The sequence below is a fragment of the Cohnella lupini genome (genome assembly GCF_003386205.1).
GTDB classification, from domain to species: Bacteria; Bacillota; Bacilli; order Paenibacillales; family Paenibacillaceae; genus Cohnella; species Cohnella lupini.
The window spans coordinates 403,701-519,043 of record NZ_QRDY01000002.1 but is presented as its reverse complement, the minus strand read 5'-3'; the positions used below and the strand labels follow the sequence as shown (position 1 = coordinate 519,043).

Genomic DNA, 115,343 nt, shown 5'->3' with positions numbered 1-115,343 from the left:
GAATAGGAGATAAAATAGGTGTGGTCGGCTACTTTCTGCGTAAAATACCCCTTGGACGTCCCGATGGACCTTCTTATATCCGCCAACCGGAATAACGGCTCCTTCGGGTAGATAATTTCTTCTCCCGAGAAAAGGATCAAATCGCCTTCCGCCTCCGAGAATTGCTGGGCGATTTTGCCGATATTGATTCGTATGACGAGCGTGCCCAGAAATTCGAGGTCGAAATTCGTATTGCTGAACGAGCGAATTTCCCTCGCCGTAATGAGCGCCGCATCCTGCTCGTCCGGAAAAATCCAGCGGCTATCCCCTTCGGCTTCCTTGGTGAGAGTCATGATTTTTCGGCTTTTGTCCGGGTCGATCGGGGCGACGTTACCTGCGCCGTTCTCTTTGCCGTGCGAATCGAACAGCTGAATCGAATAGATAGTCGGCTCCGATCCCGCGTACGTCAGCAGACGATCGATGACCTTTTGCCGCAAAATATGCTGGTCGTACTCGGACTCCGCGTTCTTCAGGGAAAGCAGCGTGCTTTGGAGCTGGATGTCCGCGATGATGTCGTACGACATCTGATCGATTCGGCCAAGCTTCGTTTCGATCGCCGCGGAGGAAAGGTTGAGAACTTGGGCGGATTTGTCGTAGAGCTGGCCATCGTATATGGAGAATGCGTATTGCTGCACGAGAAAGGTAAAAGAAAAAGTGACGGCGATAATCAACGCGAAGAGAACGGATATTTTATTTTTGATCTTCATGTGCCGAAAGGACCGGAACCATTTCTGCATGTTCGAAAATTCCTTCCCCGGAATGAGATAGAGTTGCCTATCTCCTATCCTACCAAAAAAATCGACGCTCGTTCAGCGTAGATACATAGACAGCGGCCAGATGGATGCTTCCCGTATTCCTTCGGCGACTAGAGCTGCGATGCGAATCGCTCCCTGCTCCTGAAAGTGGGTGTTATCCTCGACTCCGTTCGGAAAAAAAGCGAATTCGCCCGGAGCCCCCCACATGAAGAGCGATTTGCTCTCCTCCTCGCCTAATTCTTCGAACAGCCTCTTGCTCTTCTCGGCTAGATCGATCAAAGGAACTTCCAGTTCGCCGGACAACTCGCGAACGGATTGCAAATAGGGACCATGCGTATCCTTTAGCTGTCCGTTCTTTTCGAAAAACCGCCGGTGCACCGAAGTAACTAGCACCGGATGAGCTCCAACGGCGCGGGCGCCGTCTATATATTGACGCAGATATTCCTTGTACGTCGTATGAGGTTCCGTATACCGCGGCTCATCCGTCTTCTGGTCGTTATGGCCGAATTGAATGAACAGGTAGTCGTTAGCTTTGATCTCTTGAACGATCGCTTCTAGCCTTCCTTCGTTTATGAAGCTCTTCGAGCTGCGTCCGGATTCGGCATGATTGGCGACGACGACGTCGTGCTTCAGCAATCGCGGCAGCATTTGTCCCCATCCGGCGTAAGGAAAGCCGTTATCCGGCTGGTCCGTAACCGTTGAATCTCCGGCAAGATATAAGTTGATCGCATTAGGAGCCGCTTCTATTTCCAAAGCATTGATCCTCGGGACCGGTCCGGAAAAAGTCAAGATCAGCGCTTCGTCCCTCACGTATACCGCCACCGATTCCTTGACGTATTGACCTGCGGTCACGGCCTTATTATGGAACAGCAGTCTGCCCGGATTAGCTTTCAAAGTCGTGCAAGAAGGTAATATCCAATCTCCCATGCCTACCGTAATCATATAATTCCCGTTCGGTACGTCAACCCGGAAGGAGGCATCCGCCGGGATGCACATGTCGCGTTTCAATGAGTCGGGTTGCTTTCTATCCCGGGCCGTCACCCGCGAAATATCCGTAAATCCGTAGCCTCGCTCGGGAAGATAATCCGTCTTGTCCGTAATTTTCGTGTATCCGACATCCGCATCGCCGATGCCGAAGTCGAATTTCCAAGCTTTCGTCACCACTAAGGCTCCTCCCTGGAGAAAGGTTTTCCTTCTACTATAGAAGAAAAGAGAACGGAGATTAAGCCGTTTATCCGGGGGAACTGTTTAAAAAACAGCTTTCGCCGTCGGCAGCATGCTACTTTAGCGTTGACTACGTCGCCTTATTTCGTTAAACTTAAACTAAATCTAAATTAAGGGGTTGAATGCGATGAGGAAAGCCGGAGCCATGACCGTGCAGCGCAGAACGATTTACGACATTCTGGCAACCGCGCAGGACCACCCGACGGCGGCGGATATTATCGAGAGGCTGAAAGCCGGCGGACATAACTTCGCTTATGCGACGGTTTATAATACGCTTAAATACTTGACGGAAGAGGGCTTGGTTCACGAGCTTAAGCTGGAAGGGGACGCGAGCCGATACGATGCGCGTACGGAGGATCACCAGCATATCGTCTGCACCTCCTGCGGCAAAGTGGACGAAGTATTCGCGGAGACTCCTTCCGATTGGCTGCTTACGATATCCAAGCAGACCGGATACGAGATAACGAAGGAGCAGATTTTGTTCAAGGGAGTGTGCGAAGAATGCCTATCAGCGACGAAATCCATTCATTAAGCAACACGGCCGTTTTGCCTGAAATTTCAATAACGCAGCCCCTCGCCTTCGATGACGGCGGGTATTGCGAGATCACGAACCGGATTCTTATCGTCAGCCCCCGCCCTTCGGCGTTGCGCTCGTTGGTAGCCGAGCTCGCCGAGAAATGCTATGACGTCCTCCTGCTGCATCATGCCGACGATCCTCTGTTGAGCATGGTTCAAGGCAACATCGTCGTCGTCGACCGTACCGTTGATTTCCCTGCTGCGGTAACGGCCGCTTGGTCCCAGGACGGATCAGCGCCGGTTCTCGCGCTAGTGAATGACGCTCCTTCGGCTAGCGGACATTCCGAAGAATGGGTTAAATGGCCGGGACCGATCGGAGAAGTCATCGCGAAGATCCAACAGCTTTCCTTACAGTACACCGCGCCTGCGGAAGATGCGCGCAACTACGTTTTCAAAGAGATCGTGCTCGATCCCGATCGCATGACCGTTACCCGCGGAGGTTCGAGAGTCGAGCTTACGAAAACCGAATACGATCTTCTTAGAACGATAATCGCCGCGGACGGGAAAGTCTTAACCCGTCAAGAGCTTTTGAATAGCGTATGGGGCGAGCACTATTTCGGCGGCAGCAACGCGGTGGACGTCCACATCCGAAGCTTGCGCAGCAAGCTGGACGACGATCCGAAGGAGCCTCGTTATATCGCGACCGTTCGGGGTGCCGGGTATCGTTTGGCCGATCGATAATCACATGTTCATGAGATCTTCATGTAACCTTAATCATACCTTCATGCAGCGAAAGCCGTCATGGGGTATGATTTTTTTACGGCCAAAAGTTAGATTTAGTTTAATTATAAAAACACGAGGAGTGTTACATTCATGACGGAAAACATCCAAAAAATCGCTAAAATCGGGGAACTAGCCCCCAACTTCGATCTTCCATCCACCAAAAATTTGGACACGCTCGGCGAGAATATCAATCTGGCGGATTACCGGGGCCGTTGGGTTATGTTTTTCTTCTGGCCTCACGATTTCACGACCGTTTGTCCGACGGAAATTATCGCGTTTAACGAATCGACGGGCACGTTCCGGGATCTGAACTGCGATATCATCGGCGCTTCGACCGATAGCGTGTACTCTCACAAAGCCTGGATCAATACCCCTCGGGATCAAGGAGGAATCGGATCTATCCGTTATCCTATGGTTTCCGACTTTACGAAAGAAACCGCCCGCGCTTACGGCGTATTGGACGAGAAAACGGGTGCCGCTCATCGTGGTTTGTTCATCATCGATCCCGAAGGCATCATTCGCTATCAAGTCGTAACCGACATGAACGTCGGCCGCAGCGTGGAAGAAACCGTCCGTATCCTAGAAGCCCTGCAATCCGGCGGCCTGTGCCCGGTCGGTTGGCGCAAAGGCGATAAAACTTTGGGCTAAGCGCATGCGCGAAAACAAGCCGTCTCTTCGGTCCTTGGGGACTGGAGTGACGGCTTTTTTTCATGGTCAACTCGCACCTCCGTAAACCCAACAGCTCGAGACGAGCAATCGCCGTCTCCTGCTCTTCAAGTAACCGACTACTTGATTATCACTGCTGATTCCTCCACCGTTCGGGTGGTCGGCATCGGCCTGATCTACCCGGTTTCGACGGGTTACTCTGTTTTCACCATTCCGCGACGCTGCCGTCTTGGTGCCTCCATAACGGATTGGACCAATTATGCCCGATCTCCGCCATTTTGCGAACGTGCGCTTCGTCGATTTCGATACCAAGTCCGGGACCCGCAGGTATCGATACGAATCCGTTCGTGTATGCGAAGACGGAACTGTCTTTTAAATAATCGAGCAGGTCGTTGCCTTTATTATAATGAATGCCCAAGCTTTGTTCCTGGATAAAAGCATTATGGCATGTCGCGTCAACTTGCAAGCATGCTGCCAGAGCGATCGGTCCAAGCGGGCAATGAGGAGCAAGCGCCACGTCGTAAGCTTCCGCCATCGAAGCAATCTTCTTGCATTCCGTAATACCTCCGGCATGGGAGACGTCCGGTTGGATAATGTCGACGTAACCGTCGGCCAACAGCTTCTTAAACTCCCACCTGGAGAACATCCTTTCGCCCGTGGCGATCGGAATGGAAGTGGCGTTCGCGATTTCGCGGAGAGCTTCGTTGTTTTCGGGCAAAACGGGCTCTTCGATAAACATCGGACGAAAAGCTTCGAGTTCTTTGGCTAATATTTTCGCCATCGGCTTATGTACCCTTCCGTGAAAATCGATACCGATTCCCATATGCGCACCGGCCGCACCCCGTACCGCCGCGACGCGCTCGAGCACCTGATCGATTTTGGCGTACGAATCGACGTATTGGAGCTCCTCCGTAGCATTCATCTTAATCGCGGTAAACCCCTCCGCATGAGCGTGCAACGCGGCTGCGCCAACGTCCGCCGGGCGATCGCCTCCGATCCAAGAATAGACCTTGATCTTATCGCGGCAGGCGCCTCCCATCAGTTGATGGATCGGTGCGTTATGATATTTACCTTTTATATCCCACAACGCTTGATCGATTCCCGCGATAGCGCTCATCAGAATCGCGCCGCCTCTATAGAACCCGCCTCTGTACATAACCTGCCAATGGTCCTCGATATTGAGAGGGTCCTTCCCGATCAAATATTCGCTTAATTCTTCTACGGCCGCTTTAACCGTATGCGCCTTGCCCTCGACGATAGGCTCTCCCCATCCGACGATGCCCTCGTCCGTTTCCACCTTCAAGAACAACCAACGCGGAGGGACAACGAACGTTTCCATTTTCGTGATTTTCATTTGAATTTCCCACTCTCTTTGACGGCGTTAATCATGTCTTGAATATGCGACTTCATCAGACCGCGGGCTTGCTCCGCCTGCCTTTCCTCGATGGCGATCGCGATTAGCCGATGATATCCGACCGCTTTCTGCGGCATGTTGGGCAGCTTATCCGTATCCCGCCTGCCCTGCGCGGACAAATCGGAGATGACCGACAGCATTTCGGCAAGCAGCGGATTGTCCGCGCCTTCCGCGATCGTCTGATGGAATAGGACATCCGTGCCGAAGTGGTCACCGCCTTGCTTCATTTCCAGTTCCATCCGTTCGGCAAGCTCTCTCAGGTTACTCGTTTGAGAGGCCGTTGCTCTCGTCGCGCAGAATGCCGCAAGCTCCGGTTCGACGACCAACCTCGCTTCTAGAAGCTGCAATAAGCTTCCTTGCTCGCTATCTCTCAGTCCTCCCATCGGATCCTCGAGAAGCTGGGGATTATTGCTTACGAACACGCCGCGTCCGTGCTCGATGCTCACGATTCGATGATCAGCCATTACGCGCAAAGCTTCTCGAACCGCCGTAATGCTGAGCTTGTATTCCAGGGAAAGCTGTTGTATCGTCGGAAGTCGATCGCCCGGCTTCCATTCTCCCGAGCGCATTCTCGACTTCATTTTCTCGATAATGTCCTCATGGGCTAATTTCTTCATCGCGGCTTACCTCTTTCGCTGATTCGACTTAAAGATAATATCTATTATATATAAAGATACTATCTATATGACAAACTGATGTCAATACTTGTTATCCCCACGGCTCATGATAGGAAGGAAGCATTTGGGTCATGCTATCTCATGGAGGTGATTCCATTGACGGGACGAAATAACAAGCCTGATAATGACGGACCTGCCAGCAGCCCAAGCCAGCTAGACCAGTTCGGCAGCAAGCTGGCATCGGATAACGAAGAGGAATTCGAAGCGGCCGCCGAACAAGCGTGCGAGACTACGAGCAGCGAGCCAGATCATTGAATAAGTAAAGCCGCCGGGGAATCGCTCCTCCCTGGCGGCTTGTTCATTATCATTCATTTTCGAAAAATGCTTACTTTATTCCGGGATGCCTTCAAGAAATCTCTCGCAATCCAGGGCGGCCATGCAGCCCGTGCCCGCGGCGCTGATCGCTTGGCGATACTTGTGATCCTGGACGTCTCCGCAAGCGAAAACGCCTGGAATGTTCGTTTCCGTCGTACCCGGTTTGACGAGTAAATATCCGGTTTCGTCCATATCCAGCTGTCCGTCGAGGAATCGGGTATTCGGCGTATGACCGATCGCCACGAATATACCGTCGGTGGCTATCGTTTCTTCCAAGCCCGTCTCGTTGTTGGTTACCTTTAGCCCGGTTACGCCTAGAGGTCCGCTCACGACTTCAAGCGGCGTGCGATTGAGATTCCAACTGATTTTCGGATTGGAGCGCGCGCGATCCTGCATGATCTTCGAAGCCCGAAGCTCGTTGCGGCGGTTGACCAAGACGACCTCGGATGCGAACTTCGTCAAGAAATGCGCCTCTTCCATCGCGGAATCTCCGCCTCCGACGACGATAATCTTCTTATTGCGGAAGAAGAATCCATCGCATGTGGCGCATGTGCTCACGCCTCTTCCCACGTTGTCGCGCTCGCCGGCAATGCCTAGATACTTCGCGGAGGCTCCAGTCGAGATGATCAGAGTTTCGGCCGTTAATTCGCCCATGCCCTCAACGCTCAATGTAAACGGGCGCTTCGACATATCCACTTTGTTGACCCAGCCGGAACGGAATTCCGCGCCGAAGCGCTCCGCTTGCTTGCGCATGTTCGCCATGAGCTCGGGCCCCATGATGCCGTCGGGGAAACCAGGGAAATTTTCCACTTCAGTCGTCGTGGTCAATTGTCCGCCCGGTTCGGGTCCTTCGATGACGAGAGGGTTCAAGTTGGCGCGGGCCAGATAAATCGCGGCCGTTAGTCCCGCGGGACCGGTTCCGATGATGATTGTTTTATGCACGATGATCCACTTCCTTATCCATGCTATTGTTAGGGGTCGTTTGATGATAAAAAAATCATACCATCCATGCCCGAAAGCTGCATGAAGGTATGATGAAAGTTAGATGAAGGTTTCATGAAGATCTAAGCGAGCACCTAGAGTCCTATGGACGAACCAGCGTACCGTCCGCTTTGCGATCCAAGGAATAAGGCCTGTGGTACGCCGATTTCTGCCAGCTATCGTCCAGCAACCGCGATGCTTTTAGTTCATCCAGATCTATGCCCAGGCCCGGCTTGTCGTTCGTGTAGAGATATCCGCCCCTGCGTTCAATAATTCCCGGGAAAATGTCCCTTTCTTCCGGCTTGAAATGGTTGATCTCCTGAATGCCGAAATTCCAGACCGCCATATCCAGATGAACGGCCGCGGCTTGGTTGACGGGATCGTTCTCCCCGCCCTCTTGCCATGCCGTTCGAACTCCGAAAGCTTCGGCTAGCGCTGCGATCTTGCGGCAAGCGCTAATTCCTCCGACCTTCGATACGCGTACGCGTATAAAATCGATCAGTCTCTCTTTGATCAGCTCGACCCATTCCTGCGGGTTCGCGAACAGTTCACCGACCGCTTGGGGAGTGGCGCTTTGCTGTCTGAGCTGGCGATACCAGCCGATCTGCTCCGGCGGCAACACGTCCTCCAGATAAAATAACCCGTAAGGCTCAAGCCTTTTGGCAAGCTGTATCGCGAGAATCGGAGAAAGATGCTCGTGGACGTCGTGAGTGAATTGAATTTCCGGACCGAAAGTTAACCTTAACTGTTCGAACATCTTCGGAATGGCATGGAGATACATATGCTCGTCGAACACCGCATTCGTCTTCCAAGCGTTATCGGGAAGCTTCGCTTGTTGGGCGTTCAGGAAACCCCCGCCGCCATACCCGCCCATCTGGCACCTGACGACCGTATACCCTTCCTCCGCGAAACGATGAACGTCTTCCTTCAGCTCTTCGATATCCCGTCCTCCGGCATGGCCGTAACAGGCAACGGCCGATCGGCTCGCGCCTCCCAGAAGCTGATAGACCGGCAATCCCGCTTCCTTGCCTTTAATGTCCCATAATGCCATATCGATCCCGCCGATCGCCGTCTGCAGGATGGCTCCGTTCCGCCAATATCCGCTTAAGCTCATCGTGTTCCATAGATCCTCTATATTGGAGGCATCCCTCCCGACGATGACCGGCGCCAACAATTGCTCGATGACGTGGACGACGGCTTCCGGATTGTACATGTCGGATGCCGATCCCACTCCGTATAATCCATCCTGGTCCGTCGTTACCTTTACGATCGTCCAGCTCCCGTCTTTCCTCGTGCGAATGCATTTTACGCCGGTTATTTTGGCCAAGTTGTCGTTCCCCTTCGAAATAGAATAAACTCGGACAACGCCAACGAGAATGGCGTTGTCCGAATCGGATGTTACAGCTTTTGGAGCGACTTTTCTGGTTTTGATTTATTTCTGGGACGCGAGATAGGCATCGATCTGTTTCTGCGCTTCGGCGATGATCTTGTCGAGGCCGTTGCTCTTCTGCTTCTCGATATAGTCGGCTACCGAACCTTCGACGTCTTTGACGACTCCGAATTCTATCGGCTTGCCGAACTCCTCGTATGCTTGATCGCGTTTCGCCACCTCGTTCTTGATATTGTCTTCGGCGATGAAGAGACCGTCGACGGGCGAGTTCACGTTAACCGGTATGCTGGCGAATTCGGCTTCCTTCAGCCAGAAGTCGACCGGATACGTCTGATTCGGACGCATGAATTGCGGCTTCCAGAACGCCCATTGGCCGCCCCACTCCATGTAATTACTCGTCGTGAATTGCATGCCGTCCGGATATTCGGCTACGTCTCCGTTAAGCTTGTAGGTTTTCCCTTCGATTCCGTACTGCACGAGATCGTAAAGCACCTTATCCGTCTCCATCATATCCAGGAAACGGAGGACCCGATCGGGATGCTCGGAGTTGCGGTTAATCGCCAATACGTTGGCAAGAGCGGTTCTGTTCACGGTTCTCTTATCCGGATAGAGCAAGGACATTTGATGCTTATAGGAAGGATCTGCGAAGCCCGGATCGGCGAACGCCCATTCGTGGGACGTCATCGTGAAAAGCGTTTTACCGTTTCTCCACTGCGATGCGCCGTCTTCCTTATCGATCATGGCGTCGCGGTTCAGAATTCGGTCGTCGTACCATTTTTTCGTCATCTTCGACGCTTCCAAGTAGAACGGTTGTTGTTCGAGCGCTTGGATTTTGATTTCCGGATCGTTCAGATAAAAGCCCATTTGATGGAATTGGAGATCCACCCACTCCTCGCGAGCAACATAGATCGCTTGGGAAGTGGTGCGGGAAAGCTTCTCGTTCGGATACGCCTTCTTCAACTCGTGAAGCAAGGCATCCACGTCCTCGATCGTCCGGACCGAATCCGGATCCCGCTTTATTCCTGCCTTTTCCGCCAAATCGACGCGCCAACCCGCGTAATTCCGCTGGTTCATCTTCATCGTCCAAGGAAGTCCGACGATTTCCCCGTTGATCGTTGCGGCCTGCAGCGTTCCTTGCTCCTGGTATTTCTTGTTGAGGTTAGGCGCGTATTGCGGCAATAAATCATTCAAAGCCATGTAAGAGCCTTTGGCCGCCATTTGCTTGTAAGATAGCCAGTCTCCGTCGAAATTGAGATCCCACTTGTCTCCCGATGCGGCCATAACCAGCATCTTGTCTTTGAAATCCCCGAACGGAATAAAGTTGATGTTGAATTTAACATTCAAGCCTTTACCCTTGACGTATTCGCTGACCTTCTCCCACACTTCGTCGGTAGCCGCCTTCTTGTCTCCCCCGAAGTAGAATTTGAGAGTAACCTCTTCTTCCTCTTTCGGCGGATCCTCCGACTGCGAAGCGGAAGCCGACGGCGACGATGATGGCGATCCGGTACCTGCCGGAGACTCCTTGCTTGGTTCCGCGTTGTTATTGCCCCCGCTGCATGCTGCCAACGACAGCATCAGAACGAGCACGACGATGGCGATGATAGGCAGTCTTGGTTGTCTCTTTGACATTTCAACCTCTCCCCTGCGTTTGTTGTATACAATACAGCCGAAGCTGGCATTGTCATCCTTTGACAGCCCCTACCATCAAGCCTTTAACGAAATACCGCTGAAGGAACGGGTAGAGGAAAATAATCGGGCCGATCGTCACGACGGTAAGCGCCATCTTGATCGATTCGGACGGCAGCTGCGATGCGATACGCTGAATATCCATCGCGTTGCTCGAGCTTCTGAGGAATTCGACGTTGGATATGAGCGTCCTCAGGAGTAGCTGCAACGGCTGAAGCTCTTGCTTATCGACGAACATCAATCCCAGGAACCAGTCGTTCCAATAGTTCAGGGAGATGAATAACCCGATCGTGGCAAGCACGGGCTTCGCGAGCGGAACGATGAGCTGCGCGTAAATTCTGAACTCCCCTGCCCCGTCCATTTTCGCCGATTCGTGCAAATCCTCCGGCATCGCCATCATGAAATTGCGGATCAGGAACATATTGAACGCGTTGGCGAGCGGCGGCAGAATCATCGCCCACATCGTATCCTTCAGCTCCAGATATCTCACGCAGATGATGTACCACGGAACCAAACCTCCATTGAACAAAAGCGTAATGATGGCGTATATAGACAGAACGTTCCGGTATTTGAACGAACGTCTTGCCATTGCGTAAGCGCCCATGCTCGTGACCAATAGGGAGAGTACCGTACCGACGACCGTAACGATGATGCTGATTGCGTAAGCGTCGACGATTCGATTCGAGCCCAAGATGAGAATGCGATAGGAATCGAAGGATACGTTCCTCGGAAAGAGCGAGTAGCCGTAGTCCATAATGTCCTTTTCCGTGCTTAAGGAGCCGGAAATGACCATAATGAAAGGCAGCAGACAAGATAAGCTGAACAAGGAGATAATAGCGACGATGACGATCTGGCCGATGGAATATCTCTTGGGATACATGATTCTTTCCTCCGATTTCGTAGATTAGAGAGAGTACGCTCTCCTTAGAAGATCGCGGAGTCTCTATCCGCCCGTCGAGCGATGTAATTGCTTCCTAGCACGAGCACGAAAGCGACGATCGATTGAACGAACCCGGCGGCGGATGCCATGCCGATGTCTCCGGATTTGCGTAAGCTGCGGTAGACGAAGGTGTCGATGACGTCCGTCGTCGGGAACAGCAGGGCCGCATCTCCGACCATCGCGTAGAACATTCCGAAATCCGCGTTCATGATTCTTCCGACGGCTAGCAAGGTCAGAATCAGAATGGTAGGCTTCAGCATCGGAAGGCTGATGTACCAGGTTTGCTGCCAGCGGGACGCCCCGTCTATGGAAGCCGCCTCGTAATAGGAATTGTCGACGCTCGTAAGCGCCGCCAAGTAGATAATCGTTCCGTAGCCGGTCACTTTCCAGCGGACGGCAAGCGTCAGGATGAATGGCCACAATCCCGCTTCGCTGTAGAAATCGATAGGAGAGAGTCCCATGAATTGAATGATCCTGTTAAACGCGCCCGTTTCGAAATTCATCAGGTTGTAAGCGAACACTCCGACGACGATCCACGAGATGAAGAAGGGCAGGAAGGTCAGCGACTGCGTCACCCTCTTGAAGTACTTGTTGCGGATCTCGTTCAGCATCAACGCGAGTCCGACTTCGAATACCAACCCCACCGCGATGAATAGGGCATTGAGCAGAATCGTGTTTTTTATCGCCCGATAAGCAGAATCCGATGTAAGCATATAGTCGAAGTTGTTGAGCAAGGGTTTAGCCCATTCGCTTCCGAAAATACCCTGTTGAAAATCGAAGTTCTTAAAGGCGATGACCAAACCGGCAAGCGGCAAATAGTTAAATAGAAACAAAAGCGTCGCAGCGGGAAGAAACATAAGCAGCAGCATTCGATGGCGGACAAGCTCTCGGATGACCCCGTTGCCCATCAGTCCGGCCCGCGTTTGCATGCGCCCGGCACCCGTTTCGATTTTCATGGCGATTTACCTTTCTTACTTGGGATGCTTTAATCATAAGTCCGTTACAAGTCGCTTTCTATGAGTCAAACTTAAACTTTGCTGGCGAGATTTGTCTCTCTCGCAAGCTATCGAATTACGGGTTGCCGGGCGGCAAGAAATCGGTGCCCGTCACCGTTCCCAACGGCGCATCGTCGTCGAAGCCCATTCCGCCCTTATACAGATTGTTCGACAAGACCATGCTCTCTATCGTTTCTCCGGCGTACACGTGCGTCTTGCCCGATTGTTGGAAATAAGAGTCGTAGAGGCGGATTTCCCCTCCGCTCGCGTTTATTCCGCGGAATCCGGCAACGGCGAAATTCCCTTGCTGCATCGTGAATTTTCCCGATTTGACGTCGATGCCCCGGGAGGGATCTCCCCACATCGACGTGTTGAAGAATACGACTTCCGAATCGAACGCTTCCCCGACCGTCACGTATACCTTATCCGTCGTGCTCATGGACACGAGCTCCGTATTGATGAATTGGAGCCCTTTCGGCCCCGCGTCCTCCAAGAAAATGCCTTTCTTGCTTCCATCCGTACCGTGTCCGATGACGACGGCCTCCGGTCCGCTTCCGTCTTGGCCTGCGAAATGTATGCCATAGAGCGAGCCGTACACGAACGTATTGAAAATCGTCTGCTCCTTAACGTAACCTATCCTGAACGCGTCCAAGTTTTCCTTCTGGTAGCCCCATACCTTATCGAATTCATCGTCCATCGGACGGTTCGGATAGTTGCTTCTGGCGGAATAATGCGGGTTGAATTGGACGTTTCGAACGAACCCGCCTGTTGCTCCGCCGCCTACGAATATCCCTTCTTTGAGTGGCGAGCCCGCAACGTAGTCGATGTAATGCCCGCTCGTGTCGTAGGTTCCGAAATCGATGCCTTGATAGGAATCGGGCAGCGTCGTGTCGATGACGTACACGCCGTGACCTTTGCCTTGGATCGTCCAAGAATAGGGCTTGATCGCATCCCAATTTTGACCGTCGTAATAGACGTTAAGCCCTCTGATCCCCGCGTTCGCTTCCAGCGATAAGAACGGAGTGGCCAAGGCGTCGTTCTCCCCGTGATTGGTGAAAATAACGCTGCCCCCGCCTATCGTGTGGTGGGGAACGTCCCAAGAACCCCGTAATTCCACTCCGCTCGGCACCGTCAAAGGCTCATCGATCCTATATGTGCCCGCTGGCAAATAAACCGTGCCTCCACCCGAAGCTCCCGCGTCAGCCAGCGCTTTCCTCACCGCATCCGTAGCATCGGCGTTGCCACTCTTGTCCGCTCCGTAAGGGGATTCGGACACATCGAACAATAGCGAAGTCGCCGGTTTCGGCTGCTCGGCAATATCCGTTCCGGCAATATTCGGAAGCTTAATCAGCCTGGACTCCTCGTCTTGGTTAATTCTTGCTATGGCCTTCAAGCTGCGGTTCTCCAAGTCCAGCTTCCGTTCGTAGCCCGAATTCAAAGAGTTTACTTCTGCCGCGTCGCCCTCGAGCAGCACATGCCTTACCGGCACGGAAAACGTCGTCTCGCCAAGAATCAGCGAACCCGCCTTGGCGACGATCGCGTGCCCGTTCGTTTCGTCCCAGCCGCTAACGTTGCTATTCTCGAAGGACAGTACTCCGCTGCCCTCGTTCACGATCGCGTTCCGGGTCAGACCCCCGATCTTAACCGTATTGAACTGCACGATGGATCGAAAACCGCCGGTCGCACGGATTGCGGTCGGCATAGTGCCGACGTTCGCCTTGAAGCTGCTGTCCGTGATTAACAGGCCGTAATCGTTCACCCCTTCGATTAGGAGCGCCACGTTGCAATTATCGATATCGACCCGGTAAAATTGCGCGTTAGCCGTCTCCGTCGAGCCTGTTCTCGTCGTCACCCGCATCCCGGTCTTGAATCCCGATATTCGGATATCGGACATGTACTCCCAATCGGAACGTCCCATCACGATGCCTTCGGCATGAGACGTCGTGTATTCGAACAAAGGCTCGGGCGGCGGGGAGCCCGGCAATCCCGAATTCGGCCAATATTCCGGCGACAGACGAATGCCCTCAAGGCGGCCGATATCCGTCGTAAAATCCAAGAAAATTCCGGTCTTGAGCACGGTGCCGTACACCTGCTTGACGTAGTGCAGCTCGTTCCAATCCGGTCCGATCTTAATTCCGTTATAAGAATTCACCAACGTGACCTTCTCGACCGTCATGCTGTCCCCGGACATTTGCTCGATCGTCCACGGGTACGCGTACGGTTCTTCCAATCGTTGCTCCGGGTACCATATCGAGAGATTCGTGACTCCGCTTGCTTGCCGCATCGACAGGAAGCTTTCGCCTTTCTCTTCTCCCTTGCCCGAATAAGCCTCGAGGATCGTTCCCTCGACGGCTCCGCCGGACCAAGAAGCTGGCCTATCTCCTCTGAGAGTCACGCCCGTTGGAACGAGTAGAGTTCCGGCGATCTTGTATCTTCCCGCCGGAACGAAGACGACCCCGCCTCCGCTCTTCCCCGCCGCGATCAGCGCCTTCTGCAGGGCGCCGGTATCATCCGTTATGCCGTCCGCTGCCGCTCCATAGTCGATGACGTTAAAATCGGCGATGACGATATCCTCCGTAGGGAAAGACGTCGCGATCACCTTTTCCTGGGTAACCGGATTTATATGGACCTCTCTTGCCTCGCTTGGCTCGCTGGATTGATCGGGCTCGGGGCTTGCGGCAGCTTCCGTTTCCTTATGTTCGTTAGTAGCGCTAGGAACGTTCGTCTGGGGCGATCCGTTCCCCGAAGACTGGTATGCGATTATGGCCGCTATGACCGCAACGGTCAACGCCACCAAGACGGTAGTTCGGATTCGCGCTCGATTGCTCTTCCACCAACTACCTTTCCAGCCCATGTCTTTCCATCCCAATTTCCCTTTCATCGCTTATCTTCCTTTGGCGGTTTGTCATAAAGTCCCGTATGCGCATGGAGCGCTCTGACTTTAATCTTAGGTGTGCATGAATAGCCTCGCCATGAGTCAAACTTAAACTTTGCGGGTCCAGTATTGGCGTGTTCGGAGTGGCGTCGGAGTGGGCGGTTAAAGTGGAATTCGCTTAACTCGGTGCGGGTTTGCTGGTTTCTGCGGAGTTAGCTAACTTTCTTCGTCAATTCGGAGGAGGGTGGCTCGTTAATGCGGAGTTAGCTAGTTTGCTTCGTTATCTGAATTCAAAGGCGCTTCTGTTTGTTTGTTAGTTAGTCCGTTTCCGTTACCATCTCCGCTCGATTGACCATCCTGACGGCCGAGTTAGTCCGATTCCGTTACTATCTCGACTCGATTGGTCATCTGACGGCCGAGCTAGTCCGATTCCGTTACTATCTCGACTCGATTTGCCATCTGAACCCGAAGTTAGTCCGATTCCGTTACTATCTCCACTCGATTTGCCATCTGTGCCCGAAGTTAGTCCGATTCCGTTACTGAGCAAACGGGATATCGCGAAAAGTGGATAAGCAATGAGGGAGCCGCCCATACAGTGGACGGCTCCCTCTCTTTCTCCAATATTCTACTCTTTACCCGCCAAATACTCGTCGACCTGCCGCTGAACCTCCGCGATGATCTTGTCCAGCCCCGCTTCCCGCTGCAGGCGGGCGTAGTTGTCGACCTCTGCTTCGACATCGGTGGTTTTGCCGAATTCGATAGGCTTGCCGACATCGTTCGCCAGGCGATCCCTTCTGGCGACCTCGTTCTTGATACGATCGTCCGAGATCAACAGCCCGTCTACCGGCGAATTGATATTAATCGGCAGATCGGCGAATTCGGCCTCCTTCAGCCAGAAGTCGCCGGGGTACGTCGGCGTAGGTCGCATGAATTGGGGCTTCCAGAACGCCCAACGGCTATCCCATTCCATGTAGTTGCTCGTGATGTATTGCATCCCCTCTGGATATTCGGCGGCTTCGCCCGACAGCACGTAAGTCTTCCCTTCGATCCCGTACTGCACGAGGTCGTACAGCACCTTATCCGTCTCGATCATATCCAGAAATCTTAACACGAGCTCGGGATGCTCCGAGTTCCGGTTGATCGCCAGCACATTGGCTAGAGCGGTTCGGTTGACGTACCTTTTGTCCGGATAAATAAGCGACATTTGCTGGCGGAACGAGGAATCCACGAAGCCGGGATCCGCCGTCGCCCACTCGTGCGACGTGATCGTGAAGAGCAATTTCCCGTTCCTCCACTGATCTGCGCCGTTCTCGTTGTCGATGGTGGCGTCCCGGTTCAGGATTTTATAATCGTTCCACTTCCGACTCATATAAGCCGATTCCAAGTAATAAGGCTGTTGCTCGATAGCCTGAACGGTCATATCGGGATCGTCGAGGTAAAATCCTAATCCGTGAAAAGCAAGATCGACCCATTCTTCTCGGGTCCAATACAACGAAAGCGGAGGCGTGCGGGATAGCTTCGCGTCGGGAAAAGCATCCTTGAGCTCGTGCAGAAGCTTGTCGAGATCCTCGATCGTCCGGATCGAATCCGGCGCCCGCGTAATTCCGGCTTTCTCGGCAAGATCGGCTCTCCACCCCACGAAAGGCCGTTCGCTCATTTTCAGCGTCCATGGAAGTCCGACGATTTCGCCGTTCATCGTGGCCGCTTCCAACGTTCCTAACTCCTCGTACTTGTGAAATAGGTTCGGCGCGTACTGGGGAAGGAGATCATTCAGCGGCAAATACGAACCTCTCGCGACCATCTGTTTGTACGACTGCCAATCCGCGTCAAAGTTCAGGTCCCACTTGTCGCCGGCCGCCGCCTTGATCAGCATTTTCTCCTTAAAATCGGTAAAGGGAATGTAATGCACGTCGAACCTGACGTCCAGCCCTTTGGATTGAACGTATTCGCTCACCTTGTTCCAGACCTCGTCCGTGGCCGCCTTCTTCTCTCCGCCGAAATAGAATTTCAGCTTAACCTCCGTCCTCGACTCGGCCGGCGGGGAGGAGGCCTCATCCTCTTTCTTGCTGCACGCGGCAACCGTCAGTCCGACAAGCAAAAGCGCTGCTAAGACGATGATGATGCGAATACGGAACTGCATGGTTGGCATAACGCGTTACTCCCTCTATGAAATCGTATACATAGGAAATTCAATGCGCAATCGTATTTTCCTCTATCTCGCAAGGTTTCGCCGGCAATTTACGCGTTATTTCGCAATCGATTCTAAGACGTACTCCCCGCCGGATATCGCTTCCCATCTCACTAATTCGTCAACCTCCCGAAAGTAGGGAAGCTCTAACCCGTTTTCCTTCACCGTTACTTCACAACCGACCCGTACCGCGCATTGTCCATTTCTATAACAACGTATCGTAGCTCTCCTTAAAACCCCTTCGCTCCACCGAATATCGACTTCGTAGCCTCCCCGAGCCCTAAATCCGGTAATGCTACCATTTTTCCAAGCCCGGGGAAGAGCCGGAAGCAGATGAATTTCGCCCGCATGGCTTTGGAGCAGCATTTCCGAGATGCCGGCCGCTCCGCCGAAGTTCCCGTCGATCTGAAAAGGAGGATGGTTATCCAATAGATTGTGGAGCGTCGAGTGAGCAAGAAGCGCCCGTAAGTTGTCCCATGCCTCCTCGCCCGCCTCTAATCTGGCCCATAGGTTCACGATCCAAGCCCTGCTCCAGCCTGTATGGCCGCCTCCTCCGGCAAGCCTCCGTTCCAAGCTTACTCTCGCGGCTGCCGTCCATTCCGGCGTGCCTCTGACCGTGAATCTGCTCCCCGGATGAAGCGCGAACAAGTGCGAGATATGCCGGTGGCCGGGCTCCGCTTCCTCGTAATCCTCCAGCCATTCCAACAGATGCCCATGCTTGCCGATTGCCGGTTGCGGCAATCTCTCCCGCAAATCGGCTAACGTTCTGGCGAATTCCGCATCCATCTCCAGCGTTTTCGAAGCTTCGATGCAAGCCGAGAATAGCTCATGCAAGATCTGGCTGTCCATGGAGGGGGCTATGCAGAGCGTGCCTGATTCTCCGTTCGGCAATACGTAAGTGTTCTCGGGAGAAACGGAAGGCGACGTCACGACAAGGCCATCCGAAGTTTCTATTAAATATGAAACAAAGAACTCGGCCGCTTCCCTCATCGTCGGGTAGGCCCGCTCCAAGAACAAAGAGTCTCTTCCGAACTCGTAATGCTCCCATAGATGAAGGCACAGCCAGGCCGCGCCCATCGGCCAATAGGTGGCAGGCATGTAAATATCCTGAGGCGCGGTATCCGCCCAAATGTCCGTGTTATGGTGCGCAACGAATCCGCCGCAATCGTACATCGCCCGCGCGGTCCTTCTTCCCGGCTCTCGCATCCTCTCGATGTGGTCGAACAAAGGCTCGTGACACTCTGCCAAATTGCCGGATTCGGCTGCCCAGTAATTCATCTGCGTGTTGATATTGATCGTGTATTTGCTATCCCAAGGCGGAAGCATGTGCTCGTTCCATATCCCCTGAAGATTGGCGGGGAGCGATCCCGGGCGACTGCAGGACGCGAGCAAATATCGTCCGAATTGATAATAGAGCGGAATGAGCCCTAAATCCTCGCTCCCGTCTCGGAAACCGGACAAGCGCCTATCGGTCGGCAGTTTGGCGACGTCTTCGGAGGCGAGCGACTCGGATCCGGACAAATCGAAGCTCACCCGCTCCATCAGAGAACGGAAATCCGAGGTATGACGATCCCTAAGCAAAACGTATTCCTTTGCGATGACCGCATTCGCCAGTCTCAAAACCTCCGCCTCCGGATCCGGGAACCGGAAGGACGTTGCGGCTGCGACGACGAGCAGGACGCTGTCCGCGCCTTCGATCGCGACGTTCTCGCCGATCAAGGAGACGTTTCCGCCCTCCGCGATCGTCCGAACGACGGTCCGGAAATCCGACCCGCCCGTCCCGCCGCAGTTGCCGCGCATAACGATCCCGTCCGGAGCGACCTGCTTGAGCTCGTCGTAATAGCGGTTCGATTGCCCTCGAGCCAAGCCGACTTTCAAGGATAAGCTGCCAGGCCGACTGCAAGTCAACCTGATAATCATGACTTGGTCGGGATAGCTGCACCAAATTTCGCGCGCGAACGTCGCGTCTCCGATCTTATAGCCGACTTTCACCATTCCGTCGGATAGGCCTAATTCTCTGGAATAGTCGCGTACCTCTCCCTCTCCATGACGAAAGCTTAATCGCAGATCCCCGAGAGGCAAGTAGTGCCTCTGAGATTCGGGAACTCCCGACAAAGCCATAGCGGATAGATCCTGAGCTTCGCGTAATCGCCCCTCCTCGAGCAGCTTACGTATTCCGGCCAAATTCTCAAGCGCATTCGGGTTGTTGCGATCCCTTGGACCTCCGTACCACATGCTGTCCTCGTTAAGCGCCACTCTCTCGCGGCGGGGATCGCCGAACACCATGCCTCCCAATCTCCCGTTCCCGATCGGCAACGCTTCCTCCCATGCGGACGCGGGTCTATCGTAACGCAGCAGCCCGGGTTCGCTGGCTGAAATCCCGTTCATTGCGGGCATGAGGCCACCACTCCTTCTATGAGTTACGCGTAAATATATGCGAGAATTCAAACAACGGCTTTATCACGCCGCAAAGGGAGCGGAATCGTTCTTCCGCTCCCCATCGTCGAGCTAACCTGCTTACTTCAATGTCGCACGAAGCTCCAGCGTTTTCTTATTCCAAGCTTCCGTTTGAGGAATGATCTCGTTAATGTCGCCCTCACCGAAAATAATGTCGTTCATGATATTGTTCCAGTTGTACTCGCCCCAGCCCGGAATCGTGACTCCCGGTTGGATTTTGGCGTTTTCCTTCGCGAGCTGTACGGCCGCGATGTTCTTGCCTTGCCACATCGGCGTTTGCTCGTAGTAGGCCGTCAATTCGTCGTCGATAACCGAGGCGTTGGCGCCTTGATCGATTTTCCACTTCTGCGCTTCCTTCGTGAATTGGAAGCTGAGCCATAGGAACGCTTCTTCCTTATGCTTCGAACCCGCAAGCAACGCAAGAGGACCATAGATCGTGTAACCCGGCTGGCTCACTTTGCCTTTCGGGAACGGCAATACGTCCCACTCGAAATTGGCGTTTTTCTTCAAATTCGGCAATACCCAGTCTCCGCCGATCGCGAAGCCGGTTTTACCGTTGATGAAATCGCGAGTGACGTCGCCCTGTTCCGTAGCGGCGGCATTGCTAAGCAACGAGCCGTCCTTCGTGACGAATTCCTGCAGCCACTTCACGTCGTTGATGACGTCCGGCGAATTCATTACGCTTTGAGTCAAATCTTCGTTCATGTATTGAAGATTGGCCGCATGTCCGTCGGCGATCGCTTTCGTGCTCAGCAGCCTCATCTGGAATTCCGGCTGGGTCGTTAAGCCGTATTCGCCCGCATCCGGGTTCGTAAGCTTCTTCGCGATATCGCGGAAATCGTCGTAAGTCCAGTCGTTCGGCGGCATTTCCAGACCGTTCTTGGCCAAGAGATCCTTATTTACCAGAATCCACATCGGTACGTCGACCATCGGAACGGCAAGCTTCTTATTGTTGTAAGTCATCGTATCGAAGAAGCCGTCCGGGAACGTTACGTCTTGAAGGATGAGATCCTTCTCGATATAAGGCGTCAGATCATCGACCAAGCCGTTCTGATCGAACGAAATCAAGTCTTGGTCGATTTCGGTCACGTCGGCAGGCGTACCCGCCGCTTCGAGCGTAGCGATGATTTCCATGATCGGTTGGCCATTGACCGGAATTTGCTCGATCGTGATCCAAGGATATTTTTCGTGAAACAAGGCATAGAGCTCATTATAAGAATCCTTCCAAGAGATGAACTTTAAAGTGACGGGCTCGCGATTTTCCTCGGAAGCCGGTTGACTGGCCGATTCCGAGGCCGGCGCGCTGGCGCTAGGGCTAGGACTCGCGTCCCCTCCGGCGGATTCTTTGCCGTTGCCCGCTTCGTTGTTGCCACCCGAGCAAGCGGATAGAATGACGGTGAATACCAATACGATGCTTAATAACCATGCCGACGCGCGTTTGTTTTTCAAGATATTGCCTCCCCTGGATTAGTGTTCGATCTTGCTTAATCGAAACGATGCCTTATGAGTACGAGTAAGTCGATTGCCGCTCCTTCTTCCCCGCGGCACCACCTCCCTTGATGGGTTTGACCGGTTTCCTATCGCTTATTCCACGATGCCCGTTCTCTCGATCCCGGTGACGAACCAACGTTGCAGGAACATGAAGACGATGATCGGAGGGAAAATGATCAGGAATGCCGCGGCCATCTTCGCGCCTTCCGTGACCGGATTTTCGATCGTGTTTCTCTGGCCGAGAAGCGATGGGTTAAGCACGTCCTCCAGCCGGTCCAAGCGAATGGATAGCGGCGTGTAATCGTTGGCCAGGAACCAGGAAGGCTCGTAATACATGTTCCAGTACCAAATGAACGAGAAGAGGAATACGACAAGGCAAGCCGAGCGGGCCAACGGAAGCATGATTCCGAAGAACAGCCTCAAGGTCGATGCGCCGTCCAGCTTCGCCGCTTCCTCCAGGCTTAACGGCTGCGATTTGAAAAACTGCCTGAAGATCAATATGAACAGCGCGCTCTTGAGTCCTTGCCCGAAAATCGCGGGAATCAGAAACACGAACGGAGTATTCAGCAGCCCAAGCTTGCTGTAAATGACGTACAGCGGAATAATGATGATCTGCGGCGGGACCAAGAAGGTCAGGATGACGAGCGCCGTGAAAACGCCTTTGAACGGAATCGATAACTTGGCGAGCGCGTAACCGGTCATGGCGCATATGAATACTTGCACGAGCGAACAGGATATCGCGATCATGGCCGTATTTCTAAGCGCGGCGGGATATTGCAGTCCTTTGAACGCATCCCGCACGTTATCCCAGGTAACGACCCGGGGGATCCACGTGACCGTAGGATCGAGCAGATCGCTTAGATTTTTGAGCGACGTGCTGATCATATACAGAATCGGCTGCAGGTACAGATAAGCGACGATGGTCAGAAGGCCGTATAAAACGAGCTTGGCAAGCAGGCCGTCCGAAATATTTCGTCCCAGCACCACCACTTTGATCCGTTGCGCCGTTCTGCTCCAGAAGATGCCCTTTACCTGTCTGCTTACTTTCTCGATCCAGAGTTCGCTGTTCATGGACGGGCCCTCCTAGTCTTCATGCTTCGGCTGAACAGCAACAGCACAAGGGCGATCAGGACGAAAATAAAGCCGAAGTAAATCCAAGCGAGCGCGCTGGCATAGCCATAACCGGTATCCATCTTGAACATGTTTTCCCTGATATGGGCCAGAACCGGGTTCAGAGGGAAAGTGAATAAGTCGATAATCGTGTACAAAATGTTCAAGCTGATGAACGGAACGCTCGCCGGCAGAGTAATTTTCCAGAAGCTATCCCACGGAGAAGCCCCGTCGATGCGCACCGCTTCGTAAATCGTCGGAGAGATCGTCTGGTAACCCGCGATGAAAATCAGAATCTGCACCCCCGAGTACCAGAGGATCAGGATCGCCCGGCTAAGCACGCTCATGATCGTTCCCGCGAATTCCTTGCCGATGTACTGCTCGATAAGCGGTTCGAGGTTGTATTGATCCAGGAACGGAATTTCCCCGGCGCCTTGCGCGAACAGCTCCGATAACACCTGTCCCGTGGCGAAGATGACGGGCAGGAAGAAGATCGCCCGATAGATGAACCTGCCCGGGAAGCGTTGATTCAACATCAAGGAGATCAGCAGGGCGAAGATCACGATCATCGGAACCATCAAGAGCATTTGCTGGAAGTAGGTAATCAGCTCGATCGGGAAAATGTTATCGGTCACGAACGCGTCCTTGAAATTTTTCATCCCGATCCAATCGTATTTGAACCCTCCCGGAACGACGGCTACCTTATGAAGGGACATGAACAACGACCAACCGATCGGGATCGCGACGAAAATGCAAAACCCGATGATCCACGGAAGCATGAACAACAATCCGATGCCGTATCGTTTCGTGAAGTACAGGCGCTTCTGCCGCGCGATTACTTTTGACTTGATCACGCGCCTCCGCCTCCTTCAACGACGAACGTTCCCTTGTTATAGTCGACGACGACCCGGGTCCCGTCTTCGTAGGTGGTCGCGAATCTGTTGTCCGCTAATTTCTCGTGGTCGACGATCCGCTGCGAGAACAGCTTGGCAAGGGAATCGAATTGTCCGTATTCCTCGCCGATCCGATCGGCCCACTTCTTGTATTGGCTGCTGAACAGGTAGAACCAGACGTTCAAGTCCATCATCTCGCGCGATTCCTCGTAGGTAAGGAAGAACGTAGGCATCGCCCCGTATTCGATCGATTTCAAGAATTCGGTTTGCACGTCGTTGCGAAGATTTCCGCCGTCTCCGAAGCTGTAAGGAACGTAGCCGTGCAGGACGATCGGGTAGAACGGCACGGTTTCGTCGATCATGAAGTCGTAGCTGGAATCGTTCGGCAAGTCGTCGATATAATCCACTTCGTCGATCGAGTAATCGTTGCCCCGGTACACGCCCGCGGATCCGAGCTCCTGCCTCGTATAATCCAGCAATCCCTTGTAAATCTTGATCGCGTCTTCTCGAGTCGTCGTCCCCGTCGGATCGTAATCGTTGAATACCATCGAGCCGATTCCGTCATAAAACAATCCGGATACGCCGATGTCTTTCAGCTCTTGAATCGAATCGTAGGCCATGTCGACCGTCCGGGCCGGCTTGCTCAGAAACCAGCTTTCGTCCTTGAAGACGGTTCCGTCCATCTTGCGAACTCCGCTGTTCTTGGGAGACAACGACGTGCTCGTATCGTCCAGCCAGAGCAGCTGGTCGTAGAATTGAACGCCGATATCCGCCTTGCGCATATTGGAAACGAACTTCTTCGCGGCGGATTTCCCGCCGAGCTTCTTCTCGATCGGAAAACGGTCATCGAGCCTGTAGCCGCCCATGTTCTGCCAGCCGTAATAGACGACCTCCATGTTGGCGACTCCCCGGTCTTTTAAACCATCCACGATCTCGTTCGCTTGGGAGAAGGTCGTCATCGGAACGTACTCGATCCGGTTGAAGGCTTCGCGGTACCCACCGCCCATGATTTTCAAGTACAGCGGAACATGATCGACCGGTTTCAACGGACTTCCCAGTCCATCGGTTTCGGACAAATAAGCCCGGTAAGCATTGGCCATACCGACGTAATCGGAATCTTCGCCGCTGAGCAGCCGATATTCGATCTCCCGATCCGTATCCAAGCGCTCCCGCTGGACGGCCTTGACCGGCGGTGAAATCCGGCTTCTCTGATACAAGTAATTTTCGCGGTAAATTTGGCTCGTGTAGACGTTATAGAAGCTCGATTTCAGCCCCGGCGGCATCGCCGCTATGTTCGAGGAATCGCCTCCGCGGCTAATGACGGCCAAGAACGCGTTCGTTCCCCGTCTCACCCCGAACACGGGATAAGCGATATCTTCCCTACGTTCCCCTGAACGGGTCCAATTGAGCATGTTGGTCACGTCAAGGCCATAGACTTGATGAATATAGCCTTTGGAAATATCCGCGCGGATGCTATCGAATTTGATCAAGCCTCCCGGACCGTCCGGAACGAAAATATATCCGTCCTCGCCGGCGGCCGATGCTCCGAAGTACGGCAGCAGGTCGAGGGAGAATACGACGAATTCTCCTTCCTCCCGGATTCCGTCCGTCGGCACTCGCACCTTAAGGCCGTTCTCGGTCAACTCGTATTGAATGGACAGGCCCAGCTTCTTGTCCGGGAACAGATAGGATATCTGAAGTCCGTTATCCGCCTTGATCATGCCGATCTCCAGCTTCGGGTCGAGCGCGTTCACGACCTTCTCGATCGTCTGATCTTTCCCCGAAGTCGTGACATAGGTCAGCGCGAAGGGAGATTGAAGATTGGCTAGAGGCAATCCCTTGACCGTCTCGTTGGCCAATTGTTCCTTCGTCGGATTGCTTGACCAGCGGTACCCTGTTTTCTTGTCGACAAGAGCGATCTGCGTATTGTCCGGCCGAACGTAGAGGGCGTACTTCCCGTTCTCCTGCGCCAACGCGAAACCGTCCGCCCCGGCTTCAGGCTTCCACGGCGCTCCCTCGTACAGCGGCGCATGCTCGGATACCGGCTCGGGAATTCCGGCCGCCTCGAGAGCTTCCCCGAGCGATGTCTCCCCTCCGCGAAGGATAAGGTACAGCAGGATGATGACGACGACGCAGGCGGATGCCGCGATAAGCTTTACGCGAAGCGATTGGCGCTTGATGAAGTTAACGATAGAAATTCACCTCTTTGTAAAGCTGGTAGACGAAGTCGTACAGGTTGTAGGACAATCCGAAGACGATGAATCCGAACAGCCAGATCGTGGCGATCGCGAAGACGGTTATGGCGATGTTCTTCAGCGATTCCACGAAGTCGAAATTGTGGATGACCTGCGTCATGACGATGAACATGACGGCCATCCAGATATACATGACCGAGGTGAGAGTTCGAATCAGCACCGCTTCATCCAGCGTAAGAATGTTGGAAAGGATGACGATCGGTATGGAGAAGAAGAAGTAAGGCGCCAAGGCGTAGGTGCTGCCCTGTATGACTTCCCTGAACTTTCCTTCCCCGTCCTTGACGCTGCACACGAGATAATTGGCGATAATCCAAGTCACCCATGGCAGTACGAACAGCCCCATAATGTTCGGAAGATTAATCTGCGACCGCTCGACGGGATAGAACAGGAACCCGGTCCCGTATAACGTGACGATCTTCATCGCCACGACGGCGAAGAGCAATAGAACGATGATCCACGGAGATACTCTCGCTTCCTTCAGCTTGTAGAAGCCGTGATAGGGATGGAACATCACGTATCCGAAGTTGCGCAGATCGGTTAACGGACGGTCTAGCTTGGTTGGCAATGGCCGTCGCGCCAGCAGTCGCTTGACTCCCAACGGAGCGAATTTGTACGCGAGAGCGAGAGCGATAAGGACCGTAACCAGCTCTATGAAGTGGTTTTGCAGCCACTCCAGCCGGATTTCCCAGAACGCTTTGGAATAACCTTTCGTGTCGTAAGCTTCCTTCATGAAATCCAGCGCTTGCTCGTTGTCTTTCTCCTCCAAGTACACCTTGCCTAGGCCGAGATAGGTTCCCGTAAACATCTCGTTGCGGGCGTAAACCCTTTCCCAATACGGCTTGCTTTCGGCGTATTTGCCGTCGTCGTACAGCAAGATGGCGTTCATGACGTCGTTGCCGAACTCGCTTCGGACGTATTTATGAACGGTTTTCGTGCGACTGTCCGTCACCCAGATATTGCTCTTGGAATCGATGCCGATACTCGTCGGAAAACCCATGACCCCGTATTGCTGCGTATTGTTATCCGTGAATCCGAAGGCGAACAAGGCATTCCCGTTACGGTCGAAAATATTGATCCGGCCGAAGTCCAAATCCACGTTGTACAGAAAACCGTGGGAGTCGATCGCGACGTCCACGATGCCGTGGCTGTGTTGGAACGTCTTGCCCTTGAAGGCGTCCACGCCTCCGGCGTTCAGCTTGCGAATCGCCGCGGCTCCGAAGTCGCCCGCGGTCGACGTATAGATAAAGCCTTCGTTATCGAGGGATATGTTCACGATCGGCTTCGGCAGGTTGGCCGTTTCCTTCGCCAGCTGCTCCTTGTTGAGAATGAGCTTCTTCAGCCAATTAAGCAGCGTCTGCTGCGCCTTATTGGCTCCGAAGAACCCCATGAACTCTCCTTCCTCGTTCATACGGAGAAGCCCTTGGTAAGAGGAGTTCATCGCGACGTACATGACGCCTCGCCGGTCGACGACCAGCTTGATCGGAACGAAGTGCTCGGATTGCAGCAGCGGGGAAGATGGTTTCTTGTACTCGCGAACGAAAGCGCCTGCGGAGTCGAACAAAGCGATGCGCTGGTTGCCCGAATCCGCCACGTATACGGTGCCGTCCGGGGTCACGAATAGGCCTTCCGGCGAATTCAATTGGCCGGCGCCTTCCTCGTCGCCTATCGTGCGAACGACTTTTCCGTTGTTGTCCATCACGAATATAAGGTTATTCCCCTTGTCCGCCACGTACACCGTGTCGTCGGCTCCGATATGAATATCCACCGGCTCGTCGAAATTGTCCCCGTAAGCTCCCAAAGGCTTATAGATCGCCTGGATTCCATTCCAAAACGAACGATTGCTGTCGAAGTATGTGGTCTGGTACGGGATGCGGGCATGGATCGTTTCCGGGGCGACCAGCAAAGCCGTCGCGGCCAGAAGCAGGTAAGCAAGCAATCTCTTCATCGTTCCGACTTCCTTTGCTGGTGGAGTTTACTTGATTACTTGATACCGGAATGGATCATCGTCTCGAGCACTTTCCGTTGGAACAACAGGAAAATGATCAGATTCGGTATGAACATGAGCAGACCGGCCGCCGCGGCGATGTTCTGTCCTGCCACGCTGTTCTGGAGTCCGCTGAGCAAGCTGTTGACGTAGAACGCGAGCGTTCGCATCGTCTCGTCCTGCATGAACAGGGTCGAAGTCTCGACGTCTCCCCAGACGCCTTGGAAGGTGAAGATCGAGATCGTCGCGATCGCGGGAACGGCTAACGGCAGCACGATCTTGGTGAAGATCCCGAAATGGCTGGCACCGTCGATTCTCGCCGCCTCCAGCAGTTCTCCCGGAATTTGCGAGATGAATCCGACGAGCATGAACACCGCGATCGGAGAGGCTAGGGAAGGCAAAATATGACCCAGGTACGTATTGTTCAGATGGATGCCGCTGATGATGAGATACCTTGGAATGCCTACCGTCTCCGGCGCGAACATCAAGGATAACGTGATCAGGGACAGGATGAGCTGCTTGAAATGAAATTGGTATTTCGCGAGCACGTAAGCCGCCATCGTGCTTACGATGATGACGCTTATGAGCGTTAACGCGACCACGACGACGCTGTTGAATACGTACCGGCTGAACGGAACCGTCGCGTTCGTCGCGTGGAGAAACAATTGCTCGAAGTTGCTTCCCGTCGGGTTCTGCACGAAAAATCTCGGCGGAAACAGGAACAGCTCGTTCGTCGGCTTGAAGGCGTGATTCAGGATGAACACGATCGGCAAGGACATGAACGCGGCTAGCGCGGTAAAGACGGTAACCAGGATGACCTGGAACGGCGTTATTCTTCGAAGACGTCGAATCATCATCGTTCTACAGCTCCTCCTTCGATCCGAACAGCCTGTACGCGAACCTCATGGCGAAATAGCTGACGAGCAGCAGCATGACCGATATCGCGGATGCGTATCCGAGCTCGAACCGGATAAACGCGTAATCGTCGATATGGTTGATGACGAGATGCCCGGCATACTGAGGCGTAATCGGCAAGCCCGTTAATTGCGTCGAGATGCTTCCCGCCTTCAGCGTCGTGACGATCGTCATGACCGCGCTGAAGAGCAATTGCGGCTTCATCGACGGAAGCGTAATATAGAACACTTCCTGCAGCCGGTTGGAAATGCCGTCGATTCGACCGGCTTCGTACAGCTCGCGGTTTACCGTCTGCAGTCCGGCCAGCATCGCCAGGAAACCGACGCTGAAGCTGATCCAGAGAGAAACGATGATCATGACCTTGAGCAGGTATTCCGGCTGCTGAAGCCAGACGATCGGAGCGTCGATCCATCCCATCCCGAGCAGAAAATTGTTGAGATACCCTACACGATCACCGCTGAAGGCGGCTATCCAGACGACGGAAAGCGCCACCGCTCCCGCCATCGAGGGAGCATAGAAAGCCAGAGTATAATAATCGCGTATCCGGATCGGAAGCTGGTGAATGAGCCAGGCGAACAAGAAGGCCAGCACATACCCGCCGGGTCCGACGATTAAGGCGAATAGAAAGGTGTTCGGGAGCGCCTTGGTCAGGAAAATGATGTCTTGGGTGAACAAAGCGATGTAGTTATCGAATCCGATGAACCGCAGCGAACCGAAGCCGTCATAGGACGTGAAACCGAGAGTCGCGGCCATCACGACCGGAATGACGATGAATACCGAGAAGCAGATCAGGAACGGTGCGAGAAACAAATAGCAGAAGCTGTCGCGCCGAATATCCGCCCAGAATCGGTTCCATTTCAATCGGATGGATGAAGTCGTCGACGTTCGGGTTATCCCGGGAGAAATCTCCGTGTTCATGGTCCTGATTCCTCCCATTCGTAAGGCTCGCGTATTTGCGAAATCTTCAAGTCTTCCTTGCCGTCGATGTCGAAATCCTTCTGCCTTCTGTTCATTTCTCTCTGCAACGACAGCTGTGCTTTCTCAAGCGATTCTTGGGCCGGCATCCCGTCGAATACGGTGCGGTTCCAAGCGAACTCCATCTCGCGGTTCAGGAAGTAGTAGCCCGGCACGTACGGCATGTTCTTCGCCCATCTCCCCTGCTCCCTTAGCGCTTGCAGGTCGTCGTTCGGCCAAGACAAGGTCCGCATCGCTTCGACGTTCGCCGTATTCCACCGGAATTCGATTCCGTAGAACGATTCGATGTCCTTCGCGTACTGGGCTTGCACTTCCCCCGAAGTCCACCATTTCAGGAATTCCCATGCTTCTTCCTGGTTCTTGCTCTTCTTCATGATCATCGCCGCCGACAATCCCTGAGGAGACCATCTGGCTACCTCCCCGTTCGCTTGCTTTACTCCCGGGAGAGGAGCGATTTTCCAATGGCCGGTAATCTCCGGGGCTGCAACGAGAAGCTGCACGTACGTATTGAAATCGGCTACCCCGATCGGAATGTCCCCGTCGCGGAAATGCTGGAAGAACGCCGGAATATCGATCGGCAGATTGTATTTACGGAACATCTCCGTCCATTGTTGGAAGGCCTTTTGTCCGTTCGCGCTCGTCAGATTCGCCGCCAAGCCGTTCTCGGCGTAGATCTCCGCGTCGTTCTGGAAGAACATCGTCGTGAAGTCCGCCTTCGGATAGTTCATCGTCATTCCGTTCTCCTGCAGCGTCGGCAGGATATCGAAGACGTCCTCCCAAGTATCCGGTACCTTCAGATTCAAATTCTCGAAAATATCGGTGCGATAAAATAGCATCTGGAAGTTCTGCACCTCGGGCAACCCGTAAGTACCTTCGTCGTACATCAAAGCCCGTTCGACTCCCGGAATGAACCGCTCCCTGATTTCACCGAAGCCCGGGAAGGAGGATAAGTCTTGGGCGGCGTCCCTCATCGCGAAGTCCGCCGGGGTCGCTTCCCCGATGCCGAGCGCGACGTCGGGAACGTCACCCGCAGCGTTGCCTAGCACCAGAACGTTGGGATTGGGCATCAGGTTGATATTGACTTCGATTCCCGTTCTCGGAGTAAAGTCCTGGTCCACCATCTCGCGCAGCAGATCGACGTAATCGCGTCCGCGTTGCACCCAAATCGTCAGCGCTTCGTCTTTGTTATGCTTGCGGGTATCGTAATCCATGTAAAACGAACGCCCGAAATCGACGATGGAATACGGCACCCTGGATAGAGGCGTCGGCTCCTTCAGTCCCGTAACGGCTTGCGGCGTGCGAACCACGATGTAATCGAACAGAAGCGGCTGCTGCGTGAGGGTCGCCATCCACGTTCCGATATTGTTCTGGATCGTCGAGAAGTCGTTGATTTTGTTCGGAATTTCGTTGACGTCTCCCTGCAGCTCCTCCAGAATCGTGATCGATACTTTGATCGCTTCCGACAAGTCCGAATTTTTTCTGTTCAATCCGTTAATATAGTCGCGAATGGCCGATAACCTGTCGACGAAGCCTTGCATTTTCGCTGCGATGTCGGGGTCGAATTTAACCATGTCCCACGTTCTCGTCGAATCCGTGTTGGCGTCGAAGGCGTTTTTACTGTAATTGCCCGTTATCAGTCTCACGTGCCTATCGAAGTCCGCAAGCTCATCCAACGTATCTTTTAGCGCGAGCGTCACCGGCTGCAGCTCCGAAGAATCCGCCGTCATGCGCAACGTGTGGTCGCCTTTCGTCAAGTAAAATTTGTACGGCTTGCCTTCGGGATCGGCTATCGTCGTAATGAGGAACTCCTTGTGATAATCGATTCCGAAATGGTGCATCTCGGAGAAGGGCGTCTCGCCGTCGATTTCCAGTGTCCTGTAAGCCCGAAATCCGTTGCGGTAATTTTGGAAGTTCTTCAGATCGATCTCGTACCAACCGTTCTCCGGCACGGATATTTGCCACTCCACCCATTCGCCGGGCAACCGCCATCTTTGCCCCCCGAGCACGTTGTACGTGATGCGGCCCTTCGGATCGGGCGAAATATATGGCTCCGACCAGTGATCGGTCTGGATGGCTAGGCTGGACTTGCGCTTGAACTGCTCGGCTTCGGTAACCGAAAACCAATCCGGCTGAGGCTGAGCGGCGGCTTCCGGCTGAGCGGCTTCATATTCTTCATAGCTTTTGGCTGAAGGCCTCTTCGGTTGAAAGGTCAAGCTTCTAAGAGCTACCGGATCTCTCTCCCCGATTAGCCGCAGCTTGTGTTCGCCGGGCTCCAGCCGGTAGAGAAGCGGCTCCGAGGAAACCGAAAAGTCGGAAAGCGCTTTCGTCGACCATTCGACGATCTCCGTCTGCTGAGGTCGAACCTGCATGCCGATCTCGTTACGGTCGTAGGGATATTTCGCATCCTTCCATAGCCGCTCGAGCTCGAGATTCTCCGATTCCAGAAAAGGAAACCGGCCGTCTATCTGGACTCCCCGAACGACGGAGGAATTGCCTCCCTCGAGCGGCTTATAATCGACATGTAGCTCATACCATCCGGCAGTGGCTACGTTAAAAGCCCACTCCACCCAGCCTTGGGAGTTGGTCCAATGAAGTGTTGCCCCTCCCTCGTCCGTTTGCTTGGAGACTTCGGCTTCCGGCGCCGCTTCCGCGTATTCGGCGGCGGCGATGCCGATCGGCTGTCCGGCGCCCGCTTGCGCGGCATCGGGAAATTGATCCATCACTCTGACGTAGGGCTGAGTCTCCCGGTCATCCGAATAATCGAGTAAATCGGCGGCGCTCACGGTTGAAGCGTATATCGCCGGCTCCGTGCCGGATATCCAACGAAACGCTCCGAACAGGATAACGGCGGCTAGCAAGAGTCGGAAAATAAGGCGCGGATATTTAATCTTCCTCATTGCGCCTCTCCTCCGCCTGCCAACGAAACTCCCGTATTTTCATCGAAAAAATGCAGCTTCTTCATATTGAAACCGATTGCAGGAATGTCGTCCTTGGAGTAGGAAATACCGGGATCAGTCCGCGCGATGAGCTTAGACTCGCCAACCGCAACGTAAACGTACGAATCCGCGCCTGTCACCTCGGTCATCTGCACGACCGAAGCGACGAACCCGTTCTCGTCGTCGCTCTCCTCCGACGGCTTAAGCAATACATGCTCCGGCCGTACTCCCAGCACGACGTTGCGCACCGCCCGGTTCATCTTCTCGAATTGGGCGTCGTAAGCTCGCGGAAGCAACAGCTTCATCCGCTTATTGGAGAAGTAGTACCTTCCCTCCTCGAGAGTGACGTTCCCTTCGACGAAATTCATTTGCGGCGACCCGATGAAGCCGGCGACGAACAGATTGGCGGGCTCGTCGTACAGCTGCCGCGGAGGCGCCACCTGCTGGATGACGCCGTCCTTCATGACGACGATCCTCGTTCCCATCGTCATCGCTTCCACCTGGTCATGCGTCACGTATACCATCGTGCGCTTCAGGTCGCTTTGCAGCTTGATGATTTCGGCGCGCGTTTGGGCTCTGAGCTTGGCGTCCAAGTTCGACAGCGGCTCGTCCATGAGGAATACTTGGGGCTCGCGGGCGATTGCCCTTCCCAAGGCGACGCGTTGCTTCTGTCCGCCGGATAGCTGGCTCGGCTTGCGATCCAGCAAATGCGAGATTTCCAGAATCTTCGCCACTCTATTGACTCTCAGCTCGATATCGTATTTCGGCGTCTTGCGGAGCTTCAGGCCAAGCGCGATATTTTCATGCACGGTAAGGTTCGGGTACAGCGCGTAATTCTGGAAAACCATCGCGATATCCCGATCCTTCGGCGAGACGTAATTCATGAATTTTTCGTCGATATACAATTCTCCGTCGCTAATTTCCTCGAGACCCGCAAGCATGCGCAGCGTAGTCGATTTTCCGCACCCGGAAGGACCGACCAGCACGAGGAATTCTCCTTCTTCAATGGACAGGTGGAAGTCGTTAACGGCCGGGCGCGACTCCCCTTTGTATTGTTTGAACACATGATTAAACGTGATGCTTCCCACCTATGCTCACCTCTCGCTATTTGTCTGCCTACACTTGCTTTCATTCATGTTACCGTACTCCCAAGCAGGCAAAACAGGAGTGAAACTTGGCTTTTGCAGTCTAATATTAGCCTTTAACGCGGAAGTGGCCGGACTTGTATTGCTGGCGCGCGCCAAAGTCAGCTTTGACCGCTCGAGAGGTGCTTCACCTCTTGCGGCGGGTGTAAGCGTAGGTAAGTCAGCGACTTTGTTAGATTGATCCGCCTCTCTTGGTGGCAGTTTTGGCGAAATAGCGGAACTTCGCTCCGTTATTGCGGCCGTTGGCGAGGGTTTGGAAAATAGCCGCTTTAGGTGCGGGTATTTTGGGCTTCAGAGGCACTTTCGGCGGATTAGCCATTTCTCGCGCGGGTATTTTTGGCTTCGGAGGCACTTTCGGCGGATTAGCCATTTCTCGCGCGGGTATTTTTGGCTTCGGAGACACTTTCGGCGGAATAGCCGTTTCTCGCGGGTATTTTTGGCTTCGGAGGCACTTTCGGCGGATTAGCCATTTCTCGCGCGGGTATTTTTGGCTTCGGAGTCACTTTCGGCGGAATAGCCGTTTCTCGCGCGGGTATTTGAGCTTCGGAGGCACTTTCGGCGGAATAGCCGTTTCTCGCGCGGGTATTGAGCTTCGGAGACACTTTCGGCGGAATAGCCGTTTCTCGCGCGGGTATTTTTGGCTTCGGAGGCACTTTCGTCGAATTAGCCGTTTCTCGCGCGGGTATTTTTGGCTTCGGAGGCACTTTCGGCGGATTAGCCGCTTTAGGCGCGGGTATTTTGGCTTCGGAGTCACTTTCGGCGGAATAGCCGTTTCTCGCGCGGGTATTTTTGGCTTCGGAGGCATTTTCGGCGGAATAGCCGTTTCTCGCGCGGGTATTTTTGGCTTCGGAGGCACTTTCGTCGAATTAGCCGTTTCTCACGCGGGTATTTTGGCTTCGGAGGTACTTTCGGCGGATTAGCCGTTTCTCGCGCGGGTATTTTTGGCTTCGGAGGCACTTTCGGCGGATTAGCCATCTCGCGCGGGTATTTTGGCTTCGGAGTCACTTTCGGCGGAATAGCCGTTTCTCGCGCGGGTATTTTTGGCTTCGGAGGCACTTTCGGCGGAATAGCCGTTTCTCGCGCGGGTATTTTTGGCTTCGGGGGCACTTTCGGCGGATTAGCCGTTTCCAGCGCGAGTAGCGCGAAAACGCCTCCGGTTCCGCTCAATCAGCGGATCCCGGAGGCGCTCTTCTTGCTTGCTTTATGGAGCCGAGATACCGTTCCCCAGAAAATCGAATTTGTTAACGTTGAACAGATAGCCGGAGCCCCCGACGAACGAGAAGAACACATCATGCTCTCCTGACGGAATATCGCTGAGCTCCCCTTGAACGTCGACCCACTTCTGCCAATCTCCCGTCACCGGAATTTTCAAAGTACCCAGCAGGGTGCCGGAGAGGGAATCCGCGCGGATCTCGATCGTTCCTCCCGCTCCCGCCGACGATACTCTGGCGCTTATTCCATCTATTCCCGCGAGATTCATCGCTTTGAAGGACAGCCAGCTTCCGTTCTCGATGAAGCCCACGTTAAGGCCCGCGCCGACATCGGACGTATTCTCGGTCTGCAGCTTGCCGCCGCTCCAATTATCGTAATACTCGGCCTGACGGTCCGAAGATAGAATAACGATCGTGGAAGTACCCGTTAACGCCGCAGCCTCCCCCGAACCTTCGTCTGTATAACTCGCCGTAATGTAAAAGAACGTATTCTCGATATTCGTATCGCTGACGACCGTCTCGAACGTACCCGTGCAGCCGTTCCGCGTCGGGCTCGGATGGGAATGCTCGTCATGCCCCAGCGCCGGAGTGACGCTTACCTTAGCGCAATCGATTTCCGCGTCCTCTGCATCCGTAACCGTAACGGCGTAGCTGATCTTATCGCCCCAAGCGAAAAATCCGCGCGAAGCAGGAGCGGTAATGGTCACGACCGGCGCATTGTTCCCGACCGTGATCGGTATCGTTACCGAAGCCGAATTATCCTTATTGTCGCTAACGGTCAGCTTCGCGTTGTAGTTTCCTTTCTTCTCGTACACGTAGCTTGGATTCGCCTCATCGGAGTCCGCTTTGCCATCTCCGTCGAAATCCCATGAGTAGGTTACGGGATCCCCGTCCGTGTCCACCGTATTATCCGAGTTGAAAGTCACGGAGAGCGGAGCCAGCCCGTTCGTCGCGCTAGCAGTAGCCTGGGCGCTAGGAGCCTGATTGCCCGCCGCGCCGGTATATAGAACCTTGGAGATTTTCCCGTCCGCTCCGCCCGTTCCGTATTCGGCAACGTAGAGGCTTCCGTCTTTGCCAATTTTCGCGTAGATCGGATGATCGAACTTCAAGTTCGTCAAGAAGGGGTTGATCTTCAGCAGCTGTCCCTTCTCGTCGAGTTTGACCTCCTTGAACCATTGTCTCGAAAAGTCGAAAATAACAAGCGATCGATCCAAGTAAGCCGGCATTTTGAACTCGTTATCGTTAGCTTTGTCGTATTGGTAGACGGAGCCGGCCGCCGCCGTTCGCCCCGTTCCATCGGTCATTTCCGGAAATTCGGCGCTCGGACCGTACGGATAATAGATAAGCGCGCTACGGGCTTCCGGCAGCTTTTGCCCACCGGTATTGTTGGGAGAATCGTTAGTTGGGGCCGCGCAATCGTAGGTTTTTCCGAAAACGCTAGTGGAGAAGCTGTAATCCCTGTAAGCCTTATTGTCCGCTATGCAGTATGGCCAGCCGTAATTGCCTGCAGTAGCCGCCTGGTTAATCTCGTCGTAGCCCTTAGACCCGCGAGTCGCCTTATCTATCCCCGCATCCGGTCCGACATCACCCCAATACACGGCATTATCGAACGGACTAACGGTAAACCGAAAAGGATTCCGCGTTCCCATGACGTAAATTTCCGGCCTGCCCGACCCGTCCGCAAACAAATTCCCTTCCGGGATGGCATAGGTTCCGTCCGGCAACGGCTTGATCCTTAGAATTTTCCCGCGCAGGTCGTTCATGTTGCCCGCCGTGCTCTGCGCGTCCCATGCCGCACGCCCGGCCGTCTCGTCCGTTGGAGCGTAACCATCGGATGAGAATGGATTCGTATTGTCGCCGGTCGATAAATACAGGTTGCCGTCCGCCCCGAATTCCAAATCTCCGCCGTGATGACAGCATTCCTTTCTCTGCGTCGGAACCTTAAGAACGATTTTCTCCGAATCGAGATCGATCTTATCGCCTTTGACCGTAAACCGCGACAGTCGGTCCGCGTTCTCCTCGCCTACCGGCGTGTAATAGAGATACAACCAATTGTTATTCGCGAAACCGGGATCGAGCGCGATTCCCAGTACTCCTTGCTCATTCCCGTTGACGATACTCAAAGTCGCCGCCAGCGTAGCGATTTCCGTTTCGGGGGAATACACCTTCACCATCCCGCCGATCTCGATATAGAACATACGGCCGTCCGGCGCGAAATCGAAGCCCATCGGGGCTTGAATGCCGGTCAGCAGTTCCTGCTTCTGATAGTTCATGTCATTGTATATCGTGGCCGAGCAGTCCCCTTCCGCTTGACCGGCAGCCCATTGAATTCCGCCGAGCATGTGCTGCAGGAACGCCGGATCTTGTTCGGAGTAACTTTCTTTGGCATGCCCCAATCCCGTATACCACGATCTGCCTCCGTCATATTCTTGGCACCAGGAGACGGGGTGGTCTTCGCCCATTTTGCCGCCTTCATACGATTTCTCGTCTACGGTTGCCAGAATGTGAACCTTGCCCCTCGGGTTGGCCAGAAAGTTGTACCATTCGTCCGACCGTTGCCAAGTCGAAGCCAGCGAAGCGGTAGAAGGATGCGCCTTGTCTGCGACTTTAACGGTCCCTTTCGCGAAGGCCGGATGATCCGTGAACATGCCGCCGACCAAATTCATGTACCAAGGCCATGAATGCAACGTGTCGGATGCCGAATGAATGCCCACGTAACCTTTGCCAGACTCGATATAAGCTTGAAAAGCGGCCTGTTCCCCCGAGTTCAGAATTTCCCCCGTCGTATTGAGGAAAATGACCGCCGCATACGGCGAAAGTCCCTCTTCCGTGAACTTTGCCGAATCCTCCGTCGCGTCTACTAGGAAGCCATGCTCCGAGGCAAGCTGCCGAATAGCCTCTAATCCAGCCGGAATGGAATCGTGGCGAAAGCCTTCCGTCTTGCTGAATACGAGCACTTTGAATTTCTCCGGCTCCTTCTTGCCCGTTGGCGAGTCGGCAAGCCAATAATAGCTCACGGCAATAAGTCCCGCGATCGCTAACAACGTCAAGCTGAACAGGACCTTGGCTTTAGCGGTTGTAAACATAATCGGCTCCCTTGTTCGGCAATAGGATGGAATTAACAATTTATAACAGTTTACCGAATAGGCACTCCAGCCGGGAATGAGCTAATCTTAACGTTTACAGGCGATTCCTATCTGATTGGGCTTGTCGAGTCGTTGATTTTATTCCGATATAAAATAAGAGCCGAACGACGCTGTCATGCGTCGTTCGGCTCTCTTCTGCAAAGACGTTATTTCCACAATTCCGAGCGTTCGGTGAAATTCTTGGTATACACTTTTTCGAGCTCCGAAAGTCCGGCCGTTTCCATCTCTTGAAGCATTTTATCGTACAGCTGCACGGCTTCTCCTTCAGTCGGAGCCATTACCATGCGAGGGAAATACTTGGAGCTCAGCTCGTTAACCTTCTGCTGCATGATCGCTTCCGGCGTTCCGCCGCTCGGGCCTAAATTGTCATAGAGAGCCGTATCGAAGGACGTGTCCGCCAGGTTCTTGATCGCTAGCTCGGCGACTTTATCCGTCTCGTAACGTCCGATCAAATCATATGGCGTTCCGTCCGAACCGGGACCGTTCTTGATCGTCCAAGTCCACTTCCGGATACCGGATTTCGTGGAATACCCTGCCCAATCCTTCTTGAAGCCTTCCAGCACCTCCGGTTTGGGAACGTGCTTGCCGTCTTTCATATCCCAATGCACGCCTTCTACTCCCCACATCAGAAGGTACTGCCCTTCTTCGCTAGCCAGGAAATCGAGGAATTGGATGGCGCGGACCGGATCCTTGTTGCTCTTGGAAATTCCGATTCCGTCCCAGCCGAGGGAGCTCTTCGGACCATAAGTCGTCTTGGCCGGATCCACACCGTCCGCTACGACCTTATAAGGGAAAAACTGGGCCTCTTCATTCTTGGACTGGTCTTTGGCCTCTGCTTTGAGAATCGCGTTAGGCTTGCCGGCATTCCAGAACGCGTCCGCCGTCGAGAAAATCGTCCCGCTCGCCAATTTCTGCTCATACTGCTGCGTTTTGTTGGTTGCCCATTCCGGATCGATCATGCCTTGCGTGTACAAGGAATTCATGAACTTGATCATTTCGATGTATTTGGGATCCTTCACGTCGGCTTTGATCTCGCCGTTCGTTTCGTAATAAGGCATTAATCCGAACATGCCCTTGAACGTTCCCGTGATCGCCCCCGTGTTTTCTCCGTTAAAAGTCAAAGGGTACGTGTTTTTGCCGTTAACCGTCGGATATTTTTCCTTGAATTTCTTGAGGAGATCCACGAACTCCTGCGCGGTAAACGGTTGTCCGTTCTCCGCCTTGTCGGTTGCCCCGAGTTCCTTGAGGACGTCCATCCTCATGAGAAATCCGAATACCGGGTATTGCTCAAGCCCGTACCAGTTCGCTAAATAATAGTTTTTACCGTCGGTATGCCGTGTCTTATTCAGCATATCTCCGTACATTTCCTTGATGTGCGGTCCGTATTGGTCGATCAGGTCGTTAAGCGGAGTCAGCGCTCCTGCCGCGATGTACTTGCTCAGAAGATCGCCGCGCGATATGGCCATAATATCCGACAGATCGTTGCTGGCCAGCATCAAGTTCAGCTTTTCCGATGGGTTGCCCGTCGGTTGTTGGATCTCCAGCGACACTCCGGTGCGTTTGGTCACTTCCTGAGCACGGGATTGTTGAACGCATCGCCGACGTTCTGATCGAAGAATGTAAATTTGATCGGCTTGCTATCCGCGGCTTCGCTTGCGCTCTCGCTTGCTTCCCCCGATGCGGGCGCGCCTGTCCCGGACGCGCTTGGACTTGCGGATGGTTTCTCATTGTTGTTGCCGCATGCCGCGAGCAGTGATACTAAAATTATCATGATAACCGCCAATCGAGTCTGACCCTTTGTCCACATCGCTAATCCGTTCCCCCTCAAATGTGATGACAGCGATTTCATTTCCGGTTTCATGCGGTTGAAATCGCTATTGATTAGCTTCATTTTAATCATCCGGCCTGCGACTTTTCTATATTACATTGTAACTAAACGTAACGGAAAACGACTTTCATAGAAACTTCGTCGTCATCGGAATGCGGATTTGTACCGACGTTCCGATCCCGAGCTTGCTGTACACCTGCACCCCGTATCGCTCTCCGTAGGCCAGCCTTATCCGCTTGTCCACATTGTAGATCCCGTACCCCTCGGACTGCCCGATTGGATTTCTCATCCTCTCGAATACGTCCTTTGGCATGCCCATTCCGTCGTCGATGACGGACAACAGAACGTCATTCCCGTCGGCAGCCAGCTTGATAACGATATTGATCCCGCATTCGTCGTCCCATATCGCGTGGTTGATGCAGTTCTCGATGAACGGCTGCGCGACCAGCTTTAACGTCGTGTAATGAAAGAGATCTTCATCTAGCACATAATGCACGTTAAACAGGCCCTGGAATCTGGTTTTCTGAATGGAAATGTAATGCTCGGTCAGTTTGATTTCCTTCTCAATCGTGATGCATTTCTTGCCCTTGTTCAGCGATATGCGATAAAACCTGGCTAAGTCGTCGGCCATCCTGTGAACCTGGGAATTGTTGCTTTTAATAGCGAGAGCAGAAATGGAAGCCAGCGTGTTGTAGAGAAAATGGGGAGTGATTTGCGCCTGGAGGCTCGTCATCTCCGCTTCGTTCTTGGACAGCTCTTGCTTGTAGACGTCTTGAATCAGATCCTGTATGGTAACCGACATCTTGTTCAAGGCAAAGGACAACTGGCCGATTTCATCGTCTCCCATGTGCGTGAAGGACAATGCGATGGATCCGCGCTCCACCTTGCGGATTTGCTGAAGCAGAAATTCGATCCGTTTGGTCATGAATTTGCTGGTGGCGTAAATCATGACAATGGCGGCAAGAATACAGGCCAGCGAAATGTAAAGCATTTTCGCCGTAGCCTTCTGGGCTTGTCCCAGAAGCTCCGCGTACGGAAGCAACACAACCGTTTTCCAGCCGTTTTTCAACGACTTTTGTATGACCATCGTATCTTTGCCGCCGATATCGGATATATCGGCGACGTTGCCGATATCGCCGTCTTTAATGCCGGAAGTGATGATATGGCCGTTCTCGTCGGCGACGATAATCGTTTTGTTGTTGTTTTCCTTCTCGATCAAGGAGAAGAGCTCCCTCTCCGAGATTTCCATGGTCAATATGCCGTAGGGGTAATTCAAGCTCAAATAATTCAGGGACCGTGCCAGCGTAACGGTCTTCGCCCCGGGAGATTGGTTATTCGGGAAAAATTGCGTAATATTGCCGGCTGCCTGGAGGGACTGTTCTCTTAAGGCATCAGGCAGCTCTTCCATATGCTTGATAAACAATCCGTCCGAAAACAGCGTCTTATTCTCCGTGTAAATGGTGATCGACTTCAGGTTGGGATTCATCGCGAGCATCTTGTACAGCGTTTTGTTGATATAGTCATAAGCGTCCAAAAAGGACAAATCCTTAGCTTTATAAGTGTTGATCAGATAGTTGCGCAATTGCGTATCCGAATAGAGCAAGGTCGCGACCTGGGAATACATATCGAGCTTGTTCTCGATATTTTTATTCACCTGGTCGATCGTGCTTCCGATGTTCTCGACTGCCTGATGGATCAACTGGTCCTTGACCGTCTGGTAGGAATAGAGCACCAAAAAGGAAATCGGTAAAATCGAGACGAGCAGGTAAACGAGAAACAGCTTGCTTCTCAGTCTCTGATTCCTGATTTTCCGATAAAGGCGAACGATGGCGTTAAAGAAACTTTTTGCGATATTCATTCGGAGTGACCCCTTGGTTTTTATAGAAAAAAGAACAGAAATAAGAGGTATTATCGAATCCGACGTTCCGCGCGACATCATGAATCTTCAGCTTCCTGTCGCGTAGCAAGCCGAGCGCCTTCTGCAGACGGACTTTAGTCAAATACTCATGGACCGTGCATCCCTTCTTTTCTTTGAACAGCACCCGCAAATAATTAGGAGACAAGTAAACCCTTCCCGCTAAATAATCGATCGTCAGCGCATCCGGATACTCGTTGTCGATGATTCCGGCCACTTGCTGTACAAGCATGGCGTGCCGGTCCCGATGCTTCTCCTCCAAGTAACCGCCAGCCCGCTCCAGTAAGTTCAGAACGAAGGATTTCATCCCCGCGACCGTTTCGATTCTAGCGACTTCCTGGTTCCATTCGGTAGAGTCGCCGAATCCCCTGTCAGCCCAATCCTCGTATTTGTATAATTCCGAGAAGATAGCCTGAATCAAATTCGACGTTACCCGATAAGCGGATTTTCTCGGTATTCGCAGCCGGACCATACTGTCGAAGATACGGCCCGCTTCCTCCTCTGCATCCGGCAGGTCGGATAATTGCAGCTTTTCCGGTAGCGCTTGAACCTCGAGGTTATCGAGCTCTTCGTTCTCCGCTTGCACGTTTCCGGAATATATAACATTGCCGGATCCTCTATAAAACCGTTCGTCTACCGCTTTCTCCGCTTCCTTGAGCATGTCTCGCGACTGTCTTAATAATCCCGCTTTTTCGCAGACTCCGATCGTAGCCGTCCATTCCCATGTTTTACGGATAGATTCGGATAGGGCCAGCCAGAAAAAGGAGAGATTCGTCCCTTCGGCGGCAGGGACGGCGAGAAACCACCGGTTGGCGCCGAGCCGGATAATCGTTCCCGATAGCGAGAAAGCCTCCAATTGAGAATGAAACACTTGGAAGGGATCTTCTTGTTCCTTCAGAAGCTTAGCCGTCGCTTCCGGAAGCGCGTGCGGATCGTCTACTTGCACAAGGGCGCCGACATACTCTTGGCTTAAATACCTCGGATCCAATCTCGTCAGCTCATGCCAGGTTTCCTGCGCGCTCTCGCCACCGGCTTCGCTTAGCAGATTCCCGATATTCTTTTCCGCCAGCATTTGCTTGGATCGACGCAGCAAGTTAGCCTTCTCCACCTCCTCTTTTACCTTCGACATGACTTCCGACAATTCGCCCGGGTTCACCGGCTTGAGAAGATAACCTACCGCTCCCGCGGAGAGGGCGGATTTCACGTAGGCGAATTCGTCATGCCCGCTCAGGAAGACGATTTTCATCCAATCGAATTGTTCCTGAATCAGCGATGCCAAGCGAAGCCCGTCCATGATGGGCATTCTTACGTCCGATAGAACGATGTCCGGCTGCAGAGTCTGAATTTGCTTCCATGCTATTCTGCCGTTTTTGGCGGAGCCTATGACGCGGATTCCCATACTCTCCCAATCAATATAGTTAATAAGGAGGTCAAGCTCTATGATTTCGTCCTCGACTAGATAAATGGAAAACATGCCGCATCTCTCCTTGCCCTATGATAAAGCCCATTATACTACGGGGTGGGCTCCGCGAAGATAGCGTTTTCAAACATAGTCGTTTTCCCGTATGTTTCTGAACATTGTAATATTGATAGCCGCGTCCGACGAGCCCTATACTTTCTACATCACATCGAAACGGGGTGCATCATTTGGAAACGGCAGCGTCGACATCGCTCAAAAAAACGGTTCCGGGCAAAGCCAAGAAGAAGCTGGTCCGCAAGCTGAGCGAACAAAAATATCTCCTGCTGATGCTGGCGCCGGCACTCATATGGGCCGTCCTATTCGCTTATTTGCCGATGGCGGGACTTTATATGGCTTTCGTTAATTATCAGCCGTCATTGGGCGACTTCTGGAACAGCCTTTACCATGCCGAATTCGTCGGAATAGATTGGTTCAACTACTTTTTCAAAAACGGCGATTTTTACATCATTATGAGAAACACGGTCGCGTCCACGATGCTAACCCTTCTATTCTCCTTTCCGGCGCCGATCATCATCGCAATCGCGATCAATGAAGTCAAGAACTCCATGTTCAAGAAAACGGTGCAGACCGTGTCATATCTCCCTCATTTTATCTCCTGGGTTATCGCGGCGAACATTATCGTAACGGTCCTGTCATCCGACGGCGTCGTCAACGGCTTGCTCAAATGGCTGCATCTGTCCGATAAAAGCATACTTTTCCTTCAGGAGGGCAAATATTTCTGGTGGATCGTAGCTCTCGGAAATACGTGGAAGGAAATGGGCTATAGCTCCATCATCTATCTCGCCGCCATTTCCTCTATCAATCTTGAATTGTACGAGGCAGCCAAAGTGGACGGAGCCGGACGTTTCAAGCAAATCCTGTACATTACGTTGCCGCACTTGAAGCCCACGATCGTCATCCTGCTCATCCTGTCCCTCGGCGGCGTCCTGAATGCCGGGTTCGATCAACATTTCCTGCTCGGAAACGGCTTAAATCTGGAGTATTCCGATGTCCTGTCGACCTATTCCTTCCGCTACGGCTTGCAAAACTCGATGTTCTCTTATGCTTCGGCAGTTGGGCTCTTCAATTCCGTCGTCGCTTTTATTCTGGTCGTAATCGTCAATTTCGCTTCCAAGAAGCTGAATAACCAATCGCTGTTCTGAAAGGGAGGTAACGCTAAGTGGCGAAAAAGCTTTCATTATCGGATACCCTTTTCGATATTTTCAATTACTCTTTTCTGGCCTTGATTTTCATTATCACGTTTTATCCGTTCTGGAATATTCTCGTCGTGTCCCTGAACGATGCCACCGATTCCGTACGCGGAGGATTGTACTTGTGGCCCCGAATTTTCACCTTGGACAGCTATGCCACGATTTTCCGCAATACCGAGCTGCTCGTTTCCGTAAAAGTCACCGTCCTGCGGACTTTGATCGGGACTCCGCTCTCCGTGCTGGCTATTTGCATGATGGCGTACTCGCTCAGCAAACGCGAATTGATCGCGTGGAGATATCTAACGCTGTTTTTCATCTTTACGATGTATTTCGGCGGCGGGCTGATCCCGACTTATATGATCATCAAATCGCTTGGCTTAATCGATTCCTTCTGGGTTTTCATTTTCCCGGGATTGATCGGCGTATTCCTTATGATCCTGGTTCGTACCTATATCGAAGGGCTGCCCGCGGAGCTTGAAGAGTCCGCGAAGATCGACGGAGCAAACGATCTGGAGATCTTCGCAAAAGTTGTCCTCCCGCTCTGCATCCCCGTCTTGGCTACTATTGCTCTATTTATCGGTATCGGTCACTGGAACTCCTGGTATGATTCGTATATTTATACTTACAAGCCGGATCTCAAAACCCTTCAAGCCGTCCTTGTCAAAATCCTTAACCAATTCCAGACTGGGACCATGCTGTCGGAGGCAGAAGCTCTCGCCAACAGCTCCAAGCGGATTCCGGTGTCCGGCGAAAGCATCCGGATGGCCGTAACGATGGTGGCGACGATTCCGATCGTGATGGTGTATCCGTTCGTGCAGCGTTATTTCGTCAAGGGCATTATGATGGGTGCCATCAAGAGCTAGGACTTGAGTTTGAAAGACAAGGGGAGGAATATTCATTGCTTAGTCAGAACATTCAGATCGAATCGGATTCGAATATCATGGCCGTCGATAACGGGCTCGTTCGTTCGGAAGCCAATCTTCACGACGGTACTTTGGCTTTTCACTGGCGGGATGGAAGAGCGATCCGCGGGCTGTACGGCGAATTGAAGGTCGGATCCGATTTGTTGAGGACGAGCTTATACGAAAATCATAGTGTAGACGAAGCTTCGATTCAGCCGGTGGAAGACGGGTTCGGCCGAGGCATCCGGTGGACGTTCAAGCATTCAACGCCCGGCAAACCAGCGATTCGTCAGCACTTGTGGAGTTATGAAGGGATGCCATACGTGTTCGTGGAACTCGACTCGAGACAGGAAGCCGAGTGGGAAACGAATTATATGTCGCCGCTTGCCTCGCTTCGCAACGACGGCTCGGTTATCGACTTCGGCAGCGGGAGCAAAGGGGAAATTCGCGTTCTGTTCGTCCCTTACGATAATGATAAGTGGGTCCGTTACGGATCGCACGCAATCCCCTGTTCCGTGGAGAGCTACGAGGCAACCGCAATCTATGACAAGGACGCCCGCAAAGGTTTCGTTCTAGGTTCGGTCACGCATGATTTCTGGAAAACCGGCTTGCAAGTAGAAGGAACTTGGGCCGGAGAAGTCTCGCGCCTTCGTGCGTTCGGAGGGGTGACTGGGCTCCAGACCCGAGACACTCTGCCCCATGGCAACGCCCGCGGTCTTGTCAATGTGTCCCCTCGCATCTTCGTCGGCGCTTTCGACGATTATCGGGACGGCATGGAAGCTTTCGGCCGGGCGAATGCGGTGATCGCGCCGAAACTCCCCTGGGATGGCGGCGTTCCGTTCGGCTGGAACAGCTGGTCGGCCGTTATGGGTAGACTGGACTTCGACGTTTACGTGCACACATCGGACTTTATCAAGCAGAGCCTGCAACAATTCGGTTTCTCGAATGACGGCGTCGTTTACATCAACTTTGATGCTTTCTGGAATAAGCTGACACCCGAGGAACTGAGCGAGTCGGTCAGGCGGGTGCGGGCGAACGGACAGAAGCCGGGCATTTATTTCTCGCCCTTCGCATATTGGGGTAAAGATCCCGAAAGACCGGTCGAAGGCTTCGAGGGATATGCTTACCGCGATCTGCTGTTAAAGGATCATGCGGGGAATCTCCTGCCGACGCTGGACGGCGCTTATGCCATGGATCTTAGCCATCCGGTTACGCTTGAACGGATTCGGAGAGAACTCGACAGGTTCGTAGAATGGGGTTTCGAATACGTGAAGGCGGATTTCCTTGCGCACGGCGCGCTAGAGGGCAAGCACCATCTTCCGGACGTGCGAAGCGGCATTCAAGCTTATCATCTTGGGATGGCCGTCATCCGCGATACGTTGAAGCCGGAACGGATTGGGAGGCCCTTCTTCATCAACGTCTCCATCGCTCCGTTGTTTCCGCACGGCTATGCGCACAGTCGGCGAATTTCCTGCGATGCTTTCGGACTGATCGGGGATACGGAATATATGCTGAATGCCTTGACTTACGGCTGGTGGATTAACGACACGCTGTACAGATTTAACGACCCGGATCACACGGTCTTGCACAAAAGCGATAATCAAAAAGAGACCACGGCGCACGAAGGAAGAAGCAGACTGACCGCATCGGTTATTGCAGGGACGTCTCTCCTTCTCGGCGACGATTACCGGCTGGAAGAGGCCGCGGCTAGGGCGCGTTCTTGGATGACCCGTCCCGAAGTCATGGACCTGGCTCGCAAGGGAGTAACCTTCCGACCGGTGGAAGGAACGAGCGGGAACAAGGCCGAAGACATTTATCTGCTTCAATCAGAAGACGAAGCTTGGGTCGCCGTCTTCAATTTCGACCCTGACCATGCGGTGAGCAAGCGGATTGAACTGACAAGATTGGGAATACAATCTGGCAAGGAAGTATCCGTAAGAGAGATTTGGGATGGCAGGGAAATGAGGTTTGATGACGCAAGGAAAGCTATCGAAATAGAGTTGCAGCCGGCTGAGTCCGTGCTGTTGCATTTTCGGAATCAAAGTCTATAATTCCCCGGCCGCCGCCAGCTTCGCATGAACGACGAACCTGGCGTCATCGAAAGCGGAGGAACATGTCGACAGAGTCAGTACGACGTCATCCGCCGTCACTTCCACGCCGGACTCGTGCAGCGACTTCTTCTTCACCGTGTTCAAGAATGTCCGGAACTCCGCATCGGACGAGAAATCCGTCCGTATATAATCGAACGACGAATCCGTCGTATACGCCGAGAAAATAATCCATGTCCCATCCCCGTAGATCGTATCGAACTCGATTGTCGGCTTGTTTTCGAAATTCCACCTGCTCTCGTACCCCAACAGGTCCGCGAACATCGTCTTGTTTTTCATATCGTGGCCATAGAGGATGTAGTGACGGCCAGACCCGCCGACCTCGTTCCTGTAATCCATGAAAATACTTCCGGCAGCGTTCTCGTTCCCGTTTACGTCGTGCCCGAGATAATACTCGTTATCCTCGGCTTGCGTTACGGGATAGTCGATTCTCGTGTCCCCGATTTTTACCCAACCGACGATATCCTTATTTCTCTTGACCAGCTCCGTGAATCTTGGGTTAAAAGTCCTCGAGTCCATGACCGCAGGCTCAAGCCGCGGCTCGGCCGACTCGATCGTTAACGCAGACTCCGTCCGGACTGACAAAGGAGCGGTTGCAGGCTGCTCGTAATAGACTTCTTTGATCTCCGAATACGTCTTTCCGTTCTCGTAACCGTCCAGCCAATAAGCTCCCATTTTATACAGCGAAAATAGCAACACGACGGCGCCGGCCGCGAACAGGGCTTTGCCGGACCACTTAGCGTAGATCGTCTTCATGGGATTCCCCTCTTCGGCCAAATAGGGAAGTCCCTCCGCCGCATCGTCGGCATCGGGACTTCCTTTACGCTGGAATGATCATGAATCCACTCGATACGGTTTAATGTTGGCGCCTGGCGAGCGATTTTCTGGACAAGACGATCGCGCCTGCCGCGGCGACAGCCAAAATAGCGTACAGCATGATACCGTTATCGCCCGTTGCCGGATTCGCCGCGGGTTCTGCTTCGCCACCGCCGCCGGCCGCTTCAAATGAAATGCCGCGAACGTTGATGTCGCCGTCCGTGAACACGACGTAGAGATCATGCGCTCCCGTCAGTCCCGTAACTGGGGCTTCGAACCACTGGTACTTCTGCCAATCGCCGGACGGCTCGTAATTTACCGTAGCGAACGGGGTCCCTTTCGGGTCGTCCGCCAGGAAAGCGATCGAGCCGGCCGCGTTCGGAGTCGCGACTTCGATCTTGACCTTGGCAGCGCCATCGGCGCCGAAATCGACTGCGCTGAACTTCGCGTAGTTGCCTTTGACGATGTAGCCGAGGTTCTTATTCTCGTTCTCTTCGATTCTAAGGCTGCTGCCGTCGCCGAATTTACCGGAGTCGCTGTTCAGCTCGGAGTTGTCGCTCGGCAGAATCGTGCCGTAAGGATCCACCGCCGCGAAAGCCAGGCTTGCGCCGCAAACGAAGAACACTAATGCCATGGACAAGACCAATAACGATTTTTTCATTTTTTACGCTCCTTTTGGGTTTGAAGTACGTTCTTGCGTTAGACGTTTGCTTCGAGCTCTTGCTTTAGCCGGTCGCTTCGAGATGTCGCTTCGTACTGTGCTTCGAGCTTTTTGCCCGATGCGCGAATGAGGTTGCGGTATCGCCCGCCTACCTCGGGATGAAAAATCGCCCGAGGTCTAACCTACCACCTCCTTAGTGACCCTGACCGGCAGATTGTAAGTGCTTTCATTTATTTGTTTCATCTGACTTCGATTTCGATTTTCTACGCTATCTTATAATTTCCGTAACAACTTCAACATGAGGCGTTCTTAAATTTTCCGGTACGTGGCTATCCTGTTTGCGACGAATACCGTGCGTTAGTCGCCCTCGGTTCTTTTTGGCCGCGCGAGTACAACGGAAACCGACTATGGTGGGACATCCAGTAACTTTGCGAATCTCATAGTCGGAGAATCCGACTATGGTGGGGCATTCCGGAACTTTGCGAATCTCATAGTCGGAGAATCCGACTATGGTGAGACATTCCGGAACTTTGCGAATCTCATAGTCGGAGAATCCGACTATGGTGGGGCATCCATCAACTTTGCGAATCTCATAGTCGGAGAATCCGACTATGGTGGGACATTCCGGATCTTTGCGAATCTCATAGTCGGAGAATCCGACTATCGTGAGACATTCCGGATCTTTGCGAATCTCATAGTCGGAGAATCCGACTATGATGGGACATTCCGGAACTTTGCGAATCTCATAGTCGGAGAATCCGATTATGGTGAGACATTCCGGAACTTTGCGAATCTCATAGTCGGAGAATCCGACTATGGTGGGACATTCCGGATCTTTGCGAATCTCATAGTCGGAGAATCCGACTATCGTGAGACATTCCGGAAGGTACCCGCTATGGACAGACGTCCGTTCGCCTTTCCGAGAACATGAAAAAACGGTTCCCGGGTAACTAGCTAGCCCGGGAACCGCTCGCCGACGAATTATTGATGGCTCGTCGGATGCGCGACCGTTAACGGAATCTGCCCTTTAAAGAGTCTCGTAATATCCCCCGCGAGCCGGAGATAGAAGTCCGAGGACAACGCTACTCCGTCGACGTCAAGCGTAAGGAAATATTGATTGGTCGGGATCATCGAGCTGTTCTCGGCGATTTTGGCGATGGCGGTGCCTTCGTCGTACTCGTCGAACATCGCGATATATCCCGTGTTAATCCCTAGATCCTTCATGTTGTAGGCTTGCCGCCACATGAAATCTCCGTGAAGGCGCGGATTCTCGTTCCGCGGCCCGCCGGTCATGTTCGACCATGCCGACCCCGGCCAGATGACGGGCTGGTAAGCGATATTGCGCTGCTGCGTATACGTGAAATCCGGTCCGTACTGGCTCGCTTTATAGGCATCCACATCGCTGGTGCCATTGCGGCCGAAACGTCCTACGAACCATGGGGATAGCATGTCTAACGACTCGTATACGCTCATGAAATCGGATTTCGAATCGTTGTTGCCCGTTCTCCAATAAGTCGGCACGCCTCCGATCACGTACACGCCTTGATTTTTGAACCAACTGATAAGGTTCGCATGCTCGGCCGCCGTTCCCGGACGGTCCGTGAATCCGATGCCCCATATGCACACGACGATTTTGCCGTCTTGTCTCGCGTACGCGGAGGAACCCGTCAGATTCATGTTATTCACGATATTCGTCGTCCAGTCGTGCTTAACCGCGTTGAGCCAATTGCTTGCGTTCATGCCCGTAATGTCGTACATGACGTAAAATTTGCGATTGTACGTTTCCGCCGCGTTTTTAACCTTAACGGCTACGCTATCCCGGTTCGTTTTCCAATTGTTCGGCGTATCGCTCTCGTCCGCCCCGAACCGCTGCAAGGCCGCGCCGTCGATATTGTAAGTCTGCATCCATTCGAAGTGCTTATTGACGGTTTCTTGGTCATAGGAGGAAAATAGCTTCGCCTGCGTTCCGTTTCCGAAATTCGCGAGATTCGTCTGATAGAGCTTCGAATATTCGCGGATGTCCGGATAAAGCTCGAAGTTCACGTTGGAGTTGGCGGTCGGCGCGCTGCTGTTCTTGGACCAGTGAACCCATCCGCTGTTAGGAGAGTTATCTCCCGCGGAGTTAAACCACCCTTGGTATCCCGCGAAAATTTTGCCTACGACGTCGCCGCCGCCAACCGGCGGAGTCGTCGTGCCGAACTTAAACCAATTGACGTTGAACAGATTGCCTGCTCCTCCCGTAAACTTGAAGTACACGTTGTGGACTCCCGTCACGTTGGAGATTGCGCAAGTCTTGGTAACCCAATTCTGCCATCCGCCCGTTCCCGTCACCGCGCACGTTCCGGCCAGGGTTCCCCCCAAGCTGTCCAACCTGACCTCGATATTGCCGCCGGCCGCGTTGCTGGCTACTCGTGCTTGGAAGGACGTCGCGCCGCTTCCGAAATTGACCCCGTTAAAAGCCAGGTAATCCGCATTGTCGATCCAGCCGACATTTTGACCTCCCTCGCTCGCAGCCTCCGTCTGAATTCCTAATTGGCTGGAGTATGCCTCCGCCTCGATTTGGTTGAAGGCGGAAAGGCCGCTGACGAATTTGGACCACAGAATGTTGAACAGATTCCCGCTTCCTCCCGTGAATTTCAAATACAGGGTATGCACTCCGCTCGCATTACCGCTTAACGAGCAGGTCTGGGTCGTCCAATTCTGCCAGCCTCCCGTACCGGGTACCGCGCAAGTCCCGACGAGCGTTCCCGTTAAGCTATCCAGCCTGATCTCGATGTTCCCTCCGCTCGCGTTGCTCGCCACCCGAGCCTGGAAAGAGGTCGCGCCGCTTCCGAAATCGATGTTCGTAAAGGCGATATAGTCGTTGTTATCGATGAAGGCGACGTTCTGTCCTCCTTCGCTGGAAGCCTCTAGCTGAATTCCGGACTGGCTGCTATAGCCCGACGCGTTGATCTGGTTGTACGCCGAAGCCGCGGAAGCGACGGACGGCGAGAACGTAAACTGGGCAAGGACGAACGCGACCACCAATGACCAAACGAGGACTAATCTTCTTCCGGAAAACGGATTATGAATGCTCATGAATAATTACCCTCCTCGAATATGAAATGCCTGCAAATAATGCAATGAATGCAATGCATACCTTTGCCACTCGCGGTTACTGTGCCGAACATCCCTCCTTTTCTCCGCTACCCGTACTCTATATCCGACTCGATTCTCTTTTTCCCACCACCTTCCTTCGGACTTTTAGTAGCCGTGAAAGGGCTTTCAAAAATGAACTCGCCCTCTCAAAAAAATCTTATATGATCGCTAGCCCATTAAATAGGAGTCAATCTTAAAATTTACCATGAGATTCCTATCCATTTTCTCGCAGACAACCGGACGCCAAGATCCAACCATAAAGTTTACTATTCTCTTATTGTCGGAAGAGGTGCGCTCCCGTACAATTACCATGTATATCCAACTCTATTCATAGAAATGAGGCACCCTCATGAGCACGCCGAAACGGGTCATCCACGTCATTTCCCATACCCACTGGGACAGGGAATGGTATATGCCATACGAAGCCCACCATGTGAAGCTCATCCAGACAATGGACGTTCTGCTCGATACTTTCGAGTCGGACCCGGATTTTCGCAGCTTTTATTTGGATGGCCAAACGATCGTTCTAGAAGATTATTTGCAAGTATATCCGGAGAAAAGAGAGCTTCTGCAGCGTTTGTGCAAGGAGGAGAAAATCTCGGCGGGGCCTTGGTACGTTCTTCAGGACGAATTTCTAACGAGCAGCGAAGCGAACGTCCGCAATCTTCAGATCGGCCACCGCGACGCTGCCGGGTTCGGACCGGTATCCAAGCTGGGCTACTTCCCGGATTCCTTCGGCAACATGGGGCAAGCTCCCCAGTTGCTTAAGCAAGCCGGCATCAACAATGCGGTTTTCGGACGCGGAGTCAAAGCCACGGGCTTCAACAACCAAGTCGGGGAAGACTCCAACCTGGAATCCCCGTTCTCCGAGTTGATGTGGGAATCTCCGGATGGCTCGCGGGTGCTAGGCATCTTGTTCGCCAATTGGTATAACAACGGCATGGAAATCCCCGTGGACCCTGCCGAGGCCAAGCTCTATTGGGATCATCGGATCGATAGCGCCAACCGTTATGCCTCAACCCAGCATTTGCTGCTCATGAACGGTTGCGATCATCAGCCCGTGCAGACAAATCTTTCGGAAGCGCTACGGGTAGCCCGCGAGCTGTATCCCGAGCATGAATTCATACATTCCAACTTCGACGATTATATCAACGACGTCTTCGCCTCCTTGCCGCCTAAGCTTAGCGTGACGCGAGGAGAGCTGCGTGGACAGAAAACGGACGGCTGGTTCAGCCTGGTCAACACGGCGTCGGCCCGTGTCCCGATCAAGCAGCTGAACCAGCGGAATCAGACGCTGCTCGAGAAAATCGCCGAGCCGTTGGCGACTTTCGCGTCCGGCGAAGGCAAGCCTTACCCTCATGCGCTGCTTCAATACTCGTGGAAAACGCTCATGCAGAACCATCCTCACGACAGCATCTGCGGCTGCAGCGTCGACGAGGTCTATCGCGAGATGGAGATCCGTTTCGCCAAAAGCATGGAGGTAGCCAAGGCTATCGTTCAGGAGAGCGCGAAGTATTTGAGCGATCGGGTCGATACTTCGGGTTTCGAAGAGTTGAGTCGAGACGCAACGCCTTTTGTCGTGTTTAATTCGAGCGGCTACGAGGGATCGTCCGTCGTTACGGTGGAGGTCGAGTGGTCCAGACGCTACTTCAAGCAGAGCGAGAATCCCGTTCAAGTCGCGGAAGAAGTGAGGCTACGAACGCATGCAGACGGTTTCCTAGTCAACCATCTGGGAGCTCGAATCGACTTTGTTGCAGAAGACTTGGGTGTCAGATTCGGATACGACCTGCCGGACGACAAGTTCAGGCAGCCTTATATGGCGAGAGCTTTGAAGTTGACCTTCGAGACGGGGGAGCTCCCCGCTATGGGTTACGCGACGTTCGCTTGGATTCCCGATGCGACACGCGCTCGCGGTCAGGATAGGGATTCCGGAAATTCCTTAATTGTCGGCCCTTCCGCGCTGGAAAACGCCTACCTTCGCGTAACGGTAGAGCAAGACGGCGGCATCGCAGTGCTTGACAAGGCAAGCGGCCAGTTGTTCGAGGGTATGGGCCATTACGAGAACGTGGGCGATATCGGTAACGAATATATATTCAGGCAGCCGGATGGCGATCTTCCTATTACGACGAGAGGAAACCCCGCGCTCGTTCGCATCGTCGAGGACACTCCTTCTCGTGCGACGATTGAAATCGTCCAGAGTATGGAGATCCCTTTATCCGCGGACGAGTTGCTTGAACGAGAAGTCCGGACGATGGTTTCGATTCTCGAACGGAAATCCGGACGATCGAAGAGCCTCGTCACGCTTAGTTTGGTTACCCGCATTAGCTTAGAGCGACTGGGCAGAAGCGTGCGAGTGCAAGTCTCCTTCGATAATCCGGCCCAAGATCATCGGATTCGCGTTTTATATCCGACCGGCGTGCAAGCGTCCACCCACTTCGCCGATTCGATCTTCGAGGTGGCCGAGCGGCAGAACGTTCCTTCGGCGGAATGGCGGAACCCTAGCTATTGCCATCACATGCAAGCTTTCGTAGACGTTCACGAAGACGGTCGCGGGTTAACCGTCGCCGGAAAAGGCTTGAACGAATACGAGGTATTGCAAGACGGGAACAACACGATCGCGGTAACGCTGCTTCGTTCCGTCGGCGAGCTTGGAGACTGGGGCGTATTCCCGACTCCGGAAGCCCAATGTCTCGGGCGTCATTTCGGGGAATGGACGATCGTTCCGCATGGCGGACATGACCGGATCGCCGCATATCGGGAGGCTCACCGTTTCGCGGTTCCCGTCACTCCTTGCCAGACTGGCCTCCACGCTGGGACACTTCCTCCGCGCTACGAGTTTATCCGTTGGGATGGGGATGGCGTTCTCTTCTCCAGCCTGAAAACGAACGAACAACGGGGAGATTGGATGGCAAGATGGTACAACGTTACGGGAGCATCTAGCGTAATTCGGCTTCATACGGCAAATGTCGCGGAGGCTTACTTGAGCAACATATTAGAAGACGAGACCAGTATAGAGTACGAGGCCATTTCAAGGGCAACCGTTACCGCGTCGGAGGCAAAAAGCAGCAAAGTAACACCTATCGGAGCTTATGAAATATTGACCGTCGGCTTGAAGAAATAGAATCGAGAGTAGCAATCGGTAAGCAGGGGCGGTTGATGGAGGGAGTTGTTCGAATATTTCGAGCATTCTCCCTCCACGACTGCCTCCTTGCATTCCAGTTTCTTTTTTCTGTGCATCTTTGGCTCGAATATAGTCGGAAAAGCGGCTTGGGCGTTAGGGGCTTTCTTGTCTGCGCTCATTATAGTCGGAAAAAGCGACTTTGGTGCGATGGACTCTCTTGTCTGCGCTCGTTATAGTCGGAGAAAGCGACTTTGGCGCAGGGGGCTCTCTTGTCTGTGCTCGTTATAGTCGGAGAAAGCGACTTTGGCGAAGGGGGCTCTCTTGTCTGTGCTCGTTATAGTCGGAATAACCGACTTTGGCGCAGGGGGCTCCCATGTCGTGCTCGTTATAGTCGGAATAACCGACTTTGGCTGCGCGGCTCTCATGTTCGGCGCATGTTTGCGCTCGTTTTAGTCGGTAAAACCGACTATACCAGCGGGACTCGCATGTTGGCTCGCAAGTCGTACTCGCTATAGTCGATATAACCGACTATAGCGAGGAAGCCCTCAGGCTCCCTCGCTACGCCGTTCCTCTTCTTCCCCCACCGGCTCCAAGATCGGATGCCTGATCGTGATCTTCGTTCCCATGCCTTCGCCGGTTTCGATCATCAGCTTATAATGATTGCCGAAATAGAGCTTAAGCCGCTCGTTTACGTTTCGGAGTCCGACTCCTTGCCTTCGCGCTCCTTTGCCGGCTTCTTTCTCGGTATCAAGCTGCGTTAGCACGGCGGGAGGAATCCCTTTGCCGTTGTCGGTAATCTCGATGACGATATCCTGATCCTCCACGTAACCCGACAAGATCACTTTTCCCTTCTCGAAATTGTCACGAATGCTATGCTGTATCGCATTCTCTACCAAAGGCTGCAGAAGCAGTCTCATGAAAGGGAGCGCCAACACGTCGTCGTCGAAAAAGTAAAGCACCCTGAGCGGCATCCCCATTCGAGCCTGCTCGATTTGGACGTATGCCTTCACCTGATCGACTTCCCGTCCGACCGTCGTGATGTCCTTGCCTTGGTTTAAGCTGAGCCGCAGAAGGTTGCCTAGCGCGGATACCATCTCTCCGATATCGGTTCGGCCGTGATTCTCCGCTTTCCATCGAATGGATTCAAGCGTATTGTACAGAAAATGGGGATTGATCTGGTGGCTTAGAACTTGGAATTCAAGCTCCTTCTTATTTCTCTCCGACCTCGTCGTTTGCTCGATCAACCCTTCGATCTTCTTCGTCATGCTTCCGAATCCGCGATAGAGCCAGCCGATCTCGTCCTTGCGACCCGACGCGGGCACCTTGTACTCGAAATCTCCCACTTCGAGCTTCCTCATGAGCCGTACGAGCCTAACGACGGGATGAGTGAAGTTAAGAGTGATATAGATGACTACTCCCACGGAACAGATAAGATACACGACGAGAAAGAGAACGAGTAGGCGGTTCATCTCCTTCATCGGATGGGTCAATGTGTGCAACGGAGTGAGGCTGACGATGGTCCAAGGTTCGCTGTCCATTCTCACGTAGGTGGTTAACATGTTATCGCCTTCGATCGAGAGCGTCTCCGCCCCTTGGGAGTACACTTCCCGAATCTGCATAAATTTCTTTGAAGGAATGATCATGCCCGTCCACTCGTTGTCGAACGAATCGAACAGCACCTTGCCATCCTGTCCGACGACGAGGAATTTCTGACCAACCATGCTCTCGGAAGGGGAAAAGAACCTTCTTAAATGGTCCTCGGCGAGATCCGTTACGACCATCCCCCGCGGCTTCCGATCGTAAAGACCGGTAAACCGTTTGACGTACGAAAGCAAAGGTCTCCCGTAGAGACCTTTTGTCGGCATTGATAAGTACCACGTCGGCACGACGCTCGCCTTCGCCATGCGAAACCATTCTTCCTCTCCGATCTTAGGAGAGACGCCCATCGTATTCATATAAGTCGGGTAGAGAGCCGGGTCAAGCGGGTATACCCGCACTCTGATCGCGTCGATCTGAGGCATTTTCGCGTATACCAAGCCTAACATGTTCACCGCGAAGGATTCTTCCTCGTCGCTGCTGGCCGGCTCGTGCTCTAACCATTCCTGGACCGACTTGTTGCCGATCACGTCGTTAATCTGATCGTTCAACTGTCCCAGATAAGTCTCGAAATTCATCTTTGCCTGCTGCAGGTAGCTCATCGAGAACGTCGCGTTCGCGTTTTTGATTCCTTCGATCGACTTCATATAAGAGTAATAGGCGAAAATAATGAACGGCACGATCGTAATGGCGAAGAAAATGAGAATCATTTTGTTGCGGAACGAGGATGCGAGCCCTAAGGAAATCTTAATCATCAACGATTCCCCTCTGCTTCCTGAACTCTTTGGGCGTCAGCCCCGATTGCTTCTTGAAGAGCTTCGTAAAATGAACGGGATCCTTGTACCCGACCTGGTATGAAATCTGATAGATTTTGAACCGGACGTCCCCCAACATTTCCTTCGCCTTCACGATTCGCATGTCCGTTAAATATTCGAGGAAGGTCATCCTTTTTTCCTTCTTGAACAGCTTGCTGAGCCACACCGGAGTCACGTGAACCTCGTCCGCGACGGACTGAAGCGACAAATTGTCCGCAAACCGCTTCCGAATGATCTTCTCCGCCTCCAGCACGATTTGGCTCGGAGATGCCGACATTTTACGAAAATCCGCTGCCATACCGAGTAAAATTTGCTCGACCTTCGCCCTGAGAGACTGCAAGTTATCGAATTGCTCCAACTGCTCCCAGATGGAGATCGGATTTCTCTCCCAGCTCCGATTGGGCCAGCCCGCTACGGCCGCTCCCCTGAATATCCCCATTAGCCATTTGAACGTTTGTTGGTGGATATCTTTCAGGCTGCACAATCCCCATGCCTGCACCATCTCGACGAATTTATCCATGGAAGCCGAAACATCCTCGTCGGAACCGTATTTCACGAGATCGAGCACTTCGTTCGCTTCCTGCAGCGAAAGCTCCGTCCGCTCGCCGTCGAACTCGATGCCATGCTCCGTAAAAATCCGATTTCCTCCGTACACGACCTTCTGGTCCAGCAGTTCGCCCGTCTCCAAGAACATCTCGTGGACGTGCTTAAGATCCCTCGGTATCGAACAGATCCCGACGCTTGCCTTCACCTTCACGAATTCATTGATTCGCCGCAAGCTGATCTGGGCTAACGACTTGCTTAACGCAAGCTGCTCCTGGTGTTTGCAGCTTAGAACGGCTACCCAACGGGAATGAGTATCGTTAAATAGCGCGAATGCATAAGGAAACTCCTCGGTCAACGTCTGACTGACCACGTTCCCGATTCCGAACAGAACTAGCTCCTTCTCGTTCTGAAAGCCTCTTTGATTCGTAATCGCTTTGAGGTCGTCTACCTCTACGATCATGAGCAGAATCGGTTGATGCGTCATCCAATCCAGCTTTAATGCCTGTAAGCGATGCGCGATGCGCGTCTCGCGGTAGGGGTCGTATTCGTGCTCTATGATCTCGCGAAGCAATTCCTCGCGCAGCTTAGGCGCAGCCAATTGATTCTGGTTAATGAGCTGTACTTGATTGTGCTTATCCATTTTCTCCTGCAGGATTTGATCCGTAGCTTTGCGAACGATACGCCCTAGCTCTTCGGTATTTATCGGCTTAAGAATGTAGTCCATCGCCCCGAGCTGCATGGCCTGCTTGACCAGCTCGAAGTCGTCGTAACCGCTGATGACGACCGCTTTCCAAGGATAATCGTCAACGCGGTATAGCGCGCCAAGAAATTCAAGGCCGGACATTCTGCTCATCTTGATATCGGTAACGATAAGATCGGGCTTCATCTCTAGCGCGATCGTGATGGCGGAATCTCCGTCGTCCGCCGCGAACACTTCGTCGATTCCGTACTCGCCCCAAGGAATTCTTTTTCGCAAGCCTTCCCGAATCTCGAACTCGTCGTCCACGATAAGCGCTCGCAACATATCCAATCATCCTCTCCCTGCTATCCTAAGTACTCCCGGAGCTGGTTTCATGCCAAGAAACCGCTTACATTCTAATAATAACCGATGGGAGTTTAAGATTGCACGGGGGTAATCTTAAATTTTATAGGTTTTCCTTAATCTGCTCCCAAGACCGTTCCGGAGCCCATTGAAGAATGCTCTTCGCGTGCTCGTTGCTTACGAGTGCCTCCCTACCGGTAAACTTTCGCCGAATGTCCGTAATATCCGGATAGAAATCAGCCAGCAAGCGTTCCGTCGGGCGATCGCTCAACGTATCATCGCTAGTTATATTCAGCACGCGGTGACCGCCGGCATCGCTTCTGAGTGACGCAATGCACGCTTGAACCGCATCCCTGACGTCGATATAGCTCCATAGAATGCGCTTAAAGCTCTCTGGCCTGGTTATCGAGGAGAGAGAATACTCCTTCGGCGTCAAAATCAACGAAAATCTTAACGAGAAAATTTGCATGCCCGTTCGCCGATGGAACATCTCTCCCGTCTGCTCTCCGACGATTTTGGACAAGCCGTAGCACTCTTGAGGCAACGCCGGATGTTCTTCGTCCACGGGGGCATAGCTCGGAGAGAACGGTTTAGGCGCCCAACAGAATCCGTAAGCGGACTCGCTGGATCCGGTTACGACCTTCCCGATTCCCAGCATGGATGCGGCTTCCAGCACGTGAAACGTCGACCTGACGTTATTCGCGAATATATAATCGTTCGTATATCCAAGCGGAGCAGGAATAGCGGCCAAATGAACGACGGCATCCGCTCCATGCATCGCTCCGATAACCTGTCCGAAGTCTGATAAATTCACCTTTATCTGCTTGCATTTTAATTGATCGGAACGCTTCTCGTCCAAGGAAACGACCCGATAACCTTGGCTAATCAGCTCCTCGACGACCCAAACTCCCAATTTCCCGCTTCCGCCCGTGACCGCAATCGTTTGCATGCTATATATTCCCCTCTTCCGCCTTTTCTCATTGCGCCTTTATCTTAATTCCGGCTAGCCCCTGGAACAAGGGGACGATATTAAACAAAGAAGTCGGATATTAGCCAATAAAATAAATAACAAAATAAAACCCGTTATCTGCGTTGGCAGGCTAACGGGATCTATTCAACTATGCTAATCGAAAATGAAGCCAATAACGTCTTCGGCTAGCCGAATATCCGTTGTCTGACGATTCGAGCCCGTGTCCCGAATAGCGTTATTCTTGAATACGTTGTTCACAGATGCTCGGTGCTGCTGACGGATGGATTGGTGGAGCGTTATAGTCGGAGAAACCGACTATGGCGAGGCACTCCGTTGGTGGTGGCTCTATGCAGTCGGAAAGACCGACTATGGCGAGGTAAGCCGACGGTGGCGGCGCTTTATAGTCGGAGAAACCGACTATGGGGAGGTAAGCCGACGGTGGTGGCGCTTTATGGTCGGAAAAACCGACTATGGGGAGGTAAGCCGACGGTGGTGGCGCTTTATGGTCGGAAAAACCGACTATGGGGAGGTAAGCCGACGGTGGTGGCGCTTTATGGTCGGAAAAACCGACTATGGGGAGGTAAGCCGACGGTGGTGGCGCTTTATGGTCGGAGAAACCGACTATGGCGAGGCACTCCGTTGGTGGTGGCTCTATGCAGTCGGAAAGACCGACTATGGCGAGGTAAGCCGACGGTGGCGGCGCTTTATAGTCGGAGAAACCGACTATGGGGAGGTAAGCCGACGGTGGTGGCGCTTTATGGTCGGAAAAACCGACTATGGGGAGGTAAGCCGACGGTGGTGGCGCTTTATAGTCGGAGAAACCGACTCTGGGGAGGTAAGCCGACAGTGGCGGCGCTTTATGGTCGGAGAAACTATTAAGCCCCCTAATTCCTTTGGACACTCTCGTCCACTCAAACTACAATTGAATGAGTGGGGGAGATAGTCAGTGAAGAGAAGATTTCACTGCACGGAGGAAATGAAGAAGGAGTATGTTGCGCTAGTGGTTTCCGGTTACCGTACGGAACACGTAGCACGGCTAAATGGGATGTCTCCTTCTACCCTTCAACGCTGGGTACGCCAACATTGGGATGAGGTGCAAACCGAGATGGTAGCTAAGAAAAAGCAAGCAGAACAGGTAGAAAAAGATACTCATGACCTTCAGAAGAGATACGATCAGGCGATGAAGATGCTCGGCGAGAAGGACTTAGAAATCGCCATTCTCAATGACCTTGTAAAAAAAACGGCACCACCGTCGACTCGCGGATCGAAGTAGCGTTGCCCTGGATTCGTGCAGGAAATCCTGTGCGTACGGTGCTTCGCATCTGTCGGGTGCCCCGTGCCACTTACTACTACAGGATCAAGGAGTCCAAACCCGCCATCCGCCCAAGAAGCGGACGTCCGATACCTGGTTTCTCTTTAAACAAAAAGGGTGAAAAGGTATCGGATGCACGTATCAAGGGCTACCTCAGACGACTGCTAGGCAACGAGGAGGAGTCCACCTACGGCTATCGTAAGCTCACGCTATGCCTGCGGCGTCGGTACGGCTTACGGCTGAACAAGAAGAAGGTATACCGATTGTGCAAGGAGCTCGGCCAGTTGAAGCCGCAACGAGAGATCATAAACCGAGTGCCGAAGAAGGTCGCCAATAACCGCGTTGTTACAGGTCCGAACCAGCTTTGGCAGATGGATATCAAGTATGGTTACGTGACGGGCTTGCGTCGACACTTCTACCTCGCTAGCATCATTGACGTCTGCGATCGAAGTATTGTCGGGCACTACAGAGGCAGGTCCTGCGACACAAACGATATCAAGCAGTTAGTTCAAACGGCCATGTTAAACCGCCAAGCATTTGCAAACGAGCAGCAACTGGTCATTCGTACCGACAACGGCCCGCAGTTCATTAGTAAAGCCTTCTACGCCTTCTCGGGGGAGATGGGATTTGAACACGAGAGAATCCCCAATCGCACGCCTAATAAGAATGCATACATTGAGTCCTACCACAGCGTGATCGAGCGAGACTGCTACCAACGAAATTCCTTCGAGACCTATGAACAGGCATTTGAGACGGTTGACCGCTTTATTCGGTTTTATAACGAAAGAAGGATGCATGGCAGTCTTCAGGATCTTGCACCGGCGACATACTTGAAGAAGCTACAATCGGGTGAGATCATTCAGCAAGAAATCGCGCTTTGATACGATTAAGCTCGCAAATGGACGATAGTGTCTATAATTAGGGGGTTGAACCGGAAACCGACTATGGGGAGGTAAGCCGACGGTGGTGGCGCTTTATGGTCGGAGAAACCGACTATGGGGAGGTAAGCCGACGGTGGTGGCGCTTTATGGTCGGATAAACCGACTACAAAGCGAGGAAACTCAATGGATCTTATCCGTTTTCTCCCCAGCTAGTGCGCAAAAAAAGAGCCCGAAGGCTCTCCGAGTTTAAGTCTTATGAACGAAGGTCAGCTTCAACCCTTGCGGATAGTCTCCGAACTGCTCTCCGAATAGGTTAAGTCCTCTGGCGTTGACCGCATCCTCCTTGACGCCGATCCGAACGACGATGGGCCGGCTGAAATGCAAGTTCAGGTCTTCCAGCTTAACGGACGAAGATCCCTCCCCGTTAACGCTGCTCCCCTCGTTGCCGACCTTCCATTCCGTCAGCTTCCCGTACTGCGTCATGCCAAGCCAGCGGCTTGGAGTCAGCAATCCTTTACGGTCTCCGAAATCGCTCGGACTCCGCCATTCTCCGATGAAGCTACCGTTAATCCAAACGGCAATATCGGAAGGCCATTCCATGTCGAACCCCGGCGCCTCCGAGCATACCTCCGCGCTTAAGCGCAATTCGTTTAACTCTACCCCCGGCGGAACCGGATTCGGAAAATGGTATTCGACGTGCCCCGAGCCTCCGAACCATAACAGGCTCGCGCTTCCCCGTCCGGGATCGTAGAAGGCTCTCGGATCATCCGGACACCCGATCATTTCGTCCGATCCGATCAAGCCGCAAGGAGCTTCCACTTGGCAAGCGGTATACATGCCGATCCCCATGCGGACCTCTTCTTCGCCATGCAACCCTTCGCCAGGCTTCATCGGCAAATCGAAGACGATCGTGTCGTAAGTCCTGTAACAGATTTTCTCCCTGTTGACCCCTTGCTTCGATTCGACCAGTCCCGCCGACTCCAACAATTGCACGTTGATCGTAACCGTAGGCTGGGCCACGCCTAACGCTTCCGCCAGCTGGGATATGCTTAGCTCGCTTTCGCCCAATGCCTCTATGATCCTTAACCTCAAATCGCCGGCAAGCGCCTTTGCCACTTCCTGCACGTTGATTTTGGTTATCCTTTTAGTCGTATCCGTCTGTTCGGCCATCGTATTCTCTCCTTCAAGCTCGTTACCGTACACCCATTATATCATCTATATTATTTTTATAAACTACATTGCGAATTCCGAATACATAATATATGATATCCATAATGTTCATTATATTTACTATATACAACAAAGGATGTGTAATGACTTATGGCTTCCACTACAAACATCGAAACCGCAACCCAAGCAATCCCAAGACCCGAGCATCCGCGTCCGGATTGGCAACGTTCCGGATGGTTGAACCTGAATGGCGAATGGGCATTCCGATTCGACGCGGACGATATCGGATTATCGGAACAATGGCAGACGATAGAGCAAGCCTCCTATGACGCGAAAATCACGGTCCCGTTCTCTTGGGTCAGCCCGTTATCCGGAATCGGAGACAACCGGAAAGGGATCGCTTGGTACAGCCGTATCCTGAGATTCGATGAAATCGCTTCCGGGGAGAAATTGTTCCTGCACTTCGGCGCCGTCGACTACACCGCCATCGTGTGGGTGAATGGAATACAAGTCGGCACGCACAGCGGGGGTTACGGCGCATTCTCGTTCGACGTGACGGATGCTTGGCAGGCGGGCGACGTCAATCGAATCGTCCTCCGCGCGGAAGATCAGGACCACGCTTACCAGACTCGCGGGAAGCAAGGCTACGGCGAGACTCGCGGCATATGGCAAACGGTCTGGCTGGAAACTCGGGCATCGAGCTATATCGAAGCGGTGCGGATCGTCACCAAGCTGGACGGCACGATCGAGATCTCCGGCACCGCGGAATCCGCCGGGGCATCGCAAGCGACGCTAAGCTTCGACTTCGACGGCGGACGCGTACGCAATGAATTCAAGCTTACGCTTATAGCGGGAACAACGTCGTTCAGAACGACAATCCAAGTGTCGGAACCTCGCCATTGGAGTCCCGAAGATCCGTTCCTATACGAAGGAACGATTCGGCTTAGCGCGAATGGATCCACGGATACGATCGGAACGTATTTCGGAATTCGCGAGATCGGTTCGGCCCTATTCGACGACAGGAACTACAAGTGGATCACGCTCAACGGCAAGCCGACCTATCTTAGCGGCACATTGGATCAAGCCTTCTACCCGGTCGGGCATTTTACCGCTCCTTCGGACCAAGAGCTTCAAGACGAGATCTGGCGGCTGAAACGATTGAATCTGAACTTCGTCCGCATCCATATTAAACCGGAAGAGCCTAGAAAGCTCTATTGGGCCGATAAGCTCGGCATTCTGGTCATGGAAGACATGCCTTGCTTCTGGGGAGAGCCGGACGAGACTGCGCGCGCGGCATATGAAGCGGAAGCCAAAGAGATTCTCGATCGCGACTACAATCATCCCTCCATCATTTCGTGGGTCGTATTCAACGAAACGTGGGGACTGTTCACTAAGCGCGACGAAGTCAGAAGCTTTCTGCCGGAAACGCAGGAATGGGTTCGCTCGGTTTACCGCTGGGCTAAATCCGAGGATTCTACCCGACTGATCGAGGACAACTCCCCATGCAATTGGGACCACGTAGAGTCCGACTTGAATACTTGGCACTTTTACAAAAACGGTTATCAAATTCTACGGGATCACGTACAAGAAGTCGTCGACAAAACCTTCCCGGGATCGGACTTCAACTACATCGGAGGCAACGTCCAATCCGACGCCCCGCTTATGAACAGCGAATGCGGCGCGGTATGGGGAATCGAAGGCAGCGCGGGAGACAGCGACCTTGCATGGCAATATCGATATATGATTAACGAGCTTAGGCGCCATGACAAAATGTGCGGATTCATTTTCACGGAATTCCACGACGTAGTCAACGAATACAACGGCTACTACCGGATCGACGGCTCGGACAAGGATTTCGGATACGATGCTTTCGTCCCGGGTATGTCCGTCGCGGATCTTCATTCGCCCGATTTCATTGTCATCGACGCACCGCCTTGCCGGACCTTGGATGTCGGACAACAAGCGGAGATCGCCTTGTTGCGTTCCAGTTACTCCGAGCGATATCACGGCCAAACCTTGCGGTTGGAGTGGGAGCTCTGGTACGACAGTCTTGGCGGCAAAGCGGTTTCCTCGCAAGGCACGCAAGCTATCGAGTGGAACGGATACGGCGTCGTGCCGTTGGATAACGTTACGGCAACCATGCCTTCGGTCGACTCCTTAGCCGTATTCGCGGTTACGCTGCGCGATTCGCAAGAAAAAACGGTCACGCGCAACTTCATTACTTTCGACGTTCGAAGCGGAGATTCCAACGGAGCTTACGATCTGGAAGGCAAATGGCTATCCGTACCGGTTAGTCAGTATGCGCGCCATGAATGGCCTCACGCATGGCATGCGTTGAACGATCACAAGATTAACGGCGGCTCCGAAGGCTTCGTCGAATACGAGATCAAGCTGCCGGCCGAAGCAATCGCCGAAGGAATAGGCCATATCGAAGCGGTCTTCGAAGCCGGAGCGAAGGTTATTCTGGTCAAAGACCGGGATAAGTCGATAGAGAAGGGAATAGACTTGGATTTCATGAGCGGGTACACCCCGGATCCCGAATTGAATCCAAGCACTTACTATATGACCGACGAAGATAGGAAGCCTTCCTTGGCCAAAGTCTCTATCGACGGCCAATACGTCGAATCGTTGAGTTTGCCTGACGATCCCGCGGACAGCCGCGGCGCATTATCCTGGCACTACCAACAGAGGGATAACAAACTCGAGGAAGCCGGATCCTATGGCTACTTGCACAAGGTTAGCGTGCCAAGCCGGCTGATTCCCGCAATCGTTTTGGCGGGCGGATTCAAGCTAAGGCTTGAAGTTAGCGGCGAAATACCGGCTCTTGCGGGCGGTTTAGCCTTATACGGCCGCAATGCGGGAAGATATCCGATCGACCTTCTCGTACGGTACTGGTAAAAGGTATTCCATAGTCTCGACAAAAAGAGGGCGGCATCCCATCCCCGCGCCCTCTCTTTGCTTTATTCATATCCCTATCACCCATACTGCGACCGGTACTCTCCGGCGCTGATACCCGCATAGGTTTTGAACCTTTTGTAGAACCAATCCAACTTCCCGTAACCGACCTCCAGAATGAGTTTATAGCGATCGATTGGCCATGGAGTAAGCGCCGATAACGTTTAAATCACCCGACAAACGAGACATGTTCGACCTCGGATGGCGGAAGATTTCGGAGGATTAGCGGAACCTCGTTCCATTATGGCGGCCGTGTGCTGGGATTTCGGCGGAATTGTGGTGAGTTTAGGAGTATGGCAGCGAATCAGCCAGATCCTAGCTCGGGTATTTAGTTGGTTGAGTGCAAGAAGCAGCTATGCTCGAGTAGCCATTTGGCCAAGGAACATAGCTGCTTCTCCGGTTATGGCAAGCGAAACCTCTTCAAGCTCTCCACCAAATTTTCATGCGCCCACTTTACGTGATCTTCATTGTCGTATTTTCGGTAAGCGCATTCAATATAAAGTATGAGATCCAAATACAAATCGTAAAGCTTCCTTCTCGCAAGCTGTTCAGGCTCATTCGGAATTAACCCGTAGCCCTCGCAAAATGCATCCGATCGATTAAAGTGGCTGAAATAGTGCTCCATCAGCGGATCCCCCCACATTGCCCGCTCAAAATCGATGATCCCGGTTACTTGACCGTCCTTGACGAAAACGTTGCCGTCCCAGAGATCCCAATGAAGCAGCCTCGCTTCCGATACCTCGTCCAGCGCCGGCAATCGAAGCTCGATTTCTCGCTCGAGCTCCTCATAGGAAATCGACAAGGAAACGCCGGCATCCTTACCATCTTCGAGAACTCCGGAAATCATTTCCGCGAACGCCTCGCGCCAATGAGAATGAGTGGCGCCTGCGTAGGAGCCGAATGCCTCGCCTTTCTGTTCGTTGATGAAGCGGTTAAGCTCGCCAAGTCGGCGATCGATCGCGTTCCTCACTTCCTCGGAAAGCTCGTTCTTCACTTGATTGTACGGAGTACCCTCCATATGCTCCATGATGAAATATTCGACCGGAAGCAGCTCCATCGATGTATCGTAGTCGTATATTCGCGGAATCGGCAACCGCTTGTCGGCGAACAATCCTCGCATCGCGGCTACTTCCGTACGCATCAGATCAACCTCGTACCGCATGAACTTAGTATTGGCCGGGGGTCTGGCTTTGAGCACGACTTTCCGGCCATCCTCCAACTCGATGGAATACGCGCTGTTTGCCCAGCCTTCTTTTAACTCGACGAAGGAAGCCACACCGCACTCGAAAACCGCATGAACCGCAGCTCCCAATTGTTCCGCGTCGAGCTTCACCTTGTATGCTCCATCCATGCTACTTCCCGGCCTCCCGCAAGTCGACGGTGCTCCCGCCGGGGATTTCCCTGACTCTACCGTCCGCGTTAATCCATACGTTAAGCGCCGACGGATTGTGGACCAGCTCTCCGGATGCGGAAAACCGCAACGCCTTAAGCGCCTTGGAGTATTGGACGATCTCCATATTCGTGGCGTACCAGACGTCCTCCCGATTCCCGGCGAGCTCGCCGAATTGCTCCAGCAGCTCCCAATTATTTTCCCGCTCGAATTCAAAGCTATGGCCCCATACGTATAATAGAGCCATCGTCGGAAATACGCGATTATCATGCAGCCATCTCTCCGCGTGACCGATCATATCGTGATGGTGGCAGGTGGGCGACCAGAGTTGAAAGTTTTCCGGCATGCGAAAAGTACCATGGCTATCCACCGTCCTAGCATATTCGATTCCCACGGAATCCAACATCGATACGACCGAAGCATCCCACGATCCGAACGGGTAGGACATGCCTCTGACCGGATATCCGGTTAACTCTTCCAATGCCAACCTATCGTTTAATAGCTCTTGAACGGCTTGTTCTTTCGGGATAAAAGGAAGGAAAGGATGGGTCACGGAATGCGCCGATATTTCGTGTCCCTCGTACAAGGAGGCGATTTCGCCCTTCTCGAGATAATCTTGCGTCCCGAGCTTTCCGGAATTCAAATGAAACGTCCCCCGGATTCCGTAACGGTTCATGATCTCCACCAATCTCCGATCATGGTATAGACCGTCGTCGTAACTCATCGTAAGCGCCATTCTCTTGCCGTCGGGAAACCTGTCCAACGTTATTCGCATATGAAGCCGCTCCTTTTTTTACCCATCGTATTTTGATTATTTTACCATCTTTCGAGGATAAGGAGCGACTTTCGTTTAATCGGATGATATAAGAATTGAAGGGAAAAGAAGCTATCCAGAAACGGGACAGCTCCTTACCTATTCACTTAATGGGGTTAGCGACCAAGAACCGCTCGAATCCGCTTGTTGTCGTGCCGCAATGGCTCAATCTCTCCGCAACTCTCCTAGCTCCGTCATCTTCAACTTATATCTGGAAATTCCGTCGGTTGCTGCTCCGTTTTTACCAACTAAATTCGTATTCTCCCGATCCGACGGCCACGGCTACGGCGCCTTCGAGCTGCGTAGCCGAAGCAATGCCTGCTGCTTCGCTCAATACGCTGCCGCTTTCCGTCGCGGAATCCAGCCATGCGCCAGGCAAATGCACCTCTGCGGAAGTATTGGCCGGAACCGTCACCTCCAGCACCGTTTTCCCGTCATCGGATTTCTTCCAATAAGACCGAATTTCCCCGTACATCGTATCGAGCCGGCCTTCCGCCCAGTTCAGCGAACCTCCCGGCTGCGGACGAATCAGAATTCTCTTATAACCCACGAGCTCTTGGCTTTCGTCCGTATCGATGCCCGCGACGACGCGGTATAACCAATCCCCGATCGCTCCGTACGCATAATGGTTGAACGAGTTCATGTCTTTGCTCCAGAAGCTGCCGTCCTCCTTGATTCCGTCCCAATGCTCCCAGATCGTCGTTGCTCCTTTGGTAATTTGGTACAGCCACGACGGGTAGTCCTTCTGGAAAAGCAATTGGTACGCCGCGTCCAACTTTCCGTTATCGCTAAGCACATGGTTCAAGTACGGCGTGCCGACGAAGCCGGTCGTCAGATGGAATTTGCTTTCGTCCAGCAGCTCCATCAATTTGGCAACGGCTCGATCCTTGGCCGTACCTTCCAGCAAGCCGAACATGAGTCCCAACACTTGCGCGGTTTGCGTAGGCACGGACAAACGGCCCGAAGGAGTCACGAATTCCTTCGTGAACGCCTCAACGATACGACCGTACAATTCTCCATACTTGGCCGCATCCTCCGGTTTTCCGATAATCGTTGCCGTCTTCTGAACCAGAGAGACTGAATACGCATAGAATGCCGTCGCGATATAATCCCTGTCCGTCGCGCCGATATAGGAATCCGGCTTGGAATCCAACCCTAACCAATCGCCGAAATGGAAGCCGGTGTTCCATAACAGCTCGTTCTCTCCTTGATCCCGAATATAACTTATCCAAGCTTGCATACTATCGTATTGCTCTTCCAGTATCCTTTTGTCCCCATAACACAGGTAGATCGTCCACGGACAAATGACGGCCGCATCGCCCCAAGCCGCGGAAGAGTGGGAATTCGCGTCGAGCACGTGCGGAATAACGAAGGGAACTCCGCCGTTGTTGGTTTGGTCCGCTTTTAGGTCCCGGCTCCATTTCGTGAAGAATGGCGCAACGTTCTTCAAATAGGCAGCCGTGCGAATGAACATCTGGGCATCGCCCGTCCAACCGAGCCTCTCGTCGCGTTGCGGGCAATCCGTCGGTACGTCGAGAAAGTTGCCCTTCAATCCCCATTCGATATTGTGCTGCAGCTGATTGACGAGCGGATCGGAGCATTCGAAGAATCCCGTAGTCGCCATATCGGTGTGCAAGACGACGCCCGCGAAGTCGTCCAACCGGACATTCTCGCCGAAGCCGATCAGCCGAACGTACCTGAAGCCCTGGAAAGTGAACCTCGGCTCGTACGTCTCCGGCTCGCCCCCCTTCAGCACATAACGAATAATCTGTTTCGCGGATCTCATATTGTCGGTGTAGAAGTTGCCTTCGCCGTCCAACACTTCCGCGTGATGGATTTGAACCTCGCTACCCGCCTCGCCTTGAACGGTAAACTTCAGCCAACCGACCATATTCTGTCCCAAGTCGATAACGGTATCTCCGGCAGGAGTCGTAAGAAGTCCGATCGGCTTGATCTCCTCGATTTTCCTGACCGGGTCGTTCTCTTGCGCTATCAATATATCGTTCGATTGCGATATCCGCTCGACCGGCAACCATTCGCTATCATCATAACCCGCCGAGCTCCATCCGTTCCGCTCCAAGCGAGCATCGTACGTTTCCCCGTGATAGATTTCGGACATGAGAATCGGGCTTCCCGCTGTCCGCCAGCTACTGTCGGTCGACACGGTTTCTTCCGTTCCGTCTTCATATTCAATATGCAGCTCCAAGAAGAGGGCCAACCTGTCGCCATAGATCGCGCGCTTGTTTTCCCCCCATGTCAGGAACCCCTTGTACCACCCGTTCCCGAGCATCGCGCCGATGACGTTCTCCCCGCCTGCCAGTCGATCCGTCACGTCGTAGGCTTGAACTTGAAGCCGGTGCTCGTAACTGGTCCAACCCGGGGTAAAATAATGATCCCCCACCCGGGAGCCGTTGAGCTCCAATTCATACAGCCCCAGCGCGGTCGCATAAATGCTCGCGTGCCTGATCCCTTCTTTCACGGAGAAGCTTTTACGCAGAAACGGGCTTTGTTCCTCATTGGCGCCTTCGCCGATAGACGGACCGATCCATTCCGCCTTCCATTCCCCGCGATCCAGAACTCCCGTCTCCCAGTACGCGTCATGCGACCAGCCCGAGCTTTCCCCATCGCGGTCCCAGCATTGCACCCGATAATGATAGCGTTTGCGCGAAACGGCTTCTAAACCGGCTAACTCAACATGAACGCATTGGTCCGAATCGACTTTCCCGGAATCCCACAGAAGCTTCCCGAATTCACGATCCTCCGCCACGACTACCTGATAGGCGGATTGGTTCACCGACCTTTTGTCGGACTCCAGCCTCCAGCTGATTCGCGGATTCTTCGCGTCGATTCCTATCGGATTTTCCTTATACTCGCAACGTAATCCAACTATCTTTAACATGAATTAGCTCCTCTCTCATGCAGGCGAATTTACCTCTATGATATAATGGACCCGCAACGAAGTATTGCGGTAAAACGGACCTCATATATCGGCAATAAAGACACTTCATCTCATAATGGAAATGGGGTAAGACAATGGAGCGACCGATCGAAACCTTCAGAGGCGAAACCTTCTTCAACAACGATCTTCTACTCTACGTCAATCGAACATCAGAGGATTTCAACGTCCCGCTCCATAACCACGACTTCATAGAATTTACCTATATCGCGGAGGGAGGCGGGTTCCATCACATCGGGACCGAGGTGCACGCTGTCCGGAACGGTCAATTGTTCTATATTCCGATAGGCACCTCCCATGTGTTCCGCCCCGTATCCTCCGACCTGTCCAAACACCCGTTGATCGTCTATAACTGCGTTTTCTCCCAACGACTCTTGATGAAGCTGGGGGAATTCGCGTCCGACACGGCGATCAGAGAATTCATCTCTTCCATTAACGAAGGAAGCGTCTCTTCCTTCTCTCTCTTCGACGCGGGAGATTCGTTCGAGAAGCTGTTTATTCAGCTTCATCGCGAATTCTCGCTGCCACGCGAGGGCTCGGGTGATTACCTGTACATCCTTCTCTTTCAGTTGCTTATTATCGTGTACCGAACGAAGAAGGAATCGGGATTTCCTATCTCTCCAACCTCGCGCACCTACAATCTTACGGCGTTCGAGCAGTTGCTGACTTATCTGGAGCAAAACCTGGCCGAAGACCTCTCCTTGCGCGGGTTATCCCGGATTAGCCGTTGGAGCGAACGGCATCTTCAACGGCTGTTCAAGCAGCACACCGAACAAACCTTTAACCGTTACCTACAATCCATAAGAATCAGAAGGAGCTGCGAGCTCTTGCGTACAACGTCTTACAAAATCAGCACGATCGCGGAAATGTCGGGTTACAAGGACATCTCCTCGTTCTTGGCGGTATTCAAACGCAATGTAGGTGCGACTCCTAGCGCATACCGGAAATCCGTTTCATTATGACCGCCTCTGCGGACCCGACCGAGCGATCCGAATGAACGACGACACGACCGGCCAGACCGGCATCCTTTCCAAATAAAAACGGCTTCGCCGTTGGTTGAACGTATTTGATTCATGTCTCTTTTTCGGATGAACGAGTCGTCTTATAATTGCCTTCTCATAATCGTCGGAAAAACCGACTATGGCGGGGTAGTGGTGAGGCGCGTTGAGGGTTTCTACTTGTTATCGTCGGGAAATCCGACTATGGCGAAGTGGTGGTGGGGCACGTTGAGGGTTTCTTCTTGTTATCGTCGGAAAAACCGACTTTGGCCGAGGTGTTGGCGGGGCACGTTGAAGGTTTCTACTTGTTATCGTCGGAAAAACTGATTATGGCGGGGTGGTGGTGGAGCGCGTTGAGGGTTGCTACTTGTTATCGTCGGAAAAACCGATTATGGCGGGGTGTTGGCGGGGGGGGCGTTGAGGATTTCTACTTGTTATCGTCGGAAAAACCGACTATGGCGAGGTGGTGGTGGGGTGCCTTCGCCAGATCGAGAGCGTTCTTTTCGCAAAATAGCCGTAAGTGGCACGGTCATTTCAGCCGCGGGTTATTCTCTTCGCAAAATTTTATGCTTAGAGCTCAGAAAACTTACCCACTCCGAGCTGCAGCCATACTTTTTATGCTTATACGAGGGGTTGGAGGTTGCTGAGTTTGCTGCAGCCAATATTTTTTATGCTTATACGAGGGGTTGGAAGTTGGTTAGTTTGCCGAAGCCATACTTGTTATGATTACACGAGGGGTTGGAAGTTGGTTAGTTTGCCGAAGCCTTGCCAAGAGCGCTGATTTCGACCGTTGGCGCGATTTCCCCAATATTGCGACAAATAACCCGGTCTGGACGGGTTATTCGGAAGGTTTGTTTTCTTCAATCAATGAAAAAGCCGCCCCCCGGTTATCGAAAACCTGGGAGCGGCTCGTCGCGTGTTTTGTCTTATTGATTCATTTTCTGACTAGATACCATAGACTTTCCATGACTCGATACCGGTCGAAGTCGTCGCCTTGGCCGTAACGTTCAAGCGAATCCTATTCGTTGTAACCGGAGTAAAGGTCGTCGCGTTATATTGATTAGCTAACGTGCCTAACCCCGAAGGACTGGAAACGTTGACCCATGCCGTTCCGTTCCAATATTGAATCGAATAGGAGGCCGGCAGATCGATGCCCCCATTATCGTCGAACCAATACACGTCGATGCCGGAAACCGAATAGCTCTGGGCAAAATCGTACTGAACCCATTGCGTCGTATTCGGATTGTCCCAATTGCCGTAAACGGGATGTCCGCGGTCGCTCGAGCTAGTCGGAGCGTAACCGTCGTTCAAACCCGTCAGGCTCTCCCAAGAAGAGACGAACGATGTCGACGCCGTTCCAAGCGGAGCAATATTGCTCGCCGTCGTACTTCCCGCGAAGATGGTCGAGACTTCCGTCGCGCTCAACGCCCTGCCGTAAATTTTGAAGTCGTCGACCTGCCCGTTCAAATACGGATCTCCGAACTGGGACTTGCCGATATAGTTTAACGTCGTGCTTCCCAGGCTGGACGGCTTAAACGTCATGTTCGTATTGCTGGCTACCTGAACGCCGTCCACGTAAAGTCTTCCGGTCGTGCCCGACAGCGTGACCGCGATATGCTTCCAAACCCCGGTCGGCAATGCCGGCGCGTTCAGCTGCTGCTCTGCGCCGTTGCCGCTCGTTGTGATGGCGAACCGTAAACCGGAGCCCCCGGCTCGCGGAGCTAAGAACATATAGTTGCTCGTTCCGGTGCCGAAATCGAAAATACGAGCCCAATCGCTTAAGCTGGTCACTTTAACCCAAGTCGATATCGTAAAATCATTCAAACCGCCGACGATTCCGGTCGGCAGACTAGCATAGGCGTTCGTTCCGTTTAAGCTAAGAGCGTTGCCCGCATGCCCGGCAACCCATGAGGTACCTCCTGTTAGAGTAGCGTTCTTCCCGTTGCCGGAAGAATCGCTCGCCGTCGTTCCGCTCGTTTCGTTGAGCAAGTAATTCGCTACGACCTCGGGCACCGGCAACGCGGGATTCACGGTGTGGGTCACCGTGGCATTAGCGGTCAAGCTTCCGTCGCTTGCCGTAAGCCTGAATACGTATGTTCCCGCGACGGACACGGTAGCCGTCGTATTCAACGAGCCGGCATTCGCGAAGTTTGCCATTCCCGTTCCGCTCACCAAGCTCCAGGTCGTCGTCAACGTCCCGCTCGGCAAGCCGTCATCGGTTACCGTTCCGGCTATAGCAACGGTCGCAGGCAACGTAAAGGTTCCGTTAGTCCCGGCGTTCACGACGGGAGCCGTATTCGCTGGCGGCGTTCCTTGCTGAAGCTTCACATCGTAAGTTGCCGCCGTGCCGATGCTCAGGCTAACGGTCGCAGCGCCCCCTGTAGTGACATTGACGTTTCCCGCCGCGACGTTGTTCAGCAGGATGTTGTAGGATCCCGCCGCCAAGCCCTTGAAGCTGACTTTGGACGTATGGGCGGTTCCATGCGTCGAGTTCTTCAACGTAAAGTTGACGTAATTTTTAGCGATCGCTACCGTTGCCGCCGTATACTTGTCGCGTTCCAGCTCCATTCCGAATTTCTCGGTAATGAGATTAAGGCGTTGGAACACTCCGTCTTTCGGAACGATCGAGTAATTGCCTCCGCTCGACGTCACGTCGCAGCCGTAGCAATACAATCCGAAGATCGGGTCGACCGCGACGTCGGAGCTTAGTATCTTGATAGCTCCGAACAAACCGAGATCCGCTTCGCCCGACATTCCGCGCCAGCCGTTCTGCAATGGTCCGCCTCCGTGGCCAAGAGCGTTGTAATTGCCTTTCTCCGCTTGGTAAGTCCAAGCGACCGCCCCGATATTGGCGGGATCCGAGCTGATCTGTCCGGAGTTGATCGCCCCCACATTGGCGATCTTCGCCGCGTAGGACATCCGTTGCTCGACTTCCGGAGTCGTGGAATGATTGCGGATCCAATCGTCCATCGCGTAACCGGCAAGAGAGACGGTATATTGGAAGTTCCACCAGTTCTCGCCCGTGATCGTCACCGGATCGGCGTAATAGTACCAGATCGGCATATGTCCGCGAGCTGCGCGGGTTTTGGCGTTGATCTTGCTCTTCATCGTGGTGTTATTATTCATTTTGGCAAGCGTATAGACGGCTTCTTCGCCCGTATTGTCGTAGTTGTATTCGGAGCCGTATGGATACGTCGTGCCCGCGAAGTTATTGTATTTCGTAGCCATTTTTGAAATCATGTCGTTGGCTTGAGCGGTATACCCTTCGTCTTGCAATGCCTTGATGATTTCCGGAGTCGTCAATTCGCCCATCAGTCCGGTGTTCCAGTTGTAGGCGACAGGTCCGTCGTACAGCGCTTTGAAAATATTATAAGTTCTCAGAAGATAGGTGTTCTTGGGGTTGATATAAGTCACGATATTCGGATAAAGCTTGGCGATCTTATACATGCTGAAGTACGTATTGTAGATATGCGGATACGCGTATCCCCGATAGGTAGGCGTCGTATTCGGCGCCGGCATGAGGAAATCGTAGATGAGGTAATCCGAATGGTTCGTGGCCATAAGCGAATTCCAGATGGCCGTTTCCAGATATTGATCCACCGCCGTGATTTCGGAAGCGACCGGCGTCTGAACGTTCTTCTCGGCAAGGAATTGTCCGTGGGTGTAACCCCAATCGTCTCCCCAGCCCCAGTATCCGTTGAACACGTTCCGCTTCGCCTTCGTGTCCATCATCCAATCGTCGAATACTTTGTCTTTGAGCTGGCCGGGAGCATTCCACTGCGTGCTGTTCACCATGAAGGTGGAATGTCTCTGCAATGCCGCGTCGATCGGCTCGATCGCATAAAATTGCAGTACCGTTTTCTCGCCCGTGCCGTAATTCACCGTAATGTTGTTCGGTCCGAGATGACCGAGGGTCAACTCGTAAACGTTGTGTCCTCCGGACACCGTGTTCAGGAAATTGATCGTCGTTTCCGACGGATATTGAGCGGTAACGGACGTAATCGTCTTGGTTGTGCGCAGGTCGACCTTCGCCTTCATGTTAGTGGCGAACATCATGCCCGGAACGGCGGTGACGTCGACGAGGCCTTCGCTGTAAAGCTTATCTTTTACCGCGTTCTCGTTAGCCACCTTGAAAAACTTGAACGAATACGTCTTGCTCTGATTCGGAGTCAAGATGAGGCTCGTGTTCGGAAGATAACCGCGATTCGTGCTCTTGATCACGTTGGAGTGGATGTAGAATACGTTAAGTCCTTCTACCCAGCCCCCTTGATCCATCGCCCACTTACTTCCCGGATGCTCCTCTATGCGCCAGCGGTCTTGATACTCGAAGCCGGCGCCCGTCGTCGCATCGGGAACCATCAATAGATAAGAGCCGATACCGCTCGGTCTGCCCGCCGTAATGTACGAGCTGTTGTTACCTACGAAGGAATGCGTCAGTACTCTGGTTTCGTAGATTTCCTCGTTGTTGCCTCCCGTCCAGAACTCGTTGAACGGAAGCGGCAATCCGAAGTCTCCGATTTCGATGTTCTGGGTGCTCGTATTCGTTACGTTGATCGACCAGAGCAAGTAATCGTTGACGAGCGAGTACGTCTCCACGACCCTGAAATTCTTGATTCCTTCCGCATTGGTTGCGTTCTGGTAAGTAACCGTCACCGTGTTGCCGCTCTGGGTTTGCGTTCTTCCGTCCGCGGATTTGCTGGTCCACGCGTTGGTCCATGCCCCGCTTCCCAGCTTATACTTGAACATCAATTCACCTAGCCATTGATGATCGGCCGTATTCTGGTTCGGCGCGTTCGTTCCGTTCATGACGTAGTTGGTCGGAAAAGCATCCCCAGTGAGCTGCAAGGAAGTAATCTCGCCGTTCGTGCCCGTTTGGACATTGAAGTTACCGTTGGAAATCGTGTAAGCGGACGCTAGCTTCGGCCAAATGAACATGAATAGAATGCTCGCGAATAGAGCCGTCACTATGACGAGAACACGTCTACTACGCTGATCTGCCACTTGCGTTAACATAATGATTCCTCCTCGATTCCTTTTATTAAGCCGGCATCCCTCCGTCTGGTTGTCCGATCCGTCTCTCTATTTCCTCCGCATTTTATTGGCCTATCACCTCCTTTCCAAAAGAGCCGACTCGGAATCTTCCCGAATCGGCTCTTAACTTCTCTAGTTGTTAACCTGCTAGCTTTTAATTCCGGTCATCGTGATTCCCTCTACGAAATACTTTTGTCCGAGCAGATAGAACAGGACGCCCGGAGCAAAGGATAGGCACGTAGCCGCCATCGTCAGCGACCAATCCGACTTTAATTGACCTCTGAAATTGGTAAGCCCTAACGCTATCGTGAATTTGTCGCTCGAATTAATGTAAATCATCTGTTGGAGCAAATCGTTCCATAAGCCGATGAAGATGAACAACGCGACGACGATCATCGCGGGTTTGATAGCCGGCATAATAATGCTGAACAAGATGCGGAAGTATCCGGCGCCGTCGATCGTTGCCGCCTGGTCGAGTTCTCTCGGTATGGAGAGGATGAACTGTCGGATCAAGAAGATATTAAAAGCGCCGCCGCCGCAGAAATAAGGCAGTATCAATGGCAGATAGCTGTCTTGGAGCCCCAGCCCCCGCGTCCATCCGATGTACAGCGGAATGAGCGTTACCATGACAGGCAAGAGCATAGAACCGACGCAAAGAGTCCAGATCAGTTGTTTGCCCCGAAACCGCAACCTTGCGAAGGCATATCCGCACAAGGTGGCCGTGATGGTCCCCGCTAAACAGGAAGGAACGATTATCATCATCGTATTCCACAAATATTTCCAGAACTTAAATATCTCCAACGTTTTTTCGTAATTGGAAAACAACCAATTTTCAGGTATCAGAGAAGGCGGATATCTGTAAATCTCGGGATTCGTCATCAATGACGTTCGGAATATCCACCAAATCGGAAAGAGCGCCATACAAGCAAATAAAAGGACGAGTAGAAGCGTAATCGCGTTCATCGTTCGTTCGCTGCGTTTCTTGCTCTTTAGCCTGACGTAAGTGAGTTCGCTCATTTATCGTCGCCCCCTTCGGAGAAGATCCACCGGTTCGACGTCTTGAACAAAACGGCGGTAAAGGCGGCAAGAATGGCGAAAATAACAAAGGTCGTCGCGCAGGCATAGCCCAGCTTGTAATTGACGAAAGCTTGATCGTACATCAGATAAGTCATGAATCGGGAAGAGTTGCCCGGTCCGCCGTTGGTCAGAGCAAGGGCCGGCGTTACGACTTGAAGATTGGCGATCAGGCTCAGCAACAGGTTATAAAAGATGATCGGCGTCATGCAGGGCAGGGTGATATGCCGGAAGCGACTCCATGCGCCCGCGCCATCCATCTCGGCCGCTTCATGATAGCTGCTCGGAACGTTCTGAAGCCCGGCCAGAAAAATAACGATCAAGTTCCCCGACAGCCAGACCGCGATCAAGGAGAGGGAAGGAACTACGTAACTGGAATCCGCGATAAAAAGAACTTTGTTTAATCCCACTTCGGAGAGAAGAAAGTTGAAGAACCCGAAATTCGCCTCGTAAAGCCAGGACCATCCTACGTATATGGCGACGGCAGGCAGGACGAACGGCACATAGAATACGGCTCTGAAAAAACCTCTTGCCGGAATTTTACGGTTCAACAGCATCGCGATGAAAAGCGAATAAATCATGCTTCCGGCTACGGATAAAAAGGCGAAGTATATGGTCGCTTTAATAGAATCTTTAATATAAGGATCTGTAGTGAACAGCTTGACATAATTATCGAAGCCGACGAATTCGGGGGTTTTTAACCCCGTCCAATTCGTCATGCTAATTCCCAGCACGCCCGCAAGAGGCAAATAGGTCAGGAAGATCAGTCCGAGGAAGGCCGGAATCAAGCATATATAAGCAACGCTTGCCTCGCTTGAAAGAAGTCGGGAACGGCGTTGCGGCGGTTTATAAAAGGTTTCCATATCTCGCTCCCCACCTCATGTTTGAAGGATGACCGCCGCTTGCGTTATTCTTGGCGGTCATCCCTCCTATCCGTTACTTGTCGCCTTTATTAGCTGCTTTCAAAGCTTCGAGATTTTTGGCAATGGCGTCCTTGGCGGTCGTCTTTCCGGTCCACACATCCCCCAGACTCGAGGAGAGCAAGGTGTTAAATTCCGTCGTATAATTCGTATAGAACCAGGACGCGGGTCTCGCCGCGGAGGATTGCGCATAATCGACTACCGCCGACTTGTATTCTTCATACGGAGGGAAGTTCGGATTGTCGACCCATTTATGGGTAAGGGTTTCATCCGTATACCACTTTTCCAGCACCGGCATCCAAATGCCAGATGAAATGAGTCCCCAGTTGTTTTCTTCGGCCGTGTACCATTTGAGCCATTCCATCGCTTCTTTCGGATGTTTGGTTTGGGAGAACACGACATTGGCGCCGCCCGTGTTGAGGGTTACCTTTTCCTTCATGTAAGGCAACACGGCTACGCCGTATTTTAGCCCGGCTTCCTTGGCCGCATTCAAGCTCGTTCCTACGTTCCACTGGCCGTTGGTAGCCATGGCGACCGTTCCCGCAATGATGGTGCGCTGAATGCCGTCATCGGTCTGTCCCACGGATAACGGAGCGACATGATCTTTCAAGTACAGATCGGCGACTTTCTGAATCGCTTCCACGCTCGCGTCTTCCCCGATTCTTACCTCAGTACCGTCATTATTGTAGAAACCGCCGCCGTTACTGAGCGCCCAAGTTTCCAATTGCCATGCCAAATTTTCAACGGATGCGCCATACTGAACGATGCTCTGCGAATCAAAACCGTCATCGCCGGGATGTTTACCGTTCTTGTCATTCGTCAGCTTCTTTGCCGTTGCTACGAATTCGTCCCACGTCCATGCTTTATCTAGCACGGATGGAGGATAGGGAACGTTGGCTTTGTCGAACATGTCTTTGTTGTAGTATAAGAGGAGAATTTCATTGGCCGCGGCATAGGCTACGGTCTTGCCTTGATATTTGTAAGCCAGGCTATCCAGCGGCTTGCTGTCGCTTCCCTCGTACATGGTACTTACATCGTTCAGCATGCCGTCGGAGGACCACTGGATGACGCCGTCTTCCTTTAAGATCCCCGTATCCGGCAATTGACCTGCCGTTGCCTGCGTATTCAACTTGGTCATGTAGCTCTCCCAAGGAATCGCTTGCACTTCTACTTCGATTCTGTCTTGAGTGGCGTTGAATTTGTCTGCCGCTTCTTGCGTTTTGTTGCCTTCTTCTTCGCTTCCCCACATCGAATAGATAATCTTGACCTTCTCCGTCTTGGATGGCGATTTCTCCGGCGATTTCGAAGCCTCGTCACCCGATGGCGACGCGTTCGTACCCTTGTTATTATTGGAACCGCATCCAACAATCATGGCTAAGATCGTAATCATTGCCGCGCTAACCATAAAACCCTTTTTCATTGTCTTCAATTTAACCCCTCCATCTTATATAATTCGTCATCTTTCGATATTTCCTCTCGCCCTTGCGGGGATATTTCAATCTGATTTACGAGTCGGCCGTGCTTTGGCGCGATTGCCCCATGCGCTTCCCTCCCTGACCAGAGTCAGACCCCGAAACCCATACCCTCATTTCGCCGGCTCCCCGGTTTGCCCAAGCGAAGTACGGGATGAACAGGGCTGTCGTTTTCTCGACTTTCGTATCCGCATTCGCTTTGTAGAGCCGATCTCCCCAGCCCTCTTCGACGATCCGATTCGCCGGCATCGCTAACGTAAGCAGTCCCCCGAGCATTTCCTGCTCGAATTCCAACCTTCCATCCGCGCCCGCGCCTTGCTCCAGAAACAGCTGATGCAAATGAGGACCGTTATCCGCCTCTTCGATGCAATAAACCATCGGGCCGCGTTGAATCGCTACCTTGCCGATCGTTTCCCGAATTAAAGGGTTTCCCTTCATATAATTGATCGGCATCGGCAAGACCAAGTGGACGATGTCCCCGGAACTCCACTCCCGATCCACGTGAATATAACCGTTTATTTCTTGGTAATCGGCAACGACGACGGCTTTGCCGTTGACGCGAATGTCCGGAGATCCGCTCCAATCGGGGATTCGCAAGGCTAAAGTAAAGCGGGACGTTCGTTGCATCGCGACCTCGAATCGTACGACGCCTTCCCACGGGAGTTCCGACCGCTGGATTAACGACACCGTCTGTCCGGCGAGCTCTAATCTAGCTTCGCTCCCGATGTAGAGATGCGTATAAGCCGTATTGTCTTTTACCGAGTACACGTAAGTACTGAGAGATGCCAGCAATCTAGCAATATTCGGCGGGCAACAAGCGCAACCGAACCACTGCTGGCGTTCGACCTTCACATGCTCGTAATTTTTGTTTTTGCGGATTCCTTCCGGCCATACTTCAAGCGGGTTAACATAGAAGAAATGCTTGCCGTCGCGGGACATTCCCCCGATCACGGTATTGTACAGGGCCCGCTCCAGGACGTCGGCGTATTCGCTTTTCGGTTCGATCTTCAGCATTCTATGGGCGAAGAAGATCAACCCGATGGATGCGCACGTTTCCGCGTAAGCGGTGCCGCTCGGCAAATCGTAATCCAGCGTAAACGATTCTCCGTAGGACATGGACCCGATTGCCCCCGTAATGTACATCCGCTTGCTTACGATGTTGCTCCACAGAGCCCGGCAGGCCGCCAGCAAATCCGGATCCTTCGTCTCAAGCGCCACGTCCGCCATACCCGAGCACATGTAAACCACTCTCACGGCATGACCTTCTGCCGTCGTCTGCTGTCTAACTGGCAAATGCGCTTGGCTATAGAATTTATCCGCGGTCATCTTCAAGCCCGGGAAATGGGTTCGACCGTTTCGCTTTCGGAATTCCTCGTCGTAGAAGTGGGGCAGCTTCCCTCTTTCGTCTAGGAAGAATCGAGCGAGCTCCAAATATTTGTCGTGCTGCGTCGCATGATAAAGCTTAACGAGCGCCAATTCGATTTCCTGATGACCGTCGTACCCGTTGATCTTGCCTTCCTCCGGACCGAAAACATCGTCGATGCAGTCCGCCAATCGGCAGGCGACGTTTAAGATCCGATCCTTTCCCGTTGCCCTGTAATACGCGACGGCCGCCTCGATAAGATGGCCCGCGCAATAGAGCTCGTGGCACTCCGCTAAGTTCGTCCATCTTCCTTCGGGTTCCTTCAGCGTGAAGTACGTGTTCAGGTATCCGTCTTCTTGCTGCGCTTTCGCTATCGTTTCTACGATGTCGTCAGCCACCGCCTCCAGCTCCGGATCCGGCCCAAGCTCCAATAGATAGCCGACCGCTTCCAGCCATTTGGATACATCGCTGTCCTGGAACACCATTCCGTAAAACTCGCCTTGCTCCAGGCCGGCCGCGATTTTGAAATTCCGGATCGCGTGGCTGGGCTCCGTTCCCTCGATTCGGTCGTTAAGCGCCTCCCACTGATAGGGAACGACGACATCGCGGACTAATGCAATATAAGGGGACCAAAAGTCATCCTGGATGATCGCTTTCTGAAGAAAAACAACGTTGGAGTCGGATAATTTTCGCATCAAATATGCCCCTTTATTTTATAAATCCCACCTATGATGTAAGCGCTATATTTACTATAATACATGTGATATCATGGTATTTATATAATCGATTACAACCACTTTTTTAAGAATTACAACCAACTGGAGGTCACGCAAATGAGCTCTCCCATCCTGCATTTCATCTCTCCGCCCGTCCCCTATTTCATCGATTGCGGACGTGCTTATTACCGTGCCGGAGAACGGCATGTCAGTCGCAGCAACATCGGAGTCTTCGATTTAGTCGTAGTTACGAAGGGAAAATTGAGTCTTGCGGAAGGCGGCGGGGAGTGGACGATCGAGACGGGAGATGCCTTTATCTTAAGACCGGATTCGAATCATTACGGCACCGAGCCTTGCGAGGAGGAGACGGAGATCATCTGGATCCACTTTCATACGTTCGGTGCATGGGATGAATGCGAGGGGATGAACCAATGCTTGGAAAACCAATCTGCCTTGATTGCCGCGCACAAGCAGACGGCTTATTTAAACCACAGCGAAGTATGCTCGGTTTTCATTCCGAAGCATACCTCGCTTAAGGCAAAAGCGCTTGAAATACTCGGGCAGTTTTTTCAGTTGGAGGATGAGCCTAGATCGCTCAGAAATTGGAAGAGGCAGTCCGCGTTCCAGTTGTTCATTCAGCATTTGGACCGCGAGCTGGCATCGACTTCGGATGGGACGGCCTTTCGGCTGGCGGAGAAGATCGAATTATACATCCGGCAGAATTATACGAACAAAATAACGAATTCCATCCTTCAAACGGAATTAAATTATCACCCCAACTACTTGGCGAAATGCATGCTTAAAGTATACGGAATGACGCCGATGGACTATTTATTGCGATACCGAATCGAGCACGCAAAGAAGCTCCTCGTCCAAACCGAATGGTCGGTAAGCAGGATCGCCGAGGAGGTGGGCTTTCAGCACGGCTCGTATTTCACGTTCTGCTTCTCGAGCAAGGAAGGAATCGCGCCTCTTGCTTTCCGCAGGAAGATCATAGGACAGGGTTGAAGGGAAATGGAACTCGTTGATACCGAAGGGGAAAAGGGAAAGCGGAGTCTTGCGGATACTGCTGGAGTTTCGTTTTCGAGGAATTTTTCTTAACGTAATCTAAAGACCCATTGCCTTGTCGATGGCTTCCAGCACGCGCTCCGATTGGAAAGGCTTAATAATAAAGTCCTTGGCGCCGCTTTGAATCGCTTGGATGATCAAGTTTCTTTGCCCCATTGCCGAACACATGACGATGCTAGCTTCCGGGTCAATCAACCGAATTTCCTTTACCGCTTGAATCCCTTCCATGATCGGCATCGTAATGTCCATCGTGACCAGATCCGGCATCAGCGCTCTATATTTATCGACGGCTTCTTGTCCGTTCTTCGCCTCGAACACGACCTCGTGGCCGGCTCTCACCAATATATCTTTAAGCATCGCGCGCAGAAAAGCGGCATCGTCCACTACCATTATTTTAGCCATTTGAAAACCCTCCCGAGCAAGCTGCAAATTAGGGGCCCAACATTAGCGACCTCTCCTTTGTCGATCATACTCGACAGGACTCAACAAATTCTGAACATTGGCAACATCTTACTGCACATGCCTTTATCGGGTTAAGAAATATGGCTTCCTCCTTGCCAATTCCGGAACCATTTCATGATTTTTTCCGTCGGCTTGATATCGAATTCTTCGGCAAGTATTCGAGTAAGCTTCTCGTATTGATGGTGTACATCCGAAGAGTTGCCGAGCTTATCGAACAACCTCATCAGACCGAAGTAGCTCGTTTCGATTTCGGGAAACTTCAGTTGAATTTGCTGATACAGGGATATCGCGTTGCCGAAAAGCTCCGAGGTTTCCATCCATTCGGCGTTTCGAATCGCTTGATCCAGCCACAGCGCCCTTAACCGTTCTCTTTCGTTCTCCGCCCACAGAAAACCTTCCGATTCCAGATAGTCGCCTCGATAACCTTTCAATAGCAACCGATGCACTTCCTCGTGGTCGGTCGCATCCGCCGCTTCCTTCAACGATTTCTCCCACTTTCTCGCATCCACGATTGCTCCGGAAGGAAGGTCAAGACGGTATCGTCCTTCTTTGTACTCGATCTTCAATGGAATGTTCGCGTTCTTCAACGTTCGGCGAATTTGATAGATGGTCGTGTGCAAATAAGTGGCTGCTTTGTCCATATCTCCATCCGGCCATAGCCGATCGAGAAGCTCGTCCTTGTTAGGAGTCCTCTCGCCTATATGGATCAAGTAAGAGAACAACTCCTTTGCCTTATTCGTTCTCCATTGAATTTCTTTCGAAACCCCGTGCGCATCTTGAATGCTTAAATGATGAAGCAAGCACAACGTCGCGAAGGAGGCTTCCCCGGCTTCGCGATGGTTGCTGCGCGTCGCGCTTAACCGTTTCAGCGTCATATCCAAGCGCTTGAGTTGAACCGGTTTAAGCAAATAATCGACCGCGGCAAACTCGAACGCATCGATCGCGTATTGTTCGTATGCGGTCACGAAAACGATTTGCAGCTCGGGGTTGTCCGATTGCAAGCGGGCCGCCAAATCCAAGCCGCCCATTTCGGGCATCTCGATATCCACGAAAGCAACATCGGCGTTTAAGGCCAGATGCTGCTTGAGCGCTTCGCGAGGATCCTGAAACGCCCCCAACACCTCCACGTCGTAGCGCTGAAGGTTCCGAACCATGCTTTCCAACGCCAAATTCTCGTCATCTACCACGATCGCTCTCATAATTCCGTTTCCTCCTTGGCCGCCGGTATTCGAAAGCTTACTTCGGTACCGAGTCCTTCTTTGCTTTCTATGATCAATCCCTCGCCGAATGTATTCAATAGTCGCCTGTGTACGTTCAGAAGTCCGATACCCGAACGGTACGTGCCCGATAATACGGCTTCGATCTTATCCGAGGCAAATCCGACCCCGTCGTCCCTGACGATAATCCGATAACCTCCGACTTCCTCCGATACCGCGATCAGCAGGTTCCCCCCCTCGAATCGGGGTAATATTCCATGCCTCAGCGCATTCTCGACGATCGGCTGTATAGAGAGCGGAGGAATTCCGAATTGGAGATTATCCGGCAACGCCGTCGTTACTTTCATCCGATTCCCGAATCTCGCCTGCTCGATCTGCAAATACGACTCTACTAGCGTCCATTCCTTGGAGAAAGGCACCTTCTTGTCCAAGTTTCTCATATCGAAGCTGCTTCTTAGATAACTTCCGAAGTCGTTCAGCAGCTCGCGGGTTTTCTCCGGATCGATCTCGCTTAAGCTGGCAATCGTATTCAACGTGTTGTACAGAAAATGCGGTTTGATCTGAGCCTGGATCAGCGCCATCTCCATATGCAATTGATCGCGTATCGATTGCTTCATCCGCAGCAACGTTCTGGTCCTCGCCCGGAACTCGGAAGCGTCGATCGGCTGAGTGACATAGTCGTTCGCTCCAGCGTCGAAACCGACAAGAAGATCGGCGGGCTGAATGCGGGACGTCAAGAAGAGCACCGGCAAATCGTAGAAGGAATTCCTGCTTCTGATCTGCCTGCACAAATCGTAACCCGACATGCCCGGAAGCATGACGTCGAGAACGACAAGATCCCAATCGGTTCCCCTCTCCCATGCTTTCAGCCCTTCAATGCCATCCATGACCGCCGTCACCTTCAGGCCCTCCAGCGCAAGAAGCTCCTCCATGATCTTCAAGTTTACCGGATCATCGTCGACGATCAATACCTTGGGAGCATCGATAGGCAAATCGGACGGAGCCGCGGTAGCCGCGACCATCGAGTAAAGTTCCTCCTCGGCTTCCGGGTTTCCCCTGGTCAATTCGCTAAGGACGACTTCCTGATTGTCCGATAAGGGCAACGTGAAACGCAGCTCCATCCCCGAGTGTCTAGATGTATGTTCCGCGAAAGTACCTCCATGAAGCTCGATTAACTTCCGGCTAATGTTCAGGTTGAGCTCTGCTTCCGGCAATTCGTTGTTCGGAACGTTCCCTTGGAATAACGCGTCTATCGTGACGACTACCTCCTTGGGTCCCCCCTTGAACTCTGCCTTCACGGGGATAATGCCCTCCGCGCCGGACTTAACGGTATAGTGCAGCAGATTGAACAAAATTTGCATCAACCTCTGTTCGTCCGCCTGTACGTAAGGTATGCCGGGCTCGGTTAGATTCACGAAGTTCACTGCCGCTTTATCCGTCATGTACCGCATGACTTCCAGAACTCCGTTGATCGTCATGCGAACGTCGACCGGACGAAGCGACAGCTCGACTCCGCTGTCGTTGATCTTGGACAGGTCAAGAATGTCGTTCAACAGATGTACGAGCCTTCTTCCCGTGGATACCATTAGGGAAAGCCGTTCTTCCTGCCTCGTTTCCTTCAGCCCGCCCTCGTCGATCATAATTTGGGCTAGGTTGATCAGCCCATGAAGGGGTACCCTGATCTCATTCGAGGTATTAACCAGAAAATCGTTCTTTAATCGGTCGGCAAGCAATAGCCGCTTCGACATGATTTCCACTTGCTCCATGTTCGTAAAGAAGCGTTTGGCGATGAGCATGGCCATCGAAACGATGAATCCGATGCGCTCGATCGGCGGAAACCCCCTATCCGGCACGAAGCCCATATAGAATATTCCCTGCATGAACGATTCCATCAAAATACATATCGCGGCGATCGCGGAGAAAACGAAATCGTTATTGCTCTTGAAGCTTCCCCTAATCAGAATATAGAAAGAATAGAATAGCAGGACGCCATCGACGGATATCATGACTAGCTCGAACCGAGAGTAAAAGTCGACTTGCGTAAACAAAACGAGGCAGGCCGTCGCCAAAGTTAAACCGACGGCAAACTTGTCCAGCTTCCGATTGCCGATTCGCGGGAATAAAGCGCGGACGAACAGGAACAAAAACAGAAATAATCCGAGAGAAGGCAGGGATTGAAGCTTGGTTTGCCATTCGTAATCGATCCCGGGCAGCAGCCAGAACAGAAGCCGTTCTTCGTGCGTGCTCCAGAATAGCAGAGACATCCAGAAAAACGAACTGAAATAGAGCAGCTCCCTGCTAATTCTTCGGAAGAGGTACAAGATGATAAAGAATAAGCCGCTCATCGCGTAGAATCCCATTAAGAGATTGTTGCCCACGAGTTGAATCTCGCCGTATCGATTGATCGATTCTGCCGATCCGAACTGGATATCGTCGAAAATCCCGCCAAGACGGCCGTAATGGAAGTTGGACGCCTGAATCACGATCTCCGCTTCCTTCATGTCCGTCGAGAAGCTTACGATGTACGGAGATACCCGAGGCCGCGAAGAAGCGGCGTCGGCCCCCGGTTCGCCTTTTTGTCCGAGGAGCTCCCCGTTAACGTATAATTTGTGGGCCGTTCTAATCACTTGCGCGCGAATGCCGTACTTTCCGGCGGTATTGTCCGGGAGGAGAATTCTCAGCCTGTACGTTCCGAACCCGTAGGTGGTCGAACGCTCCTCGCCCAATTCGCGATCCCAAGCGCCGGGAACCTTCAGCTCGCGTTCTCCCTCGATATTTCCTAGGAGCTGTCCTGCCTCCGGGGCGATAAACTTACCCGGAACGAATAACCAATCTCCCCGCAGCGAAACCACCTTTCCGGATTGCGCATCCCAACCGGACAAATCCAATACGCCGGCTTTCGCTTGCGGAAGCTCCCTATCCAATCCGTACTGCCAATAGAAACGAAGACTATATACGATCACGAACGCGATAAGTATGGAGCAAGTTTTCCATTTCATGGGTTCACCCGAATTCTTCCGCCTGTTTGTCCGATCTTTCGGGGACATTCTATACCTTTCTACAATTTTAGTCCTGTTCCTGCAACATCATCCTATTGACCGCAAAAAAGCCCGAAATCCCGTTTCCGGGTTCCGGACTTTACAATTATCTGCTTGCTCCGCCTCCCCCGGACGAGCCTCCTCCTCCTCTGCCTCCGCCGCCTCCGGATCCTCCCCTGCGGCCAAGCAGATTGATAACGGAGAAGGTAATCATGCCGCCAGTGAACTTGAAATCAAGGAAAATGAGAAAAGCTACGCCTATCCCGATCAGTATCTTAACGAAGGTAGGCATCCCGGAGAAGAACCCGCCTCCGTCGCCGGCCGGTCCGGATAGAGGAGGCATTCCCTCATCCATGACGCCCGAAGCATCCAAGCCGTATTCCGCCGCGACCTCGTTGACGATAGCGCTCTGCGTCTGGGAGAAGGCCAGGTCAAGACGGCCTGCGTCTCTATTCGGCACGAAGTATTGATCCAGGATGGCTCCGGCTTTACCATCGTTAATACGTCCCTCGAGCCCGTATCCCACCTCGATCCGCACATGACGGTCCGATGCCGAATACAGCAGTAGCACTCCATCGTTTCTTTCCTTGCTGCCTAGCCCAAGCTCACGAAACTTGGATACCGCGAAATCCTCTAAAGTACGATCGTTAAGCGTGTTCGTCGTAACGACTCCGACCTGAGCCGTCCCCGTACGTTCGTGCAGCCAGATCGCTCTGCTGTACATCTGCTCCTGCGTTTGCGAGGAGATCGCGCTTGCGCCGTCCTGGACGTAAACGCCGAAACGAGGGTCGACCTTAGCATTCGCGTTGCCCGCCGACAACGCAAGTAACCCGAACGACAGGATCCCGAGAAGGGCTATTCTTTTAGCGGTCGATCTAAGGCCGGCCATCGTCAGAATTGTACGTCAGGCACGGTTTCCGCGCCCGGCGCCGCTTGGAATAGATCTTTTTTCTCGAAGCCGAACAACGAGGAGTAGATCGCCGCGGGGAACTTCCTTATTTTCGAATTGTAAGCGGTCACCGTGTTATTGTAATCTTGCCGGGCGACCGCGATTCTGTTTTCCGTTCCGGACAGCTCGTCCATCAAGCGGGTAAATTGGGCATCCGCCTTCAAGTTCGGATAATTCTCGACGACGACGAGCAATCGGGATAACGCGCCTTCGAGCTCGCCGTTAGCCGCCGCTTTCTCGGCCGTCGTTCCCGCGCCGGCCAGCTTGCTTCGCGCGTCCGCGATCGATTGAAATACTTCCTTCTCGTGAGCGGCATATCCTTTGACCGTATTCACCAAGTTCGGAATGACGTCTTCCCGGCGCTGAAGCTGCGTATCGATCTGCGCGGATTTGTTGTCCACCGCGTTCTCGGACGAAACCAAGCCGTTATACGAGCTAACCGCGGACAAAATCACGATCAGCACGATCGCGCCAACCACAAGCCAAGTAATCGTTGAGCGTTTCATTATTATTTCCTCCATTTTCTTTGCTTTTATAATCTACTGAGTTCAATAGCCCTATTATGCCCATTTGAATCAAAATGGTAACTTTGCGGATTGTTTAATAGAAAAAAAAGAGCTCCTCGGCCGAGGAACTCTTTCCGTTGAAGCTGTTATGAATTTGCGATCGCGCGAATTTCGGCAAGCGTATCGTCGTCTAGTTGGACATCCGTCGCAGGTAATACGCTCAAGATGTGGCTCGGTTTGCGAACGCCGACGATCGCGCTAGTCAACGCGGGATGCGCCAGTACGTAAGCGATCGCGAGCTGCGGCAACGTGATATCGAATCTAGCCGCGATTGCTTTTAGCTGCTCCGCGCGATCGACGTTACCCCTTAAACTATCGCCTGTATGAGCCTTGTTACGGGAACGCCAATCGTCTTCCCCGAACTTGGTATCGTAAGTATAATTGCCGGACAGTAATCCGGAAGCCAGTGGACTATAGGCCACTACGCCGATTCCCTTCTCTAGGCAGAAGGGCAACAACTCTTGCTCGATAGCGGGACGCAGGATCGAGTACGGCGGCTGCACGGAGTCGACATGTCTCACGCTCAGGGATTTCTGCAGAAGCGGAACATCGTAATTGCTGACTCCGACGTATCGCACTTTGCCGTCCTGCACGAGCTTATCCATGGCGCGCATCGTTTCTTCCGCCGGAGCATTCTCGGCCGGCCAGTGCATTTGATATAAGTCGATATAATCCGTGCCAAGCCGTCTCAACGATAATTCCGCTTCATGAATGATCGAATCGTAAGTGCCGCTCCGAGTGACGGCGTTAGACTCGTCCCATACCAAGCCGCATTTCGTCGCCAGGACGACCTTGTCGCGGTCTCCCTTTAAGGCTTGGCCGATGACCTCTTCGGAGTGTCCGAGCCCGTAAACGGCAGCGGTATCGTAGAAGGTTACTCCCGCGTCCAGTGCGGCGCGCACGCTCTCGATCGATAACCGGTCGTCCTGGCTTCCCCAAGCGCTAGCCCAGCCTCCGCCTCCGATTGCCCAAGACCCGAATCCGATCACGGAGATTTCCGGACCGTTTTTACCTAATTTGCGGTACTTCATCCTTGTTCGACTCCTTTGCCGCACGCCTCGTACCCGTCGCTTATCAATTCAAGACCTCCCGTATCGGGATGAATAATGAAGCCGTGCACGGGAATGTACGACGGGACGAGCGGGTGCTTACGAATGATTTCGATGCTATGTTTTACGCCGTCTTCCGGACGATCGAAGCCTTTCAGGAAGCGGTCCATGCGAATACCGGAGTTTTCCAGCGTGTCGATGACTTCTTCCGAAATCCCGTTTTTCTTGAATTTCTCCACTAGCAATCCCGAATCGAGCTGAGTCATACCGCAGCCGTGATGCCCGATAACGAGCACTTCCTTCACTCCCATCTCGTGGATGGCGATCAGAATGCTTCTCATCGCGCTGCCGAAGGGTTGGGTCAGAATCGCACCCGCGTTTTTAATGATTTTCGCGTCGCCGTTGCGCAAATTGAGCGCTTTGGGAAGAAGCTCGACTAACCGCGTATCCATGCAGGTTAAGATGGCTACCTTCTTCTCGGGGAACTTGTCCGTCAAATACTTTTCGTATTTCCTCTGCTCGACGAATTGTCGATTGTAATCCAGAATATCGCTAACGAAAGACATCTTCATTCTCTCCTTCCATCCATGCCCATCGCTATAACGCAAATAAAGAGACAGGGGTTAGGTTGTCTCCCAAGTGTAAACCATTTATACGATTTTTCAAAGACGCTCGGTTGCCGTTTAGTACCTTACCGCCGATTCTAGCAGCGTAATCGTACCGGTTCCCCCGTTCATATTAACGAAAGCTCCGATCGGGATGGCAGCCTTAAGCGTGCCGTGGCCTGATGCCAGGTTAGTTATCAACGGTTTGCCGAGAGGGACGATGAAATCGTCGATCAAATCCTCGTACGTTTGTCCGTAAGCTTCTTCGCAGCCCGTGCACTCGCCCATGATGATCCCGCGGCAATCGGCGAATTTCCCGGCAAGCTTGAGCTGTTCCACGTAACGATATACGGTATTCACCGGTTCATGGACTTCCTCGAGCATGAGTATTTTTCCTTTCGTGTCGATCTCGTATGGCGTACCGAGCGAACCGACGAACGAAGTCAGATTGCCTCCGACAAGAATTCCGCTGACATTGCCGGGAACCTTGCCGATAAGCCGCTTTCCGGGAGGGTTCACGATCGGGCGAGGGACTGTAACGGACGAGGTCGCGGTGAAAAATTGGTTAAAGTTATAGGGTGCAGTTTCCGGCTTGAAATCGAGGAGCAGCAGGCTATGGAGCGTAACGATTCCGGATAATTGGGCAAGGACGTTCAATAATATGGTGATGTCGCTATACCCGCTGACGATCTTGGGGTTTTTTCGAATAAAATCGTAATCCAAATAGGGCAAAACCCCTTCTACCCCTACGCCGCCTCTCGAAGGCAGGATAAGTCTCACGTTTTCGTTCGCGAACATAGCCATTAAATCTTCCGCCCGCTGTTGATCGGTTCCGGCCAGAAAACCGTTAGCCGCGTAAACGTAGCGCCCGACGATAACTTTAAGTCCTAGAGACCGAAGGTATGCGATCCTCGCATCGATCGTTTCTGCCGCAAGCGGACTTCCCAGCGTGACGATTCCGACTGTATCGCCTTGCTGCAACGCCAATGGTTTAATAGCCAAAGAAACCCCTCCCAGCGTGTTCTCGCTGTTGTTATCATATGAGCCGGAGAGAGCGGATAGCCTAGATAAAGTGTTTTACATCATTTGATTTATTTGTTATAGTTACTTACATTAAGTAACTAAGTTGATGGTGTCTAAATACGATTACGTCAACCTATAGGGGGATATGCAAATGACTCAATCCATTCACGCTGATACCTCGCTTGGAAAGCTCAAGCTGAAAGTGCGCGATCTCGATCGTTCGATTAAGTTCTACCAAGAAGTCGTCGGTTTTCAGATATTAGACCGGTCGCCTGATTTCGTTACTCTTACCGTTGACGGCAAGACAGCCTTTCTCATTCTCGAAGAGGTTCCGAATGCCGCGGTCGTTCCAAGAAGATCCGTGTCCGGGTTATATCATTTCGCCATTCTGGTACCTAGCCGGGAAGCCCTGGGCTTGTCGCTCCGCAGATTGATCGAATCCGGCATCCAAGTCGGGCAAGGCGATCATCTGGTGAGCGAAGCTCTGTACATCTCGGATCCCGAAAATAACGGAATCGAGATCTACCGAGACCGGCCAAGAACGGAGTGGAAGAAGGACGCGTTAGGCAATTACGTCATGGGCTCCGATCCGGTCGATATCGAGGGATTGCTTGAGCTCGCCGGCGATAAGCCGTGGACTGGTTTATCTTCGGGCACGATTCTCGGGCATATTCATCTGCACGTTTCCGATCTAGCTAAATCCAGAGCATTCTATTGCGATGTTCTCGGCTTCGACATAGCCGCCGATGCCTCCAAGACGATGGGGGCGTATTTCATCTCCGCCGGCGGTTATCACCATCATATCGGCATGAATATATGGGCTGGAGTCGGAGCGCCGCAACCGCCTGCCAACGGAACCGGGCTGTCGTACTACACGATCGCGCTTCCTTCCGTAGAGGAGCTTAAGCGCACGCTCGATAAAATATCGGCAGCTGGAATCGCATCGAGCGAGGTAGAACCGGGCATTTGGATGGTAAAGGATCCTTCCGGCATCGAAATCAGGCTAATTTCCGCTGCCTGACCGAGGAGCGCTACGCTGAGTAGGAGAGGGGGAGTCGGAGACCGATTCCCCTCTCTTGCTCACTTAACGGCACACCGTGCCGCTACCGCTCCCTACTCCAACTAATCGGTGCATCGACCGCATACTCTCGATGCCATGCAACAAAAAAGACTTGCCGGAGCTTCTCTTTGCAAGAAGCCAAAGAGAGTCCGGCAAGTCTTTTCTTGCTAGCTAGCGCCTTATGACGACGAAGCCGTCGGCTCAGCCGCGTCCGTAACGGAATCCTTCGGCGGCTTCTCGCCGCCAAAGCCGTGGTCTTTGCCGCCGAAACCGCGGCCATGGCCTCCCTCGTGATGACGCTCATCACCGAAGCCGAAGCCTTTGCCGTTGACGATTTTCTCGGCTATGCCGGTAACGTCCGCCAGTCGCTTATCCGCCTGCTCTTGCGTCAGCTTGCCGTCCTTGACGGCTTGGTTGATTTGGCTCGTGATGGAGCCAGCTTGAGCATCGATCAGCTTTTGTACGTCAATGCTTTTCTCCTTGGCCAAGTCGGCTAACGATTTACCCGCTTCTAATTGTACCTTCAGGTCCTCCGCGCTTACTCCAAGAACGGCAGCAACGGCGGTGAAATCCGCACGGGCATGTATTCCGCCTTTGCCTCCTCTTCCGTGCTTCATCGCTTGCAGATCGGAGTCGATCACCGCGTCCAGGTTGTCCGCGAATGCCTGTTTTTTCTCCTCCAGCTTCTTATTAAACCCTTCGGTCATCGCGCTCTTCAGGTTTTCCCGCGACACCCCTTGCTCCTCGGCGATTTTCGCCAGCGTGGAACCCGCTTGGATTTTCGCTTCGAAAGCGTCCTTGTCCAGCTTAAGTACGTCGAGCACTTCCTGGCTGACGAATCCTTCGCCTCTCTTGAAGGCTCCGCGATCCTCGTGCAATCCTCCCGCGCCTTTGGCCGTCCAAGCGGATTCTACCTTCTTCTCGTCCGTCGAGCTCCCGGTAGTCGTTGCCGCATAAGCGGAGAGGGGAATCATAACCGCCAAAGCGGCGGTTATTCCTAAAGTTCTTACTTTGTTGTTCATCGTATTTCCTCCTATTCCGTTATTGGTCTTACTTTACCCATTATTGGCATCATTGCTGAAAAAAGGATGAAGTCAACCTTAACGGAACATAAGGATTCCCTGAATGTTGGCTGAATGCCGACAAACTATTTACATTAGTTTACACTGCTCATAAATCTTAAGAATTTCTTCAGATGTTATTACCGATTTGTTAATGTTTGGAGAAGTATAATGGCTTTAGAACGGAGGGGTTCGCATGATCGAGATGCTACGAATCAACCATCAATTCGCCATTGGCAAAAAAGGCAAGGAACGGGTCGTCCCCGTACTCCATGACATCGATCTGCACGTTCGGGAAGGCGAAATCGTCGCCATCGTCGGACGGAGCGGATCGGGTAAATCCACACTGCTGAACTTAATGTCCGGATATATTCGTCCGACATCCGGAGAGATCCGCGTAGCCGGCCAATCCGTAACCTCTTTGAGCGAAGGCGAGTGGGCGAACTTCCGTTTAGCCCGTCTCGGATTCATGTTCCAGAGCTTTCAGCTCATTCCAAGCATGACCGCTTTCGAGAACGCGGAGCTGCCTCTCGTGCTTAAAGGCCTTGGAGTATCGGAACGGAGGAAGCGCGTCATGGAGCTCTTGGAGCAGGTTGGCATAGCCGATTATGCCGGACATTATCCGGGAGAATTATCCGGAGGACAGCAACAACGGGTATCCGTGGCCCGATCCTTGATGCTGAATCCCCCCATCGTGCTTGCGGACGAGCCTACGGGAAGCTTGGACAGCGACAACGAACGCCAGTTGCTCGCTCTCATTCAACATCTGAATCAAGACAAGGGGACGACTTTCGTTCTCATAACGCATGACGAGCAGGTCGCTTCGATCGCGCATCGTACCGTGAATTTGAAAGACGGATACCTTCTGAACGCCTATGGGAAAGGGGACAATCCCGCGCATGAGGTTCACTGATCAATTCCGGTTCGTCCGGCAAAATATGAAAAAAAACAAAACCCGTCTGTTCATGACGGTATTGGCGACCGCGATGGGCTGTACTTTCCTGATCGTGCTGGCATCGGTCGGATTCGGCCTTCAGAAGAGCATCGTTGAAGATATGGTCGGAGATCGAATGGTCACGGCGATCGATATTTACGGAGTCGAATCTAACAACGAGGTTGACCGCGTCATCGATGCCGATAATATCGAATATTTACGTACCGTTGATCACGTAAAAGCAGTTACATACCGCAACTACGTCCAGCAGGCGCTGAATCCGATGATCGACGGACAAGCGGTAGGCTCGAACGCAACCGTGAACGTCGACTTCGCGGCCGAGAGCAAAGCCGGATTCGGGCTAAGCGCAGGCCGATTGCCGCAGGAGCCTCGCGAAGTTATCGTGGGCTTCAACATTCGCCAGACGCCGCAACAATCCGGCGCCGCCGGCGGCGATACCCCGCCGGCCGATGCTCCCCCCGCCAAAGAATGGCTAGGCAAAATCATGGAGCTGAAGGTTAAGCAGCTTGGGGAAGACGGCAAGGAACGGACGATGAAGCTTCCCGTTACAATCGTCGGAATAAGCGAACAGCCTAGCCGGGAATGGCAGACGGATTCCAACGTCTATATCGGCAACGAAATCTTAACCGAGCTTGAAGCTTTCACTGGGACGCAATGGGGCGCGATGCTGCTTCCCGAGGATTCCGGCAATCAGAATGCGGAACAGCCACCGGGGTTGCAAGATCCTCGCCAATTCAACCAGGTTCAAGTCATCGCCGACGGAGCGAACCGCGTCAAAGGCATTAGCGAGGAAATCCGCGAGAAGGGTTATATGAGCCACTCGATCGCCAGCGAGTTGAAGCAGATTAACCTAGTGTTCACGATCATGAAAATCGGGCTCGGTTTCGTCGGCACCATCGCCGTATTAATCGCTTCGATCGGCATATTCAATACGATGACGATGGCCGTGACCGAACGCTCCCAGGATATCGGCATCATGAAAGCGATCGGCGCGCATCCTTCCGCGATTCGCCGGATATTCCTGCTGGAGAGCAGTCTGATCGGCTTGCTTGGCGCGGTAATCGGGACTGTCGTCGCCTATGTCATCTCGATAGTCGTCAATATCGGCCTCCCGATCGCGATTGAAGCATTCATGGAAGAGCAGGTTCCGGACGATTTCGTCTTCTCCTTCATTCCGCCTTACCTTGCCGTCATCGCCTGCCTTATCTCGCTCGGTGTTGCTTTGCTTTCCGGATCGCGTCCCGCTAAACGAGCGACGCGCATCGATGTACTTAGCGCGCTGAGGAGGGACATATAGAGTTATGGAAATGTCCCGGCTGCGTTATCCTTTGGTCGTCGCGCTGCTCCTGGCTCTTATATTTTTGTTCTTCCAATTCGTTAAGACTATAGTCGAGATATATCCCGTCGGCGGTTTCACCGTCACGGTTCACAATGAATCGGATAAAGATATCGTCATCGTAAAGGCCGGCCTCGTATCTACGGATTCCAAGCAGCTGCTCGACAAAAAAATCGACTCCGGAGATCACGGTTCGATCAGACCGGATCTCCCGCTAACCGGAGAAGGAGCCGTGTATCTCGAATATATCGATTCCAAGGGGGATACCCGCAACGTGGTCGTCTGCGGATATACGGAGTCCCTGTCCGGCAGATCTAAACTAACGATTCGCAACGACAGGTTTGAAGTCGAGCAGAAATGCATGTAGCATCACGCAAAAGTTACCTCTCCAATGGACGTCACGCGGTAATATTTCGCGAAATCTACTGTCCCACAAGCGAAAACCCCGTCAGGAGTGCCTGACAGGGTTTTCGTCGTTCAACAAAAGCTCAAGTTCAAAAAGCCTACGCTAACTAAGCCGCTTTCTTTACACGATCGGATGGGAGCAATAGCGCGAATAACCCGACTAACGGCAGGAAGCTGCAGAACAGCATAACATCCGCCAACCCGAACACGTCTGCCGCTTTACCAAGCGCAACTCCTCCGATGGCGCCCATTCCGAAGGCCAGGCCCGTCGTGAGGCCGGAGGCCATTCCCACGTTGGCCGGCATGAGGAACTGCGCGTAAACGACGCTCACCGAGAACCCCGATAAGACGACGAAGCCCAGCACGGCGATGACCGGATACACCCAGAACAACGGCAGATGCGGAAGAATAAGCGCAATCGGAGCCGCCCCCGCTATCGAGAAGACAATCATGTTCTTAAGTCCGATCCGATCGGCGAGCACGCCTCCGAAATACGTTCCGAGTACGCCGGCCGCCAGAAACAAGAACACCGGAATCTGCGCCTGCTGAGTCGATAATCCGTAATGATCCTTCAAGTAAAACTGATAAAAGCTGCTAATCCCTGCGTGATACCAAGAACGGGCGAATACGAGGAACACGAGCATTCCCATCGCGAACTTCACGCGAGGATGACTCATCTTTTCGACAAGCGTCGATCCTGCTTTTCCCGTGGCCGACGACTTGCGCGACTCCTCCCACTCCGCGAGCTTGCGTCTGTACCATGGCAGTAACCCGAAGAGAATCGCGATGGCGAATCCCGCGAACAGCGTTCCCCAGATGGCTCCGAATTGTCCGAAGGGAACGAAGATGAACACGGTCATGAGCGGAGCCAGCGAGCTTCCCGCGTTACCGCCTACTTGGTAGACCGACTGGGCGAATCCGCGCTTTCCTCCCGCCGCGAAGTACACGACCCTCGAGCCCTCGGGATGGAAGATCGCCGATCCGAGTCCGATAAATACGACCGCAATCAGCAAATACCAGAACTGCGGAGCGAACGCGATGCCTACCATCCCGATTAGACTTAACCCCATCCCGATTGGCAGCATGCCCGGTCTCGAGCGCTTATCCGAGTAGGCTCCGACGACCGGTTGCATCACGGATGAAGTCATATTCAGCATGAAGCCGATCCAGCCGACCTGGACCAACGATAGGTCCAACGACTCCTCGAGAATCGTATACAGCGCCGGTACGACCGCCTGCATGGAATCGTTCAACATATGTACCAAGCTAATGGCTAAGAGCACGGGCAGCACGGTTTTGGTGCCCGGATTTGAAGCCGTTGTTTTCGAGCTTGCGATTGAAGCCAAGACGTTCCCTCCGATGCGATAAATCCCGAGATGAGCAAGATGTAAAAAAATAAAGCCTGTGAGTATCAAGTGTAGAAGCGTCTTCCTTTGAAGTCAAGGAATCCATGGTTATCCTTTGACGAAGAGGCTTCCGCAAATGACTTCATACTCGCGAAAACCTCTTCATTTTATTTCACTTCAGTCAAAGCTTTAACGAACGCTTTTATCGCCGGTTTGTTTGCACTAGCCAGCCAATCGTCTATTAGGCTTTGTTCACCTCTGAAGTAGAGGTCTAGTGCCTGGTTCAGCGCTTGTACATACCTCTCATGAGTACTCTTCGCCTCATTCGCCATTGCCTTGATAAGCTCGCTCCAATCGGGTGTATCCTTGTCGTAAGGCGAATGCTCCATATACCGGGATGCACTTATTGCCGCGGATGCGAAGTCGCCGGACAGTCTAAGCCCCGTCGCTAAGAAATTGCCGACGAAACGATGAGAAGGGTCGTTCTCCATCGCATTCTCGAAATGCTCCAGCGATTCCGGCAATCTCCCTTGATTCATTAGAGAGGAAGCATACCTGGATTCCACGTAGGGCTCGACCTTCCCGTTGCCCGACTTCTCGATAAGCGCGTAATATTTATTCACCTGTTGCCAATCCTTACGAACATCATAAAAGTCGAAAAGCTTAAAGAGGGTGTTACTGGTCGGGTCTATTAAAGCAAGCCGCTCCATATAGGGTATCGCAACAGAATCGTAGCTCTTCTTGTTAGCCATGGATGCCTGTGCTTCATAAATATTAATTATCATCTTCAACGAATAACTATCCTTATCATCAGCCCGATAAGAATTCTTATAGGCGATAAGCGCTTCTTCAAACCGATCGTCGAGCAGAAGCCGATCCGCATCGTTCAAGGTTCTTGCCTTCAGATAAAAGAAAGGCAACCCCTTGATCGATTTCTCGTTAAGTCGGTAACCATTGCTACGCGTGATCAGTTTGTTCTGCGCGTCGTACGCTTCCACGTACCAAGAATACCTGCTGTCCGGATTCGCGAAGCCGAGCAAGGAAATCGGATCGACGACCGATTTGTCCCCGACCATTTTGTAGGCGATTCCTTGAGTATGGGCGTATAGGGAATCTACTGGGATATCGAGGAATGATTCCTCTACTCCATCACGGATTAAAGTCCCGTACGAACCGTTCTCTATCGTAATATTTCCGTATAATCTATAGTAGGCCGCATCTTCGACAGGAGTCCATTCGAATCGGATCGCGGAGGTATCGATTACCTTCTGATTTATCGGAGTCAACACGTCGATTAGCGGCTGTAACATAACATCCTTAACGATCTTCTCGCCGCCTCTGATGTCGATCCAATCGTCGTACATCACCGGCCATGTCCACCCGTCGATTTGATCGTACGTTAGACCGAGGTACAGCTGGTAGCTCTCAGGCAGTACCCCTTCGAAACGATATCGGCCTTCGTCATCCGTTACCGTTTGATAAGGCTCGCCTTCTATTACGCTATGATAGATCGCGCCGCTCTCCCGCAAGTAGACGGCGACGCCGACCATCGGGGTACCGTCGTTTCTTTTTACTTCCCCCGAGACAATCGAAGGCGATACGTTCCCTTTGCTTAAAGCCTTGCTTAAGACAGCCTCCATCGATGTTAGAATCTCTTCGTCTTCGGAGGTGAAGTCACCCATCTCAGGGAAAGCCTCTTTATCCTTCTTAAGCTGCTCCCTAAACGTGGCTAGCTCTTGGCTTATCCGCTCATGGGCAGACTTAATATCTCCCTTTTCGATCCAGATTTGCGCGAGCAAACGCGCGATCTTCGTATTCATGTAGGAATCTTCGGGATTCCGATTCTCGATTAACTCTTGCAGAAGCCGCTCGGACGATTGGCTCTTTCCCTCATCCTTAAGCAAGACTGCACGTTCGAACGCCAGCGCGGTTTTGTTGCTCTCGCTTCCCGGTTGAAGCCTGCCTTCCGCGAGTTCCAACGCCGTCCGCGCTTCCTGCCATTGCCCTTTCGTTCGATAGATAAGGGCGAGCTGCTTGGCGGCGCGCACGAGATATCCGTCAGCTGGCGCCCCGGCGACGTAGGCTTCCAGCCGGGGCAGCTTCTCTTCGCCGCTCCAGACGAACGCATCCTGTTTAGTCGTGACGGCTTGCGTTTGCGTAGATCCGGATCCGATGAACACGTTATAACCGTATACGATAGATTCAGAGCCGTTTTCGATCATGTTTTCCCGGATTAGAGCCCACTTTCGGTCACCGGATGACGTATCGATGAGATGAAGCAAGTTTTCCTTACCTCCGACCGTTCCGTTCTCGAATTGACGTTGCGCCTGAGCCAACTGAACCTTGGGGATAACCACGAGTTGGAGCAACGTTAAGACGAGCGCGACAGTTACCGCAAAGAGAACCAGATGCTTAACTTTGACCGTTACTTTCATCTTTGCCCACCGCCTTCTCGAATTCGTCCGACCAATACGTATTTCCTCCCGCCTCGATTAACTCCCGATTAAGCGGAACCGGTGCCTCGGAACGGCCTCCGGGTACATCCTTCAGTTGAATAGCTGTGGTTATCGTGATCAATAACGCGCAGCTTAGCCCGATCGGAAGAAGCGGCAGCCGCAGCTCTCTGTTCCACAACGCGCTCAGTCTGGCCTGCCAAGAGCGGGGGAAAGTCCGCTCCAGCACGTCTTCTTGGCGACCGAATTTCATTTCGGCTAATTCGTCGTCGATTAATCTTTTAATAGACTCCTGCTCCGACTTCATTGTCTTCCCCCTCCTCCAGCATTTTTCTAAGCTTGTTCCTACCTCTGGCCAATCTGGCTTTAACGGTATTCTCGTTGCCGCGGATCTGGTCCGCGATATCCGCAACCGACATGTCGGCGTAATAATACAAAGTTATGACTTCACGATAGATATAATCAAGTCCGCGGATGGCTTCGCTCAAGCTCTCGTTGCGCCACTCCGTTAGCAGAAGCTCTTCCGGACCTTGGCTTGGATCCTTCCCGCCCGAGGGATCAACCTCGGCATAAGGGAGGATATTCCTCCAGCTCCACGTCCGCATCTTCATTCGGCAGCGGTTGGCGGCGATTCGAAATAGCCAACTTCTTAGCTTATCCGGCTCTTTGAGCTGATCGATTTTGCCGAAGGCCCGTATGAACGTATCCATGACCGCTTCCTCGGCGGCTTGCCGATCTCGCATGAGCAGATATGCCGTTCGTAGCAGTTCGTCGCCGTATAGCGCCATTAACTCTTGCAGCGCGCTTTCCTCTTTCTCTCTAAGCCTGCTTACGAGATTCAGACCGCTCCCCCCTCTCCTATGAATAAGATGCGCGCATTCTCGATTCGGTTGCGTCGAAACCCCATATTTTCTTTGAAAGGGAACTTTTTCTTGATTCATGATGTACAAAAAGAACCTCAAGGTTAGCTCTGCCAGCCTCGAGGTTCTTGATTATTATCGTCGAATTAATCTTGAGAAAACTTGAAATTCCTTGCCCAATAAATAACCGGCGTCGAGGCGACCGATATGATGAACTTAAGCACGTACGTCGTAATCGCGATCTCCCACCAGACGTCCCATGAATATTCTCCGGCGAACGCGATCGAACAGAAGATAAGCGTATCGACCAATTGGCTGACGCCAGTGCTGCCGTTATTGCGAATCCAGAGCTGGCTTCGAGTCGGAAACTTCACTTTCAGTCTGCTGAACAGCTTGACGTCGAGGAATTGGCTGACCAGATAAGCGGCCAAGCTACCCAAGGCGATTCGCGGCGCAAGTCCGAATATCGTTTCCAACGAGGCTTGCGCGGGTATTCCGCCATCGAAATCATGGAAGACGAGCACCATCTGCATGATAGCCGTTGACATGAACAGGAAGAAAAACCCGAACCAAACCGCTTTCTTCGCTTCCTTCTCCCCGTACTTCTCGTTCAACAAGTCCGTCGTGAGATAGATCGTGCCGTACATCGTATTGCCGAGCGTCATAACGAATCCGAACATTCCGATCGTCTTCACGACCTGAATATTGGCGAGTATGACCGCCGCGGCGATCCATGCGTACAATCCCTGCTTACCGAACAGGCGGTAACAGATCAGGAACAACGCAAAGTTGACCAGGACGAACAAAGCGCCCCACCCCAAGTTAAACATATGAATGATTCCTCCTAGTTTTGTTGACGCGGGAGTTCGCGAACCGCGGCTTCGCTTTGCGAAGCAAACGTCTTTGATTATAGCACACAACAAAAGCCGATCCCACCGGGAATATCTCCCCGGCAAGATCGGCTTTTCGCAATGGAACGACTTTGATCGTTTTACGCGGATTTCAATTCTTCCTTAGCGGCCTTGGGATGTTTGATTTTCCTGACCATTAAGCTTAGAGGCAATGCTACGACCGCGATGATCGTTGCCACGACGTATACGTCGTTAACGCTCATAGTGAAAGACATCATCTCGATGTGAAGCTGATCGGTGCTGCCCCCCGCTACCATATCCTTTGCATGACTAATGGAACGAGACGCGAGCATGGTCGTGAAGATGGCAATCGCGAACGATCCGAAGACGTTCCGCGTCCAGTTGGAGATGGACGACGCATGACCGGACAGCTCGGGAGGGATTTGTTCCATCGACGCATTGCTCGAGGGCATGACTACTAGCGCGATGCCCAAGTTCCGCACGATCATCCACCAGACGATATACGCATGGGACACGTCTACGCTAAGCCAGCTTAACGTCAAAGTTCCGAGCGTAAGCAGGGAGATGCCCAACGACATCAGCCATCTCGGTCCGATGATCCCGTACAATTTTCCAACGAAAGGCATGGCCAAAGCCATGACCAACGACGCCGGAAGAAGAATAAGGCCCGTATCCATCGCGGATACGTTCTGAATCCTTTGTAGGAATATCGGAGTAAGCAACGTCCCCGAATAAAGGCTGATCGTAATAATATTCGCGATAATCACATTGAGCGTGAACCTTGTGTTCTTGAATACCCGCAGATTGAGGAGAGGCGACTTAACTCTTAGCTCCCACCAAACGAACAGCAGCAGCATGAGCGACCCGAAGATCAGCAAACCGATGATTTTCCACGATCCCCAGCCCCAGTTATGCCCTTGGCCGAGCGCTAACAGCAACGACGAGCTGCTAAATACGACAGTGATAAACCCTAAGCCGTCAAAGCTCTTGGGGATGTTAAGCCGATAATAAGGAATATAGCGGAATACGAAGAAAATCGCGAGCAGCCCGATCGGAATGTTCATTAGGAACAGCCATTGCCAATCGAAATTTTGCAAAATCCATCCGCTGATCGTAGGACCGAACGCAGGTGCCAGCATAGCCGACAGCCCCCAGAAGGATATCGCCATCGCTTGCCTTTCCCGAGGAATGACCTGGTAAATGATCGACATCGTAGCCGGTATGATCAATCCGCTAAAAGCGCCTTGCAGCACGCGGAAAATAATTAACGAGTCCTCGTTCCAAGCGGCAGCGCATAATGCCGAAGCAGCGGTGAACCCTATCAACGAGAACAGGTACAGTCTACGGTAACTGAACCGCTCGCCCATGTAACCCGCGATCGGAGCCGTCGTTCCCATGGCAAGCATAAATCCGGTTAATGTCCATTGGACCGAGCTCAGCGTGGTATTGAAATGATCGGTCAAAATCTCGAGCGCGAGATTGATCGTCGACGATGCCAGAACGCATAAAAAAGACCCGATAAAAATAGCAACCATAATCGGCCAGAAACGTACTTGTTGATTACTCGTATTACTCATGAGCCCGGTCCCACATCCTCGTTGATATTATGTCTCTTTTTACATATAATGATTTACGATAAGTAATAATACTACTGAATTTTCCATATGTCAAAGTTTATATAAAAAGTCGCTATAAAGAGAAGGGACGGTTTGAAATGAACACTTTGTCCTACGGGTTGCTAAGCTTGCTCTCCCATCATTCGTTATCGGGCTACGATCTCATGCTGAGAATCCAACCTTTCTGGCCAGCCAAGCATAGTCAAATCTATCCCCTTCTGGCTTTCATGGAAAAGGAAGAACAGGTCACGTTCGAATTGATTGCCCAAAGCGACAAGCCCGATAAGAAGGTATACTCCATTACAGATAAAGGTATCGATTCTTTAAGGGAATGGCTATCCGTCCCTGCCTCCGATCCGGTCATGCGCGATGAACTTATGCTGAAAGCCTATTGCGTATCGTTCGTCGATCCCGCTATTTCCCGAAAGCTATTCGTCTCCCGACTGGAGCATTATCAAACGAAACTTCAGCGTTACAGAGAGAAGATCCGTACGGTACTCTCTTCCGAAGGCTTAACCGAGTCGGACACTCCCGGTTACCGCTCCCCCTTATTCGGAGCTTATATTTTGCTGAATAAAGCGCTCTTGACCTGCCGAACGAACATCGAATGGTGCGAGTGGGTACTGTCCGTCATTCCGGAAGCGGAGTAATCAAAGCGTCATTCGTTTATTGCGTATTTTATTATTGCCAATTTGTTTTCAAAAAAAAAGCTAACCGATCCTAGGAGAACGATTATGAACGAACATATACAGGTTATTAATGAAGAAGCGATCATCATCGGAGCCGGCCCTTGCGGATTGTCCGCGGCTCTTGAGCTTCAAGCGATCGGAATCGAACCGTTGCTGATCGAGAAAAACGCGGTCGTCCACTCCATCTACCTCTATCCGACGTACATGCAGTTTTTCAGCACCACCGAATTACTGGAGATCGGGGACATCCCGTTCACCTCGCCGAACGAGAAGCCGACGCGCAGGGAAGCCCTTCAATATTATAGGGACGTCACTTTGCGACGCGGTTTGCGGGTTCAATCTTACGCGAGCGCCAACTCCATCGTCCCGCAAGGGGACGGAACGTTCCGGGTGAACGCGGTCGACCGTTTCGGCGTCGTTCAAACCTATGCATCGCGGTTCGTAATCGTGGCTACGGGATACTTCGACCATCCGAATCTACTCGGCATTCCAGGCGAGGAACTATCGAAGGTCAGCCATTTTTTCCGCGAAGCCCATCCCTATACCGGTACGAAGGTAACGATCATAGGAGGCAACAATTCGGCGGTGGATGCCGCGATGGAGCTCCTTCGCGTCGGAGCGGAAGTCACCGTCGTATATCGCGGTCAAGACTATTCCTCTAGCATCAAGCCATGGGTTAAACCGCTTTTCGAGAGCATGGTGGCCAAAGGAAAAATTCGCATGCTGTTCTCTTCGCGAGTCGTTCGCATCGATGAACGTAGCGTAACGATACAATCTGCCGACGCACCGCAAAGCCCGTCTTATTCCCTAGACAACGACTTCGTGCTCGCGCTGACCGGTTTCAGGCCGGAACGTACGCTGCTAACGGATGCGGGGGCTAAGGTCGATGCGGAATCCACGATTCCCGATTTCGACCCGGAGACGATGGAGACGAACGTACCCGGCCTATTCATCGCGGGCGTCATCGCCGCAGGCAGGCAGGCGAACGAAATCTTCATTGAAAGCGGACGCCATCACGGCAAGCTAATCGCGCAACATATTCAACGGCTATTGTCCGTTTGATCGACTCCGCCAACCTGAGGTCTGTTGCCAATAATGAAGCTCCTTCGGACAAATTGGGTAATATAGATAGGCGATGCTTTTCCCGAATCCTTCAGTCGCGAGTTACTCGCACTGAACCGACAACGTCAGGGAATCGTCTAATCCGTATACGAGAAGGAGTGGATCTTCATGACACCAACGAGAAAAACCGCATTTCTCCTGATTACCGCGTTAATCATGGCGCTGATTGTCGGCTGCTCGAATACCGGGAATTCGGCTACTTCAACCGTTAACGCTGGCGCGCATTCTTCCGATCTGCCTGCCATGACTACGGGTGAACCTGAAAGCCCCGACAGCGAAGAAGCTTCGGAAAGCGCGGCGAGCGCGAATACGGATACTGGGGATGATACGTCCTCGATCTCAGTTGGCTCTTCCGACTATCCGGTTTCCATGGGCAAGGTAACAGCCCTTAGATTAGCCGACTTCAAGACGGGCTGGGCTGGCGGCGAGGGATGGATTTCTAGAACGAATGACGGAGGAAAAACCTGGAAGCTCCAACTCCAACATAAGTATATCGTTAAGCAATTATTTGCTCTTAACGATCGGGAGGTATGGGCTACGCTTGGAGCCGCTGATGCCACGACGACATTCAAGCTCGTCCATACGATGGACGGCGGCAAAAGCTGGGCGGAGATAGGAGAAGTACCTAACCCCGGATTCCTTCACTTCGGCACTTCGAAGGAGGGCTTCGTCGGAAATGCGCGTACGGAAGACGGCGGCAAGACCTGGTCAACGCTTCCGGTACCGACCGGACTGGTCGGCGAAGCTTACTTCCACGACCTCGGCAACGGTTGGGCCGTTACCCAGAACGTGGATAAGCAAGAACTCTATATTAATCACACGGCGGACGCCGGCAAAACCTGGGATACCGTCTTGACCAGAAAATCGGCGGTCCCCGTTACCGGCACCGTTATCCGGTCGGCGGGCAAGAACGACGCATGGGTACAATTGATAGGCGATTCAGGCATGTCGCAAACCTCCTACTCGTTGTTCCATACCGTAGATGGAGGCAAATCGTGGATCCCCGTATTGGCGAACCATCAAGCGGGCTCCGGACCGGCGCCGGGATACGAAAACTCGAACGAGACCGGGGTACCGCGCAATAACGGGTCAGGACCAGGCACACTATACGTCGTAGATTCGCAAACGGCGTTCATGGGCGGAAGATGCAGCGCTTGCGACCTCCCTAATACAATGGGAAAAACGGTCGACTACGGCAAGACGTGGACCAATCTTCCGGCGGAATTCCCCGGCTACGGAGAGCAACTGATCGCCGCGGCCGATGCGGATCACGTGTGGTGGATAAACACCGACAATGTCGAGCCGTCGGTCATGTACGTCTCTTCCGATGGCGGCAAGAACTGGACTAAGGTGCACGCCTTCGATAAACCGAAGGCTCAGTAACGAAAGCAGATTCCGAAACAATAGAACGGGAAAAGCCGTTCCGGTGGTCGCGACATAAATGCGATTATCGGAACGGCTTTATTATTTTTTAGGCATTATTTAATTGACGGGGGAGAGAAGCTTCTTATACATTTATAGCTATCGGGAAGGCTCGAGGAGCTGAGAGGAGCTTGATGTGAATGGCGAATGAAGCGACAAGCGGTTCGTATTATGCTGTTATCTTCACCAGTCTGCGGACGGAGGGCGATAACGGTTATGGTCGCATGGCCGATAGAATGGCGGAGCTCGCCTCCAAACAGCCCGGCTTCATTAGCGTGGAAAGCGTGAGGGATTCTTCAGGTACTGGCATCACCGTTTCGTATTGGGAAAGCCTTGAGGCGATCCGCGACTGGAAAAAGAACGAGGCTCATCAGGTTGCCCAGGAGAAAGGCAAACAAGACTGGTACGAAAGCTATAAAGTGCGAATTTGCAAGGTGGAGCGCGAATATTCCTTGTAATCGCGAATAGCTTAGCTGTGCTGTGGCGTCCTATCGGTAATCCATCGAAACGCAAAAGGCTGCCCACGGGCAGCCTTTTCGACGCTATGAATAGGTTCCCGCTGGCAGCAGCCGACTATCGATTATCTACTTTCTCCGGGTAAAGGTCATGATTCATTAGGCGATGATCGGCCATCTGCTCGAACTTCGTCCCCGGCTGTCCCCAATTGCAATAGGGATCGATGGAGATACCGCCGCGAGGGGTGAATTTCCCCCATACTTCGATATATCGGGGATTCATTAGAGCGATGAGATCGTTCATGATGATATTCATGCAATCCTCGTGGAAGTCTCCATGGTTGCGAAAGCTGAAAAGATACAGCTTCAGTGATTTGCTTTCCACCATCCGCGCATCCGGAATGTAGGAAATATACAGCGTCGCGAAGTCCGGCTGTCCCGTCATGGGACAGAGGCTGGTGAATTCGGGACAATTGAATTTTACGAAATAGTCCCTGCCCGGATGAAGGTTATCGAACGTCTCCAGCACTCCCGGGTCATACTCGAACACGTACTTCGTGCCTTGGTTTCCTAGCAAAGTAACGTCTTCCATGTTTTCTTTCGAACGCATATGAATCTTCCTCCTCGTATGAAGAAGAAAGAGATTAGCGTGAACAAGCCCAATGTCGCTAAAGAACATGAAAAAAACGGCGCCTGCCTTACGACCCAAGCCGCGGCAATGCGCCGCAGCCAGGATCGGTAAGAAAAAGCGTTCGTTTTCCTTAGTTTTTTATAGAGGGAGTTCGCGAACCTCTCCCGCTTCGCGCTGCCGTATAGGCAGACATCGCGGAATTTCTTCTTTAGTTAAGCAATCGTAATCGTACTATACCACAGAAAATTTCGGCAGCCAATCGCCATGCGCTTCGATCAGATCGTCGCACATTGCGATAATGTCGTCCATCGACAGCTCGGCCGCCGTATGCGGATCGAGCATCGCGGCGTGATAGATGTGCTCCCGTTTACCCGTAATTGCAGCTTCGATCGTCAGCAATTGCGTGTTGATATTCGTACGATTAAGAGCAGCCAGCTGCGGAGGAAGGTTACCGACATAAGTCGGATTAACTCCGGACCGGTCGACCAAGCAAGGAACTTCGACGCATGCCTCGCGGGGCAGGTTAGCGATTAATCCGCCCGTGTTCATGACGTTTCCGCCGATTTTGAACGGAACGTCCGTTTCAATCGCTTCGAAGATGTACGAAGCATATTCATGCGATCGCTTGTGCTCGAAATTAGAGTCGTTAAGGAGCTCTTCGCGCATCTTATTCCAATTGGCGATCTGGTCGATGCAACGGCGCGGATACTCGTCGAGCGGAATGTTGAAGCGTTCGATCAGCTCCGGATAATTCCGCTTGATGAAGTATGGATGGTACTCGGCGTTATGCTCGGAGGATTCGGTGATGTAGTAGCCGAATTTCAGCATCATCTCGAAGCGTACCATATCGTTATGCTTCTCGTTCTGCTTAGCCGCCGCGCGTTTCTTGACTTCCGGATACAGATCTTCTCCGTCCTTCGTGATCTCGAGCAGCCATGCCATGTGGTTAATGCCGGCTATCTTCGCTTTCACGCCTTCCGTGCTCATGTCCAGATGTCGGAACAAATCCGGCATGCACCCTTGCACGCTGTGGCATAAGCCTACCGTATTTACGCCGCCGTAAGTGTTCATGACATTGGTCAGAACGGCCATCGGGTTCGTGTAGTTCAGGAATAACGCGTCCGGACACACCTCGCGAATATCGGCCGCGAAGTCGAGCATGACCGGTATCGTGCGCAGATTTCGGAAAATACCGCCAATGCCTACGGTATCCGCGATCGTTTGTCTCAGGTTGTATTTTTTCGGAATTTCGAAGTCCGTTATCGTACAAGGATCGTAACCTCCGACTTGAATGGCGTTAACTACGAATTTCGCGCCGCGAAGCGCTTCCTTGCGATCCGAGAAAGACTTGATGACGCATGTGCTTCCGGATGTCTTTTTGATGTTATTCAACAGGTTCTCGGAATCTTTCAACCGAACGGGATCGATATCGAAAATCGCGATTTCATAACCTTGCAAAGCCGGCGTCAGCATGACGTCTCCTAATACGTTTTTGGCGAATATCGTGCTTCCCGCACCAAGAAAAGTGATTTTAGACAAAGTAACGACCTCCGAAGAATAAAGTGAACTCCTTTACTCAATGTAATGCAAGCGCAAACATATGAGTATGGAATGTTCGAGCATTTATATGGACATTTGTCGTTTGTTTGTTAAAGTGGAAATAGACGATGGAAAGGTAGGCGAGAGACGATATGGATACTCAGCACATGCGTTACACGGTAGGCGTAAATCCATCTCCTGCCGAAGGCGAGCTCTCCGTGTTATTCAGCGGAGAAGCCCAAACCCAACCGCTTCATCAGATGGGACCCGCTATACATGACTATTATCTCATCCATACCGTGTTATCGGGATTCGGAAGGTTCATCATTCGCGGTAAAACTTACGAATGCGCGAAAGGCGACACTTTCGTTATTTTTCCGGGGGAGCTATTTTCCTACCAAGCAGACGAGCGGCAGCCTTGGCATTATATTTGGACGGCTTTTGTAGGGAATTCGGCGGCTGATTTATTGACCTCTTTAGGCATCACTCCCGAGCAACCGATCATTTCCGGCTGCATTCATCCGAAAATCGCCGACTACTACCGCCAGCTGCACGATTGTTTTCAATCGGATTACGTGCTTGAGCTCTCCAACCTCGAGGCTTGCGGTTGGATTCGGCTATTGCTTCATCAATTCGGAGCCTTAAAGCGCCAGCTCGAAGTATCCGAACCCGATCGCGATAACGCGGCGGAGCACATTATCAAGCAAGCCGTTCAGATTCTTTCTCTGCAATACACCCAAGCCATCTCCATTGAACAAATGTCGAACATGCTTGGCTACCACAGAACGCACTTGTGCAAGCTTTTTAAACAATCGACGGGTTTGTCCCCTATGCAATATTTATTGAAGATTCGTATGGATCGGGCGGAGTACTTGCTCTCTACCTCGATGACTATTGACCAGGTCTCCTCGTCCGTAGGCTTTGCCGATGCCCTCTACTTCTCGAAGAAATTCCGGAAGTGGAAAGGACAATCCCCTTCGGAATACAGACAAGCGCTTCGGACGGGGCCGAAGCGCTCTGGGGGCGAGGTGGATGAAATGGCTGCTTACGGATTATAAATCTGATCGAATATTGCGTTGTCCGCGAAATGCTTCTTCTGCGCGGCCGCCCACCCGCCGAAATCGCGGATCGTAACGAGCTCGAGCTTCGGAAATTGCTTCTCGAACTCTTTAAGAACGGCAGGATCGTTCGGACGGTAGAAGTGCTTGCCCACGAGCCGCTGTCCTTCTTTCGTATACAAATAACGAAGGTATTGGTTAGCCACGTCCGCGGTTCCGTTCTTAATGGCGTTTTTACTTACGACAGCCACGGACGGCTCCGCTAAAATGCTTATAATACACACTATTCCTAGTTGTAAAATAAGTACTTAAATGCAGGATCTGTCCACGGTATCACAAATGCACCGCTTTTCTCGGTATCCCCTTCGTTCAGAACGATTCTTCGTGGTCCATACTTTCCAATAGCGATGTGTTTCAATGTACTTATGAAGCAACCTCGAGTTGCAAGATGGATAATGATGGTTTTCATTACTATTGTTCTAACTTTGCTATACTTCTTGCAAAAATTCGATCCATAGTGATGTTCTTCATCCTAATTTGACTCCAAAATGGCTCATTCGCTTGAATAGTGATGATTATCATTCTACTTATCTTGATTCAATACCGTGGGTATCCCACTAAATAGCAGATTTTAACCAAACTAGTATTTGCTCCGCTATGCTCTCTTATTTCCCTGTCCGGAGCTAATTTGAGGTAATACACCGCCAGGCGCGCTTTTTCTCCAGGCGAAGTACTGAACAGTTGAGAGCAAAGGGCGGAGTTAGCTCGATTTCGTTACTAATTCGGTCCGAAGTGGCTGCGGCGGGTGTAGTTAGCTCGATTTCGTTACTAATTCGATCCATTGTGGCTGCGGTGGACGTAGTTAGCTCGATTTCGTTACTAATTCGGTCCCCTGTGGCTGCGGTGGACGGAGTTAGCTCGACTTGGTTAGGCTGTAGTTGAGATTAACCGAATTGCAGGAGGTTTCTGCATTCGTTGAAGGGCCGTGGTTAGCTTTAATCAAACTCCAGCCTGTGGCGTTCGTTCGGGGGATTTAGTTATTTTAGCTAAGCAGCACGGGGGTTGTGATCGTTCGGAGTATTTAAACAGGCTGGTTAGGACTACGAAATCCTTTCCTGATCGAAGGGGATAGCGACGAAAGAGCCAGGAGAAAGCGATCCGGAAAAAGGGAATAGAGAAGCGGCCACCGATACTCACCTCCCCTCCCCGACACTTCCTTTCCAACGCGAATCCTGACTACAAATCCGATACCTTGACTACAACGCCGGTGCCGGGGAAGGAATCGGTTCCTTTTTCTCCGTGCTGATCCAGACCAATCCCGCTCCCATGCAGACGGTACCGACGATTTGCCATAGCGTAATGCTTTCGTCGAAGAAAACGAGACCCGCGACGACGGCGGCGGCAGGCACGACGTAGCGGAAGAAGTTGGCCCGCGCCGCGCCGATCTTGAACATGCTCGTATTCCAGACCACGAACGCGAACACCGTGCACACGAGTACGTTATAGACGATAGCGGTATAGTGGCTAGCCGCTAATCCGCTCCAATCGACTTTGCCCCAGCTCCCGGTCGTAAGGGGAGCCATGAACAACGCCCCGAAGAAAATAAACCATGTACTGACGCGCAGGGACGAATACCGTTTCATCAACGGCATGCAAGAGAGGTTGAATAACGCGCCGACGATGCTGATGCCGAATGCCAACAGATTGCCGGTCATATGGTCGGAAGAGAGGTTAAAGCCTTCCGCACCGCCAAGTATAATAAACGTAACGCCTACGATCGCTCCGGCTCCGCCGACGGCCAATCTTCTCGTAAACTTCTCTTTGACGAAAAGAGGAGCAAACAATGCGGCGAATATCGGCCAAGGCGCGACGTTAAGCAACGATGCATTGGCGAGCGTCGTGTATTTGATCGAATACATGACCGCGATCTCTAATCCCGTTACGCCGACCAGACCGATTAAAGCGAGTTGAAGCATGACCTTCCACGGAAGGCCGATGCTGCCTTCTTTTATTTTCAGAATAAGGAAGAAGAACGGTACCGCGAGGCCGAATCTCAGAAAAGAGAATAAAATCGGATCGAACGTCTCCATGGCGGAACGCGAAACGCCGAAATTCGCCCCCCATATCGCCGCTACTAGAATGAGACCGAAGTAATAAATCCATTTATTGTTCATGATGCGCCATCTCTACCCCATTCCTAGTCCATGCAACTCCACAATAGTGTGCGGGATTTCTCTCTGTTAATCAACAACAAATATGCAATTCGGCTCCCCTGTCGCCAAATCGGAGGACTCCGAACACAATATAACCCCTCCATAACGAAGGGGTTATAACTATTAGGGGATAAGTGCGAATCAATCGTCCAAGCTGAAATCCGCCAAGCCGAGAGGCATAGGAGCCGGCTGCTCGCACGTACTCTTCATGACGTAATGCGAGCCTTGCTCGGAAGCATCATGGAAACCGTGCATCGCCTCCAACACGTGATAAGCCATCTCTCCGTTGGCACGGTGCTTGCGTCCGGTTTGGATCGCCCTCGCCATATCGGCTGCGCCGACTCCGCGCGCATTCTCGGCTTTGCCGTGCGTCAACGGAATTTCCGACCATTCCTTCGCTCCCGCGCGCCAGACGCGAACCGGCCCTCCGAATCCGTTAGGATCCGGTACGATAAGCGTTCCTTCGCTTCCGTACACCTCGATGCGGGGAAGAAGCGAGTTGCCTCTGACGTCGAAACTCGTAAGGATCGTGCCGATCGGTCCGGACGCGAAGTCCATAATACCCGCGATATGGGTAGGCGTCTCCACCGTCACCTTCTGGCCGAACTTCGGTTGACTCGTAATCGTCCGCTCCGGAAAGGAAATGCGGGCCGAGCCCGTTACCCGCGAGATCGGTCCGAGCAAAGCAATCAAAGCCGTTAAGTAATAAGGTCCCATATCGAACATAGGGCCGCCGCCCTTGTGGTAGTAGAACTCGGGAGCCGGATGCCATGATTCGTGCCCACCACATACCATGAAGGCGGTCGCTCCGATCGGCGTGCCGATCCAGCCGTCTTCCACGAGCTTGACGGACGTTTGAATTCCGCCTCCGAGGAAGGTGTCCGGGGCGCTTCCGACGAGCAAGCCTTTGCGCTTAGCCAACTCGAGAACCTGCAAGCCTTCCTCGCGAGTCACCGTGAAAGGTTTCTCCACGAAAACGTGCTTGCCGGCTTCAAGCGCCTGCAGCATGACAGGCGCATGCGCCTGAGGAATCGTAAGGTTGATAACCATCTGAATTTCCGGATCGGCAAGCAGTTCCTCGACCGAGTAACCGCGAATGCCATGCTCGGCCGCTTTTGCTTTCGCGCGCTC

Annotated in this window: 85 protein-coding genes and 1 riboswitch (2 of these 86 cut by a window edge); of the genes, 23 read left to right on the top strand and 62 right to left on the bottom strand. The window is 52.6% G+C overall.

Annotation, left to right across the window (positions count from 1 at the left end; genetic code table 11):
- On the bottom strand, positions 1 to 776 hold the 5' end (the start) of the coding sequence (locus DFP95_RS06385; RefSeq protein ID WP_115991729.1) for a cache domain-containing sensor histidine kinase. 970 nt of this gene lie to the left of the window's left edge; 776 of the gene's 1,746 nt are visible here — the first part of the coding sequence; the start codon lies at positions 774 to 776; the stop codon falls past the left edge of the window.
- A gap of 72 nt (positions 777 to 848) precedes the next feature.
- Positions 849 to 1,955: a rhamnogalacturonan acetylesterase gene (locus DFP95_RS06380; protein WP_115991876.1), complete on the bottom strand. Its 1,107-nt coding sequence runs from the start codon at positions 1,953 to 1,955 to the stop codon at positions 849 to 851.
- A gap of 190 nt (positions 1,956 to 2,145) precedes the next feature.
- Here DFP95_RS06380 and DFP95_RS06375 point away from each other — a divergent pair, with 190 nt between their 5' ends.
- The 3 genes from DFP95_RS06375 to DFP95_RS06365 all read left to right on the top strand — a co-directional run bounded on the left by DFP95_RS06375 (position 2,146) and on the right by DFP95_RS06365 (position 3,965).
- A complete protein-coding gene (locus tag DFP95_RS06375) occupies positions 2,146 to 2,550 on the top strand; it encodes a Fur family transcriptional regulator (protein ID WP_115991728.1) in 405 nt (134 codons plus the stop codon).
- Positions 2,520 to 3,275 (top strand): winged helix-turn-helix transcriptional regulator, encoded by a 756-nt coding sequence (locus tag DFP95_RS06370; RefSeq protein WP_115991727.1) that lies wholly within the window; start codon positions 2,520 to 2,522, stop codon positions 3,273 to 3,275. The genes DFP95_RS06375 and DFP95_RS06370 overlap by 31 nt, the downstream gene beginning before the upstream one ends.
- A 132-nt stretch (positions 3,276 to 3,407) precedes the next feature.
- On the top strand, positions 3,408 to 3,965 hold the full coding sequence (locus DFP95_RS06365; RefSeq protein WP_115991726.1) for a peroxiredoxin: 558 nt from the start codon (positions 3,408 to 3,410) through the stop codon (positions 3,963 to 3,965).
- Positions 3,966 to 4,188: 223 nt separating this feature from the next.
- Here DFP95_RS06365 and dgoD read toward each other — a convergent pair whose 3' ends face one another.
- Positions 4,189 to 5,337 carry a galactonate dehydratase gene (gene dgoD / locus DFP95_RS06360; RefSeq protein ID WP_115991725.1) on the bottom strand — a complete coding sequence of 383 codons (1,149 nt, stop codon included), beginning with the start codon at positions 5,335 to 5,337 and terminating at the stop codon, positions 4,189 to 4,191.
- Positions 5,334 to 6,014 carry a FadR/GntR family transcriptional regulator gene (locus DFP95_RS06355; protein WP_115991724.1) on the bottom strand — a complete coding sequence of 227 codons (681 nt, stop codon included), beginning with the start codon at positions 6,012 to 6,014 and terminating at the stop codon, positions 5,334 to 5,336. The genes dgoD and DFP95_RS06355 overlap by 4 nt, the downstream gene beginning before the upstream one ends.
- Positions 6,015 to 6,170: 156 nt before the next feature.
- Between DFP95_RS06355 and DFP95_RS28820 the strand changes: the two genes are divergently transcribed.
- On the top strand, positions 6,171 to 6,329 hold the full coding sequence (locus DFP95_RS28820; protein WP_181907289.1) for a hypothetical protein: 159 nt from the start codon (positions 6,171 to 6,173) through the stop codon (positions 6,327 to 6,329).
- A gap of 75 nt (positions 6,330 to 6,404) precedes the next feature.
- Here the strand turns inward: DFP95_RS28820 and trxB are convergent, their stop codons facing one another.
- The 17 genes from trxB to DFP95_RS06270 form a co-directional block, all read right to left on the bottom strand.
- Positions 6,405 to 7,331 carry a thioredoxin-disulfide reductase gene (gene trxB / locus DFP95_RS06350; RefSeq protein WP_115991723.1) on the bottom strand — a complete coding sequence of 309 codons (927 nt, stop codon included), beginning with the start codon at positions 7,329 to 7,331 and terminating at the stop codon, positions 6,405 to 6,407.
- A 142-nt stretch (positions 7,332 to 7,473) separates the two neighbouring features.
- A complete protein-coding gene (locus DFP95_RS06345; protein ID WP_115991722.1) occupies positions 7,474 to 8,697 on the bottom strand; it encodes an enolase C-terminal domain-like protein in 1,224 nt (407 codons plus the stop codon).
- A 105-nt stretch (positions 8,698 to 8,802) separates the two neighbouring features.
- A complete protein-coding gene (locus tag DFP95_RS06340; protein WP_115991721.1) occupies positions 8,803 to 10,389 on the bottom strand; it encodes an extracellular solute-binding protein in 1,587 nt (528 codons plus the stop codon).
- Between the two features lie 52 nt (positions 10,390 to 10,441).
- The gene (locus DFP95_RS06335; protein ID WP_115991720.1) at positions 10,442 to 11,326 is read right to left on the bottom strand and encodes a carbohydrate ABC transporter permease; all 885 of its coding nucleotides are present in this window, start codon (positions 11,324 to 11,326) and stop codon (positions 10,442 to 10,444) included.
- 44 nt (positions 11,327 to 11,370) lie between these two features.
- Positions 11,371 to 12,342, bottom strand: coding sequence for an ABC transporter permease (locus DFP95_RS06330; RefSeq protein ID WP_245987403.1), 972 nt, complete (start codon positions 12,340 to 12,342; stop codon positions 11,371 to 11,373).
- Between the two features lie 115 nt (positions 12,343 to 12,457).
- The gene (locus DFP95_RS06325; RefSeq protein WP_115991719.1) at positions 12,458 to 15,262 is read right to left on the bottom strand and encodes a glycosyl hydrolase family 28-related protein; all 2,805 of its coding nucleotides are present in this window, start codon (positions 15,260 to 15,262) and stop codon (positions 12,458 to 12,460) included.
- A 619-nt stretch (positions 15,263 to 15,881) separates the two neighbouring features.
- Entirely contained in the window at positions 15,882 to 17,405 is a 1,524-nt protein-coding gene (locus DFP95_RS06320) for an extracellular solute-binding protein (protein WP_245987402.1), read from the bottom strand.
- A 96-nt stretch (positions 17,406 to 17,501) separates the two neighbouring features.
- Positions 17,502 to 19,832, bottom strand: a complete 2,331-nt coding sequence (locus DFP95_RS06315; RefSeq protein WP_115991873.1) for a glycoside hydrolase family 95 protein — start codon at positions 19,830 to 19,832, stop codon at positions 17,502 to 17,504.
- Positions 19,833 to 19,961: 129 nt separating this feature from the next.
- A complete protein-coding gene (locus DFP95_RS06310) occupies positions 19,962 to 21,350 on the bottom strand; it encodes an ABC transporter substrate-binding protein (protein WP_181907288.1) in 1,389 nt (462 codons plus the stop codon).
- A 135-nt stretch (positions 21,351 to 21,485) separates the two neighbouring features.
- Positions 21,486 to 22,463, bottom strand: coding sequence for a carbohydrate ABC transporter permease (locus tag DFP95_RS06305; protein ID WP_115991717.1), 978 nt, complete (start codon positions 22,461 to 22,463; stop codon positions 21,486 to 21,488).
- The gene (locus tag DFP95_RS06300; RefSeq protein WP_245987399.1) at positions 22,460 to 23,356 is read right to left on the bottom strand and encodes a carbohydrate ABC transporter permease; all 897 of its coding nucleotides are present in this window, start codon (positions 23,354 to 23,356) and stop codon (positions 22,460 to 22,462) included. Before DFP95_RS06300 ends, DFP95_RS06305 begins: the two co-directional genes overlap by 4 nt.
- Positions 23,353 to 25,368 carry a DUF5696 domain-containing protein gene (locus tag DFP95_RS06295; protein WP_115991716.1) on the bottom strand — a complete coding sequence of 672 codons (2,016 nt, stop codon included), beginning with the start codon at positions 25,366 to 25,368 and terminating at the stop codon, positions 23,353 to 23,355. The genes DFP95_RS06300 and DFP95_RS06295 overlap by 4 nt, the downstream gene beginning before the upstream one ends.
- Before the next feature lie 211 nt (positions 25,369 to 25,579).
- On the bottom strand, positions 25,580 to 27,595 hold the full coding sequence (locus DFP95_RS06290) for a YIP1 family protein (RefSeq protein WP_115991715.1): 2,016 nt from the start codon (positions 27,593 to 27,595) through the stop codon (positions 25,580 to 25,582).
- A gap of 35 nt (positions 27,596 to 27,630) precedes the next feature.
- Positions 27,631 to 28,491, bottom strand: coding sequence for a carbohydrate ABC transporter permease (locus DFP95_RS06285; protein ID WP_245987391.1), 861 nt, complete (start codon positions 28,489 to 28,491; stop codon positions 27,631 to 27,633).
- A 4-nt stretch (positions 28,492 to 28,495) separates the two neighbouring features.
- Positions 28,496 to 29,467 (bottom strand): carbohydrate ABC transporter permease, encoded by a 972-nt coding sequence (locus tag DFP95_RS06280; protein WP_245987389.1) that lies wholly within the window; start codon positions 29,465 to 29,467, stop codon positions 28,496 to 28,498.
- A complete protein-coding gene (locus DFP95_RS06275; protein WP_115991714.1) occupies positions 29,464 to 32,421 on the bottom strand; it encodes an extracellular solute-binding protein in 2,958 nt (985 codons plus the stop codon). Before DFP95_RS06275 ends, DFP95_RS06280 begins: the two co-directional genes overlap by 4 nt.
- Positions 32,418 to 33,548, bottom strand: coding sequence for an ABC transporter ATP-binding protein (locus DFP95_RS06270; protein ID WP_115991713.1), 1,131 nt, complete (start codon positions 33,546 to 33,548; stop codon positions 32,418 to 32,420). Before DFP95_RS06270 ends, DFP95_RS06275 begins: the two co-directional genes overlap by 4 nt.
- Positions 33,549 to 34,190: 642 nt before the next feature.
- Between DFP95_RS06270 and DFP95_RS28640 the strand changes: the two genes are divergently transcribed.
- Positions 34,191 to 34,373, top strand: a complete 183-nt coding sequence (locus DFP95_RS28640) for a hypothetical protein (RefSeq protein ID WP_147304138.1) — start codon at positions 34,191 to 34,193, stop codon at positions 34,371 to 34,373.
- Positions 34,374 to 34,806: 433 nt separating this feature from the next.
- Here the strand turns inward: DFP95_RS28640 and DFP95_RS06260 are convergent, their stop codons facing one another.
- The 5 genes from DFP95_RS06260 to DFP95_RS06245 all read right to left on the bottom strand — a co-directional run bounded on the left by DFP95_RS06260 (position 34,807) and on the right by DFP95_RS06245 (position 43,179).
- On the bottom strand, positions 34,807 to 37,902 hold the full coding sequence (locus tag DFP95_RS06260) for a ThuA domain-containing protein (RefSeq protein WP_115991711.1): 3,096 nt from the start codon (positions 37,900 to 37,902) through the stop codon (positions 34,807 to 34,809).
- 206 nt (positions 37,903 to 38,108) lie between these two features.
- Positions 38,109 to 39,530 (bottom strand): extracellular solute-binding protein, encoded by a 1,422-nt coding sequence (locus DFP95_RS06255; protein ID WP_342768189.1) that lies wholly within the window; start codon positions 39,528 to 39,530, stop codon positions 38,109 to 38,111.
- Positions 39,527 to 39,733: a hypothetical protein gene (locus tag DFP95_RS29690; RefSeq protein WP_342768188.1), complete on the bottom strand. Its 207-nt coding sequence runs from the start codon at positions 39,731 to 39,733 to the stop codon at positions 39,527 to 39,529. Before DFP95_RS29690 ends, DFP95_RS06255 begins: the two co-directional genes overlap by 4 nt.
- Before the next feature lie 184 nt (positions 39,734 to 39,917).
- On the bottom strand, positions 39,918 to 41,648 hold the full coding sequence (locus DFP95_RS06250; RefSeq protein ID WP_181907287.1) for a sensor histidine kinase: 1,731 nt from the start codon (positions 41,646 to 41,648) through the stop codon (positions 39,918 to 39,920).
- The gene (locus DFP95_RS06245; protein ID WP_115991709.1) at positions 41,623 to 43,179 is read right to left on the bottom strand and encodes a response regulator transcription factor; all 1,557 of its coding nucleotides are present in this window, start codon (positions 43,177 to 43,179) and stop codon (positions 41,623 to 41,625) included. The genes DFP95_RS06250 and DFP95_RS06245 overlap by 26 nt, the downstream gene beginning before the upstream one ends.
- A gap of 233 nt (positions 43,180 to 43,412) precedes the next feature.
- Here DFP95_RS06245 and DFP95_RS06240 point away from each other — a divergent pair, with 233 nt between their 5' ends.
- Genes DFP95_RS06240 through DFP95_RS06230 form a run of 3 tightly spaced genes read left to right on the top strand, consistent with a single transcriptional unit; the run spans position 43,413 to position 47,328 of the window.
- Positions 43,413 to 44,327, top strand: coding sequence for an ABC transporter permease (locus tag DFP95_RS06240; RefSeq protein ID WP_245987442.1), 915 nt, complete (start codon positions 43,413 to 43,415; stop codon positions 44,325 to 44,327).
- A gap of 17 nt (positions 44,328 to 44,344) precedes the next feature.
- Positions 44,345 to 45,238, top strand: coding sequence for a carbohydrate ABC transporter permease (locus DFP95_RS06235; RefSeq protein ID WP_115991708.1), 894 nt, complete (start codon positions 44,345 to 44,347; stop codon positions 45,236 to 45,238).
- A 35-nt stretch (positions 45,239 to 45,273) separates the two neighbouring features.
- Positions 45,274 to 47,328, top strand: a complete 2,055-nt coding sequence (locus tag DFP95_RS06230; RefSeq protein WP_115991707.1) for an alpha-galactosidase — start codon at positions 45,274 to 45,276, stop codon at positions 47,326 to 47,328.
- Here DFP95_RS06230 and srtB read toward each other — a convergent pair.
- The 3 genes from srtB to DFP95_RS06215 form a co-directional block, all read right to left on the bottom strand.
- Positions 47,323 to 48,141, bottom strand: coding sequence for a class B sortase (srtB, locus tag DFP95_RS06225; protein WP_115991706.1), 819 nt, complete (start codon positions 48,139 to 48,141; stop codon positions 47,323 to 47,325). The genes DFP95_RS06230 and srtB overlap by 6 nt on opposite strands.
- A gap of 100 nt (positions 48,142 to 48,241) precedes the next feature.
- A complete protein-coding gene (locus DFP95_RS06220; RefSeq protein ID WP_115991705.1) occupies positions 48,242 to 48,862 on the bottom strand; it encodes a carbohydrate-binding protein in 621 nt (206 codons plus the stop codon).
- 981 nt (positions 48,863 to 49,843) lie between these two features.
- Positions 49,844 to 51,940, bottom strand: a complete 2,097-nt coding sequence (locus DFP95_RS06215) for a carbohydrate-binding protein (protein ID WP_115991704.1) — start codon at positions 51,938 to 51,940, stop codon at positions 49,844 to 49,846.
- Positions 51,941 to 52,349: 409 nt separating this feature from the next.
- On the opposite strand from DFP95_RS06215, the gene DFP95_RS06210 reads away from it, so the two are divergent.
- Complete coding sequence (locus tag DFP95_RS06210) at positions 52,350 to 55,121, top strand: alpha-mannosidase (protein WP_115991703.1); 2,772 nt, start codon at positions 52,350 to 52,352, stop codon at positions 55,119 to 55,121.
- Between the two features lie 545 nt (positions 55,122 to 55,666).
- On the opposite strand, the gene DFP95_RS06205 is transcribed toward DFP95_RS06210, so the two are convergent.
- From DFP95_RS06205 to DFP95_RS06195, 3 genes are all read right to left on the bottom strand, one after another.
- Positions 55,667 to 57,472 (bottom strand): cache domain-containing sensor histidine kinase, encoded by a 1,806-nt coding sequence (locus DFP95_RS06205; protein ID WP_115991702.1) that lies wholly within the window; start codon positions 57,470 to 57,472, stop codon positions 55,667 to 55,669.
- Positions 57,465 to 59,102 (bottom strand): response regulator, encoded by a 1,638-nt coding sequence (locus tag DFP95_RS06200; protein ID WP_115991701.1) that lies wholly within the window; start codon positions 59,100 to 59,102, stop codon positions 57,465 to 57,467. Before DFP95_RS06200 ends, DFP95_RS06205 begins: the two co-directional genes overlap by 8 nt.
- Positions 59,103 to 59,223: 121 nt before the next feature.
- Positions 59,224 to 60,069: an NAD-dependent epimerase/dehydratase family protein gene (locus DFP95_RS06195; protein WP_115991700.1), complete on the bottom strand. Its 846-nt coding sequence runs from the start codon at positions 60,067 to 60,069 to the stop codon at positions 59,224 to 59,226.
- Positions 60,070 to 61,036: 967 nt separating this feature from the next.
- Between DFP95_RS06195 and DFP95_RS06185 the strand changes: the two genes are divergently transcribed.
- Complete coding sequence (locus tag DFP95_RS06185) at positions 61,037 to 61,363, top strand: transposase (RefSeq protein WP_115991698.1); 327 nt, start codon at positions 61,037 to 61,039, stop codon at positions 61,361 to 61,363.
- Between the two features lie 29 nt (positions 61,364 to 61,392).
- Positions 61,393 to 62,283 carry an IS3 family transposase gene (locus tag DFP95_RS06180; protein ID WP_181907286.1) on the top strand — a complete coding sequence of 297 codons (891 nt, stop codon included), beginning with the start codon at positions 61,393 to 61,395 and terminating at the stop codon, positions 62,281 to 62,283.
- Positions 62,284 to 62,529: 246 nt separating this feature from the next.
- Here the strand turns inward: DFP95_RS06180 and DFP95_RS06175 are convergent, their stop codons facing one another.
- Entirely contained in the window at positions 62,530 to 63,453 is a 924-nt protein-coding gene (locus DFP95_RS06175) for an ArsR/SmtB family transcription factor (protein WP_115991696.1), read from the bottom strand.
- Positions 63,454 to 63,603: 150 nt separating this feature from the next.
- On the opposite strand from DFP95_RS06175, the gene DFP95_RS06170 reads away from it, so the two are divergent.
- Positions 63,604 to 66,351 (top strand): glycoside hydrolase family 2 protein, encoded by a 2,748-nt coding sequence (locus DFP95_RS06170; protein ID WP_115991695.1) that lies wholly within the window; start codon positions 63,604 to 63,606, stop codon positions 66,349 to 66,351.
- A 457-nt stretch (positions 66,352 to 66,808) separates the two neighbouring features.
- On the opposite strand, the gene DFP95_RS06165 is transcribed toward DFP95_RS06170, so the two are convergent.
- From DFP95_RS06165 to DFP95_RS06155, 3 genes are all read right to left on the bottom strand, one after another.
- Entirely contained in the window at positions 66,809 to 67,759 is a 951-nt protein-coding gene (locus DFP95_RS06165; protein ID WP_115991694.1) for a phosphotransferase family protein, read from the bottom strand.
- 1 nt (position 67,760) lies between these two features.
- Entirely contained in the window at positions 67,761 to 68,573 is an 813-nt protein-coding gene (locus DFP95_RS06160; RefSeq protein ID WP_115991693.1) for a polysaccharide deacetylase family protein, read from the bottom strand.
- 280 nt (positions 68,574 to 68,853) lie between these two features.
- Positions 68,854 to 71,511 (bottom strand): family 78 glycoside hydrolase catalytic domain, encoded by a 2,658-nt coding sequence (locus DFP95_RS06155; protein WP_115991692.1) that lies wholly within the window; start codon positions 71,509 to 71,511, stop codon positions 68,854 to 68,856.
- A 134-nt stretch (positions 71,512 to 71,645) separates the two neighbouring features.
- Between DFP95_RS06155 and DFP95_RS06150 the strand changes: the two genes are divergently transcribed.
- Entirely contained in the window at positions 71,646 to 72,530 is an 885-nt protein-coding gene (locus DFP95_RS06150; protein ID WP_115991691.1) for an AraC family transcriptional regulator, read from the top strand.
- 762 nt (positions 72,531 to 73,292) lie between these two features.
- Here the strand turns inward: DFP95_RS06150 and DFP95_RS28815 are convergent.
- The 6 genes from DFP95_RS28815 to DFP95_RS06120 all read right to left on the bottom strand — a co-directional run bounded on the left by DFP95_RS28815 (position 73,293) and on the right by DFP95_RS06120 (position 83,121).
- Positions 73,293 to 73,430: a hypothetical protein gene (locus DFP95_RS28815; RefSeq protein ID WP_181907285.1), complete on the bottom strand. Its 138-nt coding sequence runs from the start codon at positions 73,428 to 73,430 to the stop codon at positions 73,293 to 73,295.
- 81 nt (positions 73,431 to 73,511) lie between these two features.
- Entirely contained in the window at positions 73,512 to 77,501 is a 3,990-nt protein-coding gene (locus tag DFP95_RS06140) for a DUF5695 domain-containing protein (RefSeq protein ID WP_245987439.1), read from the bottom strand.
- A gap of 243 nt (positions 77,502 to 77,744) precedes the next feature.
- Entirely contained in the window at positions 77,745 to 78,614 is an 870-nt protein-coding gene (locus tag DFP95_RS06135; RefSeq protein ID WP_115991688.1) for a carbohydrate ABC transporter permease, read from the bottom strand.
- Positions 78,611 to 79,534: a carbohydrate ABC transporter permease gene (locus DFP95_RS06130; protein ID WP_115991687.1), complete on the bottom strand. Its 924-nt coding sequence runs from the start codon at positions 79,532 to 79,534 to the stop codon at positions 78,611 to 78,613. The genes DFP95_RS06135 and DFP95_RS06130 overlap by 4 nt, the downstream gene beginning before the upstream one ends.
- Before the next feature lie 73 nt (positions 79,535 to 79,607).
- Complete coding sequence (locus DFP95_RS06125) at positions 79,608 to 81,011, bottom strand: ABC transporter substrate-binding protein (RefSeq protein WP_115991868.1); 1,404 nt, start codon at positions 81,009 to 81,011, stop codon at positions 79,608 to 79,610.
- 85 nt (positions 81,012 to 81,096) lie between these two features.
- Positions 81,097 to 83,121, bottom strand: a complete 2,025-nt coding sequence (locus DFP95_RS06120; protein ID WP_115991686.1) for a glycoside hydrolase family 127 protein — start codon at positions 83,119 to 83,121, stop codon at positions 81,097 to 81,099.
- A 138-nt stretch (positions 83,122 to 83,259) separates the two neighbouring features.
- Between DFP95_RS06120 and DFP95_RS06115 the strand changes: the two genes are divergently transcribed.
- Positions 83,260 to 84,150 carry a helix-turn-helix transcriptional regulator gene (locus DFP95_RS06115; RefSeq protein WP_115991685.1) on the top strand — a complete coding sequence of 297 codons (891 nt, stop codon included), beginning with the start codon at positions 83,260 to 83,262 and terminating at the stop codon, positions 84,148 to 84,150.
- A gap of 99 nt (positions 84,151 to 84,249) precedes the next feature.
- On the opposite strand, the gene DFP95_RS06110 is transcribed toward DFP95_RS06115, so the two are convergent.
- The 8 genes from DFP95_RS06110 to DFP95_RS06075 all read right to left on the bottom strand — a co-directional run bounded on the left by DFP95_RS06110 (position 84,250) and on the right by DFP95_RS06075 (position 93,098).
- Complete coding sequence (locus DFP95_RS06110) at positions 84,250 to 84,612, bottom strand: response regulator (RefSeq protein WP_115991684.1); 363 nt, start codon at positions 84,610 to 84,612, stop codon at positions 84,250 to 84,252.
- A gap of 131 nt (positions 84,613 to 84,743) precedes the next feature.
- A complete protein-coding gene (locus DFP95_RS06105; protein WP_115991683.1) occupies positions 84,744 to 85,871 on the bottom strand; it encodes a response regulator in 1,128 nt (375 codons plus the stop codon).
- Entirely contained in the window at positions 85,868 to 88,888 is a 3,021-nt protein-coding gene (locus DFP95_RS06100; RefSeq protein ID WP_181907284.1) for a response regulator, read from the bottom strand. The genes DFP95_RS06105 and DFP95_RS06100 overlap by 4 nt, the downstream gene beginning before the upstream one ends.
- Before the next feature lie 145 nt (positions 88,889 to 89,033).
- Positions 89,034 to 89,816, bottom strand: coding sequence for a TPM domain-containing protein (locus DFP95_RS06095; protein WP_115991681.1), 783 nt, complete (start codon positions 89,814 to 89,816; stop codon positions 89,034 to 89,036).
- A 2-nt stretch (positions 89,817 to 89,818) separates the two neighbouring features.
- The gene (locus DFP95_RS06090) at positions 89,819 to 90,382 is read right to left on the bottom strand and encodes a LemA family protein (RefSeq protein ID WP_115991680.1); all 564 of its coding nucleotides are present in this window, start codon (positions 90,380 to 90,382) and stop codon (positions 89,819 to 89,821) included.
- Positions 90,383 to 90,528: 146 nt separating this feature from the next.
- Positions 90,529 to 91,473 (bottom strand): aldo/keto reductase, encoded by a 945-nt coding sequence (locus DFP95_RS06085; protein WP_115991679.1) that lies wholly within the window; start codon positions 91,471 to 91,473, stop codon positions 90,529 to 90,531.
- On the bottom strand, positions 91,470 to 92,057 hold the full coding sequence (locus DFP95_RS06080; RefSeq protein ID WP_115991678.1) for a beta-class carbonic anhydrase: 588 nt from the start codon (positions 92,055 to 92,057) through the stop codon (positions 91,470 to 91,472). The genes DFP95_RS06085 and DFP95_RS06080 overlap by 4 nt, the downstream gene beginning before the upstream one ends.
- A 117-nt stretch (positions 92,058 to 92,174) precedes the next feature.
- Complete coding sequence (locus tag DFP95_RS06075) at positions 92,175 to 93,098, bottom strand: S66 peptidase family protein (RefSeq protein WP_115991677.1); 924 nt, start codon at positions 93,096 to 93,098, stop codon at positions 92,175 to 92,177.
- A gap of 172 nt (positions 93,099 to 93,270) precedes the next feature.
- Here DFP95_RS06075 and DFP95_RS06070 point away from each other — a divergent pair, with 172 nt between their 5' ends.
- The gene (locus tag DFP95_RS06070; RefSeq protein WP_115991676.1) at positions 93,271 to 94,140 is read left to right on the top strand and encodes a VOC family protein; all 870 of its coding nucleotides are present in this window, start codon (positions 93,271 to 93,273) and stop codon (positions 94,138 to 94,140) included.
- Between the two features lie 218 nt (positions 94,141 to 94,358).
- Here the strand turns inward: DFP95_RS06070 and DFP95_RS06065 are convergent, their stop codons facing one another.
- Positions 94,359 to 95,201, bottom strand: coding sequence for a hypothetical protein (locus tag DFP95_RS06065; protein ID WP_115991675.1), 843 nt, complete (start codon positions 95,199 to 95,201; stop codon positions 94,359 to 94,361).
- Between the two features lie 235 nt (positions 95,202 to 95,436).
- Here DFP95_RS06065 and DFP95_RS06060 point away from each other — a divergent pair, with 235 nt between their 5' ends.
- The 3 genes from DFP95_RS06060 to DFP95_RS06050 are packed head-to-tail and all read left to right on the top strand — an operon-like array spanning position 95,437 to position 97,898.
- Positions 95,437 to 96,153 carry an ABC transporter ATP-binding protein gene (locus DFP95_RS06060; RefSeq protein WP_115991674.1) on the top strand — a complete coding sequence of 239 codons (717 nt, stop codon included), beginning with the start codon at positions 95,437 to 95,439 and terminating at the stop codon, positions 96,151 to 96,153.
- Positions 96,140 to 97,492 carry an ABC transporter permease gene (locus tag DFP95_RS06055; protein ID WP_115991673.1) on the top strand — a complete coding sequence of 451 codons (1,353 nt, stop codon included), beginning with the start codon at positions 96,140 to 96,142 and terminating at the stop codon, positions 97,490 to 97,492. The genes DFP95_RS06060 and DFP95_RS06055 overlap by 14 nt, the downstream gene beginning before the upstream one ends.
- Before the next feature lie 4 nt (positions 97,493 to 97,496).
- Positions 97,497 to 97,898 (top strand): hypothetical protein, encoded by a 402-nt coding sequence (locus DFP95_RS06050; RefSeq protein ID WP_115991672.1) that lies wholly within the window; start codon positions 97,497 to 97,499, stop codon positions 97,896 to 97,898.
- A gap of 145 nt (positions 97,899 to 98,043) precedes the next feature.
- Here the strand turns inward: DFP95_RS06050 and DFP95_RS06045 are convergent, their stop codons facing one another.
- From DFP95_RS06045 to DFP95_RS06020, 6 genes are all read right to left on the bottom strand, one after another.
- Complete coding sequence (locus tag DFP95_RS06045; protein ID WP_425453251.1) at positions 98,044 to 99,273, bottom strand: MFS transporter; 1,230 nt, start codon at positions 99,271 to 99,273, stop codon at positions 98,044 to 98,046.
- Positions 99,274 to 99,449: 176 nt separating this feature from the next.
- Positions 99,450 to 101,717, bottom strand: coding sequence for a carboxypeptidase-like regulatory domain-containing protein (locus tag DFP95_RS06040; RefSeq protein WP_115991671.1), 2,268 nt, complete (start codon positions 101,715 to 101,717; stop codon positions 99,450 to 99,452).
- Complete coding sequence (locus DFP95_RS06035; protein ID WP_115991670.1) at positions 101,695 to 102,042, bottom strand: hypothetical protein; 348 nt, start codon at positions 102,040 to 102,042, stop codon at positions 101,695 to 101,697. The genes DFP95_RS06040 and DFP95_RS06035 overlap by 23 nt, the downstream gene beginning before the upstream one ends.
- Entirely contained in the window at positions 102,017 to 102,676 is a 660-nt protein-coding gene (locus tag DFP95_RS06030) for a sigma-70 family RNA polymerase sigma factor (RefSeq protein ID WP_342768187.1), read from the bottom strand. The genes DFP95_RS06035 and DFP95_RS06030 overlap by 26 nt, the downstream gene beginning before the upstream one ends.
- A gap of 65 nt (positions 102,677 to 102,741) precedes the next feature.
- Positions 102,742 to 103,425, bottom strand: coding sequence for a queuosine precursor transporter (locus tag DFP95_RS06025; protein ID WP_115991669.1), 684 nt, complete (start codon positions 103,423 to 103,425; stop codon positions 102,742 to 102,744).
- A 161-nt stretch (positions 103,426 to 103,586) separates the two neighbouring features.
- Positions 103,587 to 105,044, bottom strand: coding sequence for a DHA2 family efflux MFS transporter permease subunit (locus DFP95_RS06020; RefSeq protein WP_115991668.1), 1,458 nt, complete (start codon positions 105,042 to 105,044; stop codon positions 103,587 to 103,589).
- Between the two features lie 137 nt (positions 105,045 to 105,181).
- Between DFP95_RS06020 and DFP95_RS06015 the strand changes: the two genes are divergently transcribed.
- From DFP95_RS06015 to DFP95_RS06000, 4 genes are all read left to right on the top strand, one after another.
- Positions 105,182 to 105,733 carry a PadR family transcriptional regulator gene (locus tag DFP95_RS06015; protein WP_115991667.1) on the top strand — a complete coding sequence of 184 codons (552 nt, stop codon included), beginning with the start codon at positions 105,182 to 105,184 and terminating at the stop codon, positions 105,731 to 105,733.
- Between the two features lie 84 nt (positions 105,734 to 105,817).
- The gene (locus DFP95_RS06010; RefSeq protein WP_115991666.1) at positions 105,818 to 106,834 is read left to right on the top strand and encodes a YpdA family putative bacillithiol disulfide reductase; all 1,017 of its coding nucleotides are present in this window, start codon (positions 105,818 to 105,820) and stop codon (positions 106,832 to 106,834) included.
- 168 nt (positions 106,835 to 107,002) lie between these two features.
- Complete coding sequence (locus tag DFP95_RS06005; RefSeq protein WP_115991665.1) at positions 107,003 to 108,277, top strand: WD40/YVTN/BNR-like repeat-containing protein; 1,275 nt, start codon at positions 107,003 to 107,005, stop codon at positions 108,275 to 108,277.
- A gap of 179 nt (positions 108,278 to 108,456) precedes the next feature.
- Positions 108,457 to 108,774 (top strand): antibiotic biosynthesis monooxygenase family protein, encoded by a 318-nt coding sequence (locus DFP95_RS06000; protein WP_115991664.1) that lies wholly within the window; start codon positions 108,457 to 108,459, stop codon positions 108,772 to 108,774.
- A 115-nt stretch (positions 108,775 to 108,889) separates the two neighbouring features.
- Here DFP95_RS06000 and queF read toward each other — a convergent pair whose 3' ends face one another.
- The gene (gene queF / locus DFP95_RS05995) at positions 108,890 to 109,381 is read right to left on the bottom strand and encodes a preQ(1) synthase (protein ID WP_115991663.1); all 492 of its coding nucleotides are present in this window, start codon (positions 109,379 to 109,381) and stop codon (positions 108,890 to 108,892) included.
- Between the two features lie 145 nt (positions 109,382 to 109,526).
- Positions 109,527 to 109,570, bottom strand: a riboswitch (PreQ1 riboswitch).
- A gap of 63 nt (positions 109,571 to 109,633) precedes the next feature.
- Complete coding sequence (melA, locus tag DFP95_RS05990) at positions 109,634 to 110,941, bottom strand: alpha-glucosidase/alpha-galactosidase (RefSeq protein WP_115991662.1); 1,308 nt, start codon at positions 110,939 to 110,941, stop codon at positions 109,634 to 109,636.
- Between the two features lie 152 nt (positions 110,942 to 111,093).
- Between melA and DFP95_RS05985 the strand changes: the two genes are divergently transcribed.
- Positions 111,094 to 111,999, top strand: a complete 906-nt coding sequence (locus tag DFP95_RS05985; RefSeq protein WP_115991661.1) for an AraC family transcriptional regulator — start codon at positions 111,094 to 111,096, stop codon at positions 111,997 to 111,999.
- Here DFP95_RS05985 and DFP95_RS05980 read toward each other — a convergent pair.
- From DFP95_RS05980 to DFP95_RS05970, 3 genes are all read right to left on the bottom strand, one after another.
- Complete coding sequence (locus DFP95_RS05980; RefSeq protein ID WP_115991660.1) at positions 111,987 to 112,250, bottom strand: hypothetical protein; 264 nt, start codon at positions 112,248 to 112,250, stop codon at positions 111,987 to 111,989. The two genes, DFP95_RS05985 and DFP95_RS05980, sit on opposite strands and share 13 nt — an antisense overlap.
- A gap of 1,005 nt (positions 112,251 to 113,255) precedes the next feature.
- Positions 113,256 to 114,173: a DMT family transporter gene (locus DFP95_RS05975; RefSeq protein ID WP_115991659.1), complete on the bottom strand. Its 918-nt coding sequence runs from the start codon at positions 114,171 to 114,173 to the stop codon at positions 113,256 to 113,258.
- A gap of 180 nt (positions 114,174 to 114,353) precedes the next feature.
- On the bottom strand, positions 114,354 to 115,343 hold the 3' portion of the coding sequence (locus DFP95_RS05970) for a Gfo/Idh/MocA family protein (protein WP_115991658.1). The gene runs 114 nt beyond the window's last position; only the last 990 of its 1,104 coding nucleotides appear in the window; its start codon lies off the right edge, out of view; its stop codon occupies positions 114,354 to 114,356.

Bases quoted from the DNA above. Each gene is read 5' to 3' on its own strand.
- DFP95_RS06375 (WP_115991728.1), top strand. From the start codon at position 2,146: ATGAGGAAAGCCGGAGCCATGACCGTGCAGCGCAGAACGATTTACGAC.
- DFP95_RS06370 (WP_115991727.1), top strand. From the start codon at position 2,520: ATGCCTATCAGCGACGAAATCCATTCATTAAGCAACACGGCCGTTTTG.
- DFP95_RS06365 (WP_115991726.1), top strand. From the start codon at position 3,408: ATGACGGAAAACATCCAAAAAATCGCTAAAATCGGGGAACTAGCCCCC.
- dgoD (WP_115991725.1), bottom strand. From the start codon at position 5,337: ATGAAAATCACGAAAATGGAAACGTTCGTTGTCCCTCCGCGTTGGTTG.
- DFP95_RS06355 (WP_115991724.1), bottom strand. From the start codon at position 6,014: ATGAAGAAATTAGCCCATGAGGACATTATCGAGAAAATGAAGTCGAGA.
- DFP95_RS06340 (WP_115991721.1), bottom strand. From the start codon at position 10,389: ATGTCAAAGAGACAACCAAGACTGCCTATCATCGCCATCGTCGTGCTC.
- DFP95_RS06335 (WP_115991720.1), bottom strand. From the start codon at position 11,326: ATGTATCCCAAGAGATATTCCATCGGCCAGATCGTCATCGTCGCTATT.
- DFP95_RS06330 (WP_245987403.1), bottom strand. From the start codon at position 12,342: ATGAAAATCGAAACGGGTGCCGGGCGCATGCAAACGCGGGCCGGACTG.
- DFP95_RS06325 (WP_115991719.1), bottom strand. From the start codon at position 15,262: ATGAAAGGGAAATTGGGATGGAAAGACATGGGCTGGAAAGGTAGTTGG.
- DFP95_RS06320 (WP_245987402.1), bottom strand. From the start codon at position 17,405: ATGCCAACCATGCAGTTCCGTATTCGCATCATCATCGTCTTAGCAGCG.
- DFP95_RS06315 (WP_115991873.1), bottom strand. From the start codon at position 19,832: ATGAACGGGATTTCAGCCAGCGAACCCGGGCTGCTGCGTTACGATAGA.
- DFP95_RS06305 (WP_115991717.1), bottom strand. From the start codon at position 22,463: ATGAACAGCGAACTCTGGATCGAGAAAGTAAGCAGACAGGTAAAGGGC.
- DFP95_RS06290 (WP_115991715.1), bottom strand. From the start codon at position 27,595: ATGAAGAGATTGCTTGCTTACCTGCTTCTGGCCGCGACGGCTTTGCTG.
- DFP95_RS06285 (WP_245987391.1), bottom strand. From the start codon at position 28,491: ATGATGATTCGACGTCTTCGAAGAATAACGCCGTTCCAGGTCATCCTG.
- DFP95_RS06280 (WP_245987389.1), bottom strand. From the start codon at position 29,467: ATGAACACGGAGATTTCTCCCGGGATAACCCGAACGTCGACGACTTCA.
- DFP95_RS06275 (WP_115991714.1), bottom strand. From the start codon at position 32,421: ATGAGGAAGATTAAATATCCGCGCCTTATTTTCCGACTCTTGCTAGCC.
- DFP95_RS06260 (WP_115991711.1), bottom strand. From the start codon at position 37,902: ATGTTTACAACCGCTAAAGCCAAGGTCCTGTTCAGCTTGACGTTGTTA.
- DFP95_RS29690 (WP_342768188.1), bottom strand. From the start codon at position 39,733: ATGATAATTTTAGTATCACTGCTCGCGGCATGCGGCAACAACAATGAG.
- DFP95_RS06250 (WP_181907287.1), bottom strand. From the start codon at position 41,648: ATGAATATCGCAAAAAGTTTCTTTAACGCCATCGTTCGCCTTTATCGG.
- DFP95_RS06245 (WP_115991709.1), bottom strand. From the start codon at position 43,179: ATGTTTTCCATTTATCTAGTCGAGGACGAAATCATAGAGCTTGACCTC.
- srtB (WP_115991706.1), bottom strand. From the start codon at position 48,141: ATGAAGACGATCTACGCTAAGTGGTCCGGCAAAGCCCTGTTCGCGGCC.
- DFP95_RS06220 (WP_115991705.1), bottom strand. From the start codon at position 48,862: ATGAAAAAATCGTTATTGGTCTTGTCCATGGCATTAGTGTTCTTCGTT.
- DFP95_RS06215 (WP_115991704.1), bottom strand. From the start codon at position 51,940: ATGAGCATTCATAATCCGTTTTCCGGAAGAAGATTAGTCCTCGTTTGG.
- DFP95_RS06210 (WP_115991703.1), top strand. From the start codon at position 52,350: ATGAGCACGCCGAAACGGGTCATCCACGTCATTTCCCATACCCACTGG.
- DFP95_RS06205 (WP_115991702.1), bottom strand. From the start codon at position 57,472: ATGATTAAGATTTCCTTAGGGCTCGCATCCTCGTTCCGCAACAAAATG.
- DFP95_RS06200 (WP_115991701.1), bottom strand. From the start codon at position 59,102: ATGTTGCGAGCGCTTATCGTGGACGACGAGTTCGAGATTCGGGAAGGC.
- DFP95_RS06195 (WP_115991700.1), bottom strand. From the start codon at position 60,069: ATGCAAACGATTGCGGTCACGGGCGGAAGCGGGAAATTGGGAGTTTGG.
- DFP95_RS06175 (WP_115991696.1), bottom strand. From the start codon at position 63,453: ATGGCCGAACAGACGGATACGACTAAAAGGATAACCAAAATCAACGTG.
- DFP95_RS06170 (WP_115991695.1), top strand. From the start codon at position 63,604: ATGGCTTCCACTACAAACATCGAAACCGCAACCCAAGCAATCCCAAGA.
- DFP95_RS06165 (WP_115991694.1), bottom strand. From the start codon at position 67,759: ATGGATGGAGCATACAAGGTGAAGCTCGACGCGGAACAATTGGGAGCT.
- DFP95_RS06160 (WP_115991693.1), bottom strand. From the start codon at position 68,573: ATGCGAATAACGTTGGACAGGTTTCCCGACGGCAAGAGAATGGCGCTT.
- DFP95_RS06155 (WP_115991692.1), bottom strand. From the start codon at position 71,511: ATGTTAAAGATAGTTGGATTACGTTGCGAGTATAAGGAAAATCCGATA.
- DFP95_RS06150 (WP_115991691.1), top strand. From the start codon at position 71,646: ATGGAGCGACCGATCGAAACCTTCAGAGGCGAAACCTTCTTCAACAAC.
- DFP95_RS06140 (WP_245987439.1), bottom strand. From the start codon at position 77,501: ATGTTCATTTGGCCGAAGCTAGCGTCCGCTTACACGATTTCCAACGGT.
- DFP95_RS06135 (WP_115991688.1), bottom strand. From the start codon at position 78,614: ATGAGCGAACTCACTTACGTCAGGCTAAAGAGCAAGAAACGCAGCGAA.
- DFP95_RS06130 (WP_115991687.1), bottom strand. From the start codon at position 79,534: ATGGAAACCTTTTATAAACCGCCGCAACGCCGTTCCCGACTTCTTTCA.
- DFP95_RS06125 (WP_115991868.1), bottom strand. From the start codon at position 81,011: ATGAAAAAGGGTTTTATGGTTAGCGCGGCAATGATTACGATCTTAGCC.
- DFP95_RS06120 (WP_115991686.1), bottom strand. From the start codon at position 83,121: ATGCGAAAATTATCCGACTCCAACGTTGTTTTTCTTCAGAAAGCGATC.
- DFP95_RS06115 (WP_115991685.1), top strand. From the start codon at position 83,260: ATGAGCTCTCCCATCCTGCATTTCATCTCTCCGCCCGTCCCCTATTTC.
- DFP95_RS06110 (WP_115991684.1), bottom strand. From the start codon at position 84,612: ATGGCTAAAATAATGGTAGTGGACGATGCCGCTTTTCTGCGCGCGATG.
- DFP95_RS06105 (WP_115991683.1), bottom strand. From the start codon at position 85,871: ATGAGAGCGATCGTGGTAGATGACGAGAATTTGGCGTTGGAAAGCATG.
- DFP95_RS06100 (WP_181907284.1), bottom strand. From the start codon at position 88,888: ATGAAATGGAAAACTTGCTCCATACTTATCGCGTTCGTGATCGTATAT.
- DFP95_RS06095 (WP_115991681.1), bottom strand. From the start codon at position 89,816: ATGGCCGGCCTTAGATCGACCGCTAAAAGAATAGCCCTTCTCGGGATC.
- DFP95_RS06090 (WP_115991680.1), bottom strand. From the start codon at position 90,382: ATGAAACGCTCAACGATTACTTGGCTTGTGGTTGGCGCGATCGTGCTG.
- DFP95_RS06085 (WP_115991679.1), bottom strand. From the start codon at position 91,473: ATGAAGTACCGCAAATTAGGTAAAAACGGTCCGGAAATCTCCGTGATC.
- DFP95_RS06080 (WP_115991678.1), bottom strand. From the start codon at position 92,057: ATGTCTTTCGTTAGCGATATTCTGGATTACAATCGACAATTCGTCGAG.
- DFP95_RS06070 (WP_115991676.1), top strand. From the start codon at position 93,271: ATGACTCAATCCATTCACGCTGATACCTCGCTTGGAAAGCTCAAGCTG.
- DFP95_RS06065 (WP_115991675.1), bottom strand. From the start codon at position 95,201: ATGAACAACAAAGTAAGAACTTTAGGAATAACCGCCGCTTTGGCGGTT.
- DFP95_RS06060 (WP_115991674.1), top strand. From the start codon at position 95,437: ATGATCGAGATGCTACGAATCAACCATCAATTCGCCATTGGCAAAAAA.
- DFP95_RS06055 (WP_115991673.1), top strand. From the start codon at position 96,140: ATGAGGTTCACTGATCAATTCCGGTTCGTCCGGCAAAATATGAAAAAA.
- DFP95_RS06050 (WP_115991672.1), top strand. From the start codon at position 97,497: ATGGAAATGTCCCGGCTGCGTTATCCTTTGGTCGTCGCGCTGCTCCTG.
- DFP95_RS06040 (WP_115991671.1), bottom strand. From the start codon at position 101,717: ATGAAAGTAACGGTCAAAGTTAAGCATCTGGTTCTCTTTGCGGTAACT.
- DFP95_RS06035 (WP_115991670.1), bottom strand. From the start codon at position 102,042: ATGAAGTCGGAGCAGGAGTCTATTAAAAGATTAATCGACGACGAATTA.
- DFP95_RS06030 (WP_342768187.1), bottom strand. From the start codon at position 102,676: ATGAATCAAGAAAAAGTTCCCTTTCAAAGAAAATATGGGGTTTCGACG.
- DFP95_RS06025 (WP_115991669.1), bottom strand. From the start codon at position 103,425: ATGTTTAACTTGGGGTGGGGCGCTTTGTTCGTCCTGGTCAACTTTGCG.
- DFP95_RS06020 (WP_115991668.1), bottom strand. From the start codon at position 105,044: ATGAGTAATACGAGTAATCAACAAGTACGTTTCTGGCCGATTATGGTT.
- DFP95_RS06015 (WP_115991667.1), top strand. From the start codon at position 105,182: ATGAACACTTTGTCCTACGGGTTGCTAAGCTTGCTCTCCCATCATTCG.
- DFP95_RS06010 (WP_115991666.1), top strand. From the start codon at position 105,818: ATGAACGAACATATACAGGTTATTAATGAAGAAGCGATCATCATCGGA.
- DFP95_RS06005 (WP_115991665.1), top strand. From the start codon at position 107,003: ATGACACCAACGAGAAAAACCGCATTTCTCCTGATTACCGCGTTAATC.
- DFP95_RS06000 (WP_115991664.1), top strand. From the start codon at position 108,457: ATGGCGAATGAAGCGACAAGCGGTTCGTATTATGCTGTTATCTTCACC.
- queF (WP_115991663.1), bottom strand. From the start codon at position 109,381: ATGCGTTCGAAAGAAAACATGGAAGACGTTACTTTGCTAGGAAACCAA.
- DFP95_RS05985 (WP_115991661.1), top strand. From the start codon at position 111,094: ATGGATACTCAGCACATGCGTTACACGGTAGGCGTAAATCCATCTCCT.
- DFP95_RS05975 (WP_115991659.1), bottom strand. From the start codon at position 114,173: ATGAACAATAAATGGATTTATTACTTCGGTCTCATTCTAGTAGCGGCG.